The following is a 115,343-nucleotide window of genomic DNA, read 5'->3' on the forward strand; positions in this document are numbered from 1 at the left end:
TCATCGGGCTCGCCATGCTGCTGGCCTCCATAGTGATCGCCCGAACGTTCGTACGCATGTTGGACAGGAAGGGGCTGGCCCGATGAGCGTGGTCGACACCGCGGATTCCCGCGCCGCATCGGCCCCCGACGGGGGAACGGACGACAACCGTGGCGGGGCGGCGGGCACCCGTGGCTCACGACTGAGTCCGCTGGAACGAACCGGCACCGGAACCCGGGTCGTGATCGGCGTCGCGCTGACCTTGGCACTGCTGTGGACGCTCGTCCCGTTGCTGTGGATGCTGCTGTCCTCGCTCAAGCCGAGCGAAGCCATCAACTCCGCCGAGCCACAGTGGCTGTTCACCCCGACCCTCCAGCACTACACCGGCCTGTTCACCGGCGGCAACGAACTGCTGCCCTACCTGTGGCACAGCGTCGCCGCCGCCGGGGGCTCCGCGGTGCTCTCCGTGATTCTGGGAGCGCTGGCCGGTTACGGGCTGGCGCGCAGCGGGATGCGGGGCAAGAAGCACCTGTCGTTCTGGATCATCTCGACCAGGATGGCTCCCATCGCCGCGGTGGTGCTTCCACTGTTCCTGATGTTCCGCCAGGTCGGGCTGATCGACACCGTTCCGGGGCTGATTCTGGCCTATCTGACCTTCAACCTGCCGTTCGCCATCTGGCTGCTGAACGCCTTCTTCGCCGATGTTCCGCAAGCACTGGAGGAGTCGGCCCGGGTGGAGGGATGCACCAACTGGCAGGCTTTCCGATACGTGGTGTTGCCGTTGACCAAGTCCGGGCTGGTGACCACCTTCGTGCTCTGCCTGGTGTTCGCCTGGAACGACTACGCGTTCGCCCTCGTGTTCAGCGGTCCACACTCACAGACGTTACCGATAGCCGCCAGCCAGCTGGTCACGCAGTCCGGTATCGACTGGGGCCAGCTGTGCGCCATCGGCACGTTCGTCGTGGTGCCGATGATGCTGGCGGGACTGGCAGTCCGCCGGTGGTTGGTCACCGGCCTGACACTGGGAGCAGTGACCGGAGAATGAACGAACTTCCGACATCGATGCGCGCTTCCGTACTGCGCGCGGTCGGCGACATCGCCGTCGAGGACCGCCCCGTGCCGGAACCCGGCCCGCACGAGGTGCTGGTACGGGTGTCCGCTGTGGGCACGTGCGGTTCCGACACCCACTACTACGAACACGGCCGGGTCGGTGGGTTCGTGGTTCGTGAGCCCCTGATCCTCGGGCACGAGGCCTCCGGAACGGTCGTCGCCCGCGGCTCCGAGGTAACCGGGCACGCTCCCGGAACCCGGGTGTCGCTGGAACCGGGCGTTCCCTGCGGCAGCTGCCACGAGTGCAGGTCGGGACGTTACAACCTGTGTCCCGAGGTACGGTTCTTCGCCACCCCGCCCATCGACGGCGCGTTCTGCGAGTACGTCACGCTGCACGAGCAGTTCGCCTACTCGGTGCCCGAGGACATGTCCGACGAGGCCGCGGCACTCGTCGAACCGCTCTCGGTGGCGGTGTGGGCGTGCCGCAAGGCACGGGTCTCGCCCGGCAGTCGGGTGCTGGTGACCGGAGCGGGGCCGGTCGGTCTGCTCGCCGCGCAGACCGCACGCGCGTTCGGCGCCACCGAGGTCGTGACCACCGATGTGTCCGAGCCCAGGCTGCGGATGGCCGCCGAACTGGCCGCGGCCGACACGATCGACGTCGGTGAGCGCGGCCTGGCCGAGAGCGGCTACGAGCCGGACGTGCTGCTGGAGTGCTCCGGCAACACCAAGGCCGGTGCCGAGGCGGTCGGCACGCTCGCCCGCGCCGGGCGTGGCGTGTTCGTCGGGTTGGGAGGTGACGAGCTGCCGATCCCGCTGGCACACGTGCAGACCCGGGAGATCGAGCTGACCGGCACCTTCCGCTACGCCAACACCTGGCCGACCGCCATAGCACTCGCCGCCTCAGGTGCGGTCGAGCTCGACAGGCTGGTCACCCACCGGTTCGGGCTGGACCGGGTTCCGGAGGCGCTCACCGCCGCGGCACGTGACGAGACGGCGGTCAAATCGGTCGTGCGCCCCCAGGAATGATCGTGTTCGGGACCGGACCCGCGTGCTGGCACGGTCACCTTGGGAAGGAGGCATCGGAACCACAGGGAAGTACGTGTGAAGCCCGGCAACCTTCCCGCCGCGGACGGAACCGAGCGAGCAACCTGGTCCGCTCCCCGTCAGTCGCGGTCAAGCGGCGCAGCCGCTTCCGACCACTTACGCAGTCGGCACCGCCGCGGGTTCTCCCGTGCGGCTCTCGCGAGGAAGGCCCGACGTTGCGTAGGTGCCTACCCGATGTCGGGCCTCCCCGCAGCGAGAGCCGTGCGAGAGGTTCCGCCACTGGACCGGCCGGGCAAACCGGGCCGGTCACCCCGAAATCAGCGAAGCGAAGGGAGGGGAGATGGCCGCGGCCCGCCCGTCCGAGGCAGCAGTCGAGCAACGCAGGCAGGAGGTACTGCGGTTCGTCGTCGACCGCGGCAGGGCACGCATCGACGAGCTGGCCGAGCAGTTCGGCGTCAGTCTGATGACGATGCACCGTGATCTCGACGATCTGGCCGCGCGGCACCTGCTGCACAAGTTGCGGGGCCGGGTGGAGTCCTTCCCGTCGCTGACGATGGAGACGGCGACCAGGTTCCGCGTCGGGCTGCACGTCGCGGAGAAGGAGGCCCTGGCGGCGGTTGCGGTCGACGAGGTCCGCCCGGACACCACCGTCATCCTGGACGACTCCAGCACGCTGTTCCCCTGCGCCCGCAGGCTCACCGCGGTCGAGAGCCTGACGGTGGTGACCAACTCGTTCGGGGTGGCGCGGACCCTCTCGGGGGCCGACCGCGAGGTGCTGTTGCTGGGAGGGCGCTTTCGGGGCGAGTTCGACTCCTGTACCGGACCGGATGTGTTGCGCGGGCTCTCCCGGCTGCGTGCCGACGTGGCCGTCATGTCGGCCACCGCGATCACCGACGGGCGGCTGTTCCACCCGATGCAGGACTTCGCCGAGATCAAGGAAGCCATGTGCGCGGCGGCCGAACGTAGTGTGCTGCTCGTCGACCACTCGAAGTTCGGCAAGACGGCCACCTATTCCCACGGCACCGTCGCGGCGTTCGACCTGGTGGTCACCGATGAGGCCACCCCGGAAGAGGAAACAGCGGCCATCCGGGAATTCGGTACGGAAGTGCGGGTCACCCCCGTCGATCCGGCCGAGGAGTTCCCCGGAGAGACCGTCCGAGAATGAGAATCGAGGCATTCCAGTGCGCGCAGCGGTTATCGAAACCCCCGGAAAACTGTCGGTCACCACGGTTCCGGATCCCGAACCCGGCCCCGGTGAGGTCGTCGTCGAGGTCGACGCCTGCGGTATCTGCGGCACCGACATCCACATAGTCGACGGTGACTTCGCCCCGGCTCCCTATCCGATCGTGCCCGGGCACGAGTTCGCGGGCAGGGTGGCCGCCCTCGGGCACGGGGTGACGTCGCTGCGGGTCGGCGACGCGGTGGCGGTGGATCCGTCGTTGTTCTGCGGCAGCTGCCACTACTGCTCGCTGGGGCACGGCAACCTGTGCGAGGACTGGAACGCCATCGGCAACACCCGTGACGGTGCCTGCGCCGAGTACGCGGTGGCTCCCGTCGCGAACTGCCACCGGCTTCCGGAGGGCGTGAGCGCCGCGCAGGCCGCGCTCATCGAACCGCTCTCCTGCGCCGTTCGCGGTTTCGACCGGCTGCCCCGCAAGCTCGGCGAGCACTACCTGATCTACGGCGCGGGAACCATGGGTCTGCTAATGGCACAGCTCGCCCGCAGGGGCGGGGCCACCTCGGTCTCGGTGGTCGACCTCAACGAGGAGCGCCTCAAGGTGGCCGAGCAGCTCGGGGTCGACGCCACGGCGACCACGGCCGACTCGTTGAGCCCCCGCCACGGTTGGGAGGTCGTGATCGACTGCACCGGTGTCATCGCCGCGATCGAGGACGGGCTGAGCAGGGTTCGTCCCGGCGGCACCTTTCAGCAGTTCGGAGTCGCCCCGGGCGAGGCCACCGCCTCGTTCTCCCCCTTCCGGGTCTACAACGAGGAGATCACCATCGTGGGAAGCATGGCCGTGCTGCACAGCTACTCGCGTGCCGTGGAGCTCATGGGCAGCGGAGCGGTCGACGCGGACACCATGATCAGCGACGCCTTCCCGCTGGAGTCCTACGAGGACGCGGTCGCCAAGTTCCGCGCCGGAACCGGTCGCAAACTACAGATCCTTCCGAACTCGACGCATCAGTCGCAGGATGGCAGTCGATGAACAACGATTACGAACCCACGTTCGGTTCCGGCGAACTGGTCGCCGGAATCGACTCCTCCACCCAGTCCACCAAGGTGGTCGTCTGCGACGCCGCGAGCGGGAAGATCCTGCGCAGCGGTAGTGCCGAGCACCACGGTGGGACCGAGATCGACCCGGCGGTCTGGTGGGACGCGCTGTGTAGTGCCACCGACGGACTGCTGGACGGCGTGACGGCCGTCGGTATCGGTGCCCAGCAGCACGGCATGGTCGCGCTCGACTCCGCCGGTGAGGTGGTGCGTCCCGCGCTGCTCTGGAACGACACCCGTTCGGCCGACGCGGCCGAGCAGCTCATCGCCGAGTGCGGTGGCGCGGCCGCGGCGGCCGAGCTGACCGGGACCGTTCCGGTGGCGAGCCTGACGGTCACCAAACTCCGCTGGATGGCCGAGCACGAGCCGCGGCTGGCCGACCGGGTCAGCGACGTGCTGCTGCCGCACGACTGGCTCACCGCCAAACTGACCGGAGGGGAGTACGTCACCGATCGCGGTGACGCCTCTGGCACCGGCTACTGGTCCCCGCGCGAGGAACGCTACCGCCACGACCTGCTCGCACGGGCTTTCGGCGGACGCTCGCCGAACACCCCGCGCGTGCTCGCCCCGGGGGAGGCGGCCGGGAGCACTCCCTCCGGGCGGCTCGTCTCGGCGGGTACCGGCGACAACATGGCGGCGGCACTGGGACTCGGCATCACCCCCGGCGACGTGGTGGTCTCGCTGGGAACCAGCGGCACCGTGTTCGCCTGCTCGGAAACGGCCACCAGCGATCCGGACGGCACCGTGGCCGGATTCGCCGACGCCACCGGCAGATTCCTGCCGCTGGTGTGCACGCTCAACGCGGCCCGGGTGCTGACCGCCACCGCCGAACTGCTCGGCACCGACAGCGCGGGATTCGACCGGCTCGCCTGCGCGGCCGAACCCGGTGCGGGCGGGCTGACGCTGCTGCCCTATCTGGACGGTGAACGCACCCCGAACCTGCCGGACGCCACCGGGACGCTGCACGGGCTCCGCAGGGACAACATGACGCCCGAGAACCTGGCCCGCGCGGCCGTGGAAGGGATGCTGTGCGGCCTGGCCGACGGGCTGGACGCCCTGCGGGAGCAGCACGTTCCGGTGCGCCGCGTGCTGCTCATCGGAGGCGCCGCCCGTTCCGAGGCCGTGCGGCGTGCGGCCCCGCGCGTATTCGACGTGCCGGTCACCGTTCCGGCCCCGGCCGAGTACGTCGCCATCGGCGCGGCACGGCAGGCCGCCTGGACGCTGGCGGGCACCGACCGCCCGCCGGAATGGCCGGTGGACACCGAAGTGGAGCTGCCGGTTTCCGACGTCTCGGACGGCGCGCAAATCAGACGGACACATCGTTCGACGCTGCACCGGATGCATCCGGACGTTCACGGTTGAAATTCACCGCCCGGGGTCCGTAGGTGCTGCGACGGAGCCTCCGAGCACCGGGCGGATTCTCCCCGCAGAGGAGTGTGCGAGATGGCAACGATCACCTACGACGACGCGACCCGGCACTATCCCGGAGCCGACACCCCGGCGGTCAACGCTCTCGACCTCGACATCGCCGACGGCGAGTTCCTGGTGCTGGTCGGCCCGTCCGGCTGCGGCAAGTCGACCAGCCTGCGCATGCTGGCCGGGTTGGAGGACGTCGATCGGGGCGGCATCCACATCGGCTCGCGTGAGGTCACCCGACTGGCCCCGCGGGACCGCGACATCGCGATGGTTTTCCAGAACTACGCGCTCTACCCCCACATGTCGGTGGCCGACAACATGGGGTTCGCGCTGAAGATCGCGGGGATGAGCAAGCCCGAGATCAGGGAGCGGGTCACCGAGGCCGCCCGGTTGCTCGACATCGAGGAGTTCCTCGACCGCAAACCCAAGGCGCTGTCCGGTGGGCAGCGGCAGCGTGTCGCGATGGGACGCGCCATCGTGCGGCAGCCGCAGGTCTTCCTCATGGACGAGCCGCTGTCCAATCTCGACGCCAAACTCCGCTCCGCCACGCGTGCCCAGATAGCGGCGTTGCAGCGCAGGTTGGGCGTGACCACCGTCTACGTCACTCACGACCAGGTGGAGGCTATGACGATGGGTGACCGAGTGGCGGTGCTGCACGAGGGAGTGCTGCAGCAGTGCGACACCCCGCGTGCGCTCTACGACCGCCCGAACAACGCGTTCGTCGCCGGGTTCACCGGTTCGCCCGCCATGAACCTGCCACGGGCGGTGCTGCGCGAGGACGGCGCCGAACTCGGCGGTACCACGATCCCGCTGTCGCGGGAAGTGATGCGTGCCGCCACCGAGACGGGAGCCGGCACGGTGCTGCTCGGGATGCGTCCCGAAGCGCTGCATCTGGACTCCGAGGGGATCCCGATGACGGTGGAGCTGGTCGAGGAGCTCGGCGCCGAGGCGCTGTGCCACGGGGTCGTCGACGGCGGCGAGGGCGCCGGGGACTCGGAACGGCTCATCGTGCGGCTGGACGCGCGCACCCCGCCGAAGGTGGGGGAGCGGGTCACCGTGGGATTCCGCGCCGATGAGGTGCACGTCTTCTCCGCCGACAGCGGGGAGCGGTTGGCGGGGTAGGAGCCGCTCTCGAAGCGATTCGCGTGGGTGATCGCGTGGTGGAAATCGGTTTGCCCTCCCGGTACCGGGAGCCGGTAGTCTCCAGCAGTCGCCCACGCCACATCGGATTTCACCAATCGCCGTGCTCGTTCCCACCGGGGCGGGAACGGCGATTGCCGGGCAGGGTGACACCTTCGAACGAACGTACTCGTCGAAACGAGCACTCATGGCCGGTAGTACCGAAGTCGAGACCGAAGTCGAGCTGATCGACATGCCGCCGGGGCGGGCGGTGCTCACGGATCGCCGGACGCGGCGAAGCTGGTCGGTGGACCTTGCTCCTTACCGCCTCGCCGCGACTCCGATCACCCAGGCTCACTACGCCGAAGTCACCGGGCTGCGTCCCGGCGCGGTACGGGGTGATCGGCTCCCCGTTGAAAGCGTTTCCTGGTGGGACGCCGTTCGTTTCTGCAACGCGTTGTCCCGGCTGCGGGGCTTCGAGCCCGCTTATCGCGTGCACGAGCACGAGGAGTCCGTCGAATGGGACACCACGGCCGACGGCTACCGGCTGCCGACCGAAGCGGAATGGGAACACGCCTGCCGCGCGGGCACCCCCGGGCCGCGGTACGGAACGCTCGACGAGATCGCCTGGTACCGCGACAACTCCGACGAGCAGGTGCACGAGGTGGGCCGCAAACACCCGAATCAGTGGGGTCTGCACGACATGCTCGGCAACGTCTGGGAGTGGTGCTGGGACTTCTACGACCCCGAGGTCTACGGCACCTACCGGGTCCTGCGTGGCGGTGGCTGGTTCGACGAGCACTGGAGCTGCCGCGCTTCGGTGCGCCGCCGGACCCACCCCACCAACCGGCTCGACGACATCGGTTTTCGCGTAGCACGCACGGTCATGCCGGAACGCGAGAACGGTTGAAGGCGTCAGGGAAGCTGCTGTCCGTCCAGTGTGGTCAGTAGCCACGGGGTGAGTGCGGCGACCCGCTCGGCCAGCTCGGGGTCGAGGTCGATGGCCCATTGCAGGATCCAGCGGGCGCGCAGCACCAGGTGGTAGGTGAGGTGATCACCGCTGGCGGTTTCGGTGGTGGGGCTCAAGCGGCGGCGTTCGGCGTCGTAGGCGGCCAGCAGCACACGCCGGTCGCGCGTGCCGAGCAGGCTCTCGTGCAGCACCAGCGCGCCGAGATCGTCGTAGCGGCAGCCGATGCCGGAGCCCTCGAAGTCGATGACACCGGGGTGCTCACCGTCGGCGAGCAGGATGTTGCGGCCGGAGAAGTCCCCGTGCACGAACCCGCACTCGCGCTCGCAGCGCTTCTCGGCCGCCGGGGTCGTCTCGCTCAGGGTGGCGTCGAGCCGATCCGCGGCCTGGTGGGCGGGATTGCTGCCTTTGGGCAGCTCGCGCAGCCGTCGGCGGTGTTCGGGCATCTCGGCCAGGAGCTCGGGCGGCAGGCTGTGCAGTCGGGCGGCGACCTGGCCGAGCGTCGTGGTCGCCTCGTGCGGAGACGGTCGGGTGCCGTTCAATCGGGTGGCTGCCAGCCAGGGCAGCTGTTCGGCCTGTTCGTCGTGGGCCAGCACCTCGGGCACGCGCAGTTCGGGAGTGTGGGTGGCCGCGCGCAGCCCGGCGGCCTCACGGTGACACCGTTCCTGCCCCCGGTGGGTGTAGACCTTCAGCGCCGCGTGCTCGGCCAGGAATATCGCGGACCGTCCGCCGTATCCGACGGTGGGGTTCGGAGCGAATCCGAGGTCGAGGGCCGCCTCGGCGCTGCGGCGAGCGCGGTCGATGTCGTCGTTCAAAACGTTCTCCGGCCAGGGGAAGTGGCGGTCTCGGAATCACCGGGGCGGTTCGGCGCTGTGGGGAGTACCTCCCACCCCATATCGGTGCCAGGCCCACCACACAACGGGGACCCCACGTGCCCGGGCGATGGTCCCCGGTCGGCAATTAAGCTGCCCGCATGCCCGAATCGCACGTACATCGCCGTGAATCCCTTCGGGGCCACCTGCGCGACCGCGAGGTGGACGCGATGCTGGTGACCGACCTGCTCAACATCAGGTACCTCACCGGCTTCACCGGATCCAACGCTGCCCTGCTGGTGCACGCGGCCGACGCCGCTGCCGACGAGGCTCGCACGGTGTTCTGCACCGACGGCCGTTACGAGACGCAGGCCGCCGAACAGGTCCCCGAACTGGAGCACCTCATCGACCGGGCCAGCGTCGCCGAACTGGCTCGGCGCGCCGAGTCGATGGCCGAGACCTACCGGCGGGTGGGCTTCGAGAGTCAACACGTCACGGTGGACGGGTTGGAGGAGCTGAGCCGCACCGCCCCCGGGGTGGAGCTGGTCCGCGCCCCGGGTCTGGTGGAGAACCTTCGACTGATCAAGGACGAGAACGAGATCGAGGCGTTGCGCGCCGCATGCGCGGCTGCCGATCGCGCGCTGGCCGAACTGATCGAGCACGGCGGGCTGCGCCCGGGCCGTACCGAGCTCGCCGTGGCCCGCGAGCTGGAGAGCCGGATGCTCGACCACGGTGCGGCCGGACCCTCCTTCGAGACGATCGTGGCCACCGGGGCGAACTCGGCGGTGCCGCACCACCGCCCCACCGAGGCCGAACTCGCCTCGGGCGACTTCGTCAAGATGGACTTCGGTGCGCTCGTGGACGGCTACCACTCCGACATGACCCGCACGGTCGTGCTCGGCCGACCCGCCGACTGGCAGCGCGAGATCTACGAGCTCGTCGCGGGCGCACAGGCCGCGGGGCGGGACGCCATCCGCCTCGGAACCGGGGTGGTCGACGCCGACACGGCTGCCCGCGACGTGATCACCGAGGCCGGTTACGGCGAGCGGTTCTCGCACGGCCTGGGGCACGGCGTGGGGCTGGAGATCCACGAGGCACCGGCGTTGTCCCAACGCGGAACGGGTACCATCGAAGCCGGAATGGCGGTCACCGCCGAGCCCGGTGTGTATCTGCCTGGGCGGGGCGGCGTCCGCATCGAGGACACGCTGGTCGCGCGTGCGGACACGCCAGAGTTGCTCACCTTGACGACGAAGGAGCTCGTCATTCTCTAGGTGTGACAACGTGCGCTCGATCCCGCTTCTCGGTCGCGCGCCAGCTCGAATCGGCGAACATCTGTAGCCTTAGCACAGGAGAGACTCCGACCGTGGCCACCACGAACGACCTGAAAAACGGAATCGTGCTCAACATCGACGGGCAGCTGTGGACCGTCACGAGTTTCCAGCACGTCAAGCCGGGCAAGGGCGGTGCCTTCGTGCGCACCACCCTCAAGAATGTGCTCTCCGGCAAGGTCGTGGACAAGACCTTCAACGCCGGGATCAAAGTCGAGACCGCCAACGTCGACCGCAGCGAGATGACCTATCTCTACAACGACGGCGTCGACTACGTGTTCATGGACCCCGACACCTACGACCAGGTCAGCGTCTCGCCGGAGACCGTGGGTGACGCGGCCGGTTACATGCTGGAGAACAGCACCGTCACCCTGGCCCGCCACGAGGGTGAGCCGCTCTACGTCGAGCTGCCCGCCTCGGTGGAGCTGACCATCGCCCACACCGACCCCGGTGTGCAGGGGGACCGTTCCACCGGTGGCAACAAGCCCGCCGAACTCGAGACCGGTGCGACCGTGCAGGTCCCGCTGTTCATCGAGAGCGGCGAGAAGATCCGGGTGGACCCGCGTGACGGGCGTTATCTGGGACGCGTCAAGTGACCGGCTCACGGTCGGCCGGTATGCTGGTCCGGTTGGGCTGTCCAGGACCGCGCGCTGCCGAAAAGAGGGTGTGAGTTGGGCGAACGGAGCAAGGCCCGTAAACGCGCGGTGGAAGTGCTTTACGAGGCCGATCTACGCGAACTTCCCCCCGACACGCTGCTCCGCGAGCGTGTCGGTTCCACCGAGGCGCCGGTCGTCGGTGACTACGCCGTCACGCTCGTGTCCGGGGTGGCCGAACACCGCGAACGGATCGACGAACTGATCGTCGAGTACTCGCAGGGATGGGCGCTCTCCCGGATGCCGGTGGTGGACCGGGCCGTGCTGCGCCTGGGTTTCTTCGAGATGCTGTGGGGAGACGACATCCCCCCGGCCGTGGTCATCGACGAAGCCGTGCAGCTGGGCAAGGCGCTCTCCACGGACGACACGCCCCGGTTCGTCAACGGGGTGCTCGGCAGGTTGGCCGGTATCGACGAACAGCAGCGGGAATCGCTGCGTGGTTCCCCGGAGACCTCGGCCGAGGAGCGGGACACGGTCGCGGCGGAGCACGACTCCGACCATGAGGCGGAGTCCTCCACGACCTCGGAGCGTTGATCGGGACTTCCTGATCCGGCTGCCCCGATCGGTGCTTTCGATTACCGCGCGGATTGCCGCGCGATGTCGCGTCGCTCCGCACCGGGATTCGCCGGAGGTGCTTCGGCGATTCCGGTAGCGGCCGACGATTCGAATCCCGTGGCTGTCGTGCGGGGCTCGTCGTGTTCATGGCGATGTGACGCACATCACGATATCATCACGTTCCGGGGCGACCGGGTTCTGCTCGGGTCCGCGCGGTCACGTCGATCGAGCCCGGGTTCTGGTCGGGTGGTCAACCCGCCCAACCCAGAACCCGGAGCCGTCAGCGGACGCGTCGTCCCCACGACCGGCGGACACCGGTGTGGCCCGCACCCGTGTCGCGACGGGTGCGGACCACGGGCTCGTCACTCCTCGCGGGCCGGACGGGCCTCGGGAGGAAGGACGCCCCAGTCGATGAGCTGCTCGGTGAGTTCTCCCGGCGACATGTCGTAGATGATGGCCAGGGAACGCAGGTCCTCGGTGCGGATGGACAGCACCTTGCCGTTGTAGTCACCTCGCTGACTCTGGATCGTGGCCGCATAACGGGCCAGCGGCCCCACCTTCTCCGCGGGAAGCTGTTGCAGCCGCTCGAGGTTGATCACAACCTTCGTCGCGGGTTCCGCGCTGGAGGGAACCCGCCCTTCCGGCAGCAGTTCGGCTACCGGAACACCGTAGAAGTCGGCCAGCTCGGCGAGTTTCTGCACGGTGACCGCACGGTCACCTCGTTCATAAGACCCGACGACCACGGCCTTCCACCGCCCGCCTGACTTCTGCTCGACGCCGTGCAGCGAAAGACCCTGCTGCTGGCGGATAGCGCGGAGCTTGCTGCCCAGCGCCTTGGCGTAGTCGCCCATGTGGCGGTTCTCCGTTTCATTCGCCCCGTCAGCCTAGTTCAAGTTGCCGGGGAGGAACGCTCAGTATTGATACGGAGAGTAATATTCGCTCGCGAGCGTCACCAGGTCAAGCTGCTCTTGGAGTGAGTGTGGCACGAATCCCGTTACACCACCCCGGCGGTTGACCCCCCGACGCTGATAGCGTACAAGGCAAGCTCGGCAGCTGCCGGGCTCCTGGCGTCCTTTAACGGCCCGTCCAGTGAGGCGGGGAAGGAGGTCCTTCCGTGGCGTCACGCCAATCGGCGGACGCGGCGGCTTCGGCCGGAGAGCGCGAATTGCTTTCGGCCGGTGACGTCGCGCGCACCGTCGCCCGAATGGCCCATCAGATTATCGAGAAGACCGCGCTCGACAGCGGCGCCGAACACGTCGTGCTGCTGGGGGTTCCCACCAGGGGAGTGCCACTCGCCCGACGGATCGCGGAGCGCATCGACACCTTCAGCGGTGTCACCGTTCCCACCGGGGCGTTGGACATCACGCTGTACCGCGACGATCTGCGCCAGCAGCCGAATCGCCCGCTGGAACCGAGCAGCGTGCCCACCGGGGGCGTCGACGACGCGCTGGTCGTGCTCGTCGACGACGTGCTGTTCTCCGGCCGCACCGTTCGTTCCGCGCTGGACGCGCTCCGCGACCAGGGACGTCCCCGCGCGGTGCAGCTGGCCGTGCTGGTGGATCGCGGGCACCGCGAGCTGCCCATCCGCGCCGACTACGTGGGCAAGAACGTGCCGACGGCGCGCAGCGAGGACGTCGCGGTACGGCTCACCGAGGTGGACGACACCGACGCGGTGCTGCTGCGTCGCCCGGGCACCTCGTCGGCTGCCGCCTCCGGGCAGGAGCCGGGCACCGAACCGGGAACCGACACAGCCGAATCGGCCGGAGGAAAACAGTGATACGGCATCTGCTCACGGCCGACGGGCTGGACAGCGAGACCGTGAACACGGTGCTCGGCACCGCCGACACGCTCAAGCAGACGCTGCTCGGCAGGGAGGTGCGCAAGCTCCCCACCCTGCGTGGGCGCACCGTGATCACCATGTTCTACGAGAACTCGACCCGCACCAGGGTGTCGTTCGAGGTGGCGGGCAAGTGGATGAGCGCCGACGTGATCAACGTGTCGGCCTCGGGCTCGTCCACCGGCAAGGGCGAGTCGCTGCGGGACACCGCGCTCACGCTCTCGGCGGCGGGCGCGGACTGCGTGATCCTGCGCCACGGCGCCTCCGGTGCCCCGCACCGACTCGCGGAGTGGCTGGACCACACCGGAACCAGGGTCGTCAACGCGGGCGACGGGATGCACGAGCACCCGACCCAGGCGCTGCTGGACGCCGCGACGCTGCGGGAGCGGCTCGGCGAGCTGTCCGGCAGACGCGTCGGCATCGTCGGTGACCTGCTGCACAGCCGGGTGGCGCGTTCCAACGTCCACCTGCTGCGCACCCTCGGTGCCGAGGTCGTGCTGATCGCGCCTCCCACGCTGGTTCCCGAGGGGATCGAGAGCTGGGGAGCCACCGTCACGCACGAGCTGGATCCGCAGCTGCCCGGCCTCGACGCGGTGATGGCGCTGCGGGTGCAGTCCGAGCGCATGAACGGTGGGTTCTTCCCGACGGCCAGGGAGTACTCGATCGGTTACGGCCTCAACGCCGCGCGCACCACGAAGCTGCCCGAGCACGCGGTCGTGCTGCACCCGGGGCCGATGCTGCGCGGAATGGAGATCGCGCCGCGAGTGGCCGACTCGCCGAGCGCGGCCGTCGAACAACAGGTCCGGAACGGGGTCCACGTGCGGATGGCCGTGCTGTACCACCTGCTGGCCGGAGAGGAGAGCACGGCGTGACCGAGAACGAGCACCCCACGGGCGGTTCCGGGCGGCGGATACTGCTACGCGAAGTACGCCCCTACGGCACCGGGGAGCCGGTGGACCTGCTGATCGACGACGGCGTCGTGGCCGGAATCGGACAACACTCCGGCACCGATGCCGACGAGATCGTCCACGCGGGGGGCGCGGTGCTGCTGCCCGGCTTCGTGGACCTGCACACCCACCTGCGGGAACCGGGCGGGGAGGACGCCGAGACCGTCGAGAGCGGCTCGACGGCCGCCGCGCTCGGTGGTTACACGGCGGTGCTGGCCATGGCCAACACCGATCCGGTCGCCGACAACGCGGTGGTGGTCGAGCACGTGCGGCGCCGGGGCCGCGAGATCGGTCTGGTCGACGTGCGTCCCGTCGGCGCGGTCACGGCAGGGCTGGACGGGAAGCGGCTGGCCGAGATCGGTTCGATGGCGCGCTCGCCCGCGGAGGTTCGCGTGTTCTCCGACGACGGGCACTGCGTGGACGATCCGCTGCTGATGCGGCGGGCACTGGAGTACACCCGCGCCTTTGGCGGTGTGGTGGCCCAGCACGCCCAGGATCCGAGGCTGACCCCCGGTTCGCAGGCCCACGAGGGGCCGAACGCCGCACGGCTCGGGCTGGCGGGCTGGCCCGCCGCCGCCGAGGAGTCGGTGGTGGCGCGGGACTGCATGCTCGCCGAGCACACCGGCGGCTCGCTGCACGTCTGCCACGTCTCCAGCGCGGGCACCGCGGAGTTTCTGCGGTGGTGGCGCTCCCGCTCGACGGCGGGCTCGGTCTCGGCGGAGGTCACGCCGCACCACCTGCTGCTGACCGACGAGCTGCTGGAGACCTACGACCCGCTCTACAAGGTCAACCCGCCGCTGCGCACCGATGAGGACGTGCACGCGTTGCGCACGGCACTCGCCGAGGGTGTCGTGGACTGCGTCGCCACCGATCACGCACCACACGCCGACCAGGACAAGGACTGTGAGTGGTCGGCGGCCAGGCCGGGCATGCTCGGGTTGCAGACCGCGCTGGCGGTGCTGGTGCGCACCATGGTCCGCCCCGGGCTGTTGGATTGGCGGGGGGTCGCCCGGGTCCTGAGCGAGACGCCCGCCCGGGTCGCCGGACTGTCCCGGCAGGGGCGGCCGATCGATGTCGGGGAACCGGCCAACCTCACCCTGGTCGACCCGGACACCGAGTGGACGGTGCGCGGCGCGGAGCTGGCGAGTACCGCGGTCAACACGCCCTTCGAGGGGATGGTGCTGCCGGGACGTGTACTGGCCACGATCTCCGAGGGGCGGATCACCGCACGCGACGGCAAGGTCGAACCGGTCGGAGGGTGGTCCTGATGGCACGAACGCTTTGGGTTCTCGCGCTGGCCGCCCTCGCGGTCCTGGTCATCTACGGGATGCGCAGGGGCTGGAACAGGCGCAAACGCGGGCACGACGCGCTGGCGGGCTCGTTGCCGGGGGTTCCGCCCGGGCTGGACTCGCTGCCCGAGCTGTTGCCCGCCTCGGTGGGGCTGTACGTGGGCACCACCATCGCCGGTGACTGGCAGAACCGGGTCACCGCGGCGACGCTCGGCAACCGGGCGAGCGCCACCGCCAGGCTCTACCGAACAGGGGTGCTGCTGGACAGGGCCGGCGAGGAGCCGCTCTGGATACCGGTCTCGGCGCTGCACGACGCCCGTGTCGATCACAAATTGGCCAACAAGGTGGTCCCCGGTGTCGGCATGCTGGTGATCACGTGGCACCCGGACGGGCATTCCTCGTCGGCCGAGCCGCTCGACAGCGGGTTCCGCCACGGCGACGAGACCGATCCCGCCGAGTGGGTGAAGGCGCTCAGGACGCTGCGGCCCACCGCCACCACCGATTCCGATTCCGAGCACGACGACGAGGCCGCGGTTGAGCGGCAGGAGGAAACATGACCGCGCAGGCCCCCGCCGCCCTGGTGTTGGAGGATGGCCGGATCTTTCGCGGCGAGGCCTTCGGCAGTGAGGGTTCTTGCTTCGGTGAGGTCGTCTTCAGCACCGGCATGACGGGTTATCAGGAGACGTTGACCGATCCGTCGTACCACCGGCAGATCGTGGTGGCCACCGCGCCGCAGATCGGCAACACCGGCTGGAACGACGAGGACGACGAGTCCGCACGGATCTGGGTCGCGGGGTACGCGGTACGTGACCCCGCGCGCAGGCCGTCCTCCTGGCGTGCCACCCGCTCGCTGCAGGAGGAGCTGAGCAACCAGGGTGTGGTCGGCATAGCCAACCTGGACACCCGCGCGCTGACCCGACACATCCGGGAACTGGGCGCGATGCGCGCGGGCATCTTCTCCGGCGAAGAGGTCACCGACGATCGGACGATGGTCGACCGGGTCGTCGCCGGTGACCGGATGCTGGGTGCCGACCTGGCGGGCGACGTCACCACCGCCGAGTCCTACGTGGTGCCCGCGGTCGGGGAGCGCCGGTTCACGGTCGCGGCCTTGGACATGGGGATCAAGTCCAACACGCCCCGGCTGCTCGCCGAACGCGGCATCGAGGTGCACGTGCTGCCGCTGGGTTCCTCGCTGTCCGAGATCACGGCGGTGGAGCCCGACGGTGTGTTCCTGTCCAACGGCCCGGGTGATCCCGCCACCGCCGACCACGCGGTGGAGGTGACCAAACAGATCCTGGCACGGCGCCTGCCGCTGTTCGGGATCTGCTTCGGCAACCAGATCCTGGGGCGCGCGCTCGGCAGGGGAACCTACAAGCTGCCCTACGGGCACCGCGGTATCAACATTCCGGTGATCGACTCCGACAGCGGCCGGGTCGCCATCACCGCGCAGAACCACGGGTTCGCCGTGCGCGGCGAGCCGGGTGAGCACTTCGACACCGAATTCGGTCGCGCGGTGGTCAGCCACCACTGCGCCAACGACGGCGCCGTCGAGGGGCTGCGGCTGCTGGACGCTCCCGCGTTCAGCGTGCAGTACCACCCCGAGGCCGCCGCCGGGCCGCACGACGCGGCGAACCTGTTCGACTCCTTCGTACGACTGATGAGCGAGGCACGCTGATGCCGAAGAGGACCGACATCAACCACGTTCTGGTCATCGGCTCCGGTCCGATCGTGATCGGCCAGGCGTGCGAGTTCGACTATTCCGGGACCCAGGCCTGCCGAGTGCTGCGTTCCGAGGGGATCCGGGTCAGCCTGGTCAACTCCAACCCGGCCACGATCATGACGGACCCGGAGTTCGCCGACGCCACCTACATCGAACCCATCACCCCGGAGTTCGTGGAAAAGGTCATCGACGCCGAGCGTCCGGACGCGCTGCTGGCCACGCTGGGCGGGCAGACCGCGCTGAACACCGCCGTGGCCCTCTACGAGCGGGGTGTGCTGGAGAAGTACGGCGTGGAGCTGATCGGCGCCGACGTCGACGCGATCCAGCGCGGCGAGGACCGGCAGCGGTTCAAGGACATCGTTCGCTCGGTGGGCGGCGGCGTGCCCGAGAGCAAGGTGTGCAACTCGATGGACGAGGTGCGTGACTTCGTCACCGAGCGCGGGTTGCCCGTGGTGATCCGGCCCAGCTTCACGATGGGCGGGCTCGGCTCGGGCATGGCGCACACCCACGAGGAACTGGAGCGCATGGCCTCGCTGGGGCTGACGGAGTCCCCGGTGCACGAGGTGCTCATCGAGGAGAGCGTGCTCGGCTGGAAGGAGTACGAGCTGGAGCTGATGCGCGACCACGCCGACAACGTGGTCGTGATCTGCTCCATCGAGAACGTCGATCCGATGGGGGTGCACACCGGCGACTCGGTCACGGTGGCCCCGTCGATGACGCTGACCGACCGCGAGTACCAGCACATGCGCGACGTGGGCATCGACGTGCTGCGCGAGGTGGGTGTGGACACCGGTGGGTGCAACATCCAGTTCGCCATCCACCCGAGCACCGGCCGCATGGTCGTCATCGAGATGAACCCGCGGGTGTCGCGCTCCTCGGCGCTGGCCTCCAAGGCCACCGGCTTCCCGATCGCCAAGATCGCGGCGAAGCTGGCCATCGGCTACTCGCTGGACGAGATCCCCAACGACATCACCGAGCAGACCCCGGCCAGCTTCGAACCCACGCTGGACTACGTGGTGGTCAAGGCGCCGAGGTTCGCCTTCGAGAAGTTCCCCGGCGCCGACACCCGGCTGACCACCACGATGAAGAGCGTGGGCGAGGCCATGTCGCTGGGGCGCAACTTCACCGAGGCGCTGGGCAAGGCGATGCGCTCGCTGGAGTCCTCCCGCGCTGGATTCTGGACCGTGCCGGATCCGGAGGGCGTGACCCTGGACTCCACGCTGGACGAACTGGGCGACGGCCACGACGGCAGGCTCTACACCGTCGAGCGGGCGTTGCGCATGGGCGCCACGGTGGCCCAGGTGCACGAGGCCTCCGGGATCGACTCCTGGTTCATCGACCAGATCGCCTCGTTGGTGGAGCTGCGTGAGCAGCTCCTGGCCGCTCCCGTGCTGGACGCCGAGCTGCTGCGCACCACCAAGCGTGCCGGGATCTCCGACCGGCAGATCGCGGCGCTGCGCCCCGAACTCGCGGGTGAGGAGGGGGTTCGCTCGCTGCGGCACCGGCTGGGTGTGCGCCCGGTCTACAAGACCGTGGACACCTGCGCGGCCGAGTTCGCCGCGGCCACGCCGTACCACTACTCGGCCTACGAGTCCGACGCCGCCGCCGAGTCCGAAGTGGCCCGGCAGCGCGAAAAGCCGAAGGTGATCATCCTCGGTTCCGGCCCCAACCGGATCGGCCAGGGCATCGAGTTCGACTACTCCTGCGTGCACGCCGCCATGGGGCTGCGTGACGCCCCCGACAACGGCGGCAGCGGGTACGAGACGGTCATGGTCAACTGCAACCCCGAGACCGTCTCCACCGACTACGACACCTCGGACCGGCTGTACTTCGAGCCGCTGACCTTCGAGGACGTGCTGGAGGTCGTGCACTCCGAGCAGGCATCGGGCACCGTCGCCGGGGTGGTGGTCCAGCTCGGCGGCCAGACACCGCTGGGGTTGGCGAGCAAGCTCGCCGAGGCCGGTGTTCCCGTCGTGGGAACGGCGCCGGAGGCCATCCACCTGGCCGAGGACCGCGGCTCGTTCGGCGAGGTGCTCAACCGGGCGGGGCTGCCCGCACCCAGCTACGGCACCGCCACCTCCTTCGAGGGCGCCAAGCGCATCGCCGACGACATCGGATACCCGGTGCTGGTGCGCCCGTCCTACGTGCTCGGCGGTCGCGGCATGGAGATCGTCTACGACGAGACCTCCCTGGAGAACTACATCGCCAGGGCCACCGAGGTCACCCCGGAACACCCGGTGCTGGTGGACAACTTCCTCGACGACGCGATCGAGATCGACGTGGACGCGTTGTGCGACGGCACCGACGTCTACATCGGCGGCGTGATGGAACACATCGAGGAAGCCGGGGTGCACTCCGGCGACTCCGCCTGCGCGTTGCCGCCCATCACCCTCGGCAGGCAGGACATCGACAAGGTTCGTCGCTGCACCGAGGCGCTGGCCGAGGGGATCGGGGTGCGTGGGCTGCTCAACGTGCAGTACGCGCTCAAGGACGACGTGCTCTACGTCCTGGAGGCCAACCCGCGCGCCTCGCGCACCGTGCCGTTCGTGTCCAAGGCGGCGGCCGCCCCGCTGGCCAAGGCCGCGGCCAGGGTCATGTTCGGTGCCAAGATCGCCGACCTGCGGGCCGAGGGCATGCTGCCGCCGCACGGCGACGGGGCTGACCTGCCGCCGCACGCTCCGGTCGCGGTCAAGGAGGCCGTGCTGCCGTTCCACCGGTTCCGCACGCCGGAGGGACACGGCATCGACTCGCTCCTCGGGCCGGAGATGAAGTCCACCGGCGAGGTTATGGGCATCGACACCGCGTTCGGACAGGCGTTCGCCAAGTCCCAGAGCGGTGCCTACGGCTCGCTGCCGACCTCGGGCCGGGTGTTCGTCTCGGTGGCCAATCGGGACAAGCGTTCGATGGTGTTCCCGGTCAAGCGCCTCGCCGATCTCGGGTTCGACATCTGCGCCACCTCGGGAACGGCCGAGATCCTGCGGCGCAACGACATCGCCTGCGGCGTGGTCCGCAAGCACAACGAGGACCCGGCCGACGTCTCCGCGCCCGCCGGCAACGAGCCCGGCGGGGATCGCGACGTCATCGACCTCATCAAGGCGGGCGAGATCGACATGATCTTCAACACCCCCTACGGCAACCCCGGTCCCAGGGTGGACGGTTACGAGATCCGGACCGCCGCCGTCTCCCGCGACGTCCCCTGCATCACCACCGTGCAGGGCGCCGCGGCGGCGGTGCAGGGTGTGGAGGCCGCCATCCGCGGCAACATCGGCGTGCGGCCACTACAGCGGTTGCAGGCGGCGCTGCGGAGCGATCGGAGTGGTGAGACCCGATGACTGTGGTGCACGCGGCCTTCGGGCAGCGCCTGGCCGAGGCCGTGAACGCCCGAGGGCCGCTCTGCGTGGGGATCGATCCCCACCCCGCGCTGCTGCACGCGTGGGGGCTGGAGGAGACCCCGGCGGGGCTGGAGCGGTTCGCGATGACCGTGCTCGAAGCCGTGGGCGAGGAGGTCGCGGTGGTCAAGCCGCAGTCCGCCTTCTTCGAGACCTACGGCTCCCGCGGCCTCGCGGTGCTGGAACGGTTGGTGGCCGAGTGTGCTCAGGCGGGCACGCTGGTTGTCCACGACGTCAAACGTGGCGACATCGGGTCCACCATGACCGCCTATGCCACCGCCTATCTCGACGACTCCTCGCCGCTGGCGGCGGACGCGATCACCGTGTCCCCCTACCTGGGGTACGGCTCGCTCGCGCCCGCCTTGGGCATCGCCGCGCAGACCGGCCGGGGGGTTTTCGTGCTGGCCCGCACCTCCAATCCGGAGGCGGTCGGGTTGCAGCGCTCGGTCACCTCGGAGGGGAAAACGGTGGCCCAGTCCATCGTGGACGCCGCCGCGGAGAGCAACGCGGGGGCGGCGCCGATGGGGCACGTCGGTGTGGTCACCGGGGCCACGATCCGCCCCGGCGAACTCGATCTCACCGCCCTGAACGGCCCCGTGCTCGCACCCGGGCTCGGGGCGCAGGGGGCCACCGTGCAGGGGCTGCGCTCGGTCTTCGGCTCCGTGCTGCCCAACGTGCTGCCCACGGCCGCCCGCGAGCTGCTGCGGCACGGCCCCGACGTGGCGGAGATCCGCTCGGCCACCCGGCGGATGCGGGCTGACCTCTCCGGTGTGTTCGGACAGTGACTCTCGCGGGATGTCCGCGCGGCCGGGATTCGTGATGATTGAATCCCGGCCGTGTCCGATACAGCCACCACGAAGAGCCACGACTCCCCGGGATCCGTAGCGGGACGTCGAAGACCGAGTCGACGCGTCGCCGACTTTCTCCGCGCGGCGGTGGTTCGGCGTCGGTGCTCTTCGCTCGTGCTCGCCTCGTCGGTGCTGCTGCTCGCACTGACCGCGCTGTGCGTCGTATACCTGTTCGGTGAAGGCGAGGCCGTCTACCAGATCCGCGGCGATCTGCAAGTGTACCGCTGGGCGGTTCGTTCCTGGTTGACCGAGGGGCATATCCCGGACGGATGGGCGCCGCTGAGCAACGGAGTACTGCTGCCCTGGGTCTACCCGCCGTTCGCGGTGTTACCGCTGAGCCTGTTCGGCGCCGTGCCGATGTGGGCGGCCACCGTGCTGCTCTGGTCGCTGAACCTCCTCTCGCTGGCCGTGGTGATCCAGCTCGTCACTCGGCACTCCTGGCCCTCGGTCGGTTCGCGTGGTGCGGCCGTGGTGAGCGTGGCGGTGCTCTCGCCGAGCCTGCTGCTCGAACCGGTCCACGCGGGATTCGGCCAGGGCCAGATCAACATCCTGCTGATGGGGATGATCGTCCTCGACTGCCTGGCGCCGTGGTCGAGATGGCCGCGCGGAGCGCTGGTCGGTCTCGCCGCCGCGATCAAACTGACCCCGGCGGCCTTCCTGCTCTTCTTCCTGGCCCGGGGTGACATCCGCGCCGCGCTGCGGACCGTCGGTGTCGGACTGGTGTGCACCGCGCTCGGCTTCGTGGTCGATGCCCGGGCCTCGGTCGATTACTGGTTCCGCTCCGGTCCCGCCTCCGAAGTGGCGGGACATCTGCTCAACAGCAACCAGTCGGTCATGGGCGCCTTGGCGCGGACGATGCCGAACTCGTCCTGGCTGGTGGTGACCTGGGCGCTCGTGACCCTGATTCTGGTCGGAGTGGTGGTGGCGATATCGCGGCGTTGCGACGCGCCGACCGGGATGGTCTCGGTGGGACTGCTCTCACTGCTGGTCTCGCCCACCTCCTGGTCGAATCACTGGGTCTGGTGCGTGCCCGCGCTGCTGCTGTTGTTCGGCGCCGCGGTACGTCGGGGTGGCCTGCCGCTGTCCGGCGCCGCGTTGCTCGCGACGTCGGTCTTCGTCGTGGCGCCCTATCACTTCCTGCCGCACGGACAGCGCCGCGAACTGGCCTGGACACCCGCGCAGCATTTGATCGGGGATTGTTATGTGGTGCTCGCGGTCGTGGCGTTGCTTTGGCTCTGGTGGTGTGTCCGGGGTGTGGAGCCCACCGCTCGGCGGTGAATGTCACTCGTTCGCCCGGTAGCCGGTCGCGCGAACGATCGCATGGCGGAGTGATATCGACCACTCTTCGGTGGGGTCGTTCGTGCGTACGGGGGTGGCACACCGCGATCCGGCGGTGGTTCGAGACTTCGGCGCCGGCTTCCGTTCTTCGATGTTCGCGGTCACGCGCGAGCTTTCCCCGAGTGTCCGTTGCGGCGGGTACTGACCTGCGATGAATCGCTCAGCGTCGCTCAACCGCCCGGAAATCGAACAGTTGAGGCCAGTTTTGCCCCGGGTTAGTGCACTTCAGCCTCGTTGTTGGTAGTACTTGCAGCGGCCGGTGGTCGTCAGCGTCGTGGGCGAGCCACCCGACAGGCCGGGCGACGGGAGAACCGATGAAACCGACTCGAAAAAGGTGGACCCGCGTTATAGCGAGCTGACCTGGGTCGGTACCGTCGCCGCACCGATCAAGAAAACCCACATCACGGAGGACATGGTGGCCCTTCCCCAGCTGACCGAGGAGCAGCGGGCTGCGGCACTCGAAAAGGCGGCTGCCGCCCGTCGCGCCCGCGCTGAGCTCAAGGAGCGCCTCAAGCGCGGTGGGACCAGCCTGGCCGAGGTCTTGGACAGTGCCGACAACGACGAGACCCTCGGCAAGATGAAGGTCTCCGCGCTGTTGGAGGCCCTTCCCGGCGTGGGCAAGGTCCGCGCGCAACAGATCATGGAGCGGCTGGAGATCGCCAGCAGCCGCAGGCTTCGTGGTCTCGGCGAGCGTCAGCGCAAGGCGTTGCTCGCCGAGTTCAACGGGGCGTGATCGACGCGGACGACGGCGTGCTGCCGGGGCGTGCCTCGACGGGTACGCCCCGGCTCACCGTCGTATCCGGACCTTCCGGTGTGGGCAAGTCGAGCGTGCTCGACGAACTGCGGAAGCAGGCACCGGATATCTACTTCAGCGTTTCCGTGACCACCCGTCCCGCCCGTTCCGGGGAGACGGACGGGGTTCACTACCACTTCGTCGACCGGGCCGAGTTCGAACGCATGGTCGCGGCGGGGGAGATGTTGGAGTACGCCCGCTACGCGGGCAACTACTACGGCACTCCTCGTGCGCCGGTCGAGCGTGCGCTCGCTGCGGGCCGTCCAGCCGTGCTGGAGATCGAACTGCAGGGCGCTCGTCAGGTGCGGCGAAGCATGCCCGACGCTCGGCTGGTGATGCTGCTGCCGCCGTCCTGGGACGATCTGGTCCATCGGCTCACCGGGCGGATGACCGAGGACTCCGAGGTGGTGCGGCAGCGCCTGGAAACGGCTCGAGCCGAATTGGCCGCCCGTACCGAGTTCGATGCCACCGTGGTCAACGCCGATGTGCGAAAAGCGGTGGACGAGTTGGTACGATTGATAGTCGGTCCCCCTCCCGGGCAGCCGCTGCCCTCGAACGAACTGCCCTCGAACGATCGGTAGACTTCGCGAGCTCCGCTCGCCTCGGCGACGCCGTGGGGCGGAGCGTTTCACCGGAACGGCCCCTTCGAGTGCCGTGCGGTGGTTCGATACGGTTCCGCGCGCCGGGCCGTGGGGACTCGGACCGACCAATTTGATCGCCGTCGGAGAGCACAGGAGCCACACACGTGAGCATCCCCAACTCGCTGACCGCCTTCCCCGGCGGCCAGTCTTCCAATATCCAGTCCCAGTCGAACAGCGGCGCGGCCGAGGGAATCACCGACCCGCCCATCGACGATCTGCTGCACAACGTCAGCTCCAAGTACGCGCTGGCCATCTTCGCCGCCAAGCGGGCCAGGCAGATCCAGGACTACTACGCCCAACTCGGCGAGGGGCTGCTGGAGTACGTGGGGCCGCTGGTCGAGCCGGGTCCGAGGGAGAAGCCGCTGTCCATCGCGCTCCGCGAGATCCACGCTGGTGTGCTGCAGCACTCCGAGGGCGCGTGAGTGACGAACAGGGGGCGCGTGAGGCGCCCCGCGTCGTTCTCGGTGTGGGCGGTGGCGTCGCCGCCTACAAGGCGTGCGAAGTACTGCGCGGACTGACCGAGAGCGGGCACGACGTTCGGGTGGCTCCCACCGCCGCGGCGTTGCGCTTCGTCGGAGCGGCCACGTTCGAGGCGCTGTCCGGCCATCCGGCGCGAACCGAGGTGTTCGACGACGTGCCCGAGGTGCCCCACGTGCGGCTCGGTCAGCAGGCGGATCTGGTGGTGGTCGCTCCCGCCACCGCCGACCTGCTCGCCCGGGCCGCCAACGGGCTCGCCGACGATCTGCTCACCTCGACGCTGCTCACGGCGCACTGCCCGGTGCTGTTGGTGCCCGCCATGCACACCGAGATGTGGGAGCATCCCGCCACCCGATACAACGTCGAGCTGCTGCGTTCCAGGGGAGTCGTGGTCGCCGAACCGGACAGTGGACGCCTGACCGGGGCAGATTCCGGTAAGGGGCGGCTGCCCGATCCCGGTGAGATCGTCGATCTGTCGCGGTTGCTGCTGGCCGAGCCCACCGGGCTGCCCCGCGACCTGGAGGGGCGCCGTGTCGTCGTATCGGCGGGCGGCACACGTGAACCGCTGGACCCGGTGCGTTACCTGGGCAACCGTTCCAGCGGCAGACAGGGATTCGCCCTGGCGCGGGTCGCGGCGCATCGCGGTGCCGAGGTCACGCTGGTTGCCGCGAACACGGCCGATCTGGTGGTTCCGGCGGGTGTACGGCTGCGACGGGTCGGCACGGCCCGGGAACTCCGGTCCGAACTGCTCGAAGTCGCCGACGGGGCCGACGCGGTGGTGATGTCGGCCGCCGTGGCCGACTTCCGTCCTGCCGAGAGCGCCGAGCACAAGATCAAGAAGAACGAGGGCGAACCGGCCCCGGTCCGACTCGAGCGCAATCCGGACGTGCTGGGGGAGTTGGTCGAGCAGCGATCGAACGGTCGGTTGCGTACCGAGGTGATCGCCGGGTTCGCGGCCGAGACCGGAGACCCGGACACCACGGTGCTGGAGTACGGCCGCAAGAAGCTCGTACGCAAGGGGTGCGACCTGCTGGTGGTCAACGCGGTCGGCGACGGTCGTGCTTTCGAGGTCGAGGACAACGCAGGCTGGCTGCTGGCCTCCTCGGGCGCGGAGCACCCCGTGCCGCACGGCTCCAAGACGTTGCTCGCCGCCAGGGTGTGGGACGCCGTTGTCGAGCAGTTCGCTGCGGCTCCGGATCGCTGAGCCTAGAATTCGTACCGAAACGTTGGAGTACTCGGCCACGTGAACGGGTTCCGTCCCGAACTCTCGAGCCAATGCCCGACGTCACCAGCCGCGCGGTGCGATGAGGTTTGTCGATGGGACCCGACCAGCGTCGATTGTTCAGCAGTGAGTCCGTGACCGAGGGCCACCCGGACAAGATGGCCGACTCGATCAGCGACGCGATCCTGGACGCGATGCTGGCGCAGGACCCGCGTTCGCGTGTGGCCATGGAGACCATGATCACCACGGGCCAGGTGCACCTGGCCGGTGAGGTCACCACCGAGGCTTATGTGGATCTGCCCGCGATCGTGCGGGAGAAGGTCCTGGAGATCGGGTACGACAACTCGGTCAAGGGCTTCGACGGCGATTCCTGCGGCATCAACGTCTCGATCGACGCCCAGTCGCCGGACATCGGTCAGGGTGTCGACACCGCGCACGAGTCCCGTGTCGAGGGTGTCATCGACGAGATCGCCCAGCAGGGTGCCGGTGACCAGGGGATCATGTTCGGCTACGCCTCGAACGAGACTCCGGAGTTGATGCCGCTGCCGATCGCCCTGGCGCACCGGCTCTCCAGGGGACTGGCGCGGGTTCGGCACGACGGCGTGCTTACCCAGCTGCGCCCCGACGGCAAGACCCAGGTCACGGTCGAGTACGCCGGGGACCAGCCGGTCCGGCTGGACACCGTCGTCGTTTCGACCCAGCACTCCGAATCCGTCGATCCGGACGAGGGAGTGGCCGCGGACGTGCGGGAGTACGTGGTCCGCCCCGAGCTCTCCGAACTGGCGTTGGAGGCCACGGACACCATGCTGCTGGTGAATCCGACGGGTCGGTTCGTCACGGGTGGTCCGATGGGTGATTGTGGTCTGACGGGCCGCAAGATCATTGTGGATACCTACGGTGGTATGGCGCGGCACGGTGGTGGCGCGTTCTCGGGTAAGGACCCGTCGAAGGTGGACCGGTCGGCGGCGTACGCGACTCGGTGGGTGGCCAAGAACGCGGTGGCCGCGGGCTTGGCGAACCGGATCGAGGTGCAGACGGCCTACGCGATCGGTAAGGCGGCTCCGGTGGGGCTGTTCGTGGAGACGTTCGGCACCGAGAACGTGGATCCGGTCAAGATTCAGGCGGCGATCAACGAGGTGTTCGACCTGCGTCCGGCGGCGATCATCCGGGATCTGGACCTGCTGCGGCCGATCTACGCGCCGACGGCGGCCTACGGGCACTTCGGGCGTACGGATGTGGACCTGCCCTGGGAACGCACCGACCGGGCCGAGGCGCTCCGCTCGTTGGCCGACCGGTGAACGTTCCGACCGGGACGGTGGTGTCGCCCCACCATTCCCGGCCGGTAGGAGTTCGCTCCCGTCAGCTCGCCCCGATCACCGGGTCAGCCGGTGAAGATCCGCGAGCAGCGCCACTCCCGAGCTGTCGGAGGACGCCGTGCTCGCGGCGTCGCTCACATCGCAGACGGCGTTGACCTGCAGCGTGCCGAGCCGTCGGTCGATCGGATGGACCAGCGGTAGGCCGTTCTCATCCAGTTGCTGGTACTTGGTCAGATTCAGCCCGTAGCTGAGTTGCCGTTTCCCGTCCGCACTGTGCAGTGAAAGCGTGGCCATACCCGGAACCGTGCCCTCGTGGCCCCACATCGTTCCGCACGCGGGTGTTTCGAACCGCATCAGCCCCAGGCCGTACCGCAGGGTAGGGCTGTTCGGAACCGCCACTGTCTCGCGCATCTCCGCGAGTACCGACTCGTCCAGCAGTTCCCCACCAAGCAGCGCGTCGTAGAACCGGTTCAGATCGGTGGGTGTCGAGATCAGTGCTCCGGCCGCACGCAGCGCCGTGGGACTGTAGACACTGTATTCGCCACGCCGGTCCGGCAGGTGGTACAGCGCTTCGTAGGCCTTGCTGTTCGGCCCCGGGATGAACGGGTTGAAGCGGGGGAAGTAGGTGTCCCGCAGCCCGAGCGGGCGAATGATCTCGCGGGTGATGTAGCGCTCCGGCGACTGTCCGGTCACCTCGCGCAGCAGTTCACCGGCGATGATGTAGTTCGTGTTGGAGTAGGACCAGCTCTGCCCGGGCTTGTTGGTGGCGGGTTGTTTCATTCCGGCCGTGATCAGGTCTTCCGGGCTGTGGTAGCGGAACCTGTTCCGCTCCAGATCGGCCAGCGAGCCGCGGGTGAGTGAGTTGAAGATCACCGGAAAGTAGTCCGCGATGCCGCTGGTGTGGTTCAGCAGCATTCGAACCGTGATCCGTTCGCCCCGTTCCCCAGGAAAGAGTTCGGGCAGGTACCGCCCGATGGGGGCGTCCAGCTCGACTCGCCCCGCCGAGACCTGCCGCAGGACGGCGGTGGCGGTGAACGTTTTCGTGACGCTTCCGACCCGATGGCCGAAACCGGCTTCCATGGGGCGATCGGTGTGGGTGTCGGCTACTCCGGCCGCACCGGACCAGGTTTGGCCGTTTCGGCTCGCCGCGGCCTGAATGCCGGGCATACCGGCCTCGTGTACGGCTTCGAGGTTTCTCCGGAGTTCCGCCGAACCAACCTCGGTGGCCCTGTCCGGCGGGCCTGCCGGGGCCGTGTCCGGAGCTGCCACCGCGGGGAGACTGCCCGGCAGCGCCACAGCCGCTGCCACTCCCAGCGCGATCAATCCGCGTCGGAGTCCACTGATTCCGTTCATAACGCTCCTCATCCGTGGGAGATCATTACCGATTGAAACCGATCTCCCACCAATTCCGCAGCGTTATCGCCGAATCACTTTCCGGGAATTCGGAGTTCGTGGCTTGGGTGCGGTGGTAGCGGAACCTCGCGCACGGCTCTCGCTGCGGGTGCCCCGACATCGGGTAGCGACCTACACAACGTCGGGGCCGTCCTCGCGAGAGCCGCACGCGAGAACCCGCGGCGGTGCCGATTGCGTAAGTGGTCGGGGTTCGACTTGCGGGAGTGGTGGGGGTTCGCCACCGCGCCGAAGCAGCCCGGCGATTTCGCGGGAATTTTCCGCTCCCGCACCCCCCGTCCATACGGAATCATGCTGTACACCCGGCTAACCATTGGATCGAGAGGTTCCGCCACCCGACCCCCGTGTCGGGCGTCCGACGGAGTCCTGCCTTCCTAGGCGAAGCCCTGCTGGCGCCATGCTTCGTACGTGGCCACCGCCGCCGAGTTGGCCAGGTTCATCGAACGGATCCCCGGCACCATCGGGATGCGCACCCGGACCGTCTCGGGTTCGGAGGGCAGCACCCCCTCGGGGAGGCCGATCGATTCGGGACCGAACAGCAGCACGTCGTCGGGGCGGTAGTCGATCGTCTCGTACGATCGCTCGGCCTGGACGGTGAACGCGATGATTCTCCTCGGTTCGATCGCTCGCCACGCGGATTCCAGGTCCGGGTGCACGCGCAGCACCGCCTTGTCGTGATAGTCCAGCCCGGCGCGTTTCAGGTCCGCGTCGCCGACCCGGAAACCCAGTGGTTCGATCAGGTGCAGCGCACTGCCCGTGCCCGCGACCATTCGGATCGCGTTTCCGGTGTTTCCGGGAATCTCGGGGTGGTAGAAGACGACGTGGAACACTCGGCTTCCTTTCGGCCCGTCAGCTGGGGAACCGTGGGAGGTGGCGCACGGACGTCGACCGAACGTTCGAACCGGCGCGGCCGTTCGCCCGTCAATACTAGAAGCGCTCCGGTGGCGATCTTCGTTCGGTGGGCGAGCAACGGAGGCGGGTGGGTTGACCGCCCGCGTGGTTCGAAAAGGCCGCCGTGCGGCCGCGAGGGAGACCTGCCTGGAACCGATAGAGTGGCTTGTCGGTCGGTGGCGGTGTCGCGAGGTGGACGTGTCGGAGGTGGACGTGTCGGCAACCGGGGGTGAACGCGCCCGCTCCAAGGGCGGTTCCGGCTCCGGAGCCCGCGGGCGATCAGCCGAGCCCGCCGCCGAGCTGCCGATCGCCCGGGTACTCGTCGACGTGTCACCGCATCACCTCGATCGGCCGTTCGACTATGTGGTGCCGAGCCGTTTCGACACCGAAGCCGTGCCGGGGTGTCGGGTGCGCGTACGGTTCAACGGCCGGTTGCTGGACGGATTCCTGCTGGAGCGGGTCGCCGAGTCGGACTACGCGGGCAGGTTGGCCTGGCTGCAGCGGGTCGTCTCGTCCGAGCCGGTGCTGGTCGGGGAGCTGCTCGAACTGGTCCGCGCGGTCGCCCGGCGTTACGCGGGCACCCTGAACGACGTGGCGCGGTTGGCCGTACCACCGCGACACGCCAGAGTGGAGAACGAAGCCGTCGTGGCCGGGCCGGGCGAGCCGCCGTCGCCGCCCGAGAGCACCTCCTGGTCCCGGTACGGCCACGGCGCGGCGTTCCTGCGCGCGGTGCGGGAGGGAAAACCCGCTCGTGCCGTGTGGCAGGCCCTGCCCGACGAGGACTGGTCGACCAGGCTTGCCGAACTCGCAGCCGCCGCGGCTGCCGAACGGCGCTCGGCGATCCTGGTGGTGCCCGATCACCGCGATCTGACCCGGTTGACGAAGTCCTGTGCCGCGCTGCTCGGTGACCGGGGCGTGGTCTCGCTGTCCTCCGAACTGGGGCAGGCCGAGCGCTACCGCCGCTGGTTGGCCGTGCGACGCGGTAACGCGCGGATCGTGGTGGGTACCCGCGCCGCGATGTTCGCACCGGTGGTGCCGCCGGTGGGACTGGTGGTGGTCTGGGACGACGGCGACGACCAGCACCTCTATCCGACCGCGCCCTACCCGCACGTTCGGGACGTGTTGACCCACCGCGCCCACTCGGCGGGGGCCGCGCTGCTGATCGGCGGATTCGCGCGCACGGCGGAGGCGGAGATGCTGGTCGAGTCCGGCTGGGCGGGCGAGCTGGTGGCGAGTCGGGCCGAGGTGCGTTCCGCCACGCCCCGGGTGACCGCCATCGGTGAGGACGACGCGCAACTCGCCAAGGACCCCACCATCCGCTCCGCCCGGCTTCCCTCGATCGCCTTCCAGGCGGCCCGCCAGGCGTTGCGTGACGGGACGCCGGTGCTGGTGCAGGTCCCGCGGCGGGGGTACATGCCCGCGCTGGGCTGTGCCGGCTGCGGTGAACGCGCCACGTGCCGAAAGTGCGCGGGCCCGCTGGCGATTCCCGCGGGGAGGAGCGATGTCGCGCGACCGCCCTCCTGCCGTTGGTGTGGTGCGGTCGAACACGCTTTCCGGTGCGTGAGTTGTGGAAACGACCGGCTGCGCGCCATCGTGATCGGTGCGGCGCGTACCGCGGAAGAGCTGGGGAAGGCCTTCGGCGGGGTGACCGTGCGGACCTCGGGTGGTAACGAGGTGCTGGATCGAGTTCCCGCCGCTCCCGCGCTGGTGGTCGCCACCCCGGGGGTCGAGCCGGTGGCGGCGGATGGCTATGGCGCGGCGCTGCTGTTGGACGCGCGTGCCATGCTCTCCCGCCCCGAGTTGCGTGCGGGGGAGCAGGCACTTCGCCGTTGGTTCGCCGCCGCGACCCTGGTGCGTTCCGCGGCGCGAGGCGGGCGTGTCGTGGTGCTGGCCGAGTCCGAACTCCCGCCGGTACAGGCTCTGGTGCGCTGGGATCCCTCCTGGTACGCGGCACGGGAACTCGCCGGGCGCGCCGAACTCGGTTATCCCCCCGCCAAGCGGGTGGCCTCCGTGGACGGTGCTCCGGAAGCCGTCAACGAGCTGCTCGACGGTGTCGAGCTGCCCGGCAGCGGCGAGATCCTGGGCCCGGTGCCGTTGGGGGAGGTCGACGTGGCGGGCGAGTCCGAACGCGAGCGGGCCCTGTTGCGGGTCGATCGCGCGCACGGCAGGCTGCTGGCCGACGCGTTGTACGAGGCGCAGGTGAGACGGGGTCGCGGCAGCGGTGGCCCCGTGCGGGTGCAGTTGGATCCGCTCGAACCGATCTAGCATTCCTCGGTAACCGGCTGGGGGTGCTCGCGTGGCGATGGCCGGATGGTGCGGGACTCGTGCTCGTCGCTACTCGCTCGGCTGGTAGCTCTCGGCGCGCTCGGCGTATCGCTGTGCCGGTTTCCGGGAACCGTTCGAGGGGTAGGAGATCACGTCGGGATTTCCGTCGGAGGTGTAGCGCACGGAGGGGTTGTCCGCGAGTTTGTCCAGCCACACCGTCGAGCCGAACTTCGCGGACTCGCCCTCGCCCCCCTGGGAGCGGATCCGGGGAACGTTGAGCGGGTCGAAACGCCGCGTGAACGGTGCCGGGGCGGGCCGGGCGCCGACCAGCAGCACCGCGTCGTGCTCGTACCGGACGCCGTCGGACTCCCCGGAGCGGGCCAGTTCCTCCCTGTCGGGGTGCACCCCGTGCGGTAACGCGATGGTGCTGACCTCCGCGTCGGTGGTCTTCGTGATACGCCGCTGCATCCCGGCGATCTGGTGTTTCACCTCGGACGGCGATTCCGCCGAGAGGGTGGGGTGATCCAGCGTGTGGTTGCCCAGCTCGAAACCGTGTTCCTGCAACCAGCGCAGGCTGCGCGCGACGTCGTCGCCCCCGAAGGGCGGGGTGGTGATGTAGAACGAGGCGGTCGCTCGGAAATCGGGGTGCTGGGCGGCCACTTCGCGCATGATGGCCACGGCGGTGTTCGCCGCTGGTTCTCCCGAGGAGTCGAGCCGGAACTGGCTGGTGGAGGCGTCGTCGAAGGTCAGCACGACCGGGTGGGTTCCCGCGGGCGTGTCGATCCGGCCCGCGGCGTAGTCGGCCGTGGTGATCGGAACGTAGTTCTCCTCGGCCAGCCGCTGTAGTTCGGCCCGGAACGCTTCGGGAGTGCGGTCGTAGACGCTCTGCGGGTCGGGTGTGATCCGGTGATACATCAGGATGGGAATCTTCCCCAGCTCGTTGGCTCCTACCTCGGCGGGCGAGGGTGGCTTCGAGCTGGGCGCCGCACTCGAGGTGGCGGTCGAGGTGGGCGCGGTGGCGCCTCCGTCCGTGTTGGACGAAGCTTGTGAGGAGTCGCCGGTGGCGCAGCCGCTCGCGGCCAGCAGTCCGAGTGCGACGGTCGAGACGAGCAGCGCACGCAGCCGGTTGGACGCCAGATGTCTGGATGACAACCCCATGCCGTTTAATTCCCTCGTAAGTGCCATAGATTTCACACTGTAGAGAAGGGCGGGCCGGTTTTGGTTACTCCATGCCGGTCATTGCTCGAACCCGTATTACCTGCCACCGTGAATCACGACGTTTTGCCGCGATCTGCGAGCGGCACCGCGTCGGCATACCGTGGTGGATCAGATGAGGTGACACGATGGTTGATCCGACGCCAGAAGACAGCGACGAGACCGACAACTCCGAAGCGGGGAACTCCGAAACCGGCGATTCGGACTCCGGAAACCACGAAGAGCACCCGCGTTCCGACTCCGCCGAGGGGCGCGGCAGGCGTGCGTCCTGGACGAAGATCGCGATGACCGTGGGTGGGTTGCTGCTCGTGGTCGGCGGTATCTGGATGGTGAACCTGCTCACCATGCAACGTCCCGCCGTGCGCGGGCTGCCGGATCACCCGCTCACCCCGGCCGCGGTCGCGGACGGTGCGATCCGGGTGGAAACCGACTCCCCGGACGAGGTAACAGCCGATGTGGACGGAAAATCCGTCAGTGTCCGGGTGCGGGACGGTGCGGCTGTGCTGCGGCCGGGCGAATTGCCCGAGGGGGCCCATCAGTTACGGGTGGAGGTTCCCTCCGGAGCGTTGCCCTGGAGCAGGACGCTGCGCAAGAACTTCGAAGTGGACGCCACCGCTCCCGATGTCCTGTTGCCGGAAACGGTCAGTAGTGAATCCTTTTCGGATCCGGTTACCGTTACTGGAAAGGCGAACGGGGCTTCGCGGGTTACTGTCGCCGGGAAACGGGTGCGACTCGACGATTCCGGGAAATTCAGCCACGAATTCGACGAGGCCGCGTCGAGTGTGACCGTGAAAGCGGCCGACCGGGCGGGCAACACCTCCTCGACCGAGGTCAGGATCGAGGTGGATCACCCCGGGATGCGTGCGGTGCACATGACCGGCCTTGCCTGGTCCAGTGACCAACTCCGCGAGCCGGTGCTGCGCATGGCCCGCCAGGGGGTCATCGACACCGTGGAACTGGACATAAAGGACGAGAGCGGTGAGATCCAGTATGACTCCGCGGTTCCGCTGGCCGAGCGGATCGGGGCCGACAAGGGGTACTTCGATGCTCGTAAGGCCATCGATCGGCTGCACGGCATGGGTGTGCGAGTGGTCGGCAGGCTGGTGGCCTTCAAGGACCCCATCCTCGCCGAGGCCTCCTGGAAGTCCGGCAACCGCGACCGGGTCGTCCGCACCGCGGCGGGTGGCCCCTACAACGGTGGTTACGGCGACTACTCCTTCACCAATTTCGCGAATCCCGCGGTGCGCGACTACAACATCGACGTCGCCGCCGAAGCGGCCCGGCTCGGATTCGACGACATCCTCTACGACTACGTGCGCAGGCCGGACGGCGACCGCGGCGGAATGCGTTTCGCCGGGTTGGAGAAAACGCCCTCGGAGAGCATCGCCGGATTTCTCCGGCAGACCCGCGAACGACTGCGCGAACACGACGCCTATCTCGGCGCCTCGGTGTTCGGCATCACCGTGACCAGGCCGGAGTCGGTGGGCCAGAACATTCCGAAGATCGCGGAACACGTCGATTACGTGTCTCCGATGATCTATCCCTCGCATTGGGGTCCGGGTGAGTACGGTGTCGCCGATCCCAACAACGAACCCTACAAAATCGTTAACCGTTCGTTGCGGGACTGGCTCGGCACGACGGAGGGAACCGGGTCCCAGGTGATTCCCTGGTTGCAGGACTTCAGTCTCGGGGTGCACTACGGTCCCGGGAAGGTGTCGGCCCAGATCGATGCGGCCAAGAACAACGGCATCGATTCCTTCCTGCTGTGGTCGCCGACCTGTGACTACACCGCGGCGGCCCTGTCGGCCGGTCCCTGACTCGGCTTTTTCGAGCGGGCTCCGCGAGAGGACGTTGCTCTCGTGACACCGTGACCGTCCGGGCGGACCGGGGCCGAACGCGGCTCCGGGAGCGCCTGGACGGTTCGGTGCCGCCGAACTCCACGGACGGCCGTTAGACTGAATCCGGCACCCCACGATCCTGGAGAGCACGCGTGAGCGTCCGGCCGATCCGGTTGCTCGGGGACCCCGTGCTGCGCGGTGGCTCCGCCGAGGTCGTCGACTTCGACAGCAGGCTGCGCGCGCTCGTACGCGATCTCTGGGACACGATGGAGAGCCACGGTGGTGCCGGGCTGGCCGCCCCTCAAGTGGGTGAACCGGTTCGGGTGTTCGCCTATCACTGCGCCGGTTACGCCGGGCATCTGGTGAATCCCTCGCTGCGTCCGCTCGACGAACAGCCGAACGAGGGGCCCGAAGGGTGTCTGTCCGTTCCGGAGGTCGATCGGCTGTGCCCGCGGTACCGCACCGTGCTCATCCGGGGCTGGAACATGCACGGCGAACCCGTCGAAGTCGTCGGTTCGGACCTGCTGGCGCGCTGTCTGCAGCACGAAACCGATCATCTCGACGGGTTGATCTTCCTCGACCGGCTCGACGAGAGTTCCGCCGGTCCGACCCGGCCCGAACCACCACAGTCCCGACCTACCCAGCACGACCCGGCCCAGCTCCACCCCGCAGAGCAAACCAGGGGAGATCGCTCGTTCGAGCGCGTCCGGCCGGTGGCGGAGCAGGACCCGTACTCGTCCTTCGGAGGAACACACTAGACATGCGCGTGGTATTCGCGGGCACTCCCGAACCAGCCGTGCCCGCACTTCGCCGACTGCTCGACTCGCGGCACGAGGTCGCGGCGGTGGTTACCAGACCCGACGCTCCCGCCGGGCGCGGACGCAGGCTGGTCCCCTCGCCGGTGCGCGAGTGCGCCGAGCGGCACGGCATCGAGGTGTTGACCCCCTCGCGGGCCTCGGACCCGGAGTTCCTGCGACGACTCTCCGAACTGGAGCCCGACTGCTGCCCGGTGGTGGCCTACGGAGCGCTGCTGCGGCAGGAGGCGCTCGACATCCCCCGGCACGGCTGGATCAACCTGCACTTCTCGCTGCTGCCCGCCTGGCGCGGCGCGGCACCGGTACCCGCCTCGATCAGGTACGGCGATGACATCACCGGTGCCAGCACGTTCCGGATCGTGCCCGAGCTCGACGCCGGGCCGGTTTTCGGCGTGGTCACCGAAGGGATCGCTTCCGACGACACCGCCGGTTCGCTGCTCGACCGGTTGGCCGTGTCCGGTGCCGAGCTGCTCGTGGCGACCCTCGACGCCGTCGAGGACGGGACCGCGCATGCCGAACCGCAACCGGCCGACGGGATCACCTACGCCCCCAAGATCACTTCCGAACAGGCCAAGGTCGATTTCGGGATGCCCGCCCAGGCCGTGGACCGGGTGATTCGTTCGGTGAGCCCCGATCCGGGGGCCTGGGCCTGGTTGGCGGAACACCGGCTCAAACTGGGACCGGTTACCGTGGTCGAGGCCGACTCCCCGGAACTGCGTGCGCTGCGACCGGGCGAGCTCCTCGTACAGCGCAAGCGAGTGCTGGTGGGCACAGCCACCGATCCCGTCCGGCTCGGTGAGGTGCAGGCCATCGGCAAGAAGCGCATGCCCGCCACCGACTGGGCACGCGGTGTGCATATCGAACAAGGAACCGTGCTGAAGTGAACCGCAAGCGTCCTGGTGCCAACTCCCGCCCGAAGAACTCCCGGCCGCCGAACCGGCGCGCCGAGCGGGCGAAACCGCCGACCGACGATCCCGCCCGCACGGCGGCGCTGGAGACACTGCGCGCAGTGCGGGAACGCGACGCCTACGCCAACCTCGTGCTGCCCGGGCTGTTACGGCAGTACCGGGTCAGCGGCAGGGACGCGGGACTGGCCACCGAACTCGCCTATGGGTCGGCCAGGGCACAGGGCCTGCTGGACGCGGTCATCGCCGAGTGCAGCGACCGCGCGCTGGACGAAGTGGATCCGCTGCTGCTGGACGCTCTCCGACTCGGCACCTACCAGATGCTGCGTACCCGCATCCCGGGTCACGCGGCCGTCGCGTCGACGGTCGACCTGGTGCGCGGCAATCGCGGTTCCAGACTGGCCGGTTTCGCCAACGCGGTGCTGCGCCGGGTCGGGGAACGCACGGAGTCGGAGTGGGTCGAACTGCTGGCTCCGGACCCGGAGTCCGACCCCGTGGGCCACACGGCGTTCCGCAACGCCCATCCCCGCTGGATCGCGCAGGCGTTCGCCGAGGCGCTGGACGACACCGGCGCGGAACTCGACGCCGCGTTGGCCGCCGACGACGCCCGCCCCGCCGTGCACCTCACGGCCCGGCCCGGCGAGATCAGCGCGGACGAGCTGGCCGCGATCACCGGCGGTGACCCCGCCCCTTACTCGCCCTACGGCGTCCATCTCGAAGCGGGTTCGGGCGATCCCGGGGAACTGGAACCCGTCCAGGAGGGCTTCGCCGCGGTGCAGGACGAGGGCAGCCAGCTCGCGGCGTTGGCGCTGACCAATGTCGATCTGGAGGGCCGGGACACCCGGTGGCTGGATCTGTGTGCCGGTCCGGGTGGCAAGGCGAACCTGCTGGGCGCGCTGGTCACCCTGGACGGCGGAACGCTCGACGCGGTCGAACAGGCCGAGCATCGTGCCGAGCTGGTCAAATCGGCCACGCGGGGGCTGTCGGTGAAGGTGCGCGTCGCGGACGGGCGTGATCCCGGCCTGTCCGGGACCTACGACCGGGTTCTGGTGGACGCGCCCTGCACCGGGCTGGGGGCACTGCGGCGCAGGCCCGAGGCGCGGTGGCGCAGACAGCCCGAGGACGTCGCCGATCTCGTGCGGTTGCAGCGCGAACTGCTGTCCGCCGCGGTGCGCCGCACCAGGTCCGGCGGGGTGGTGGCCTACGTCGTCTGCTCCCCGCATCCGGCGGAGACGACCGGTGTGGTCTCCGAGGTCGTCGCCGAGACCGGCGTGCGCCAGCTGGATGCCAGGCCGTGCTTCCCCGATGTCCCGCTGCTGGGGGACGGACCGTCCGTGCAACTGTGGCCGCACCGGCACGGCACGGACGCGATGTTCTGCGCGCTGCTGCGGGTCTGACCGTTCCTCGTTTTGGCAGCGGAGTCCGTGTATTCGCAGCCGAGCAACCGCTACGGAAGGTGGTTATGTCCTCCAGTCCCGTCGAGGTCACCCGAACAGGTGCGTCCACGTTCACCGCGACCAACGATCGCGGCGGCACCGTCGAGATCGCGGCCGGTGGCATGCCGGACGCGTTCACGCCGGGGGAGTTGTTGCTGGCCGCCATCGCCGGGTGCGCCCAACTCACCGGGCAGAACCTGCTGGTGCGGCGGCTCGGTGACGAGGCGCCGATCACCGCCCGGGCGGAGCGCACGGTCAGCGACCAGGACCCCGCGACCTTCGAGTCGGTGGGGGTTTCCTTCGAGGTGGATCTGTCGGGGATCGTCGACGAGTCCGAGCGGACGAAACTGGTCGAAGCCGTGCAACGCGCCATCGGCCGTCACTGCACGGTCAGTCGCAGTGTCGAGCGCGGTACTCCGATAACCTTCACGCTGCCGGGCTGACCACTCGCCGGCCGACCGGCCGCCGATCCGATCGGTGCTCGGCCCGGCGGTCGAGCTCTCCCCGGCCGGATACGGTTGGCGAGCCGGTGTGGTCCCGGTGTGGACGACGTTCGTAACCGGGCGCGGAGCGGAAGACGGGCGATGGAGTCAGTGACGAGGTTGGACGAGTACCGGAACTGGTTGGCCGCCGCCGTGGAACAGGCCCGTGCCGGGGAGGCGGCGGGTGGCATACCGATCGGAGCGGTACTGGTCGGCGAGCACGGCGACATCCTGGGGCGCGGTCACAACCGGCGGGTGCAGGACGACGATCCCACCGCCCACGCGGAGACCACGGCCTTCCGAGCCGCTGGCAGGCACCGAGGTTACGGCGCCACGACGATGGTGACGACGCTGTCGCCGTGCTGGTTCTGCAGTGGGCTGGTGCGGCAGTTCGGCATCGGCCGGATCGTCATCGGTGAGGCGCGTAACTTCTACGGTGGTCACGAGTGGTTGGCCGAGTGCGGCGTGGAGGTCATCCTGCTCGACGACGCCGAGTGCGTGCGCCTGATGGCCGACTTCATCGAACGGTCCCCGCGGCTGTGGTACGAGGACGTGGGCAGCTGAGGCCCACCGCCACACTGCCTTGCCCGCTTATCCGGCCGTCCTTACCTCGCCGTCACCGTCACCCGGCCGTCACACCCTGCCGCGCCCCGACGATTTCGCGAGAAATTGACGGCGATCGCGACGCTCGAACCCTCGCGATGCTCGAATCGGGCGACCGACCGACATCCACCCGGTGGAACCGTTCCTCCCCTTCCTGCCTTAGATTGTGGACCGTTTGTTCCGCGGTTTCCGGATGATGCGGGAGGAAAACGGGGTGCGGCAGCGCGTCGACGATACCGAGAGCGGATTACGCAGGGATCTCAGCAGCCGACAGGTCGGGATGATCGCCGTGGGCGGGGCGATCGGTACCGGTCTGTTCCTCGGATCCGGGCTGGCGATCTCCATCGCGGGTCCTGCCGTGCTGATCGCCTACGTGGTGGCTGCGCTGGCCGCGCTGGCGCTGGCCTACGCGCTGGCCGAGATGATGGTGGTACACCCCGAGGCCGGTGGTTTCGGAGCCATCGCGCACCGCTATCTCGGTGGAATGGCCGGATTCGTGCAGCGGTGGATCTACTGGGCCGCGCAGGTGGTCAACATCGGCAGCGAGGTAGTCGCGGCCGGGATCTACTTCCGGTTCTGGTACCCCGGGGTGCCGTTGTGGCTGCCGGTGGTGGCCTTCTCCGTGATCATGCTCGTGGTCAACGCGGCGGCCGTGCGCTACTTCGGCGAGTTCGAGTACTGGTTCGCCATGATCAAGGTGGTCACGATCGTGGTATTCATCCTGCTCGGCGCCGTCTACATCGTTTTCGGCCTGCCGGGCGCGTCCGCCACCGGCGTGAGCGCGCTCACCGCGCACGGCGGATTCCTGCCCAACGGCATCGGCGCCGTGTGGCTGGCGCTGACCGTGGTCACCTTCTCCTACCTGGGGACCGAGGCGGTCTCGGTCACGGCCTCGGAATCGCGCAACCCCACCCGCGACGTCCCCCGGGCGGCGCGGGGCATGGTGCTGCGGCTCGCGCTGTTCTACGTGCTCGGCATGCTCGTGATCGTGTCTATCCTGCCGTGGAACAGCTCCTCCGGTGGCGACGAGCTGACGCGGAGCCCGTTCGTGCGGCTGTTCGAGATCGCCGGGGTTCCCGCCGCGGCGGGCGTGATGAACTTCGTGATCCTCACGGCCGCGTTGTCGGCGATGAACACGAATCTCTACGTCACCGCCCGCATGACCTACTCGCTGGCCCGCGACGGCTACGCACCCCGCTGGTTCGCCGGACTCAGCGGGCAGGGCACACCCCGCCGGGCGTTGCTGCTCTCGGCTGTCGGGCTGGCGCTGGCAGCCGCGGTCTCGGCGTTCGCACCGAGTTCGGCGTTCCCGGTGCTGCTGGGCATCGCGCTGTTCGGCGCGCTGCTGACCTGGCTGATCATCTTCGCCAGCCAGCTGGCCTTCCGCCACAAGCGCGCCGCGGCGGGGCTGCCGAGTTCGCCGGTGCGACTGCCCGGAGCCCCGTTCACCACTGTGCTCGCCATGCTCTTCGTGCTCGCGGTGCTGTTGACCACACCGTTCACCGCCCAGTTCGGCATGGCCTGGAAGGCTGGCCTGCCCTTCGTGGCGTTGCTGCTGCTGGCCTACTGGCTGATCCGGCGCCGGGAGAGCCGCCGGGCCGGCGAGCCACACGCGGACGTCTGACGCACGGCGGGCGGTGGTTCAGGCCGAGCCGATGTGGTCGCGCGGGGTGAACGAGATCGCGGGCAGCGTCCGCGCCAGTTCCGCCCGGCCCTCGGCGGTCAGCAGCGGCCAGCCGGTCGCCCTGGCCAGCACCCGCGCCACGTGGGGGTGTCTGCGTACGTAACCGGCCAGCAGATCGGCGGTTTCGGACTCGTCGAGCACACGTTGCCGCGGATACCGGTAGTGCTGCCTGCCGACCCGGACCTCCACGGCCGGTGAGCTGGTGATGTTGCGGTACCACTGGGACCTGTCGCCCCAGCCGGAGACCACCACCACCTCACCGGAGTCCGGTCGGTACCGCGCCACTTCGAGCACCGTCTCCCGCAGCACTCCGCTGTTGCGACCACGGTGAACCAGGTACAGGAACCGGTGGCCGAGCAGCCAGCCGAGATCCCTGCGGTACAGCCGGACGGGGGCCCGCAGTATTCCGCGCAGTAGCCCGCTGGGGCCGTGTTGTGTGATGGGCACTTCCCGCCTCCGTCCGTTCGGTTTCGCTCGTCGGAAACGCTTCGCGGTGCCTCGGAGAACGGTTCGGTCACCGGGACACTTCGTGACCTTCCGCCTCGCGGCCGGTGGTTTCCACCGGGGAGCACCGCCCTCGCCCTACCCGAGGGCTATCATCCGATTGTGTCGAACCAGCCCATGATCGCGCCGTCCATCCTGTCCGCGGACTTCGCAAGGCTCTCCGAGGAGATGGCCGCTGTCGGCGGCCCCGGTCGCGGGGCCGACTGGCTGCACGTCGACGTTATGGACGCACACTTCGTTCCCAACCTCACGCTCGGCCTGCCGGTCGTCGAGTCGCTGCTGCGCAGTACCGGCACGCCGCTCGACTGCCACCTCATGATCGACGCCCCCGATCGCTGGGCGCCGGGCTACGCCGAAGCCGGTGCGTACAACGTCACCGTGCACGCCGAAGCCGCCGAGGACCCGGTGGCGCTGGCCAAGAACCTGCGTGCGGCCGGTGCGACCGCCGGGCTGTCCGTCAAACCCGATACGCCGCTGGAGTCCTACACCGACGTGCTCAAACACTACGACACCCTGCTGGTGATGTCGGTGGAACCGGGATTCGGCGGCCAGAAGTTCATCGAGCGGGTACTCGAGAAGGTCCGGACGGCACGCCGCATGGTCGACACCGGTCATCTCAATCTGCTCGTCGAGATCGACGGCGGCATCAACAGCGACACGATCGAACAAGCAGCCGAGGCGGGCGTGGACTGCTTCGTGGCCGGGTCGGCCGTCTACGGGGCCGAGGACCCCGTCCGCGCGGTCGAGGGCCTGCGTGCCCAGGCACGGGACGCATCGGCGCACGGTTCCGCATGAGCGGTTCGGACTGGTCCCGCGAGCCGGAGATCCTCGACGCCATGCGCCAGGCCGCCGAGCTCGGGCAGCGCGTACTCGGCAGCACCAGCCCCAACCCGGCGGTGGGCTGCGTGGTGCTGGACCGGCACGGGAACCTCGCCGGAACCGGGGCCACACGCCCCGCCGGTGGGGAACACGCCGAGGTCCTGGCGCTGCGGGAAGCCGGTGCGGCCGCTGTCGACGGCACGGCCGTGGTGACGCTGGAACCGTGTGCCCACACCGGCAGGACAGGCGCCTGCGCGGTGGCGCTGCGGGAGGCGGGCATCACCAGGGTGGCCTACGCGGTGGCCGACCCCAACCCGAGCGCCTCCGGGGGTGCTGCCCTGCTCCGCGAGGCCGGGGTGGACGTCGTCGGCGGCGTCGACGAGCAGGAGGTCGCCACCGGGGCGCTACGCCCCTGGCTGCACCGCACGCGAACCGGCCTTCCTCATGTGACCTGGAAGTACGCCGCGAGTCTCGACGGTCGTTCGGCCGCCTCCGACGGTACGAGCCAGTGGATAAGCTCCGAGCCCTCGCGTGCCGAGGTGCACCGCATCCGGGCACACCGCGACGCCGTGCTCGTCGGCACCGGCACCGTGCTGGCCGACGATCCGAGGCTGACCGCCAGGGACGAGCAGGGTGTCGCGCTGCCGGAACAACCGCTGCGGGTGGTCGTGGGTGATCGCGATATCCCGGAGTCGGCCAAGGTGCTCGACGACTCCGCCCCCACGATCCGGTTCGCGGGTGGTGATCCGGACCGGGTGCTGCGCTCACTGGCCGAACGGGGGGTGACGGCGGTGCTGCTGGAGGGTGGACCGACCCTGGCCGGGGCGTTCCTGCGTGCCGGACGGATCGACCTCGTGGAGGCCTTCGTGGCGCCCGCTCTACTCGGCTCGGGAAGTGCCGCGCTCGGCGACGCCGGGGTGGCGAGTATCTCGCAGGCGTGGCGCTTTCACTTCGAACGGGTCAGGATGTGCGGGCGGGACGTGTGGATCAGCGCTGTTCCGTCCGAGGGCTAAAGTGGGGGCAACGACCGCGGTTCGCTACGTCGTACGGGTAATGACTTCTCACTCGGAACACGTTGGGTACGGTTACCCCACGGGAAATCTCCCTACCGACGTCCCCCGAACGGCCGATTGGAACGCCCAAAGGAGGGTGCCACGTGTTCACCGGGATCGTGGAGGAACTCGGGGAGCTCGTCGCGGTCGAGCGATCCTCCGACGGCGCCCGACTCTCGCTGGCCGCCTCGGTGGTAACCGGTGACGCCTCGCCGGGCGATTCCATCGCCGTCAACGGAGTCTGCCTGACCGTGGTGCGGCTGACCGAGCACGGCTTCGACGTCGACGTCGTCGACGAAACCCTGCGCCGCTCCACACTGGGGAATCTCGCCACGGGCGACCGGGTGAACCTGGAACGTGCCATGGCGCTCGGCGACCGGCTCGGCGGGCACATCGTGCAGGGCCACGTCGACGACACCGCGACCCTCCTCGCGGCCGATGCCGACGGCCGCACCGAGTTCTCACTTCCACCCCACCTGGCGCATTACCTGGTGGAGAAGGGCTCCATCACCGTGGACGGGATCTCGCTGACCGTCGCCGGGCTCACCGAGGACGGTTTCAGCGTGGCCCTGATCCCCACCACCCTGGAAGTGACCACCCTGGGGCTGCGCTCACCCGGCGATCGGGTCAACATCGAAGTCGACGCGCTCGCCAAACACGTGGAGCGGCTGATGGCCCCACAACTCGACCGGCTCACCCGCACGGGAGCACCGCGTGCGGCGGACAATGGTGACAGTAGGGAGCAGGCGCGGTGAGTTCGAACGATTCCGTCCCGGACGGCCCCCCGGACAGCAGGGACGCCGAGCAAGTCGGCAACACGGCTTTCGCCGACATCGAGCGGGCACTGGCCGACATTGCCGCGGGCAGGCCGGTGGTCGTGGTCGACGACGAGGACCGGGAGAACGAGGGTGACCTGATCTTCGCCGCGGAGCTGGCCAGCCCGGAGCTGCTGGCGTTCATGGTCCGTTACACCTCGGGATACGTTTGCACCGCGCTGACCGGCGAGGACTGCGAGCGGCTCAACCTGCCCCCCATGTACCACGCCAACCAGGACCTGCGCGGTACCGCCTACACCGTCACCGTGGACGCCGCCTCCGGCGTGGGTACCGGCATCTCGGCCTCCGACCGCGCCCACACCATCAACGTGCTGGCCGCGCCCGACTCCACGGCCGAGGACCTCAACCGGCCGGGACACGTGGTGCCGCTGCGTGCCCAGGAGGGCGGGGTGCTGCGCCGCTCCGGCCACACCGAGGCCGCCGTCGACCTCGCGCGCCTGGCCGGGCTGCGCCCCGCCGGGGTGCTCTGTGAGATCGTCAGCGAAAAGACCGAGGGGGAGATGGCCAAACGCGACGAGCTGGAGGTCTTCGCCGCCGACCACGAGCTCGCGCTGATCACCATCGCCGACCTCATCGCCTACCGCAGGCGGTTCGAGAAGCAGGTGCAGCTGGTAGCCGAGGCACGCATCCCCACCGCGCACGGCACCTTCCGCACCTTCGGCTACGACAGTCTGCTGGACGGGATCGAGCACCTGGCGCTGGTGTACGGCGAGATCGGCGACGGCGAGGACCTGCTGGTGCGGGTGCACTCCGAGTGCCTGACCGGCGACGTGCTCGGCTCGCTGCGCTGCGACTGCGGCCCGCAGCTCGACGCCGCACTGGCCAGGGTGGCCGAGGCGGGCCGGGGCGTGGTGCTCTACATGCGCGGCCACGAGGGCAGGGGCATCGGCCTGATGCACAAGCTGCAGGCGTACCAGCTGCAGGACGCGGGAGCCGACACCGTCGACGCGAACCTGGCGCTGGGCATGGCCGTGGACGGCCGCGACTACGGGCAGGGGGCCCAGATCCTGGCCGATCTCGGTGTCCGCTCGATGCGGCTACTGACCAACAACCCCGACAAACGGGTCGGGCTGGAAAGCTACGGACTGCGTATCGTCGGCCGCGAGCCGCTTCCCATCCGCCCCAACTCGGAGAACCTGCGCTACCTGCGCACCAAACGGGACAGGATGGGACACGAACTGCAGTACCTGGACGAGGGGGAGGACTCCTCGATCGGCGGCGGCTCGGAGGTGACGGCATGAGCGGGGAAGGACGACCGCAGGTCTCGGTGCCCCACGCGCCTGATCTGCGAACGGCGATCGTGGCCATTCGCTGGCACGCGGATATCGCCGAGCAGATGTTGCGACGTGCCCTGCAGGCGGCCGAGCAGGCCGGTACCGCCGAGCCGAAGGTGGTTCGGGCGCCGGGCTCCATGGAACTTCCGGTGGTTTGCCAGCAGCTCACCCACGCCTACGACGCCGTGGTGGCGCTCGGAGTGGTGATTCGCGGCGGAACTCCGCACTTCGACTACGTGTGCGAGTCGGTGACATCGGGGCTGACCCGGGTCGCCCTGGACGAGTCCACCGCTGTCGGAAACGGTGTGCTGACCGTGGACAGTCGCGAGCAGGCGACGCTGCGCGCCGGGTTCGACGACTCGCTCGAGGACAAGGGTTTCGAGGCCACCGCGGCCGCGCTGGAGACCGCGCTGGTGCTGCGTGAACTCCGGGGTGACTACAGCAGCGAGCGAGGTTTCCTGTGAGCACCTCGGCGGGTACCGACAGTTTCGTGCAGGTGCGCCCCAAGCGGGTGCGCAACGTGGCCGTGCCCGCCGCGCTCGTGGTGTTCGTGGTCTGCGGCGTGGCCGCCGTGATGCTGCGCCGCACCTCGACCGGCTTGCTGCTGACGGTCTCCGACCAGGTGGCCATGGTCGGCATCGGCGCGGTGCTGGCCGGGCTCATCCTGCTGTCGATCAGGCCGCGACTCCGTGCCGACGCGAACGGCGTGGAGGTGCGTAACTCGATCCTGACCCACCGCTACGCCTGGTCCGACGTGCGGGGAGTGAGCTTTCCCGAAGGGGCCAACTGCGCGCGGCTGGAACTGCCCGACGACGAGTACGAGTCCATCTCCGCGATCCAGTCCTTCGACGGGGAGCACGCGGTGCGCGCCATGCGGGACCTACGTGCCCTGCGGCGGGAGATCGGCCACATTGATGGGTGATTACTCCCCGTCCAGCCCGTAGGGGGGCGGGTGGCGGAACCTCTCGCACGGCTCTCGCTGCGGTTCCCCCGACATCGGGTAGGTACTACACAACGTCGGGGGCGTCCTCGCGAGAGCCGCCCGGGAGAACCCGCGGCGGTGCCGATTGCGAGGGTGGTATCGGCGCTGTCGCGCCGATGAATGGTGTGCGGTTCGGCAGTGTCGGAGCTGAAGCACACCGACAACTCGCGTGGGGAATTCCTGTGCACCCACCGCGTGTGCCGTCGTTCGCCGATGCGCGAGAATGAGCACGGTGACATCGAATCGGTCGCCGCGCACACGGTGAGGGGAGAGATCGTGAGCTTGGCTCAGGAGCGCAACCTGCGGTTGGTCCGTGCCGACGAGACGGCCGGGCCGCACGTTCGGCTCGGGGACATCCGACTCCGCAACCGGCTGGTGACCTCTTCGAGCATACTCGGCTACGGCGTGGCCAACTCCAAGCTCATCCCCTACGGCATGAGCCCTGTCTCGCAGTTCGTGCCGCTGGACCGGTTCGGCGCCATAACCACCCGCACGGTCACCGTCGAGCCCCGTGAGGGGCACTTCACCACCCGCGACGTCTGGCCGCTGCGGGAGCTGCCCGGCCTGCTGAAACGCTACGGCAGGGCGCTGCAGCGGGTCGACGGCGGTTGGCTCAACGCCTTCGGCTGGTGCAACGTGGGCATCGACTCCTACCTGCGGGACTACTACCCGCGCACCCGCGGGCAGAACACGATCATCTCGGTCGGGGGATTCTCCACCGAGGAGTTCACCACGCTGGTGGACAAGATCAACAACGCTGTTCCGGCGGGCGACATCGCGGCGGTGGAGTTCAACGTCTCCTGCCACAACGTCAACTTCGACTTCAACGCGATCATCGAATCGGTGCTCGCCGAGGCGGTACCGCGCAGCAACCACCCGGTGATCCTCAAACTCTCGCCGGACTACGACTACCTGCAGCACGCCAAGCTGGCCGCGCGGCACGGCGTGTCGGCGCTGACCGCCATCAACACCGTCAAGGGACTGCGGCTGGATCCGGAGACCGGGAACCCGCTGTTGGCCAACGGTTTCGGCGGGCTCTCCGGGCGGGCGATCAAACCGATCGGGCTGCGGGTGGTCTCCGAGCTGCGCGACGCCGGTGTGACCCTGCCGATCATCGCCACCGGCGGCATCCGTAACTTCGACGACTGCCGGGAGTACTTCTGGGCCGGGGCCGACGCCGTGAGCCTCGGCAGCGCCGGTTGGTTCGCCAGCTACCCGGGCTACGCGCTCTCCCCGCTGTACGCGCTGCGTATCAGGGCGCTGCTGCGGCGGATCGAGAACTACCGTCCCCCGAGGCGCTGAGTTCCCGAGGGTCAGCTGAGTGCTGGGTAAGTCGGGTGTGGTCCTCCGCTGCGGGCACCGCAGCACGAGGTGCCTGCCCACCCCCTCAGAGCTCGATGTCGGTTCCGGACCACTTGTCGGCGTAGGTGATGTGTAGCTGGCTGTCCTCGCGAGGATCCTCGTGAAAGCGAAGCTCGTTGCACTGGTGCGCTTCGCCCGTCAGGGAGCGCATTCTGGGGCCTCTCGTCGCGAGTTCCAGGAACCACGTGCTCAGCTCCCGGAACAGCGGTGCGTTTCCGGTGAGCAGCAGTGTTTCCGCGTGTACGTGCTGCCGCAGCGGGTTCTGGTCCATCCAGTGCTCCTCGAAGGGAAGCACGTTCTCCTCGTCCGGAACATCACTCGCGGGAATTTCGGCCGTCTCCGGCCTGCCGTCGTCCAACCGGGCACGCACCTCCTTCCATCGCGAAGGGCGGAACTGCAGACCGCGATGCAGCAACAGCAGGTCCAGCTGCGGTTCGTCCGTAGCCAGCGGACAGCACCACTCGATGCATCGCGGCCAGCACTGCGGCGTGACCGGTGTCGGCCTGCCCCGCAGCGGGAAGTGCACCAGCGATCGTGGTGATCGCGCGGCCAGCAGCCATGCCATGCCGATCCGGTGGGCGGCGCGGGCGTCGAGCCGCATGTCGAACTCACCTTCTCGGTTCCTGAAGTCCCGCAGCACCACGTTCGGCGGGATGGGTCTGGGCCGGATCACCCGGTAGGAGTGCTTGCCGAGCCGCGCCCGGTGCACCGTGATCGGAAGTCGCATCCCGCGAATTCTTCCCCGGACCACGCGCTGTTGTCGTCCTGATTTTGATGGGCACTCCCTCGGCGGAACCTCTCGCGGCCTTCCGAAGCCCCGTCAATTTCCCAAGAAATCGCCGCGCCCTGTCGACGTGGGCCGAAACCCAACCACTCTCGCAGCAGGACCGACGGCGGGTTCTCTCGTGGTGCTCTCGCGAGGAAGGCCCGACGTGGCGTAGGTGCCTACTCGATGTCGGGTCTCCCCGCAGCGAGAGCCCGCGAGAGGTTCCGCCACCCGAACCGCCTACGCAAACAGAGTTCGCGCCTCCCAACAACGACCGGCTTGGTCAAGAGGGGGGTAACTGCACGTAGGCTGGGGGCGTGGCCGATCCGTCCACCTACCGACCAGCTCCCGGCACCATCCCGGACTCTCCGGGTGTGTACCGCTTCCACGACGGCGATGGCCGCGTGATCTACGTCGGCAAGGCGAAGAGTCTACGCAGCAGACTCTCGTCCTACTTCGCCGACCTCGCCGCGCTGCATCCGCGCACCCGCCAGATGGTGACCACCGCCACCGGGGTGCACTGGACCGTGGTCAACACCGAGGTGGAGGCGCTGCAGCTGGAGTACTCCTGGATCAAGGAGTTCGACCCACGCTTCAACGTCCGCTACCGCGACGACAAGTCCTACCCAGTGCTGGCGGTCACGCTGCACGAGGAGTTCCCCCGGCTGCACGTCTACCGCGGTCCCCGGCGCAAGGGGGTGCGCTACTTCGGGCCCTACCCGCACGCCTGGGCCATCCGCGACACCCTGGACACGCTGCTGCGGGTGTTTCCCGCCCGCACCTGTTCCAACAACGTGTTCAAGCGCCACGCCCAGATGGGCAGGCCTTGCCTGCTCGGCTACATCGACAAGTGCTCGGCCCCCTGCGTGGGCAGGGTGGAGGCCGACGAGCACCGCCGCATCGTGGACGAGTTCTGCGACTTTCTGGCAGGCCGCACCGACGCGATGACGCGCAGGCTGCGGGAGCGGATGGAGCAGGCCTCCGAACAGCTCGATTTCGAACGCGCCGCCAGGCTGCGCGACGACCTGGAGGCGCTGCGCCGCGCGATGGAGAAACAGGCCGTGGTGCTCGGGGACGGTACCGACGCCGACGTGGCGGCCTTCGCCGAGGACGAACTCGCCGCCGCCGTGCAGGTCTTCCACGTGCGCGGCGGCCGGGTGCGCGGCCAGCGCGGCTGGGTCATCGACAAGGTGGAGCGCACCGAGACCGCCGAGCTGGTCGAACATTTCCTGACCCAGTTCTACGGCGAGCAGGCAGCGCTGGCCGATCAGGCCGACGCGGGCGGCACACCGGTGCCCCGCGAGGTGCTGGTTCCCGAGCTGCCGGAGGACTCCGAGGCGGTGGCGCAGTGGCTCGGCAGGCTGCGCGGCAGCAAGGTGGGATTGCGTGTCCCGCAGCGGGGTGACAAACGAACGCTGCTGGAGACGGTGCGCACCAACGCGCAGGAGGCGTTCAAGCAGTACAAGCTGCGCAGGGCGGGGGACATCAACGCCCGCTCGGCGGCGTTGCAGGAGCTGCAGGACTCGCTCGGGCTGGACAGCGCGCCGCTGCGGATCGAGTGCGTGGACGTCAGCCACGTGCAGGGCAGTGATGTGGTCGCCTCGCTGGTCGTCTTCGAGGACGGGGTGGCCCGCAAGTCCGAGTACCGGCGGTTCTCCGTGCGGGGCGGTGGTGAGGGCGGGGACACCGCCGCCATGGCCGAGGTGGTTCGACGCAGGTTCAACCGGTACCTGCGCGAGACCGGCGCCGAGCAGCCCGAGCAGGTGCCTGACTCCTCGGCGGAGGCCGTGGACGCGAGCCCTGTCGCGAACACCGGCTCTCTCCCGGGCACCGGCTCGGTCGAGGTGACCGACGGTGCCGAGGTGGGTGAGGGCACCGGTGAGAGCCACGGCACGGGGGAGAGCCACGGCACGGGGGAGAGCCAGGGGCTCGATTCCACGGGGCACGAGCAGTCCCCGGGGGTGGATCCCGAGACCGGCAAACCCCGCAAGTTCGCCTACCCGCCCAACCTGCTGGTGGTCGACGGTGGGGCGCCGCAGGCCAACGCCGCCGCCGACGAGCTGGCCGAGCTCGGCATCACCGATGTCGCCGTGATCGGGCTGGCCAAACGCCTGGAGGAGGTGTGGTTGCCCGCCGAACCGGAGCCACTGGTCCTCTCCAGGACCAGCGAGGCGCTCTACCTGCTGCAGCGGGTCCGGGACGAGGCGCACCGCTTCGCGATCGCCTACCACCGCAAGCAGCGGTCCAAGCGGATGACCGACTCCGAACTGGACGCCGTGCCGGGGTTGGGGCAGGTGAAGAAGAAGGCGTTGCTCAAGCACTTCGGGTCGCTGCGCAAGATCCGGGCTGCCACGATCGAGGAAATCAGCGCCGTACCGGGTTTCGGCAGGCGAACGGCCGAGGCGGTGCACGGTGCGTTGTCCGGTGCGGCGGAGACCGGCGCCGCGTCGGATGCGGCTGGCTCGGACGCAGCGGGGTCGGATGCGGCGGGGTCGGATGCGGCGGGGACCGAAACCGTGGCGAACGAAGCCACCGGAACCGGATCCTCGGGGAAGGTGGCCGGGTCGTCGGATTCCGGCGATTCACAGGGACGGAACATTTCCAGCACCGTCACGGAACCGACGGGCGATGTCCGGGGATCCGAACCGGGCACCGCGAGGAACCGCGACGGTACAGCAGGGGGTTGAACAGTGACCGAAGAACACGGCGGCATCGAGGTGGCGGTCGTCAGCGGCTTGTCCGGGGCGGGCCGCAGCACCGCCGCGAAGTGCCTGGAGGATCTGGGCTGGTTCGTGGTGGACAACCTGCCCCCCGAACTGATCTCGACCATGGTCGAACTCGGTGCGCGTTCCAGTGACGCCATAACCCGGGTGGCCGTGGTCATGGACGTCCGCAGCCGGGCCTTCACCGAGGATCTCGGTTCGGTGATCAAGGATCTCGACGCGCGTGGCTACAAGCCGAAAGTGCTGTTCCTGGAAGCCACCGACGAGGTGCTGGTCCGCCGGTTCGAACAGGTCCGGCGCGGTCATCCCCTGCAGGGCCAGGGCAGGCTCGCCGACGGCATAGCCGCCGAGCGTTCGCTGCTGTCCAAGCTCCGTGCCGAGGCCGATCTCGTGCTGGACACCACGGGCCTGTCGGTGCACCAGCTGCGGAGCAAGATCGAGGACGCGTTCGGGACCGAGGCGGGTACCAGAACGCAGGTGACCGTGCTCTCCTTCGGCTACAAGTACGGCCTGCCGATGGACGCCGATCTGGTCATGGACTGCCGCTTCCTGCCCAATCCGTTCTGGATACCGGAGTTGCGCGAGTTCAACGGCAACGACGACGAGGTGCGCAACTACGTGCTGGGGCAGGAGGGGGCCGAGGAGTTCCTCGACAACTACCAGCGGTTGTTGCGGCTGGTGGGAACCGGCTACCAGCGCGAGGGCAAGCGCTACCTGACCCTGGCGATGGGCTGCACCGGCGGCAAGCACCGCAGCGTGGTGCTCACCGAGGAGCTGGCCCGACGACTTTCCGATGACGACGGGATGACCGTCAAGACGGTGCACCGTGATCTGGGACGTGAGTGAGGGTCCCATCGCGGTCGTCCGAGCGGCGTCCCGGATCGGTCGGGCCGGGAAGGAGCCGGGGATCACCACGTCCCGGGCGATGAGCACGTCACATCTCGCTGTCTCGTGTTTCGTTGTCTCGGGTGTCGCCCGATCGTGAGCCGCGGTTAAGTGCTCGGCGCGGCCCGTGAACCCGGCGCGCTACCGGGTTGTCGATCGGTTCGTTCGAGGGTGGAAGGGAGCAGCGTGGAGACCAGTGGTACGACCACGTGGCCGGATCGGCCGCGTGCCGTCGCCCTCGGAGGCGGACGGGGCTTACAGGTGAGCCTGGCCGCGTTGCGGCGAATAACCACCGACATCACGGCCGTGGTGACCGTCGCCGACGACGGTGGTTCCTCGGGCAGGTTGCGTCGCGAGCTCGGCATGCTGCCGCCGGGTGATCTCCGCAAGGCGCTGTCGGCGCTGGCGGGCGACTCGGGGTCGAGCCACACCTGGGCGCGACTGTTCGAGCACCGCTTCGGGGGCAACGGCGCGCTGGCGGGCCACGCGGTCGGCAATCTGCTGTTCGCGGGGCTGCTGGAGGTGTTGGGCGATCCGATAGCCGTGCTGGACGAGGCGTGCCGACTGCTGGACGTGCGGGGGCGCGTACTGCCGATGTCCGCGGAGCCGCTGGACATGGAGGCCGATGTCACCGGGCTGGACGAGGATCCCGCCGCGGTGCGCACGATCCGGGGCCAGGTGGCCATCGCCAGTACGCCGGGCCGGGTGCGCCGGGTGCGGCTCAACGCGGTCAACGGGCAGCGGCACGAGCCGCGTGCCGCTCCCGAGGCGGTACAGGCGGTGCTGGACGCCGACGTGGTGCTGTTGGGGCCCGGTTCCTGGTTCACCAGTGTGCTGCCGCATCTGCTGGTTCCCGAGTTGCGCGACGCGTTGGTCAACACTTCTGCTCAGCGGATCGTGGTACTCAATCTTGTCCCGCAACCGGGTGAAACAGCGGACTTCTCACCGGAACAACACCTGGACGTGATCTCCGAACACGAGCCAAAACTGCGGGTAGACGCGGTATTGGCCGATTCCGAAGCGGTACCGACGCCGGATCGGCTTCGTGCTGCGGCGACCGGACTTGGTGCGCAGACTTTGCTTGATCGAGTCGCTGCCGCACCCGGTTCGGCGAAGCACGAACCGGATGCTCTCGCGGCGAGTCTGAAAGCCGCACTGGAGAGGAGGACGGACCGGTGGCTATGACCGCGGCGGTCAAAGACGAACTGAGCAGGTTGCCGACGACCAAGGCGTGCTGCCGCAGAGCCGAGGTGTCCTCGCTGCTGCGTTTCGCGGGCGGGTTGCACCTCGTCGGTGGGCGTGTGGTGGTGGAGGCCGAACTCGACTCCGGTTCCACCGCGCGCAGATTGCGGCGCGAGCTGCACGAGCTCTACGGCTATCACTCCGACGTGCACGTGATCACCTCCGGCGGGCTTCGCAAGGGAACCCGCTACGTGGTGCGTGTCGTGCGCGACGGTGAAGGCCTGGCCCGGCAGACCGGGTTGCTCGACCCGCGCGGCCGCCCGGTGCGGGGCCTGCCCTCGCACGTGGTCTCGGGTGGCGTGTGCGACGCGGAGTCCGCCTGGCGGGGCGCGTTCCTGGCGCACGGTTCGTTGACCGAACCCGGCCGCTCCTCGGCGATGGAGGTCACGTGCCCCGGCCCGGAGGCCGCGTTGGCGCTGGTCGGAGCGGCCCGTCGGCTGGAGGTCCAGGCGCGTTCCCGCGAGGTGCGCGGCACCGATCGGGTCGTGGTCCGCGACGGCGACGCCATCGGGGCGCTGCTGACCCGGCTCGGCGCGCACAACAGCGTGATGACCTGGGAGGAGCGTCGAGTGCGCCGCGAGGTGCGCGCCACGGCCAACCGACTGGCCAATTTCGACGACGCCAACCTGCGGCGTTCCGCGCGTGCCGCCGTGGCTTCCGCCGCGCGGGTGGAACGCGGGCTGGAGCTGCTGGGCAGCTCCGTGCCGGAACACCTGATGGTGGCGGGTAGGCTCCGGCTCGCACACCGGCAGGCCTCGCTGGAGGAGCTCGGTCAGCTCGCCGATCCGCCGATGACCAAGGATGCCGTGGCCGGCCGGATCCGGCGGCTGCTGGCGATGGCCGACAAGCGGGCCAGGGAGCTGAACCTGCCCGACACCGAGTCGGCGGTGACCGCCGAACTGCTCGAGTCCGGTGTGGACGGAATGCTTCGCGAGGAACAGCACGACTGACCGGCGCCCGGCAGGAGAACCACGCGACAGCCAGAGCGGCAGCGGATATTCCGCAGAGTGACTCCCGCGGCCGGCGAACCCCCGATTCGCCGGCCGCGATTCGCCAACCGCGATTCATCGACGGTGACTCCGCGGCAGTGACTCTTCGGCAGCGATTCGACGGAGTTCGGTTTCGCCCGCGCGACGTTACGTCGTATGATGCTTTCGGGTGAGTAACGGTGGTGCGAGTGCTTTCCGGTACTGCTGTTCGTCACCCGTGGAAGTGAATTTCCACCGATGTTTGTGAATCGTTACAGTCGTGTTTCCCATCGGTTCTGTCCGGATCGACCCGTCCCGCGAAGTGGGAAATTCGATGTCGGGCGGCCGTTCGTCCCGGGGCGACGCCGCGGCCCGTCGGCGCGTGAGCCGATGAGTGGCGCGGCGATGTCGTGGTGTGGCGTCTCCCGAGTTCGTAACAGGGGCGAGTCGGGCGATAGGGTCGATGACGAGTCCATATGACCGCCACCTGCCGACGATTCGGCAGGGTAAGTCGCGAGGAGAGATCGGCGTGACCGTTCGCGTAGGTATCAATGGCTTCGGCCGGATCGGACGCAACTTCTGGCGTGCGGCAGTTGCCAGCAAGCACGATATCGAGGTCGTGGCCGCCAATGACCTGGGCGACGTCGCAACCATGGCGCACCTGCTCAAGTACGACAGCGTGCTCGGCCAGGTCCCCGGAGAGGTCACCGTGACCGACGAGGGGATCGAGGTCGGCGGCAAGAGCATCAAGATCCTCGCCGAGAAGGATCCGGGCAAGCTGCCGTGGGGAGACCTCGGTGTCGACGTCGTGGTCGAGTCCACCGGACTGTTCACCAAGGCCGAGGACGCCCGCAGGCACGTGGACGAGGGCGGCGCGAAGAAGGTCATCGTCTCGGCACCCGCCAAGGGCGAGGACCTCACCGTCGTGCTCGGCGTGAACGACGAGTCCTACGACGGCACCCAGACCGTGCTGTCCAACGCCTCGTGCACCACCAACTGCCTGGCCCCGATGGCGAAGGTCCTCAACGACAGCTTCGGCATCGAGCAGGGCATGATGACCACGGTGCACGCCTACACCGCCGACCAGAACCTGCAGGACGGCCCGCACAAGGACCTGCGCAGGGCGCGTGCGGCGGCCGTCAACGTGATCCCCACCAGCACCGGTGCGGCCAAGGCGATCGGCCTGGTGCTGCCCGAGCTCAACGGCAAGCTCGACGGTTACGCCATGCGCGTGCCGGTCCCGACCGGTTCGGTCACCGACCTGACCGCCACCCTCAAGACCAACGCCACCGAGGAGCAGGTCAACGAGGCTTTCAAGGCGGCTGCCGCCGACGGCCAGCTCAAGGGCATCCTCCGCTACACCGAGGAGCCGATCGTTTCCAGCGACATCGTGGGCGACCCCGCCTCCACGATCTTCGACGCGCCGCTGACCAAGGTCATCGGCAACGAGGTCAAGATCGTCGGCTGGTACGACAACGAGTGGGGCTACTCCAACCGCCTGGTGGATCTGGCCGACCTCGTCGGTTCCAAGCTTTCCTGATCTCCCTCGGCCCCCGGGCGACCCCGCCCGGGGGCCGAATTGTCCCATCACCCCTTGTGATCCCTCACCCCTTGTGATTCAGGCGAGGAGCTGCAGGCTTGAAGAATCTCGACGACTTGCTCGGCGAGGGGGTTCGGGGCAGGTACGTCCTGGTGCGTGCCGACCTGAACGTCCCGCTGGACGGCGAAACCATTACAGACGACGGTCGGGTCCGGGCCGCCCTGCCGACGATCGAGAAGTTGACCGGCGCGGGCGCCCGCGTGGTGCTCACCGCCCACCTCGGCAGGCCGGACGGCGCCCCGGACGACCGCTACACGCTCTCCCCGGTGGCGCGCAGGCTCGGTGAGCTGCTGGGCTCCGAGGTCGCGTTGGCCGAGGACGTGGTCGGCAGCTCGGCGCACCAGGTGGTCGGCGGACTGGCCGACGGCGGGGTCGCGGTACTGCAAAACGTGCGTTTCGACCCGCGCGAGACCAGCAAGGACGACGCCGAACGCGGGCAACTCGCCGACGCCCTGGTCGAACTGGTCGGAACCGGGGCCGCCTTCGTCTCGGACGGTTTCGGGGTGGTGCACCGCAAGCAGGCCTCGGTCTACGACCTCGCCACCAGGCTGCCCGCCTACGCCGGGGGGCTGGTGCTCAGCGAGGTCGAGGTGCTGCGCACCCTCACCGGCGACCCGCGCAGGCCCTACGTGGTGATGCTCGGCGGCTCCAAGGTCTCCGACAAGCTCGGCGTCATCAACGCACTGCTGCCCAAGGTGGACCAGCTGGTCATCGGCGGCGGCATGGCCTACACCTTCCTCGCCGCCATGGGCCACTCGGTGGGCGACTCGCTGCTGCAGCAGGACCAGATCGCCACGACGAAGCAGCTGCTCGACGAGCACGGTGACAAGCTGGTGCTGCCGGTAGACGTCGTGGCCGCCGACCGGTTCGCCGCCGACGCGAACACACAGGTCGTGCCGTCCGACTCGATCCCGCAGGGCTGGCAGGGCCTGGACATCGGCCCGCGCACCGTGGAGCGCTACGCCGAGATCCTCGGTTCGGCCGCCACGGTGTTCTGGAACGGCCCCGCCGGTGTGTTCGAGTTCCCCGCCTTCGCCGAGGGCACCAGGGGCGTCGCGCGAGCCGTCGCCGATTCCGAGTCGTTCAGCGTCGTGGGCGGCGGCGACTCCGCCGCCGCGGTGCGCACGCTCGGACTGGACGAGCAGCGGTTCTCGCACATCTCCACCGGTGGTGGGGCTTCACTGGAGTTCCTGGAGGGCAAGGACCTGCCGGGAGTGGCCGTACTGGAGGGTCGGGCATGAGCAAGTCCAGGCAGCCGCTGCTGGCGGGCAACTGGAAGATGAACCTCAACCACCTCGAGGCGATCGCGCTGGTGCAGAAGATCGCCTTCGCCCTGCCGGAGAAGTACTTCGACAAGGTCGAGGTGGCCGTGATCCCGCCGTTCACCGATCTGCGCAGCGTGCAGACCCTGATCGACGGCGACAAGCTGCTGCTGCGCCACGGTGCGCAGGACGTTTCGCAGCACGACTCCGGTGCCTACACCGGTGACGTGTCGGCTCCCATGCTGGCCAAGCTCGGCTGTGACTACGTCGTCGTCGGCCACTCGGAGCGCCGCGAGCACCACGGCGAGACCGACGAGCTGATCAACCGCAAGGTCCGCGCCATCCTCAAGCACGAGATGTCGCCGATCCTGTGCGTCGGTGAGGGCTCGGACGTGCGGGAGGCGGGCGATCACGTCTCGTACTGCACGAACCAGCTCATCGAGGGGCTCAAGGGGCTCAAGCAGGAGCAGGTGCGCCGTGCGGTGATCGCTTACGAGCCGGTCTGGGCCATCGGCACCGGCAAGGTGGCCACCGCCGAGGACGCCCAGGAGGTCTGCGGGGCGCTGCGTGCCGCGCTGACCGACAAGTACGGCGCCGAGATCGCCGAGGAGGTGCGCGTGCTCTACGGCGGTTCGGTCAAGTCCAGCAACATCGCCGACCTGGTCGGCCGGGACGACGTGGACGGCGCGCTGGTCGGCGGTGCCAGTCTCAACGGCGACGAGTTCGCCAAGATGAGCGCGCTGGCCGCGGGCGGACCGCTGCCCTGATCCGTTCCCGAGCACGTTCGGGAGTCCCGGCGCGAAATGTCAGGGTTGCCGGGCGGCGTGGCGATTTCGCGAGAAATTGACGCCGCCCGGGATCCAGGGGCGGGAGAACCCACGGCGGTGCTGGTTGCGAGGGTGGTTGTTCGGGGCCGGGGCGCCGAGGTCCGGGCGGAATACCGATCCGGCGGACGTAAATCGAGAGCCTACGATGCCAACGGTGGTCCACGGCGGCGAGTCGGTTCGGTAGGCTTGCCACGAACCGTGATGCGAACGAGGACGTTATGACACTTTTGTTGCAGATCATGGTCCTGCTGACCAGCATCCTGCTGGTGCTGCTCGTGCTGCTGCACCGGGCCAAGGGCGGCGGGCTCTCCTCGCTGTTCGGCGGCGGCATGCAGTCGAGCCTGGCCGGGTCCAGCGTCGCGGAGAAGAACCTGGACAGGATGACGTTGTTCGTCATCGCGCTGTGGGTGATCTCCATAATCGGCACCGGCTTGCTGATCAAGATGGGTGCCTCCTGACGAGCACGCGCGCGGTCGGGGCGCGGCCCCGGCCGCGTACTCGTACGGTCTCGGTCCACACGATGTCGACCGGAACGATGGTGGGACGGTGGGTGAAAGCGGATGACTGGTGGTAACTCGATACGTGGCATGCGCATCGGGTCGAGTTCGAGCGGTGCCGAGGTCGACCGTGGCGAGGCGGCCCCCCGACAGCGGGTCGCCTACTGGTGTGACAAGGAGCACCTGACCGAGCCCTCGTTCGCGATGGACGCGCGAGTTCCGGAGACCTGGGAGTGCTCGCACTGCGGACTTCCGGCCGGGCGGGACCGGGAGAACCCGCCGTCGCCGAAGCGCAACGAGCCTTACAAGAGCCATCTCGCCTACGTCAAGGAACGACGCAGCGACGAGGACGGCATGGAACTGCTCGACGAGGCGCTGCGCAAGCTGCGGCAGCAGCGCGGCCGCCCCGAGGGCTGAGCCGACGGCGCTCCGTCACTCCTCCTTCCTGCCGTCCCTTCCCCGGGCGTTTCCGCCGTAGGTCGGTTTCCGGGGGCCGCTCGGTCTTCGTTGGTTGCGTCGTCGAGGAGTCAACGACCTTCGTGTCGGGACGGGTTCAGCCGACCGGCTCGCGCTCGCGCAGCGTCTCGCGCGCTTCCATGAGCGCGAAGCCGAGCAGGTTCAACCCCGGCCACCGCTCCGGATCGCCCGCCGCCGGGTTGTCGGCGGCCAGGCCGATGCCCCACACCTTGTCGCGCGGGCTGGCCTCGACCAGCACCCGAGCGCCGGTGCTGCGCAGGAAGCGGCGCGGTTCCTCGTGCTGGCCGAACTTCGCCACGTTGCCCGCCACCACGGCGGCGAACCGTTCCCGCTCCCACTGTTGTTGGTCGAAGCCGCGCACCTTGCGGCCCAGTGTTTTCGCGCGGTGCGGGTGCTCGGCGGCCAGGATCCGCTCGGCCATCTCGTCATCACCGAACAGCCGCGCCTTGCGCCACATCATGAAGTGCTCTGCGGTGGCGAAGACACGATCGTGCGCGGTGAACGGCGCGGGCCACCACTGACTCAAGCAGCCGCGCCCCGCACTGCCGTCCCGCTCCGGACGATTTCCCCAGAAGAACACGAACTTCGTGCGCACGTCCTGCCGCATCCGTTCGACCAGCTCGGCGACGTTCCGAGGCCGTGCCGTGTTGCCCGCTGCCTCGTTGTACCCGTGCGTGGCGGACTCGTTGGTGGGCATGTGGATGATGCTACTTTCCCTCGTTGTCTTCGACGGAACTTTTCTTCGTTCGCTGAGCGCCCCGGTTCGGTGGTTTTCGGGACGATGGCGGCTCTTCCGGGGCTTCGCTGAGCTCGTTTGCCTGGAAGAGCCGCTTGTTCCGCCGAACCTCGACCCCGTGAATCGGGTGTTCGCAGACGTTCGTGTGCGGAACGCGTCGTGCTTGTCCGAAGTCACACCTCGCCCGTGAAGTAGACCGTGTTCGCGGCGAACACGTTGGGCTGCACGCTGACCTGCAGCTTGCCGGGTTCCTCGGAGATGGTGAAGACCATGGTGTAGGTGACGTCGCCGCCCGGCGGGAGTTGGGTGTTCGGGAGCTGGTCGCCGGCGGCGTAGTTCTGCTGGGCGACCTTGCCCGCGTGCTGTGCGGTGATGTTCACCGAAGCGACGTTGTACTCGGCGTCGCCGTTGTTGACCACGTGCACGTCGAACTGGACGTATCGCTTGCCCGCGTCCGGCTGCAGGAACTGGTTGCTCTCGGTGTAGGGGCTCGGCTTCGAGATGGAGATCGTTTCGCCGCCGCGCCAGGTGTGCTTCTCACCGAAACCGAGTTTCACCGGGGAGTCGGAGGAGCCGGACTCCGTCGATTCCGTCTTGGACGATCCGGACTGTGTAGCGGTCGAGCCGTTCGAGGTCGGTGCGGGCTGTACGGATGTGCCCGGTTCGCTGTTGGTGGCACCCGTGGCTTCCCCGCTACTTTCGATGGTGCTGACCAGCGCTGCCTGAACCACCACGGTGATCACGATCGCCAGTACACCCAGTCCGGTGCCGATTCCGGCCATCACTTTCCTGGTGCCGAACAGGGCGATGGCCCCCAGAACGATCCCCACGAAAGCGGCAACGGCGGTCAGGATGTTCAGAATCGGGATTATCGAGCCGCATGCCCCGATGATCCCCAGCACCAGGCTCGCCACCGCGAGACCGGAGAACTTTCCGCTGCGCTGTTGCGGCGGTACGGGCATGTAGGTCATTTTGCTTTTGCCTTTCGTCCGATGCGGACTGTCCGTGCGAGGGGCGTCAATTTCTCGCGAAATCGCCGCGCCCTTGGGTTGATGTGGCCTTGTGTTCGTCAATTTCCCGCGAAATCGCCGCCGCCGAGGCCGACGTCGGGAAACGACCATGAGCGACGCCGCGCGCGTGTCCCCGGTGCGTGAGTCGGATGCATTGCCGCATGGTGGTTCTTCGGCGCGCCAGCGCCGAAACGACCACCTACGCAGCCAGCACCGCTGCGGGTTCTCTCGTGGTGTTCTCGCGAGGACGGCCCCGACGTTGTGTAGTACCTACCCGATGTCGGGGCACCCGCAGCGAGAGCCCGCGAGAGGTTCCGCCAAGTGAGTCCCGCGCCAACCGGAACCGAGAAACTCTGGTTATCGGCCGCGGATCCTTCGTCCGTATTGGCTCTCGGGGTGGATAATGGCGTCGGCCACGCGACCCCCGGCGTCCTTGGCGCCGCCCGCGAAGTTCAGCGTGCCCTTGGTGTTGGCGCTGGCCGCCACGCCGTGCCAGTACCTGGCTTCGCGTTCCCAGCGCACTGTGGACAGCAGGTGGAGCAGCTCGTCCTCGGTGATCGTGCCGCCGTTGGTGGCCCAGCCGGTCGCCTGGTGCGCGGCGATGCCGATGCCCGCCAGCACCGCGGGGGCGGACACGGCCGAGCGGGTGAGGAAGGGGTCCCGCAGCGTCGAGATGAGCCTTGACAACAGCGGAACGAGCCTGCGAGTGGCCTGTTCGGCGGTGACTCCCTCGGGCAGTTCCTCGTCCCGGAGGGTCGATCCCGAACGCGCGAGCCCCGCCCTGCCGAACAGCGTGCACACCACCAGCGCACGCAGCGCCGAGAGAGTGACGACCTCGGGCGAGGATGCCTTGAGCTGCCTGCCCCTGGTCTCGACGAACTTGCCGAACGGCACGGACTCGCCGTGGCGTTCGATCCGCACGTTGTCGATCACCAGGTGGGCCAGCCTGGTGCCGAAGTCGCGCTGGTCCATCGACATGGCCAGGTTCTTGGCGACCGTGATGCCCTCGACGTTGCGGTCGTAGAAGATCTGCCGCGCCTCCTTGACATCCAGGCCCCAGAACAGTTCGAAGGGCACCCGTATCCGGGTCAGCGCGTCGATGGTGAGTCCGTAGCGCTCGGGTGAGTCGTAGAGCTCGTGCCAGGCGGCGACCTGCGTCTCGCCGTCGATGGCCACCACGGGCGAGCCGGGGGCGATGGACACCGTTCGCATGCCGGTTCCGGCGACGAGTTCCTCGCCGATCGAGGCGAGCTGGGAACCCAGCCAGAGCGTGACCGGGGGTGTCGACCACGCGGCCCCCAGGTCGCCTTTCACCCCGGCGGCCATGTAGCCGGCGTAGGAGGCGACGTTGCGGCCCTTGCTGGTGGACCGCAGCATCCGCTGCACCAGCCCGCGCACTTCGGCGTGCCTGCGCAGCGTGCCGGAGGCGTGTTTGAGCGCCTGCTGGTTCTCCTGCGATTTCGGGGAGGGGACCAGCTGCAGCAGGGTGGGCAGTCCGAGCGCGCCGATCACCGCTTCCGGGCGGAACGGGGTGACGTGCAGCCGGATGCCCTCCGTTTCGCTGGTGGGCATGGGGATGGACATGGCGTTCCTCTCTCGTGGAGCGGGTTTGGCCTCTCTCGGGGAAGGGCTCTGGCTTCTCTCTAAAGCAGGTCTGGGGTGCGATCGCCTGACAACCGGCCGCGTTGAAAGCGTGATCATAAAACCATAAGCTGAAAGCACTGTCAAACGTGTTTACAGATTTGATCGATGTTGTAGGCTGTTTACGGCTCGGCTCCCGGAACAGGACAGGACCTCGCGATGCCCCAATCAGCCGCGCAGCTGACCGCTGCCGAGATCTCCCGCATCGCGGGGGTGACCCGGGCGACGGTCAGCAACTGGCGCCGACGCCACCCGGACTTTCCGGCGCCGGTGGGTGGAACCGACAGCAGTCCCGCCTACGACGCCGAACAGGTGCGGACCTGGCTGTCGGAGCGGGGCCAGCTCCCGCGACGAACACCACGGGAGGAACTGCGCGACACGCTGCGCACAACCGGGGACGAGATCGGCGGCCCGGCTGTCCGATTGCTGCCGCTGCTGACAGCGTTGGCCGGGCTCGACGATTCCGAACGCGCCCTGATCGCGGGTTCGCCCGAACCGAGGCAGTGGGAGCTGCTGGACCGGGCGATGACCGAAAACCTCACCGAGAGCTCGGGGGTACGCGGGCCGCTTCCGGACGAGGTCCCGGCGACGGTGCTGCGCTCGCTGCTGGAGTGCGTGGCCGCCGACGGTGTGCTCGCCGCGCTGGACGTGCTCACCGAGGTGATCAGCGAGGATCCGGAGACCGGTACCAACCCGACACCCCGGCCGTTGGCCGAGCTGATGGTCTCGCTATTGGCTCCCGGCGAGGAGCGTTTCCCGAAGTCCGTTTTCGACCCGGCCTGCGGCGCGGGCGGGCTGCTGCTCGCGGCGGCCGAAGCCGGTGCCGCCGAGGTGTTCGGTCAGGAGGTTCACGACTCGCTGGCGGCGCTGAGCTCGGTTCGGCTCGACGTCGCGAGCTCGGCCGAGCGGGTGATCCGCACTGGAGACAGCCTCCGCGCGGACGCCTTCCCTCGGTTGCGTGCCGCCGGAGTGGTCGGCGTCCCGCCGTACGGCGTACGGGACTGGGGCCACGAGGACGTCGCCTACGACCCCCGCTGGGTGTACGGGCTGCCGCCGAAGTCGGAGTCCGAACTGGCCTGGGTGCAGCACTGCCTGGCCCACCTCGAACCGGGCGGCCGGGCGGTGCTGCTGCTGCCTCCCGGCGTGGCGGAGCGGGCCTCCGGGCGTCGGATCCGTTCCCAGCTGGTGCGCTCCGGCGCACTGCGGGCGGTGATCGGGTTGCCTCCGGGCGCGGCGGTGCCCTCGCATCTCGGGCTGCACCTGTGGCTGCTGGCCGCACCCGACCCCGAGCACCGCGAGGTCGCCCCCGTGCTGTTCCTGCAGCCCCCGGCCGAGGAAACGGCGTTGCCCCCGGACTCCTCGGGCGAGCAGCGCGCCTCGGGGCGTGCCGCGTTGTCCTGGGAGGCGCTGCGGGAGCGGGTGTTGCCCGCGTGGCGCGACTTCCTGGCCGACCCGGAGGGGTTCGAGGCCGTGCCGGGAGTCGCCTGCGCCCGCCCGGCCGTGGACGTGCTCGACGAGAACGTGGACCTCACGCCGCGACGCCAGGTACACACCGGTGCCGGGGCGGTCGATCCCGAGCGTAGGCACGATCAGGTGCTGCGGTCGTGGCAGCGGCTGCAACGCGCCGGTTCGGAACTGCTCGACTCGCTCGACGGTCCGGAGTGGCGATCCGCCGGTTCGGAACCGGCCGAGTGGCGTTCGGCCACTGTGGCCGACCTGCTGCGGGGCGGTGCGCTGGAGCTGCACCGGATCTCCACCTCCGGAGCGGCGGAGGAGACCGCCGGTGCCGAAGTGGCGTGGCGGGTGCTCACCTCCGCCGATGTGTGGGAACACGCGGTGCCTTCCGGCTCCACCGGGCAGCCGCCCTCGGAGACGGTGGAGATCGCCGAGGGCGACGTGATCCTGCCGGACACGCTCAAAGGACTGCGGCAGGTGCCGGTGCGCGTGGCAACGGCCGAGGAGGCGGGGGCGCTGCTGGGGCGGCAGCTGTATCTGCTGCGGCCGGATCCGGAGCGGCTCGACGCGTGGTTCCTGGCCGGTTTCCTCGGTTCGGAGGAGAACACGAACAGCGCCACCACCGGCAGTTCGATCCTGCGGCTGGACGCCAAGCGGCTGCGGGTGCCGCTGGTCGCGCCGGAGCGGCAGCGCGGCTACGGCGACGCCTTCCGGCGGCTGCACGCGATGCGGGAGTCGGCCCGCGCGGTGGACCGGATCGCCGCCGAGGCGCTCCGCGAGACCACCGCAGGCCTCACCGAGGGCGCGCTGCTGCCGCCGACCGACGACTCCGAAACGGAATCCGATGTGGACTACCGATGACCACCGGCCCCCCGCGCGGCGATTTCGCGGGAAATTGACGCCGCGCCGCCGTGGGACGAGGCGGATGACCGTCGATTTCGCGAGAAATCGACACCGCCCGGGAGATCGACACCCCGAAGCGGTGGGCCACCGCCACAGCCGCCGCTTCGTCGTTGCGAATCCGATACCCGAGCTCACTGTCAGTGAAAGATCATTCTTCAGTAGTATTTCCGCAGGTCGCGTTCGTGCGACGACTGCGGGGAAACCGACCCGGCCGGGGGAAAGCCGATGACAACAACGAGTGAGGGCCTGGAGACCGGTGCGCTGGTCTCGGTCCGTGGGCAGAAGTGGGTCGTCAGCGAGGTCGACCAGGGCGAGACCAGCACCCTGGTGGGGCTGCAGAGCGTGGAGGACGGCCGCTACGGCGAGATGCTGGAGGTGCTCTGGGAACTCGAACCGGGCAGGCAGGTGCTGCCCGCCGGTTCGTTGCCGGAGCTGCCCGAACAGGACTTCGATCCGCCGGAACGCCTGGCCGCGTTCCTGGACGCGGTGCGCTGGTCGGCGGTGACCTCGGCCGACGTGAAGACGCTGCAGGCGCCGTTCCGCTCGGGCGTGGCGATCGAGGACTACCAGCTCGAACCGGTCGCCCGCGCCATGGATTCCCCGCGCGTGAACCTGCTGCTGGCCGACGACGTGGGCCTGGGCAAGACCGTCGAGGCCGGGCTGGTGGCCCAGGAGCTGCTGCTGCGCCAGCGCGGCAAGCGCATCATGATCGTCTGCCCGGCCGGGCTGACCGCCAAGTGGCGCGACGAGATGGCCGAGAAGTTCGGCCTGGACTTCACGATCATCGACTCCGAGTGCTGCGCGCGGGTGCGCCGCGAGTACGGCAGCGCCGCCAACCCGTTCAACATCTTCCCCAAGGCCATCGTCAGCCTGCCCTGGCTGCGCGGCGCCAAGGCGCAGCGGCTGCTCAACGAGGTACTTCCCGCAGGCGGCCCGACCTACCCGCGCACCTTCGATCTGCTCATCCTGGACGAGGCCCACCACGCGGCCCCGGCCGCGCCGAAGCAGGTTTACGCCGTGGACTCGCAGCAGACCAAGCTGATCCGTACGCTGGCCCCGCACTTCACGCACCGGCTGTTCCTCTCGGCCACCCCGCACAACGGTTACCAGGCGTCGTTCACCGCGTTGCTGGAGATCCTCGACGACCAGCGGTTCGCCCGGGGTGTGGAGCCGGATCGGGCGGCGGTGGACGAGACCGTGGTGCGGCGGCTCAAGACCGAGATCACCGACGCCGAGGGCAATCCGCGCTTCGCCCGCCGCCACGCGATGGCGATCCCGGTGGAGTACCCGGAAAGTGAACGCGAGATCCACGGCCTGCTGACCCGGTTCGCCGCCACTCGCCGCGACAAGCTCGCCTCCCGCCGGGGCCGCAAGGCCACCGACCTGGTGACGCTGCTGCTGAAGAAGCGGCTGTTCTCCAGCCCCGCCGCGTTCGAGCACACCGTGGGGGTGTATCTGGACACGCTGCGCTCGCGGTCCGGCTCGGCTCAGCTCGACGACGACGTTCCGGAGTGGATGGACGAGTTCTTCGACGAGCTCGCCACCTACGACGACGAGCACATGGCCGACGCCGAGGACGACGCGCTGGACCGCACCCGCCCGATGCAGCCGGACCCGGCCGAGGACGAGATCGGGCTGCTGGAGCGGATGCGGGAGTGGGCGTGCTCGCACGAGGCCCAGCCCGACGCTAAGGCCCGCGAACTGATCAAGCACCTCGAAGCCGTGTGCAAACCGGACCGGGACTGGACCGACGAGCGCGTCGTGGTGTTCACCGAGTACCGCGACACCCAGCAGTGGCTGGCCAACCTGCTGCGCCAGGAGGGCCTCGGCGGTGACAAGCTGGCCGAGCTGCACGGCGGCATGAGCACCGAGGAGCGCGAGCGGCTGCGGCTGGCCTTCCAGAAGCACCCGAGCGAGCACCCGCTGCGCATCCTGCTCGCCACCGACGCGGCCAGCGAGGGCATCGACCTGCAGAAGCACTGCCACCGGCTGGTCAACTACGACATCCCGTTCAACCCGAACAAGCTGGAACAGCGCATTGGCCGCATCGACCGCTACGGCCAGAGCCGGGTCCCCGAGGTCCGGCACTTCGTCGGCACGGGCTGGGACGGCGCGGTGGACTCCTACGAGGCCGACCTGGAGTTCCTCGCCCGCGTGGCCGACAAGGTCGCCCGCATGGCCGAGGACCTGGGTTCGGTCAACGCGGTGCTCTCGGACAAGGTGCAGCGCCGGATGCTCGGCCAGATCGTCCGCGACGACGAGGTGGACAGCGCGGGCAGCACGAAGGACCGGCTCGTGGTGGAGTCGAACGTGCGCGAGCAGGTCCGCAAGCTGCGGCAGAACCTCGACCGCACGGTCAGCGAGCTGGGGACCACCCCGCGGCGCGTCAAACGGGTGGTCGACACCGCGCTGGAACTGGCCGGGCAGCAGCCGCTGCGCGAGCACGTCGACGACCGCGAGGCCCCCGTGCCCGGCACGCTGTACGACGTGCCCGCGCTGACCGGCTCCTGGACCCGCGCCACCGAGGGGCTGACCGAGAAACCGGTCGAGACAGATCACTCGAACCGTGCCGAGCAGCCGCGCCAGCTGCCGGTGACCTTCGACCCGGCCGTGGCCGAGGGCCGCGACGACGTGGTGCTGGCCCACCTCAACCACCCGCTGGTGTCGATGTCGACCGGCCTGCTGCGCTCGGCGGTGTCCAACGAGAACTCCGAGCTGTGCCGGGTGACCGCGGTGGTCAGTGACGACCCCGAGCTGGAGGACGTGCTGGTCGGCGCGTATTCGCGGTTCGTGCTGGTCGGCGCCGACGGGGTGCGGCTGCACGAGGAGGTCATCCACGCGGGCGGCTGGGCACCGGCCAACGGGCGGTTCCGCAGGCTGGAGAACCTCGGCACGCTCGGCGGCATCCTGGACCGCGCGCTGACCGACGGCACCCCCGCGCCCCCGCCGGTGTGGAACCGGATCGTGGGCCGCTGGCCCAAGGTCCGGGACGGGCTGCTCTCGGCCATCGACTGGCGCACCAACACCCGGCGGGACTCGCTGCGGCGCACGCTGGCCCAGCGCGAGGAGGCCGAGCGGGAGCGCATCAACACCGTCATCGACCAGTTCGCGAGCACGCTGCGCGCCAAGCTGGCCGAGGACGAGGACCAGGCGGAGGAGGCGCTGTTCAGCCGCGCCGATGTCAGCCGCAGCCGGGAGGAGCGCGCCCAGTACCGCCGCGACCGGCAGAAGTGGCAGCAGCGGCTGGATCAGCTCGCCACCGAGCGGGACCGCGAGCTCGGCGTGATCGCCGAGCGCTACCGCGAGCAGGAGCCGCACCGTTTCCCCGTAGCCGTGATCGTTGTCGTGCCGAAGCGAGAGGCGACCCGATGAGCCCGAAACCGTTCCACCGCAAGGCACCGGACGCCGCCGAGCAGCACCGCGAGTGGCTGGACCTGGTCGAGGTCAGCGGCCCGTTCCTCTCGCTGCCGGTGCTCAAGCGGCACTGGCCGAGCGGCCCGGACGCGCTGGACAAGCCCACCAGGCAGCGGCTGCGCCGCGCGCACTCGGCCTGGCAGGCCGACGTCTCCGCCGGGCAGCGGGACTGGATCGACTACGTGCTCGGCGAACTGCTCGGCTGGGGCGAGCGGCTGCGCCGCGAGGGTCTGGAGGGGCTCTCGCTCGACGTAGCCGAGCACGACACCCGGCTGGCGCCCTCCTTCGCGCTGGTCGAACCCGACGAGCACGTCGAGCAGCGGGGGCAGGCCGATCCGAGCGAGCGGTCCGATTCGGGCGAGCGGGCCGAGTCAGCAGAGCAGGTCAAGCCGGACGCGGTGCGGCTGCTCGGCGTGGTCTGCGAGCCGGGCCAGCAGCCCACCGCCCGCCTCGCCGGTTCCAGCTGGGCCGCCACACCCGCCGACCGGCTGGCCCAGCTGTGCCGGCACCACGGTGTCGAGCTCGGCCTGGTCACCGACGGCCGCTGGTGGGCGCTGGTGCGTGCCCCGCGCACCGGGGTGACCACCACGGCCGTGTTCGACGCGGTGCCGTGGCCGGAGGCCGCCGAGCGCGACGTGGTGCGCGCCTTCGTCTCGCTGCTGGGGCGCAAGCGGTTCTTCGCCGTGCCGGCGGGCGAGCGGCTGCCCGAGCTGCTCAAGGCCAGCGAGGACTCGCAGGAGGAGATCACCGAGGCCCTGGGCGTGCAGGTGCGTGAGGCGGTGGAGCTGCTGGTGGCCGCGTTCGGCCGGGCCAGCACCGAGCAGCGCCGCCGTGGCGAGTCCGAACTGGACTCGGTGGCCGCGCACGAGGTCTACCGCGGCGCGGTGTCGGTGATGATGCGCGTGGTGTTCCTGCTGTTCGCCGAGGAGCGCAGGCTGCTGCCCTCGGACAACGAGCTCTACGCCACCACCTACTCGGCGGGGCGGCTCTACGACGAGCTGGAGCGGCGCGAGCTGGAGTCCAGCGAGGAGGACCTGCAGCAGACCTACACCGGCTGGTACCGGCTGTTGGCGCTGTTCGAGGCGGTCTACCGGGGTGTGACCCATCCCAGGCTGACGATGCACCCGCACGACGGTTCGCTGTTCGACCCGGACGCGTTCCCGTGGCTGCCGCTGAACATCGACGACCGCACCGTGCTGCACATGCTGCGCTCGGTGCAGCACGTCTGGGTGGGCAGCGGCAGGTCGCGCGAGCGGCGCACCCTGTCGTTCCGCTCGCTGGACGTGGAGCAGATCGGCTACGTCTACGAGGGTCTGCTCTCCTACGACGGGTTCCGCGCCGAGGACACCACGGTGGGGCTGGTCGGCAAGCAGGGCAGGGAGGCCGAGGTGCCGCTGCGGCGGCTGGAGGAGCTCGCCGCCGACAGCGCCGACACCACTGAGCTGGCCGAGACGCTGGCGGCGGAGTTCAAGGATTCCGGCATCGGCACGGCCAAGCAGCTGGCCAAGCGGCTCGCCCCGCCGGACGCGGTGGAGCGGGAGGAGCGGCGCAAGAAGCTGCTCGGCGTCACCAGGGGCGATGCCGCGCTGACCGAGCGGCTGCTGCCGTTCCGGGGCGTGATCCGCGACGACCTGCGCGAGCTGCCGGTGGTGGTGCTGGGCGGGGAGCTGTTCGTCACCGAGTCGCCGCTGCGCGCCAACACCGGCACGCACTACACGCCGCGGTTCCTGGCCGAGGACGTGGTGCGCCACGCGCTGGAACCGCTGGTCTACGAGCCCGGTCCGTTGACCACGGCCGAGCAGCGCGAGTGGCGGCTCAAGCCCAGCGGCGAGATTCTGAAGCTGCGGGTGGCCGACATCGCGATGGGTTCGGCGGCTTTTCTGGTGGCCGCGGCGCGGTATCTGGGCGGCAGGCTGCTGGAGGCCTGGATCGCCGAGGACGACGAGCGGGTGCGCGAGTACCAGCCGCAGGAGCACGCCGGGGACAGCGAGGAGGACCCGGCGGTGGTGGAGGCGCGCAGGCAGGTGATCGAGCACTGCCTGTACGGCGCGGACATCAACCCGATGGCGGTGGAGATGGCCAAGCTCTCGCTGTGGTTGGTGTCGATGGATTCCCAGCGGCCGTTCACCTTCCTGGATGACAGGTTGGTGGCCGGGGACTCGTTGCTGGGGATCACCTCGCTGGAGCAGCTGGAGTACATGCACCTGGACGCCAGGAAGGGGCGGGCGATCCACGAGCGGTCCCCAGTGGACTTCACCGCCGATGTTCGTTCGCTGGTGTCCGAGGTGGCCGAGCAGCGCCGCGAGCTGCGCGAGATCGACGGCACCACGCTGGAAGGCTTGAACCGCAAGCGCGCGCTGCTGGCCGAGGCCAACCTCAAAGGCAGGCAGGCAGAACTCGCAGCGGATCTCACCGTCGGCGCCGCGCTGGCGCACGCGGGGCGCGGCGAGAAGGGCCTGCGTGACGGCTCCATCGCCGCCGCCGACCACGCGCGGCGGATGGAGGCCGACGAGGCCCGCGCCCGCGAACAGGCCCGCGAGTGGCTGGACACCGACCTGCCCGAGGGCAACTTCGGCCGCGACACGCTGCACTGGCCGCTGGTCTTCCCCGAGGTCTTCGAGAACGGCGGCTTTGACGCGGTGGTGGGGAACCCGCCGTTCTTGGGTGGGTCGAAGATCACGGGAACCTCCGGAATAGCGTACCGATCGCACCTCGTTGATACACTCGCCAGAGGAAAGAAAGGCAATGCTGACCTAGTTGCCTATTTTGCACTCCAGGTGCACCGATTGCTTAGCCCTGCAGGGCAAGCGGGAATTATTGCTACCAACACCCTTGCTCAGGGTGATAGTCGTGAAGTGGGATTGGATCAGCTCGTTGATGACGGCGTGACCATCCGACGTGCGATCAAGAGCGAGCCCTGGCCGTCGAAGAGTGCAGCTCTGGAATACTGCGCCGTGTGGTCCAGTCATACCGCTCTGAGAGATACGGCGCAGTCTACTGTTGATGGCTTGCCGGTTGTAGGTATCACGCCGTACTTGACGCCCCGCTCGCGCGCAAGCGGTAAGATAGAAAGTCTGACTTTCAACCGGGATATCTCGTTTCATGGCACTAAGGTTACTGGGCTGGGATTTACTTTGGATCCTACGTCGGCTAAGGAGTTGATAAATAAAGACTCTAGGAATTCTCGTGTTGTATTTCCTTATCTCGTCGGTGAGGATGTCAGTTCTCGTTCTGACTGTACCGCCGCTCGTTGGATAATTAATTTCCACAACTGGAGTGAGGAAAAGGCGAGAGGTTACCCTGAGTGCTATGATCATGTGTATCGTCTCGTTAAGCCGGAACGGGAGAGAAACAACAACAAAAGAGTTCGTGAGATTTGGTGGGTTCACGAACGTCATCGCCCGGAGCTTTACAGAGCTATAGAGGACTTGGATCGGGTGTTGGTGCTCACGCTGGTGAGTAAGGCCGTGATGCCGGTGATGGTGCCAACCGGTCAGGTTTTCTCGCATAAGCTTGCTGTTTTCGCCACCGAGGACACGGCGATGTTGGCCTTGCTATCGAGCACCCAACACTTCTGGTGGGCGATTCGTTACACCTCGACGTTGGAAACACGGGTCAACTACTCTCCTTCTGACGTCTTCGAGACGTTCCCGCTGCCGGAGCTCACGCAGGAGCTTCGGGATCTCGGTGACGAGTTGGATCGCTACCGCAGGGAAGTGATGCTCACGCGGGATTCGGGGCTGACCAAGACCTACAACCTGGTGTTCGATCCGGAGTGCACGGATTCGGACATCGTGGAGTTGCGGCGGATTCATCGCGAGATCGACGAGGCCACGGTGCGCGCCTACGGCTGGCAGGAGCGCATCGACGCGGTCGGCGGCCTGGACCACGGTTTCCACCCGGTCGGCCGCGAGACCCGCTACACCATCGGCCCCGCGGCCCAGCGCGAGATCCTGGACAGCCTGCTCGAACTCAACCACGAGCGCCACCAACAGGAAGTCGCCCAGGGCCTGCACGACAAGAAGAAGGGCACCAACAAGAAAGCCACTCCCAAGAAGAACACCTCGGGTAACTCCAGCCAGCAGAACGGCACCGAGGCCCTGTTCTGAACGGGTGCCCGGCTGACCGGCAGCGAAGCCGGGAGCGATCGGGCGACCGGGCTCGCTGCCACAGTCGGGTTCGCTGATTGCGGGCCAAATTGGGTGCTTGGTCGGCTAGAGTGATCGTGAGCGAGTGGGGTCGTGCACGGTGAGCGTGCGCTTTGGACGTGAAGGGAGCCGTGATGGCGGAGCAGAGCGCCGATGCGTCCGGTTTCGTGGGTGCTGGGGCGGCGTTGCAGTCGATCCGGGACGAGAACTCCTGGATCCAGCAGCAGATCTCTGGGGGTGGGCTGAGCATGGAACCCCAAGCCGCCGACAACGCGGCCGAGGTGTACAGGCGTGAAGCTGAAGTAGCTGAGAGGCTTTCCAGGGAAGCTGACGGTTTGCAGCAGGTATCGGGTTTAGGGGACTATCTCTCCGGCCAGCAGTTGGCGGAGAAGTTTGGAAATAAGGCCCGTAACGGTTCAACCGGTGCGGCCGATTTGCTGGAACAGTTCGCTAGCGAATTGTATCGTAAGGCGGATTTGTTCAAGCAGGCCAAGAAAAACTATCAGGCTACCGATGAACAGGCTGCCGATGATCTGCGAAGGGGTGCGCAATGAAGAATTGGACACGTTCTTTGTGGATGGTTGTTGCCGGGGTAGCATTGGTTGGCTCTTCTGCATGTTCGCCTAGCGACGGTGCTGTCGGGCCGTCCGAGACAACGAGCGCGTCTTCTTCGGAAGAGGTTTTGACGAGTGTAAAACCGTGCGAGATGTTGTCCTCAGATACTCTGAAGTCTTTTGGGTTAGAAGTCCCAGGTAAACCTATGGATACCTTGCCGTGGACGCCGGGATGCGATTATATGGGTGATCCTGTTGGGGTGACGCTGGTGAAGAACACGCGCCAAACGGTGGCTTCTTCCAAAGAAAAGTCAACGTGGGCCAGTTTTGACCGAACTAAGGTGAACGGACGTGCTGGAGCTACCGCTATCACGAAAGGCTCCACACAGGCGCAGATCTGCAACGTGATGTTCGACGCTGGTCAGGGAATGATTCAGGTCCGAGCTCAGGAGACTGGTCGTTCTGACGAGATCGACGAATGTGCGAAGGCGCTTGAAATTGCGAAGAAGGTGGAGCCGAACGTTCCTGAGCCCGCGTGAGTGGGGCTCGCGGCACGCTGCGCTTGCAGGCCTGTTGCGACCTTGGCGAGAGTGAGGGCGCGGGTAGCGCCTCCGGTGTTGGCGGAGGCGCTGTGTCGCCGGGGCTGTCTCAGCTGAACCGGTCGGTTTTGACCGCGTCCAGGAACGTTTGCCACTGGGCGCTAGTGGTGGTGAAGTAGCCGAGCGAGCGGTCCTTGGTGTCGCGGACCGCCGCGCCGTCGCCGACTCGGCCGACTTCGACGCAGGCCGTGTGCTTGCTTGACCGGCTGGACTTACGCCAGCGCGTAACCGTTTCCGTCACGATATGCTCTCCTCAACAGCGTCTGCACGGTCGGCGATGAAGTTCAACGAGTCTTCGGGGGTCATCGTCGCCTCGCGCAGGGTATCGAGCGCCTGACGGTGTTCCTCAACTGCTTTGCTGTCGGTGAGAAACACTGCCGAACACAGCTGCTCGAAGTGCACGATCGGTGGCGCCTTCGAGAACTCGAACAGGACGAACTCGCCGGAGTGCGCCGGTGTCCAGCGGTTCACCGTGGAGGGGAGCACGCGTACGGTCACATTCGGGAACTCCGCCGTCTTGAGCATGTGCCGTAGCTGGTCGGCCATGGTCGCTGCGTCGCAGACGCGCTCTTCGAGCGCACGCTGCATGATGATGGCCTCGAACTCCGGAGCGTTGCGACCGATGAGGATGTCGCGTCGACTCGCCCGCATCGCCACTCGCGATTCCAGCTCCTCGGGTGGAGCTTCTGTCATGACGGCCCGCGCGTAGTCCCCGATCTGTAGCAGTCCAGGGATGAGCAGCGGGGCGATTTCGGCGATGTACGTCGCGGTGCGTTCGTACTCGATCAACGAGACGAGCTCCTGGTGAGCACCTGGGAAGCCTGATCGTATCCAGTTCGGATGGTGCGCTTCACGGGCTGATTCGACCAGTCGCTCCCGCTCTGAAGTGGGGAGTCCGAGAGCTACGGCGATCCCGGCGACGTCTTCTGGAGTAGCGGCACGTTCGCCTCGTTCGGTTCGGCCGACCCACGCGTGCCCCATGTTGACTCTGCGAGCCAGCTCACGAGTGTTGATCCCTGCCTCGTTGCGAGCTTTCCGCAGTTCAGCGCCTAGCGAGCGTGCTCGTGGGTTTCCGGGTTTGGATCCGACCATGAGCCAAGAGTAGTTCATGTTCCCAAAACAGTGGATCACTCGAAGGTGTCATTGCGTAGCTGGCTACAGTCCGAGATCTTTGGATCGAATCCAAAACTTTTGGATTGGGTCAATAATGAAGAGGATGTCAATGAATAGCTTTCGTAGAAGACTGGTGGCTTGTGTGCCAGGGAGCCAGCCTCGGCAGGGGCCAGCCATTTCCCAGCTGTTTCCCGGGATGTTCCGGTGACTCCGCCGCCGAGCGCTTGGCACGAGCTGGCGTTGCATTGGCACGCCCATGTGGATCTGCGGGCCAGTTGTTCCAGATCTCGTCGTAGACGGCGGCCGGTGGCGGTGTTGTTCACGCCGCAGGCCGCGGCGGCCTGGCTGGCCGGAACCGTGCAGCGCTACCGCAGCGAGACAGTGACCGTGCGGTACAACCCCGCCACCGGCCCTGCCCCTACCGATTCGGACTCACGGGACAGCTGCGGCGACCACCACCTGCTGTCACTGGGCTACCCGCTCGACGCGCTGATCCTCACCACCAACGGGGAGCTGTACCTGCACCTCGACCCGCTCGACCCCCGCGCATGCCCCTACCACCGACCCGAACGCCACGACTCAGGAGACAACCATGTTTTCTAACGCCATGACGCTGTACCGGGTGGTTAATCCCGACTCACTCGGGTCCTACACCGAACTGCTACACCACCAGCCCACCGACCACCACGTCGACGACGCCGAAGCCTTGCCCCGGCTGCGTGAATGGGCGCTGGCCGTGCTCGACCGCACCGAAGAACGCTTCGGGATGTACCAGATCGCGATCATGCCGCTGGACCAGTACGACAGACCCGACGAGAACGCCTTCCACGACCTCATCGCCGCCGACACCGAAGTCATCGAGGACTACCTCTGCTGGTCCGGATGCTCCGAACTCGTCCCCGCTTCGGGGAGGTGAATTTCCGGCCGGTCTGCTTGGGTGGTTACTCGGCGGAACCTCTGGCACGGCTCTCGCGAGGAAGGCCCGACGTGGCGTAGGTGGCTACTCGATGTCGGGCCTCCCGGAGAGAGAGAGAGAGAGAGAGAGCCGCACGCGAGAATCCGCTGCGGTGCCCATTGCGGAAGTGGTGGAGCTCGGATCTGCGTCCCAAGGAAAGTGCCTACTCAATCGATGGATCAGTAGGGATTCATAGGGTAGACAGAAGGAAAGTGGGACGGATTCGGTGTAATCAACAGTTTGACAGAGAATTTCAAGTGAAGTTCGTTTGGGTATTTGTCGTGGTTCAATGATCAGACAAGGAGGCATAATTCTTCAAAGTCTATCAGTAGAATTCGCTGTATGTTTCATGGATTCCTACATCGTGAAGTGTCCGTTGGTATACGTGATCACCAAGTAGTTCACGCCAGCCGTTTTGGCTTCGAAGAAGAGCTTCTGCAATCTGGATCGCATATTCTGGTGTCATGAATGACTGGTTTCCGAGTGCCACTGCCGCTTGGCGATGACGTACCCCCTTTTTCATAAGAGCGCGAGCTGAGCGCGTATCTACCCCGAGACGGATATACTCGGGAAGATTGGCAACAGCACTAGCAAGAACACGTCCTTGATCTCCCAGATAACGTTCAAGAATGGTGATACCTTGTTCTACAATACTAACAAGCGAGTGTGAGACCACCTCGCCATGTATTCGTAGCAAAGTATCGACGTTACAATCCAATTCCTGAGCAATCTTGACAAAGGTCCATCCAGAGACCCACCATTGAATTATGGTGCGCAGACTTCCAGAAGAAAGTTCAAAGTCTCGACGTGAAGACTTTTTCACTTTTTGTGCAAAGTCAGGCTGATTGAAAGACCAACTTAGTAACGCTTCAAGTAGTTGATCATCAATTGATGAATCGACGGACTCCCAGTTATCAAAGCTGGGCTCAAGCTGATTGATTACAGAATCAATGAGCCGTGTTTTTGTGCCGGTGTCGCGGACCCATTGGAGTCTACCAGAAATCTGTGTTTCGTAGACTCGAGTCGCACGTAGTTCGAATACGTCATTAAGAAGTCGTCGTCCCCCGTTATCACTCTGTTGTGCGGCGAATGTCCCATCGGCAAGTGACATCGCAAGTTCACGTAGTTGTTCCCTGCCGATCTCATCGTGGATCAGTTCGACAAGAGTTGCATCGATGCCGTCGATTAGTGGATGTATTTCCGGACTTGCTTCGAGGTCCTGGTTCGTGAGGAGGGGTCCGTGCTGCGTCTGTAGATGATGAAGTAACTGGTACAACGCGCCATACACCTCCTCACCTGGTTGGTCTGAGGCTACCTGTTGAATGTAGGGCCATTGTCTCTTGTTTGCACATATCACAAGCCCTTTCGTGGAACTTCCCGCACGACCAGCTCGCCCCACTAGATTTCTGACGTCACGTATACGCATGGAATTCTGTTCGCCATTGAATGAACGCCATTCCAAACTGTAAAGGACTAGAGTGCGGATAGGGAAATTTACTCCTTGGGCTAGCGTGTTCGTGCACAAAACCATTCGAACTTGTTGATTGCTCAAGAGTTCTTCTAAAGTTTCGCGTGTCTCTTGAGGTATGTCGCCGTGGTGTACGATAAATCCCGAAAATAATGCTTTTGTTCCAATCCAATCGTTCCCATATTCTCTCGAAAGATAATCGAGTACAGGCCTCACAGAATCCTGTGAATGCATGTATCTAGAAGGATCGGGTAGTGGCAGACTAAAATCAAGCTGCTGAAGAACCTCCTCAGCAAGACCATTAACTCCCTGAGCACCAGACTTGTTCGGTGCAAATACAGCTACAGTACCCAGTGCTAGTGATTTACGTGCGGCTGCGACTGCCTGGGTTTTGATAGATGAGTACTTGTAAGTTTTGACGAAGTTTGTTTCTGGGTTGACGTATTTGAAATCGGATGCTTGAAGAAATCCGGGCAACGTGTGACTTCGCGAAGTCGTTGATGCTGATCGCACCATCAAGTTAATGGTTTTATTGTTGCCTTTTCCGGCGGAAAGAAGTACTCCATATTCTGTATCTGCTGGTCGAAACTTGCTTCTGATGACTGTTTGATCTGATCCGCCAAGCCAAGCATTGATCTCTTCGATGTTAGGAACTATAGCCGAAATAAAAATCATTCTTGGCTGTATGTCACTCTGAGCGAGAAAACGTGAAAGAAGTAGTTCTAATACAATTCCTCGATCTCCTTCATCTAGAAGGTGCCCTTCGTCGCATATCGTTAGAGATACTTTCGCAAGTATATCTGGAGATCTAATCAGTAAACCATTGAGCGCTTCTGGGGTAGCGATGATTATGCGAGTCCTGCCAACGTCGTAAGGTTCGTCGCTAGTAGGAACTGTTCCACCATAAATGGTCCTTGTCGGAAGGCCGAGATCAGTGAGACGTTGGGCCAGTGAATTTCGTAGTTCTCGCGCAAGTGCCCGAGAAGGAACCAACATGATGACAATATCTTGGGGGTTTTTGGTGAGATGACTGAATATCAGTGTCTCGGTAAGTGCCGTTTTACCCCCACCTGTGGGCATTTGCAGAGAGTGGGGATCGGTACTTACCAGAAGCCCTGAATTTATGGCTTCGATCTGAGATGGGAAGAAATCCCATACGGGCGGGGTTCGATTGAGAAAAGAATTGACAAGTGGTGTCCAACGTGGATCTACCCCATTGGGAAGAATCGAACGTATATTCACCTGATGGAAACGCTTTAGTAGCGACGCGTAGATGTGATGAGCAACCCATTCTTCAGGGCCAGCGTTCAAAGATTCACGTTTTTTTGTTTCTGCCTCACGTACGGCTTGTTCAATGTCGTTCATTCGACCTTCACGAACAGCAGCTAGCAGTCCATCTACATACTGCGACACTAGAAAATTTGGTCGTGCCAGCAGATCGTAACACGCTAAATACGCTTGTGATGTCCAGTCACTATAATCAGCTCGACGCATAGTCAGATAAGCGGAGGCCGAGTAACCTCCGCTGTAAAATGCTGTCGCTGAAAAAAACAATGTGTCAGATTTCTTTACTCCTGTTAAGCTGTCGACTAGCTCAGCGAGAGAATTCCCTAGAAGGGCCCAGTCGTGTCGATCTTCGGGTGCGCCTCGTAAGTAATCAAATAGTTCGCCCACTAGCGAAATGTAGAGATCGGTTGAATTGCTTGCTCTATTAAAGCTTTCGGTTTGACTTAGCAAGCCGAAAGCTTCTCTGTTGCTGTAATCCTCGGCGTGGGTTATCCAGCTTCGCAGTGTATTTCTCATGTGTTCTTAATTTCCTATTCAGTGCTATCCATTATTGCAGAATAGAGAGATTCGTAGTTCTTTTTGAGCTCTGCAACTGAGATTACTACTAGAGTGCACTCCTCTTGTAGCGACAGATCAGCTGTATTTAGCTCACTGTCGAGCAAGCTGGAGCAGATCACCGCTACCGCGCGAAAATCATAACTGGCTTGCGGATGATCGATTGCTTTGATGAATCTTTCGATCTGGTCAAGATCTACAGTTCCTAAATCTTCTCCTAATGCTCTTTCTCTTAGCCACATCAGTGTTTTGGTCAAACGTCCTTTGCTGTCTTTCTGTGAGTCTTCGATCGCAGAGGCGATCGGTTTTGAATCATTATTTGTAGATTTAGTCTTGACTTCCGCGCATATTACCTTGTCATTTGATGATGAATTCGGCCATTCCGGTAGAATAAATTGGACAACATCCGAATGTGGTGCTGGTTTGTTGCGACCTTCCTTGAGTCGCCATTTTTTTGGGTCGCGTACGTTATTGGGGTAAGCCTCTGATGCAAGGAACAGTGCCGTGAGGATTTCGCCAAAGTCTCCGGCCTTGACTGACCCGACATCTGGTATGTTTGCCTTTATTATCTCGGATGGCGAGCGGTTCGTTCTATTGATATTATCGCTCAGTTTGGTATCCGACAGGTAGCAGCGTCTCGCCGATACCCCCAGAATTTCTTCCCAAGCGACTGTAGCACTCGTGGGTACTTTGATGAGCATGAATGGATGACCTGTGTCCTTGACAAAAGTCTTCCTGAATTCTGCGAAGTCGAGGCCAAGCTCTTGCATCATCCTCCTAGGGGACACATCCGGCTTGGATAAATGTGTAATCCAAGAATAGATTAATTTGACTGACACTATATCCACGGGTAGTAATTTTTATGTAATCGCAATTTACCGATTTTTTGTGTGATTACTTGTGATCTACTTGAGTCCTACTGCGAGTGTCATGACAGTACAGTAGAACAACACTAACACTTGAAGTGATTGGGTTCCCCTTGATAAGAACACGACGAATAAGCTTGAACAGTGAATGACTCGAAATCGGGCATAGCGAAGAGGAGCCAGGCAGATCGTCACTTGGCGACAACGGGGGAGACATCGTGCGCCGCCACGACGAGCAGTGTGGCGGAGCTGGTCGAGCGGGTCCGGCGGGGTGAGATCCGGGTGCCGCGCCTCCGCCGCGCCTTCCGATGGAAACGGGCGGACGCGGCCGAGTTCTTCGACAGCATCCGCAGGAACTACCCCGTGGGGAGCCTGCTGTTGTGGTCCCGACCGGCTGTTGTCGGAACTGGAGGGTTCGACTCCTCGCGTGGCGAGACCCCATCGACCGAGCGCGAAGTCTGGGTGGTGGACGGCCGACAGCGCGTCACCGCGCTGGTCGAAGCGATCCACCCGGGAACCCCGGCCGATCCACGCTTCGCGCTCGCATGCCAGCTGGACAGCGACCGCTTCGTCGAACCATCGGCCCACGAGGACCCGTCGATCGTCCCGCTGCCGGTGCTGTTCGACCCGCGACGGCTCATGAACTGGTTCCGGCAGTACCCGGACATCACCGAGTACTTCGAGCTGGCCACTGCGATCACCCAGCGGCTCCGGCAGTACCCCGTGCCCGTGCACCTGGTCGAGCACGACGACGAACGAGCAGTGCGCGACATCTTCGACCGGATGAACAGATCCGGCAGGAGACTGGGCAAGGCAGCGGTCTTCGCGGCGATCGAGGCCACCGGCACGAACACATCCACGAAGCGGTTGAGCCCTCCGATCATCGCCGCGCAGCTCGACGAGGAACGCCGATTCGGGGTGCTCGACGAGGAAACCGTGCTGCGGGCGGTACTCGTCACACGTCATCCGCCCGCGCGGCGGGACACTGGTTACGAATTCGGCGCCGCCGACAGTGAAATCGGCCAGTCGGCCTACCGCACGGCCCTGGAGGCACTCTCGCGTGCCGTGGCGTTCCTGCAGGACGAGGCCGCGATGCCGCACTTGGCGCTGTTGCCGTTCCGGTACCCGCTCGTCCTGCTGGCCCGCTTCTTCGCCAGCCATCCCGAACCGGCTACCCGCAACCGCGCGCTGCTGCGCCGGTTCTGCTGGCGAGCCGCCGTCCTCGGACCGGGCGTCTTTCCGGGCGGAACAAGCGGAGCCCTGCGAACTCTCGGACCACTAATCACGCCGGATGACGAAACCGGTTCCGTCCAGGACCTGCTGCACGCGCTGGGCGGCAGGCCCGCCGAACGATCAGTCCCCGATATACGAGAATTCCGGGCCAATTCCGCGGCGAACAGGATTATCCTCTGTAGCTGGTGGGACAACGATCTTCGCGATCCGGCGAACAGGGAAGTGTTCGACCGCGCCGAGCTGTCCGAGAGCCTGGCCGGTCGGTGGACCGCTGCCGAGGCGGTGCATCCCCTGATCCCACCGAAGCGACTGCCGGAGGAGAGCCGTACCGGCGTCGCCAACCGGGTGCTGCTGCCGGTGCTGCGGCACGATCCGGAGGAGATCGAGGACCTGTTGCTGTCCGAACCCGCTGGACCGGCCGACGATCGACTGCGCGCTGTGCGGCGTTCCCACCTGATCACCCCCGAGGCGACGCGGCTGTGGGCGGCGGACGAGCCCGCCCGCTTCCTCGCACAGCGGCAACAGCTGATCCACGAAACGGTCGCCGATTTCCTCGAACGCAACTGCGAATGGGACTTCGAGGACACCCCGCCGTTGCGGGAGCTGACCGGCCACGACGCGGACGAATCGCCCGGCGCGGCAACCGGTGTCGGACCCGTGTGAGAGAAATCGGGATGATCACCGGGCCGCGTGATTCCCGGGCCGGGCGGGCGCGTGCGCGAAGCGGTGCCGCGTGGCTCCGCCGGATCCGCGCGGCGCGGCGGTGCACCGGCTTCCCGGTCCGTGGAGCCGTCTCCCGCGACCGACCCCAGACGAGCCACCGACAGCGAGCCACCGCCCCAGAAGAGCCACCGAGAGGGAGCACAACCGTAAATGACCACCCCGCACAGCTCGGACGGACTGTTCATGAACCCCAACGGTGAGCAGGGCAGCCTCGACATGCCTACCGGCACGGCGCGCGGCTCGGGCGGCAACGGCGGCACGGGTGACACCGGCGCGAACGGCGACGCGGATGAGCGGCCGGACCCGACCCGGTTGCTGGACACCGAGCAGCGGTTCCCCGACACCAGCGGCGCCGAAGTGCGCGACGGGCTGCAGGAACTCATCGTGCGCGACCTGCTCGGCCCGTGGGACGGCGACGCCGAGCAGCTGCCCCACGGCTCCAGCGGCCCCCGCGAGCGCTACCTCGTCGGGATGCTCGGCCCCAAACAGGACGCCCGCCCCACCCCCGACGCCGAACCCGCGCCGGACACCGGGGCCGAGACCGGCGGCGAGGCCAACGGCGAAGGCGGCGGCGCTCCCCCCGAAGTGCTCAGCCCGCAGAGCCTCGGCCGCATCTGGGCCTCCTCGATGGGGCTGAGCTGCACCGTCGCGCGGGAGACCACCGCGCTGCACGTCACCGCGGAATGGGGCCGCTACGCCAAGGAGGACACCGAGACCGCCGAAGGCGCCAAACGCAGGCTCTGGACCCGCGAACCCGTAACGGTCAGCCGCGAGGTACGGCTCGACGGCACCGGCTCGCACCGCCTGCCGCTGACCGCAGACACCGCCGAGGAACCCGGCGTGCTGCTGGCCGTGACCGCCCGCGACCGCGACGGCAAGCGCGTCGTGGAACTCACCCTGGTCAACGCGCAACGAGAGGGCACCCCGCAGGAGGAGTCCTGGATGTTCCAGACCCGACTGCGCGCCACCGCCCTCGACGGCGCGGCCCCGGTGTTCCTGCCCGCCGACGACCCGCTGCACGACAGCACCGCCGAGGACGACCCGGAGGAACAGCACCTGCGGCTGCTCTACCGCGGCCAGCTGCGCTACGCCTCCGGCCACAACGTCGCCGTGCACCCGCACACCACCCCCGGCGCCCGCCGCGCCCACCAGCTCGAAACCACCTGGCTGCCCACCTACGAGGTCCCCGCCACCGTCGCGCCGGGCAACCAGCAGGGCAGCCCGCTGGCGGGCACCGAACTGGCCATGGACACCCTGGCCACCGCCGAACCATCCGAACTGCGCACCGGGTTGGCACCGCTGGCCGAGGACTACCGCCGCTGGCTCGACCAGCGCGAGTCCGAAGCGCGGGAACTGCCCGACTCGCTGCGCGAGACCGCCGAATCCGCCGTCTTCCAGGCACGCCGCGCCGCCGACCGGGTGCGGGCGGGCATCGACCTGCTCACCGACCCCGAGCATCCCGGGCACGCCGACGCGCTGGCCGCGTTCCGGTTCGCCAACCGCGCCATGGCCGCCCAACGCCGCCACACCGACCTCGCGCGGCTGCGCGAGACCACCGGCCTCGGCTATGCCGAAGCCAAGCAGCGGGTCGAGGCCAACGGCGCGGCCGGGGCCTCCTGGCGGCCGTTCCAGCTCGCCTTCGTACTGTTGAACCTGCCCTCGCTGGTCGACCCGGACCACGCCGAACGCGCCGCCGACTCGAACGCCGTGCTCGACCTGCTGTTCTTCCCCACCGGCGGCGGCAAGACCGAGGCATACCTCGGGCTGACCGCGTTCACCTTCGCCATCCGCCGGTTGCAGGGCACCTTCGGCAGCGGCGAGGACGCCCGCGACGGCGGGGCCGGGGTGGCGGTGCTGATGCGCTACACCCTGCGGCTGCTGACCGCGCAGCAGTTCCAGCGCGCCGCCGCGCTGGTGTGCGCGGCGGAGATGATCCGACGCGAGGACGAGGCCACCTGGGGCGCCGAGCCGTTCCGCATCGGACTGTGGGTCGGCGGCGGCGTCTCGCCCAACTGGTTCGGCCAGGCCGAGCAGCAGATCAGGGAAGCTCGCGAGGCAGGCGACGGCAAACGAGCCAACGTGGTGCAGACCCTGGCCTGCCCCTGGTGCGGCTCCGCGCTGCTGGCCCACCGCGACGCCGAGGTCGACACCGCCACCCGTCGGGTGCTGCTGCACTGCCCCAACGCCGAGGGCAGCGACGCCTGCCCGTTCTCCAAACCGCACTCGCCCGAGGGCCTGCCCATCCTCACCGTCGACGAGGAGATCTACCGGCTGCTGCCCAGCCTCGTCATCGCCACAGTGGACAAGCTCGCCCAGCTGCCCTGGAAGGGCTACGCCGGGATGCTGTTCGGCCGGGTGCGCCGCTGGTGCCCCCGGCACGGCTACCGCCACGACGACCTCGACGCCAAGACCGGCTGCGCCGACAAGCACCAGCAGAAGAGCGGTCACCCGAACGTGAGCAGCAAGCCCGTCGCACGGCTGCGCGCGCCCGATCTGATCATCCAGGACGAGCTGCACCTGATCTCCGGGGCGCTGGGCACCACCGTCGGGCTGTTCGAGTCCGCCGTGGACGAGCTGTGCTGCTGGCGCACGCCCGGGGGCAACGAGGCCGGGCCGAAGATCATCGCCTCCACCGCCACCACCAAACGCTCCGGCGAGCAGGTGCGTGGAGTGTTCAACCGCGATCTCGCGGTGTTCCCGCCGCAGGTCACCGAGGTCTCCGACACGTTCTTCTCGCACCAGGTCTCCACCGCGGACAAACCCGGCAGGCGCTACCTCGGCATCTGCGCCCACGGGGTGCGGCTGAAATCCGCCGAGATCCGCGTCGCCGAGATCCTGCTGCTGGCCGGGCAGACCCTGTTCGACCAGCACGGCGCGGTAGCCGACCCGTACATGACGCTGGTCGGCTACTTCAACGCCACCAGGGAACTCGCCGGGATGCGGCGCTCCCTCGACGACGACGTGGCCACCCGCGTGCGCACGCACGGCCGCAGGCGCGGCATCTCCGATCGGCTGTTCAGCCGCGGTGCGATGCTCACCATCCAGGAACTGACCTCCCGCATCTCCTCGGCCGACATCAGCGAGGTGCTCACCCACCTGGAGAACGGCTTCGAGGCCGAGATCGACACCACCCCGCGTCGCCGCGCCATCGGCTCCAACCTGCGCGAGATCTACGAACAGCGGCGCAAGTCCTCCCGCGGCAAGGACACCCCCGAGCCGCACCCGCTCAGCGCACGCCGCCAACAGCGCAGCAAGGAGGGCCGCGACCCGGTGGACGTGGTGCTGGCCACCTCGATGCTGCAGGTCGGTGTGGACGTCTCCCGGTTCGGACTGATGATGATCACCGGTCAGCCCAAGAACACCGCCGAGTACATCCAGGCGTCCTCCCGCGTGGGCCGTACCGACAGCGGACCGGGCCTGGTGGTCACCCTCTACAACTGGACCAGGCCCCGCGATTTGGCCCACTACGAGGACTTCGAGCACTACCACGCCACCTTCTACCGTCAGGTCGAGGCGCTGTCGGTCACCCCGTACACCCGCCGCGCGCTGGACCGAGGGGTAACCGCCGCGTTCGTGGCGGCGGTGCGCAACGCCGCCGAGCCGCACTCCAGGGAGAACGACGCCCAAGAAGTGGAACTGGACTCCCCGCTCGTGCGGCGCATCACCGAACGGATGCTCGACCGCGCCGAGGCCGTCCGTGGGCAGCGGGGGCGCGACTACCTCGCGGAACGCCTCAGCCGCACCAAGGACTTCTGGAGCACGGAGCAAACCGGTCAACTCCCGATCAGCTACACCGGTGGTTCCGCTCGTTCCAACGAGCAAAAACGTCCACCCCTGCTGACCAAGCCCGGCGACCACACCTGGCGGGACAGCACCGTGGCGCAGTCGATGCGCGAGACCGAGAACGAGATCAACCTGCTCGTCCCCGGCGGTGAGGAGCTGTACCAGACGCTCTACAACGCCCCCGCGTGGACCTTCGCGCCCGCACCGGACGGCGAGACCGACGCCGAGGACGAGGAGATCCCCGAGGGCGACGAGCTCGGCGACACCGCACTGCCCACCCCCAAACGCAAACCGTGACAGCGCCCCTGCCCTCGCTCGGCTTCCCCGGGTATCGGCGGTGCCGCACGCACTGGACTTTCCGGCACAGCGGCGTCAATTTCCCGCGAAATTGACACTCCGCTGCGACGCAGAGCCGAACTCCTACCACTCACGCAGCCCGACCATCCGCGGGTTCTCCCGTGCGGCTCTCGCGAGGAAGGCCCGACGTTGTGTAGGCCGCTACCCGATGTCGGGCCTCCCCGCAGCGAGAGCCGTGCGAGAGGTTCCGCCAAGCGAGGGTCCTGGCAAGCCCCGACAACTTCTGACAGCCGCTCCGGAAGGAGCTTTATGACCACTAATCACCGCCGTCGCGTGGGCTCGGTCCGCCCGAGCCACCTCATGTTCACCAGCGGGGTCGGCGCGCTGGTCGACATGCCCAACTTCTCCGTGCTGGTCCGTGGTCTCGACGACTGGAACTACAACGATGTCCGTGACCGAAACGACTGGAAGCCGATCGCCGAGCCCCGGCTGCTCTCCGCAGTGCAGGGCGTCTTCGGCAAGAACGTCAAGGAACTGCTGCCCGCGCCCTGGCTGGACGGCATGGAGCAGGACGCGAGTGGCCCCGCCTCTCGGGTTGGCGTGCCGACCGTGCCGTTCCCCTCCTGGCTGCGCTGCACCGCCTGTAACGAGCTCGCCCCGGTGGACTCGCGGATGTTCGGCTTCGAGAACGAGGTACCCAGCAGACCGCAGGACGCCCGGTTCTTCCACCAAGGGTGCGGCGTCAAGAAGAGTGGAGCCCCGCCGCTGGCGATCTCCTCCCGCTTCCTGATCTCCTGCACCGCCGGACACCTGGACGACTTTCCCTACCCGGAGTTCGTCCACCACGGAGCCGAGTGCCCCAAGGCGAAACAACCCAGGCTGCGGATGGAGGACCGCGGCGGCAACCGTGGCGTCAACGTCGAGATCAAATGCATCAGCTGCGGTGAACACCGCAACATGGGGCAGGCCATGGGCCAGCGCGGCGAGCGGAACCTGCCGCGCTGCCGGGGCAGGCACCCGCACCTGAACAGGTTCGACCCGCAGGGCTGCAAGTGCGCGCCCAAGGTGCTCACCGTCGGCGCCTCCAACCAGTGGTTCCCGCAGAACCTGTCGGTGCTGGCGGTACCCCGCACCGAGGCGAGTGAACTGGAGACCAAGGTCGAGCAGCACTGGAACGCGGTGTCCACACTGCCCGCCGCGATGTATCCCTACGCGCGGGAGAACGTGCCTGCCTTTTTCGAGCTCACCGGCTGGAGCGACGCCGAGATCGAGGCGGCGGTCGAGCGGGTGCGGGCCAGAATGGAGCAGGAGAGCGAGGAGGACAGCGAGACCGAGCAGCTCGACCTGCGCACCCCGGAGTGGGAGGTGTTCGCCGCCTCCGAGCTGCCCGCACCCACCGACGACTTCACGCTGCGGCGTGCCGAGGTACCCGTCGAACTGGCGGGGTACTACGCGGACGTGGTGCAGGCCGAGCGGCTACGCGAGGTCCGCGCGCTGACCGGGTTCACCCGGCTCGACGCGCCCGACCCCGAGGACCCCAAGCTGGTCACCCGCGCCCCGCTGGCCCGGTCCACGCCGCAGTGGGTGCCCGCCAGCGAGGTGCGCGGCGAGGGGATCTTCCTGCGCGTGCCCGAGGATCTGCTGCGCGACTGGGAGGGCCGCGCCGCCGAGTCGCAGGCGATGCACCGCCACCGGCGGGCCTACGCGGAGTTCCGCAAGAACCGCTACTCCGACCGCATCCCCGGCGAGTTCGACGAGATGCGCAACTGGCCCGGCCCCCGCTACCTCGCGCTGCACACCCTCTCGCACCTGCTGATCCGCACCATCGCCCTGGAGTGCGGCTACAGCTCGGCCAACCTGTCCGAACGCATCTACGCGGGCACCGAGGACGACCCGCGCAGCGGCATCCTGCTCTACACCGCGGTGCCCGACGCCGAGGGCACCCTCGGCGGGCTGGTCTCGCAGGCCGAACCCGACCGGCTGGTGCGGCTGACTCGCCGCGCGCTGAGCGAGGCGCGGCGCTGCTCCTCCGACCCGCTGTGCGCCGAACGGCTCCCGCAGCCGCCCGCCGACCACCTGCACGGCGCCGCCTGCCACGTCTGCCTGTTCGTCTCCGAGACCACCTGCGAACGCGGCAACCGGTTCCTGGACCGCAGGTTCGTGGTTCCCGTCGACGAGCACGAGGACCTGGCGTTGTACCGCGAGCGGCCGTGAGGGTGTGGGCATGACCGGCGAACCGTCCGAGCTGGAAAGCGTCGCCGCCGAGGCGTTACCCCGCCTCGGCGCGACCGCGCTGCGCACGCTGGCCGACCGCATCCAGGCGGGCTGGCCGGAGCAGGCCGTGCTGGCCGGGCCAGGTGAGGAGTACACCGAGACCGCGCGGGCCGTCCTCGACGCTCAGGCCGCTGAGGGGCGTTCGGCCGAGGAGACCGCGGGGTTCCTGCGCGGACTGGCCGCCGGATACAACCGCCGTGCCGCCGAGATCGCGGTCGAACCGGTCTGGAGCGGCCCCGGCACCCACCCGGTGCCGGTGCGCGCCACCGCGCGGGTGCTGGTCGAACTCATCGAGCGGGCCAGTCACGAGCTGCTGCTGATGACCTACTCGGCACGGCCGCACGAGCAGCTTCGGCGGGCGCTGCGCGCGGCGGTCGAGCGGGGAGTGGCCGTCACCGTGGTCGTGGAGACCTTGCGTGGCGCGCGGGGCGCGCTCGGTGGCCCTGAACCGGCCGATGCCTTCGCCGGGATCGGCGGGATCGAGTTGTGGCACTGGCCGCCGGAGCAGCGCACCGAGCGCAACTCCAGGACCCACGCCAAGATCGCGGTCGCCGACCGGCGCGAACTGCTGGTCTCCAGCGCCAACCTCACCCAGTCCGGTGTGGACCGCAACATCGAGGCGGGGCTGCGGGTGCGCGGCGGGACCGCTCCGCAGCGCGCCGCCGAGCACCTCACCGAACTCAAGACCCGGGGAATCCTCGAACGGCTGGGGGAGACATCGCAACAAGCGGGTGAGTGAAGTCCGGGTGGATGAAGCCCGGGTGAATGAAGCCCTGGCGAACGAAGCCGGGGAAGGCTCCGGGAATGCCTCGGAATCCCCGGCTTCGGCGACCGCGCAGGAAAGCCGCGAGAACCGCCGTGCGTTCTCCGAGTCGGTGGATCAGGCACTAGCGGTTGGGGCTTTCACGCGCACCACTTCCTGTAATTCCTGGTCGTTCTCGGTCGACATGCCCCGCAGTCCCCATCAGAGTTCCCTGGACCGTTGAGATTCCGGGCTGACCCGTTTGTGATCAGCCTTTCAGGATGCCGCAATGGGTGAGGCGTTGCCATAATCCGAATGGGTGAGATCGACTCGACTGGATTGTGGCGTGCTGTACACGGTGCTCGACTTCGTGTGGTCCGGCATACGAATTACTCACCCGTTCGGCGGATTTCCGCTAGCGAGCTCTGCGAGATCATGGAGGGCTTTCCGATCGCGGCCTGGGCGCGAGCGGTGATTGTCGGAAGAGAGCGAGGGGGAGATTTTGCACGAGCCGACCGCTGCGGACGACGAGCCGGACGCCGGTCCCGAAATCGCTGATCGTGCGGTCGTCGGCGCGCTGGCGCGTGGCACGTTGTCCCGTGCCGACGAAACGAGGAACACCGCCGACCGGCTTCGTTCCGCACCGGAACGGCTGCGGGAGCAAGTCCGCGAGCAGCACGCCGAGCTCCACCGCCGTGCCGTCGCCGCGCGGCTGAAGGACACTCCGCTGGACAAGTTGCGCGAGGCGGCCGGTAGCAGGATCCGGCTCGACGCGCTGGAACGCGCCGGGTACCGCAGCGTCCGGCAGGTGCTGTCCGCTCGTCCCGAGCAGCTGCGTCGGCACCCCGGAGTCGGGGAGAAAACCGCCGCCGAGGCGCTCCGTGCCGCGAAGAAGGTATCCGACGCCGCCGCACGTGAGACCGTCTTTCGGTTCGACCCGGACAGTGGGGATGCCGAGCAGGCTGAGCTGCTGGGCACGCTTCGTAAGCTGGAAACCGCCGAAGCCACTGTCGACGAGCTCGGCGACAGCATCGACGCGTTGACCGCCGAACTCGACTCGACCCGACCGGTCGCCGGGCGTGCGGGCAGCAAGCTGCGGATGATGTTCGCGGGCCGCGCCAAGAAACAGGACTCGCTGCGCGCGCTGGCCCGGCTCGAGGACCTGCTGGAACAACCGTGGGTCGAGCGGATCACCGATGCGGCGCGGCGGGCATACGAAGTAGCCGGACGGCAGAACGCGGCGGAGTCGTGGCGGGATTACCAGCAGCGCGCGGCCGTCTACAACACCCTGCTGAGCGGCATCACCGGCGTGGCGGAAACCTCGGAGGCCTCGGCGCGGGGCTTCGTCACCGGCGAGGTCGAACGCGAAGCCGCCGCTGTGGAGTTGGACACCAGCCTGCTCCACGTCGTGCCGCGCGGTTATCAGGCCTTCGGGGCCAAGTACGCGCTGGCGCGCGAGCACTGCGTCATCGGTGACGAGATGGGCCTGGGCAAAACCGTCGAAGCCCTGGCCGCGATGGCCCACCTCGCCGCGAGTGGCAGCACACACTTCCTCGTCGTCGCCCCGGCAGGCGTACTGGTCAACTGGGTGGACGAGACGCGCAGGCACACTCGGCTGACCGCACGCGGCCTGCACGGGCCACACCGCGACGCCGAGGCCGAGGGCTGGAAACGCAACGGCGGAGTGGCGGTGACCACCTACGACACGCTGCGCAGGCTCACCGGGCTCGACCGGATCAGCCCCGCCATGCTGGTCGTCGACGAGGCGCACCTGGTCAAAAACCCCGAAGCCAAACGTTCCCGAGCGGTCGGCGAGATCGCCGCCCGAGCCGAACGCAACCTGTTCCTCACCGGCACGCCGATGGAAAACCGCGTCGAGGAGTTCAAGACGCTGGTGTCCTACCTGGACCCCCCGCTGGCCGAGAAGATCCGCGTCGGCGACGCGCTGATGGGCGCCAAGGCGTTCCGCCGCACAGTGGCCCCGGTCTACCTGCGGCGCAACCAGGAGGACGTGCTCACCGAACTGCCCGAGAAGCTCGAACTCGAGGACTGGGTGCAGCTCGGTACGAAGGACGGCGATGCCTACCGCGAAGCCGTCGTCGACGGAAAATTCCAGCTCATGCGCCGGGCCGCCTACGAGCCCGAAAAGCTCGCCGACTCGGCCAAACTCGAACGCATGGGCGAGATCATCCAGGAGTCGGCACAAAACGGCTGGAAGGTCGTCGTGTTCAGCTACTTCCGCGACGTTCTCGAGAAAGTGGGGCGACTGCCGGGGGCCATGCACAGCCTCGACGGCAGACTCAGCGCCATCGCCAAGCAGGAACTGGTCGACGAGTTCAACAACCATCCGGAGCACGCCGTGCTCCCGGCGCAGATCGCGGCAGGGGGAGTGGGACTGAACATCCAGTCCGCCTCGGTGGTGATCCTCGCCGAACCCCAGCTCAAACCCAGCACCGAGGAGCAGGCCATCGCCCGTTGCCACCGCATGGGACAGACCCGCAAGGTGCACGTGCACCGGCTGATGGCCAAGGACACCGTCGACCAGCGGCTGGCCGAGGTGCTGGAGGGCAAAGCACGACTGTTCGACGCCTACGCCCGCGACAGCGCGGCCAAGAACAGCGATGCCTCCGCCGTCGACACCGAACCGATCGACCAGCGGCTGCTGCACGACGAAGCGATCCCGATGGATCAGCGGATAGTGCGCGTCGAACGCGAAAGGCTTCGGGGCGCCGAACGGGCGGGGGCATGATGGAACGACTTTTCCGGCACGGACTCGGTTCCGCGCGCTGTCGACTCAGGCATGCGGAATCCGGCGGCGAGGCAATCCCTCTTGTGAAGCGTTACAGAAATTCGGGAAACGATTCGATAACATATGGATTTTCGGGCAGCGTGAACTGTTCGGCAGCGGACTGCGCTATCTTGTGGAGCCGGGAGAAACCGTGATGGAGCTCGGGGTGTGCGGACTGCGTCGATGGGGCCGCACCAGCCCGAAAAGGTGGACAATCGATTGATCACGACCGGGCAGAGGCGCGTTCGACAGTTTCCCGCTTCCCGTGTATCAGGCCACTCGACGCCGCGTTCCGATCGGAACTCTCGATTACGCCCGGCGCGAAGGAATATTCCGGCGTCGGTGACGACCACCGACGACCGTCGATACAGCGGGTTCGAGTGGAACCGTAAGAGCAGTGAGACGCGCACACGGGATTTCTGGGAGGAATCGTGGCGGAACCGACAGTGATCAACGATCGCTACGAACTCCAGGCCGTTCCGCTGGCCAAAGGCGGGATGGGAGAGGTGTGGGTGGGACGCGACACCAAACTCGAACGAGAGGTGGCCGTCAAGTTCGTCCGGTTCCCCGACGCGGATGACGACGAGGAACTGGTACGGCGATTCCGCCGCGAGTCCCGCGTCACCGCGCGGCTGCGGCACCCCGGCGTGCCGTCGATCTTCGACGTGGGCAACCACGACGGGCGGCCCTACCTGGTCATGGAACTCGTCCACGGCATCAGCGTCTCCGACCTGATCGCCGAACACGGCATGCTACCGCTCGGCTGGGCCGCGGCGATCGCCGCGCAGACCTGCTCGGTGCTCACCGCCGCCCACCAGGAACAGCTGGTGCACCGCGATCTCAAACCGGCCAACCTGATGCTGCAACCGGACGGCACCGTCAAGGTGCTCGACTTCGGACTGGCCGTGGCGCTCGACGTGGCGGACATCTCCCGGTTGACCCGCACCGGGCAACACATCGGTACTCCCGCCTACATGGCTCCGGAACAGATCCAGGACGCCACCAGCTCCACCCGCAGTGATCTCTACTCGTTGGGTTGCGTGCTCTACGAGTCGCTCACGGGGACACGGCTTTTCCGGGGCCCCACCGACTACGCCGTGATGAACAAGCAGGTCGGCGAGCGGCCCGCGCCGCTGCACGAGTACCGCCCGGACGTGCCGTCGGAACTGACGGAGCTGGTCACCGACCTGCTGGCCAAGGAATCCGACGATCGCCCCGACAGCGCGCCCACCGTCTACCAACGGCTGCTGCCGTTCGCGGCGGACCTCGAAGCGCTGCCGGGAGCGCTCGCGAATCCCTCGGTCCCCAGCCCCACCCGGATGTACGCCTCGGTGTTGAGTCGGGTGTTTCCCCACGACAGCCCGTTCCCGGGGCCGGTGGGTGGGACCTCCGAGAGCACGCCTTCACGGGAAGAGCCACCCGAAGGCGCGGTTCCCGGTGAGGTGGCTCCCGAGCATAGCTCGCCCGAGCGGGGGAACGCCTCGGAGCGCACTGATCCGCCGAGCGAGGCATCGCGGGAAATGAACGAGCGGACCGCTCGCCCCGATCCCGGCGAGGAGGAGGCCCCCGCGATAACCCGGGACGAGCTGGCGGCCGCCAGGAACCGGGCGGAATCCCACGTGCGGCGTTCCCGATACGACGAGGCCGCCGAACTGCTCAGGTCCACAGTGGATTCCGCTAGCAGGGCTCTCGGAAGTACCGACGGCGACGTCGTCGAACTGCGACTGGAGTGGGCCCGAGTGCTCTACGACGGCAGCCAGTACCAGCGGGCCGGGCCGGTATACCACGCGTTGGCCACCGACCTGGCACAACGCGACGGGCTCGACACCGAACTCGTTCTCCACTGCCGACTGCGCAACGCCAGCTGTCACGCGCTCGGCGGTAACCACAGCCACGCGCTTCGGGCCATGAACAGCCTGCTGGCCGACGAACAGCGCGTCTTCGGCGACGACCACCCCCGCACCCTGGACCTGCGATGCCAGATCGGGTTGCTCCAGCTCGGAGCGGGCAAGCCGGAGGAAGCCGAGACGACCCTGAGCACGCTGCTCGACGACCTGCTCCGCACCCATCATCCCGAGCACTCCACCGTCGTCAAAGTGCGCGAACTGCTCGACGGATTGCCGGGTGGAGGAGGATGATCATCAGCGGTGTCCGGAGCCCCATCGGGGAAAACGGTCGAATCGGACGGACTGGGGTCTTTCGCGGATCGGGGCGACGCGGCGCCGACGACATTGACAACTACGCACAGCGGTACCGGAGACGCAAGTGGCCCGACTCGGCATAGACAAGGACTTCCTGCGCGAGTTCACCAAGCTCGAAAAGCAGGTTCAGGAGCGGGTGAGCCAGACCCTGGCGAAATTCGATCAGGTCAGCCACGCCGGAGCACACCTCGAGAAGATCGCCAACGCGCGCGATTCCCGGTTCCGCTCCATCCGGATCAGCGACTTCTGGCGCGGGATCGTGCTCGCACCGGACTCCGGGGACAGCTACACCCTGCTCACCGTGCTGCCGCACGACGATGCCTACGCCTGGGCGAAACGGCGCAGGGCCTCGGTCAACGCGGCCACCGGGCGGATCGAGATCCGCGACGTCGCGGCAGTGGAGGACAGTCTGTCCGGGCTGTCCAAACTGGCCGAAACCGCTCCCAGCCGGTTGTTCGACCACGTCAAGGACTCCCAGCTACGGCAGCTGGGACTCGACGAGCAGATCCTGGCCTTCGCGCGTGCGCTGACCGATTCGGCGCAGCTCGACGCGGCCAAGGCCCTCCTGCCGGGCAACCAGTACGACGTGCTGTTCGGGCTGGCCACCGGCTACACCCCCGAACAGGTTTGGGCGGAGTTGGCCGCCGAGGTCAGCGACACCGGGTTCGACCCGGACGATCTGGACGCGGCGGTGGAGCGCAGCCCCGATCGTGTCGTGCTCGTCGACGGTCCCGAAGAGCTCATGGCGGTCTTCCGGCATCCGTTGGCCACGTGGCGGATCTACCTGCACCCGGTGCAGCGCTCGGCGGTGGAGGCCTCCTACAACGGTCCCGCGCGCGTCACCGGCGGCCCCGGCACCGGCAAGACCGTGGTGACGATGCACCGCGCCCACCAGCTGGCGGTGAACGGGGCGGGGCCCGTGCTGATGACCACCTTCACCGCCACCCTGGCCGGCTCGCTCGACACCGGGGTGAGACTGCTGGTGGAGGACGACGAGGTGCGCGAACGCATCCACGTGCACCACGTGGACCAGTTCGCCAACCGGGTCTTCCGCGAACACCACGAGGTTCCCGCGATCCTGAGCGCGGAGGAGCAACGGCAACTGTGGCAGTCGATCGTCACCGAGCTGGAGGTGTCGTTCTCGGCCAACTTCCTGGCGGAGGAGTGGCGTCAGGTCGTGCTCGCCCAGGGGGTCGACAGTGCCGAGCAGTATCTCGGAGCCAAACGCGACGGCCGGGGGCGCGGCCTCGGCAGTCGGCAGCGGGCGCAGGTCTGGCAGGCTATCTGGGAGTTCGAGAGCGAGCTGCGGCGGCGGGGCGTGTGGACCCACGAGACGATCTGCGTCGAGGCCACCAGGCTGCTCGAACAGCGAACCGACAAGCCCTACCGGCACGTCGTGGTCGACGAGGCCCAGGACCTCAGCCCGGTGCAGTGGCGACTGCTGCGCGCCGCCGTGCCCGAGCGGCCCGACGACATCTTCCTGGCCGGTGACACGCATCAGCGCATCTACAACAACCGCGTGAGCCTGCGCGACGTGGGCATCCGGGTTACCGGGCGGTCGAGCCGGTTGAACGTCAACTACCGCACCACTGCCGAGATCCTCGCCTGGAGCCTCGGGCTGCTGCGCGGCGAGACCATCGACGACATGGACGAGGGGCTCGAAGCCATCGCGGGCTGCCGCTCGGAGGTACGCGGCAAGCACCCGTGGGTTCGCGGTTTCCCCACCAGAAGCGCCGAGCTCGAACAGCTGGTGACCACGCTGCGGGAATGGGTCGACACCGGGATCGCTCCCGGTGAGATCGGCGTGGCGGTGCGCTCCAACAAACTCGTCGAAACGGTCGTGGCCGAACTCGGAGAAGCCGGGATTCCGAACGTGCGGCTGCAGGGCGGCACGACCGAGGAGGACGACGCGGTCGCGGTGGGCACCATGCACCGGATGAAGGGGCTGGAGTTCCGCTGCCTGGCGGTGGCCGGGGTCACCGAGCATCAGGTGCCGCCCCCCAGCGCGATCACTCCCGAGGAGGAGGACGCCTCGGCACACCGCAGGGACGCCCAGCGCGAACGGTGTCTGCTGTTCGTCGCCTGCACCCGCGCCCGGGAGCAGCTCGCCGTGTCCTGGCACGGCGGCAAGAGTCCGTTCCTGCACACCCAGAACTGACACCGGACGCGCCCGAGATTTCCGGATTACGTGTGACCAGCTTCGATCACAGGAAGGTAGAACATGCCGACGCTTTCCACACTGCTGTACCAGATCGACTCCGGTTCCGTGCTGCTTCCCGAGTTCCAGCGTGGTTACGTGTGGAACCGGGACCAGGTGCGGGAGTTGATGCAGTCGCTGTACCGGGGGCATCCGGTGGGTGGGCTGCTGATGTGGGAGACCGACGCGGAAGGGGTTTCCGTCCGGGGCGAGACGAGCGGTCAGCAGGGAACCCATCTGCTGCTGCTGGACGGTCAGCAGCGCATCACCTCGCTGTACGGCGTGGTGCGCGGCAAGGCCCCGGCGTTCTTCGAAGGGGACCCGGCGGTCTTCGCCAATCTGTACTTCAACGTCGTCGAGGAGAAGTTCGAGTTCTACGCGCCGTCCAGGATGGCCGATGACTACCGCTGGGTGAACGTGACCAAGCTGTTCCTGGAGAACCTCGGCGAGTACATCACCAGTTTCCAACAGCACGACCCGGCCAATCTCGGCCTCTACGTGGAGCGGCTGAACCGGCTGCGCAACCTGCTGGAACGCGAGTTCTACGCGGAGAAGATCACCGGAAACGACAAGAACGTGGACACGGTGGTCGACATCTTCAACCGGGTCAACTCGGGCGGGACGAAGCTGTCCAAGGGTGATCTCGCGCTGGCCAAGATCTGCTCGCAGTGGAGCGACGCGCGCGGCGAGATGCGCGAGAAGCTGCAGGAGTGGCAGGAGGCGGACTTCGACTTCACGCTGGACTGGCTGCTGCGCAACGCCAACGCGGTGGCGACGGGCCGAGCCCTGTTCACCGCGTTGGACAACGTCTCGGCCGGAGAGTTCCGGGACGCGCTGTACAGGTCCACCGGATACATCGGTCGGTTCCTCGACCTGGTCTCCGGGCGGCTCGGCCTGGACCACGACCGGGTGTTGATGGCCCGCTACGCCTTCCCGGTGGTCTCGCGGCTGCTGGAACTCAACGGCGGCCGGTTCGACGACCGTTCCCACCAGGACAAGGTGCTGTACTGGTACGTCCACGCCGCGCTGTGGGGGCGCTTCGCCGGGTCCACCGAAACGTTCCTGCAGAAGGACTACGAGACCGTGGAACGGTCCGGCATCGACGGGCTGATCACCTCGCTGGAGCGGTGGCGCGGCGGCAACCTCGACGTGCACGCGCACGACTTCGAGGGCTCGACCAAGGGCTCGCGCTTCTACCCACTGCTGTACATGCTGACCAGGGTCAACCAGGCCCGCGACTTCGGCAGCGGTGTGCCGCTGCGCGCCGACATGCTGGGCAGGAACTCCTCGCTGCAGGTGCACCACCTGTTCCCCAAGTCGCTGCTGTACCAGGCGGGCTACGAGCGTTCCCAGGTCAACGCCATCGCGAACTTCTGTTTCCTCACCCAGGACACCAACCTCGTGGTGGGGAACCGGTCGCCGGCGGAATACTTCGCCGAGGTGGAGGAGAAACACCCCGGCGTGCTGGCCTCGCAGTGGATCCCCACCGATCCGGAACTGTGGAAGATCGAACGCTATCCCGACTTCCTGCAGGCGCGGCGCGAGCTGCTGGCCGAGGCGGCGCAGTCGTTCCTCACCGAGCTGCGTACCGGTGAGACGGCCACCGACCGGGAGGAGCTGCAACCGCTGTCCATCGCCGGGGACGACGACATGGACGCCCGTGTCGCCCAGGTCAACGGGCTCATCTCCGAGCTGGTCGAACTCGGCTGCACACCTCCGTCCACCGACACCGAGATCGCCGACCCCCGCACCGGTCGAGCGCTGGCCGTGGCCGAGGCGTTCTGGCCCGAAGGGTTGCAGACCGGGCAGGGGAGTCCGGTGGTGCTCGAACTCGACACCGCCGACGCCGACCTGCCCCGGCTGGAGGAGCTCGGCTACGAGGTGTTCACCTCGGTCGACGCGCTGCGCGGTTACGTGCGGCGTCGCAACCGGAGCGAGCCGGAGTCCGAGCCGGACCCCGATGCCGGCTCCGTCGCGGCCGAGCGGTCGCGCGAGCCCGACCCCGCGGCGGAACCGGTGGTGGCCGAGTTCGAGCAGCGGATGCGTTCGCTGTACGAGCGGGGTCGAAAGGAGGCGCACTACACCGCCACATACTTCCTGAGCATGCTCGCCGAGCACGGCGGACTGTCCACCGCGCACAAACTTCTCGCCGGTGGGGGTGTCTCCGACGGCTTCGCCGCGCTCTGGGAACGCGGCAGGCTCGATCTCACCGTCGAAGCGCTGGCCACCGAGTCGCGCTTCGCGGAGTTGTTCTCCGCCGAGGAATTGCGGACAGCCGAACACCGACTCAGCCAGTTCGGCTACGCCACCTGAGCCGAGTTCCGCCGCTCGATCGGTGGTGATGGCTGGCGGGAGAGCTATCGCAGGGGCGACGGACCTTACGCAGCCCCCGGCACGGTGATCCGACACCACGTCACGCGGGGACGTGGACGCGGTGTCGGATCATGCGGGATTCGTCAACGACGACACGCCACTTCTCGATTTTCACGGGGCATTCTTCACTCGTCTCGTGTACATTTCTGGAACGATCTCATTTTTATTTTTTGTGTCGTGGTGGCGCTTTCACGAATTTCGCTCATCGGTTCCTGGTGCGCTGCGGAATTCCAATATCAAGTTGTGAACTGATTCACTCCGTTTTAGCTTGGGTGATGCCGCATACCACAACAAGGAAGTGATCACCGATGTCATCGTCCCCGGACAGCGGTGCGCACGAAACGGTCGATCGCCTGTTTGAACGTCGTGTCGAACCCGTCAATCAAATCCTGGCGAACGCCGACAACGTGGCCCGAGCCTGTCATGCCGTGTCCCGAAGATTCCACGACGGCGGAAAACTGGTCGTTTTCGGAAACGGCGGGGCGAGTACCGACGCGCAACACGTGGCGGTCGAGTTCGTGCATCCGGTGATCGTCGGCAAACGCGCGCTGCCCGCGATCTCGTTGACCTCGGACGTGGCCACGGTCACCGGAGTCGCCACCGGCAGCGGCGAGGGACTGGACGAGGTGTTCGCCCACCAGATCCGGCACCTGGCCGATCCGGGCGACATCGCGCTGGGGATCTCCACCGACGGCAACTGCGCCAACGTGCTGCGCGGACTGCGCGAGAGCGGCGACCTCGGACTGCTGACCGTCGGCCTGGTCGGCGGTGACGGCGGGGCGATGGCGGATTCCGGAATCGACCACGTGCTCACGGCGCGAGCCACCGATCCGCGCGTGGTCAAGGAAGTGCACGTGACCGTGTACCACATCCTCTGGGAACTGGTGCACGTCTTCCTCGAACAACCCGGCGCGTTGACCTCGGAAGGGGCGGCATGAGCGAGGAACCGCTTCCCGCCCCGGTGCCCTCCGGCGTGAGCTGCGACGGGCAGCACTGCGTGACCTGTTCGGACGAGGCGGTGCGCGTCACGGTGCTGCGGCTGCTCGCGGACGGCATGGCCGACGTGGAGACCGAATTCGGAACCGAACGGATCAGTGTCGCGCTGATTCCGGCCGCCGTCGGCGACACCGTGCTGGTGCACGCGGGCGAGGCCATCGCGACCGTCGAGGAGTGAACACCGTGGACCAGGCCGACACCCACCCCGAGCCCGCTACCCACACCGGACCCGCTACCCACACCGACCCCGCGACCGCCGCCCGGCCGGCGACCGAGATCGGATCGGCGACCGACATCGGATCCGCGGGGGCGCTGTACCCGTTCCTGACCAACGCGCCGGTCGACGTCGACGCCGTGTTCGACCAGGTGCGTCACTCCATCGAGGCCAAGGCCCGCGAGATCAGGGAACTGCGGGTCGAGGTGCACCGGCGCGACGGTGCCACCCTCGTCCACTGCGCCGACGCGATGGCCGAACGCTTCGCCAGGGGTGGCAGGCTGCTCGCATTCGGCAACGGCGGCAGCTCCACCGACGCCCAGGAGATAGCGAGCCAGTTCCTGCACCCGGACGCGGGCGGAACCGCGCTGCCCGCGCTCGGGCTGACCAGCGATATCGCGGTGGTCACCGCGTTGTGCAACGACGTCGGCTTCGACGTCATCTTCGCGAGGCAACTCGGCGCGTTCGGCGGCGCCAACGACATCGCGGTCGGCATCTCGACCAGCGGAAACTCGGCCAACCTGCTCGCGGGCTTCGAGGAGGCCAAGAGCAGGGGGATGTTGACCGTCGGCATCGCCGGTTACGAAGGCGGCAAGATGTCCGAATCGGACAGCATCGATCACCTGTTCGTGGTGCCCTCACCCTCCGTGCACCGCATTCAGGAAGCCCAGACCACGCTCTACCACGCGCTCTGGGAACTCACCCAATCCGCGCTCTCCCGAACTCGAGACGGTGCGGCACCGCAGGGCACACCCGCCTCGATGCGTGAGTGAGGAGTGATCCGTCGTGGCACCGACCAACGAACGACACATGAAACCCGTTCCCGACGAGGACCCGACCACCCGAGGAGCGGGCGCCGACAGCACCATCGGAGACGGCATGCAGGGGCCGGTTCACATCCTGTGGATCAACGCCGGGCTCAGCTGCGACGGCGACTCCGTCTCACTGACGGCGGCCACGCAACCCAGCATCGAGGAAATCGTGCTGGGAGCACTGCCCGGACTGCCCGAGGTGCAGGTGCACTGGCCATTGATCGACTTCGAGAGCGGGCCCGACCAGGGCGCGGACACCTTCATCGAGTGGTTCCACAAGGCCGACCGCGGTGAGCTCGAACCCTTCCTGCTGGTGATCGAGGGATCGATCCCCAACGAGGCCATCAAGGAGGAGGGGTACTGGTGCGGGTTCGGCAACGACCCGAACACCGGTCAGCCCATCACCACTAGCGAGTGGATCGACCGGCTCGCCCCCAAGGCACTGGGCATCGTGGCCACCGGGACCTGCGCCACCTACGGCGGTATCCACGCGATGGCCGGCAACCCCACCGGTGCCATGGGGGTGCCGGACTACCTCGGCTGGCAGTGGAAGTCCAAGGCAGGCCTGCCGATAGTGTGCGTGCCGGGCTGCCCGGTGCAGCCGGACAACATGTCCGAGACGCTGCTGTACCTGCTCTACCAGGTCGCCGGGCAGGCCCCGATGATCCCGCTGGACGACGCGCTGCGGCCGAAGTGGCTGTTCAGCATTACCGTCCACGAGGGCTGCGACCGGGGCGGCTACTACGAGCAGGGACAGTTCACCGAGCACTACGGCACCCCCGAGTGCCTGGTCAAGATCGGCTGCTGGGGGCCGGTCGTGCACTGCAACGTGACCAAACGCGGCTGGATGGACGGCATCGGCGGCTGCCCCAACGTGGGCGGCATCTGCATCGGATGCACCATGCCCGGTTTCCCCGACAAGTTCATGCCGTTCATGGACGAACCCCCCGGTGCGCTGCTGTCCACCGCCGCGGTCGGCGGCTACGGCGCCACGATCCGCAGACTCCGCCGCATCACCCGCAAGACCGCGGACAAGGAACCGTCCTGGCGCACCAAGGGACGTGAGCTGCACACCGGTTACCGGCCGACCTGGTGATCCGATCCGAGGAAGGTACCCACATGACACAGACCGATCCCGCCGCCAAGACGGGAAAGTCGAAATCCGATCTGATGGAGATGTCCTGGGACCCGATCACCAGGATAGTCGGCAGCCTCGGCATCTACACCAAGATCGACTGGGAGGCCAGGCGGGTGGTGGAGTGCTACAGCACCTCCTCGATCTTCCGCGGCTACAGCATCTTCATGAAGGGCAAGGACCCCCGCGACGCGCACTTCATCACCAGCCGCATCTGCGGCATCTGCGGGGACAACCACGCCACCTGCTCGGTCTACAGCCAGAACATGGCCTACGGGGTCAAGCCGCCCAAACTGGGGGAGTGGATCATCAACCTCGGTGAGGCCGCCGAGTACATGTTCGACCACAACATCTACCAGGAGAACCTGGTGGGGGTCGACTACTGCGAGAAGATGATCCGCGAGACCAACCCCGGCGTGCTGGAACTGGCCGAGCGGACCGAGGCCCCCAACGCCTCCGAGCACGGCTACCGCACCATCGCCGACATCATGCGGGCGCTCAACCCGCTGGAGGGCGAGTTCTACCGGGAGGCGCTGCAGATCAGCAGGCTCACCCGCGAGATGTTCTGCCTCATGGAGGGACGCCACGTCCACCCCTCCACGCTGTACCCCGGCGGGGTGGGAACGGTCGCCACGGTGCAACTGTTCACCGACTACCTCACTCGGCTGATGCGCTACGTCGAGTTCATGAAGCGCTGCGTGCCGATGCACGACGACCTGTTCGACTTCATCTACGAGGCCCTGCCCGGATACGAGGAGGTCGGTAGGCGTCGAATCATGCTCGCCTGCTGGGGCAGTCTCAACGACCCGGACCACTGCGACTTCCAGTACGAGAACATGAACAACTGGGGCCGCAAGATGTTCGTCACGCCGGGCATCGTCGTGGACGGGCAGTTGGTCACCACCGACCTGGTCGACATCAACCTGGGCATCCGGATCCTGCTCGGCAGCTCCTACTACGAGGACTGGCAGGGCCAGGAGACGTTCGTCGACCGCGACCCGCTGGGCAATCCGGTCGACCAGCGCCATCCCTGGAACCAGCACACCATTCCCAAACCGGCCAAACGGGACTTCGACGACAAGTACTCCTGGGTGATGTCGCCGCGCTGGTTCAACGGTTCCGAGCACCTGGCGCTGGACACCGGCGGCGGCCCCATCGCGCGGTTGTGGACCACCGCGCTGGCCGGGCTGGTGGACATGGGCAACGTCCGCGCCACCGGTCACAGTGTGGAGATCAACCTGCCCAAGAGCGCCACGATGGGTGAGCGCACGTTGGAGTGGAAGATTCCGAAGTGGAGCAACGCCATCGAGCGCAACCGGGCCCGAACCTACTTCCAGGCCTACTGCGCCGCCGCCGCGCTGCACTTCGTGGATAAGGCGCTGGCCGAGGTCCGCGGCGGAAACACGCAGACCTGGGAACCGTTCGACGTGCCCAACGAGAGCGTGGGCTGCGGCTTCACCGAAGCCGTGCGCGGGGTGCTCTCGCACCACATGGTGGTGCAGAACGGCAAGATCGCCAACTACCACCCCTATCCGCCGACGCCGTGGAACGCCAGCGTGCGCGACCCCTACGGCACACCGGGACCCTACGAGGACGCGGTGCAGAACACCCCGATCTTCGAGGAGAACTCCCCGGAGAACTTCAAGGGGATCGACATCATGCGCGCCGTGCGCAGCTTCGATCCCTGCCTGCCGTGCGGGGTGCACATGTACACCGGCGACGGGTTCGAGCTGGACAAGACGCACACGCCCCACGCCTTCGACAGCCAGACCTGATCGGGGCTCCCCGGTCGGGTTGACGGGGTGGTCGGGTGGCGGAACCTCTCGCACGGCTCTCGCTCCGGGAGGCCCGACATCGGGTAGCGGCCTACACAACGTCGGGCCTTCCTCGCGAGAGCCGCACGGGAGAACCCGCGGCGGTGCGGGCCGCGGGAGCGGAAGTTCGGCGCTGCGAAGCGGCTCGTTCGGCCGGTCCGGCCGGAACACCTCAGTGAGACAACCGACCCAGTACACCACACAACCGTGCCCCGGTGACCACGCTTTCGGCGGGCGCCGGGACGTGACCCATTCACACGAGGACTCCCCACTGATGACGCAATCCACCACCACGGGGACACCGCCGAGGGCGGCTCCCCAGCAGGACGACGCGAGCGCGGTCGCCGCCCGCGTGGACGAACTGCTCGGCAAGTTCGACACCGTCGAGACGCCCGGCGTCCGCGAGGCCGCCGAGGACCTCGTCGCCACCATCATGCGGTTCTACGGAGCCGGAATCGAACGGATCACGACAATACTGGCCGAGCACGCCCCGGGCGCCGAGCTGCTCGACCGGCTGGCGGCCGACGAACTGGTCGGTGGACTGTTCGCGCTGCACGATCTGCACCCCCTCCCGGTGCGGCAGCGCGTGTCCGACGCGCTGGACAGCGTGCGGCCCTATCTCGGCTCGCACTCCGGAGACGTGGAGCTGCTCGACATCGACGAGGAAGGTGTGGTGCGGCTGCGGTTGAAGGGCAACTGCGACGGTTGCCCCTCCTCGGCGGTGACGGTGAAACTGGCCATCGAGGACGCCGTCCGCAAGGCCGCACCGGAGATCGCCGACATCGCCGTGGAGGGCATGGCCCAGCCGGAAACCACCGCCACCGGGCCCGGCGGCCGGCCGCTGCTGCCGTTGGCGTCCGAATCGGACAACGGCGGTTCCGCCGTGGCCGAGACCGCGGAGTGGGTCAACCTGGACGAGCTGGTGAGCCTGTCCGAGGGCGAACTCACCTCGGTCGGGATCGGTGGCGCGAGCGTGCTGGTGTGCAACGTGGCGGGCTCGCTCTACGCCTACCGGGACCGTTGCCCCGCTTGCGACACGGAGCTGGGCCGGGCGGAGCTGCACGGCGGTGAGCTGCGGTGTCCCGGCTGCGCGCGGAGTTACGACGTTCGACTGGCGGGCCGGGAGGAGCGGGACTCGAACCTGCACCTGGAACCGTTGCCGCTGCTGGCCGACCACGGCGGTGTCCGCCTCGCGGTTCCGGAGGTCGCGCGGTGAAACCGGAAACGTTCCCCACCTCCGGAACTTCCGCTGGGCCGAGCACCACCGAACCCGGTGGGCTGCGCCGCTTCCTGCGACCTCGCGGCGAGTCCGCCCGACCCCAACGCGCCCCTGGCACCAGCTGCGAGATGTGCTCGGAACAGCTGTGGGAAACGGGACACTCCCACGTGGTCAACGTGGAAAACCGGCGCATCCTGTGCACCTGCCGCGCCTGCTATCTGCTTTTCACCCATCCGGGCGCCGGCAGCGGCAAACACCGTGCCGTCCCGGAGCGCTACCGCTACGCGCCGAACTTTCCGCCGGGGGTCGCGCTGTGGGAGTCCACCGGCATACCGGTCGGCATGGCCTTCATGTTCCGCAGCTCGACCACCGGGCCGGTGCTGTTCTACCCCAGCCCGGCGGGCGCCACCGAGTCGACGCTGCCGCCGAAGGACTGGGACGAGGTGATCGCGGGGGAACCGGCCTTCGCCGACATCGCCGAGGACGTGGAGGCGCTGCTGATCAACCAGCTCGGTGAGTCCGGCACCGAGTTCGAGGGCTTCCTGGTGCCGGTCGACACCTGCTACCGGCTGGTCGGGCTGGTTCGCACGTACTGGCGCGGTTTCGACGGTGGCAGCCAGGCACGCGAGCACATCGAGGAGTTCTTCACCGGACTCCGGCAGCGCGGCGAGCGGGTCGGCTCCGGACAGTCCGGAGGGGAGCGCGGTGATGGCTGACCTCTCCGTCACGTGCGAGGACGTGCGCTGCGAACGCTACGGCGCCGGGCCCACCCTGCTGTTCCGGCTGCGCATCGACGAGTCCGGTGAGGACCCGATTCACGCGATCTCGCTGCGCTGCGCCGTCAACATCGAGCCCCGCAAGCGCGACTACGACAGCTCCGAGGAGGAACTGCTCGGCCACCTCTTCGGCGGGCGGGACCGCTGGGGCCACACGCTGCGGAACCTGCGGTTCGCCAACGTCGCCACGCAGGTCCCCGGATTCACCGACTCCATCCGGGTGGACGTTCCGGTGCCCTGCACCTTCGACATGGAGGTGGCCTCGGGCAAGTACCTGCACTCGTTGCGCTCCGGTTCGGTGCCGATGGTGCTGCTGTTCAGCGGCACCGTCTTCGGCAAGGGTGCCAACGGTTTCTGGGTTCACCAGATCCCCTGGGAGCTGGAGGCCGACTACGCCATGCCGATCGAGGTGTGGCAGCGGCTCAAGGAGCTGTACTTCCCGCGGGCCGACTGGATCCGCCTGCACCGCGACACGGTGGACGCGCTGCTGCGCTACCAGTCCCAGCACGCGATTCCCACCTGGGACGCGGCCATCGGAACACTGCTGGACAACGCGGGCGAGGTGACCCCGTGACGGAACTGTTCGACAAGGCGAGGGCGGTGGCCGACGCCGTCCTCTACGAGGGGTACCTGCTCTACCCCTACACCGCCGATTCGCCGAAGAACCAGGTGCGCTGGCAGTTCGGGGTGCTGATGCCGCCGAGCCACGCCGACGACTCGATCGGCGAGTACACCGACCTGCGCACCGAGTGCGTGTTGGAAGCCCCCGAGGACGCCCGGGTGCACGTCCGGCTGCGTTTCCTGCGCATCCAGCAGCGCTCGGTCGAATCGCTCGATGAGCACGGGCAGTATCGCAGGGTGACCTCGTTGCCGGTCGACGACCGGGTGATCGAGGAGTTCGACGAGGCGGTCGAGCAGGAGCACGACCTGCTGGCACGGGTCGGGGACCTGCTCGCCGGCGGATGCGAACTCGCCGTCCGCGACGATTCGGCCCGGAGCACCGAGGAGATCCGCGACCGGGACGGGGAACTCCGCGGGCGGATCGTTCGCGAACTGCGTCCGCTACGGGGCAGGCTGCGGGTCGACGCCGAACGACTAGCGGGACCCTACGGCGGCCTGCGGCTGCGGGTGGGTGTGGCCAACACTTCCGAGTGGCGGGCCGAGGACGCGGACAGGCAGCGGGCGCTGCGGCACGCCTTCGTCGCTACCCACCTGTTGCTCGGCCTGGACCAGGGGGCGCTGCTGTCCTCGATGGACCCACCGGAATGGGCGGCCGCCGCGGTGGCCGAATGCGAGAACGTGCGCTGCTGGCCCGTACTGCTGGGGCCCGGCGACCGGAGTGCCGCTGTGCTGGCGGCCCCGATCATCCTCTACGACGATCCGAGGGTGGCCCCGGAGAGCCCGCAACAGCTGCACGACGCCACCGAGATCGACGAGATTCTGACGCTGCGCACCATGGCACTGACCGAGCAGGAGAAACAGCGGGCCAGGCAGACCGACGAACGGGCTCGCGGCATCATCGACGGCGTCGACAACATGCCGCCCGAGATGCTGGAACGGCTGCACGGCACGTTGCGATACCTGCGGGAGTCGGTGCCGGAGCGGGAAAGTTCGCGAGACGAGGGGGTGCCGCAGGAGGGTTCGCACCAGTCGTCCCTCCCACCGGACCTCCCCGCCCCGCCCGGTTCGCCCGGTGCGGGAATCTCCGGCGAGGCCGCGGGACCGTTCCCCGAGCCCGGGACCCCCTGGTGGGATCCCGGTGCCGACGCCGCGGTCTCGCCGGAGAACGACAGCGTCGAGGTGGACGGGCAGTCGGTGTCCAACGGCAGCAAGGTCACCCTGCTGCCGGGCAGCGGCAGCGACGCGCAGGACATGTTCCTGACCGGACGCGTCGCCACGGTGCGCGCGGTGTACTTCGACGTGGACGGCGGCAGTCACCTGGCGGTGACTCTGGACGACGATCCGGGTGCGGAGATCCAGGGTGCCAACGGGCGGTTCCGCTACTTCGGCACCGAGGAGGTCCGCCCCCTGGCGGGGGCGGCGGGTGCGTCCGGAAAACCGGAGGAAACCGCCCCGGCCGGTGAGGACGAGGTGCGGCGATGAGCCCCCGGGTACTGATCGCGGGCATCGGCAACATCTTCCTCGGCGACGACGGGTTCGGCCCCGAGGTCGGGCGTGCGCTCGCCGAAACCGAGCTGCCCGAGGGGGTTTGGGCGGGCGACTACGGCACCAGCGGGATGCACCTCGCGTTCGACCTGCTCGACGGTTACGCGACCACCGTGCTGGTCGACGCCCTGTCCAGGGGTGATCCCCCAGGGACGCTGACCCTGCTGCGGCCCACCGACATCGGGAACGTCGCCAATCGGGACACCGCGACGCTGGCCGACGCGCACGGTATGCAGCCGGATGTGGTGCTGGACCTGGTCACCCTGCTGGGCGGTGATCCCGGACGGGTTTTCGTGCTCGGCTGCGAGCCCGCCGAGCTGGAACAGCGCATCGGCCTGAGCCGGATCGTGAAACGCGCCGTGCCGGCAGCGGTGCATCGGGTGCGCGAACTCGTGTGCGCCGAACAGGAGGAATCCGAGTCCGCCGGACTCGGACGAGGAGTCGTCGAAGGAGGTGATCGGTAGTGCGCCGTTTTCTGTTCCTGGTGCTGTTGGTGGGGTTGATCGCCACCCTGGCGTGGTTGTTCGGCCCGGACGTGAAGCGTTACGTGCGGATCAGCCGCATGTGACCATTCGGGCCTTCGGCGCGGCGATTTCGCGAGAAATTGACGGACAAGCGGTGTAGCCGCTGCCGGCCATGCCCGTCCACCGGCACCCCCGCGAGAGGCTCCGCCAAGCGAGGATCCCGGCAACGCGAGTCGACAAATTACTGAGGAGAATTCGGATGTGTTTGGGAATCCCGGGTGAGGTCATCGAAGTCCTGCCGGACCGGCCCGATCTGGCCAAGGTGGACGTCAGCGGAGTGCGTCGCAACATCAACATCGGTCTGCTCGACGACGACCGTCCGGTGGCCGGTGACTGGATTCTGATCCACGTGGGATTCGCGCTTTCCAAGATCGACGAACAGGAGGCGCAGGCCGCGCTGGAATTCCTGGAGGACATCGGAAAGGCGTACGAGGACGAGTTGGAAGCGTTGCAGGACTCCTACATTGATTAGCGGGGTTCTGGCGGCTCGGTTTGCGAGAGTGGCCGCTTGGCGGAACCTCTCGCGGCGCTCTCGCTGCGGGTGCCCCGACATCGGGTAGCGACCTACACAACGTCGGGACCGTCCTCGCGAGAGCACCACGAGAGAACCCGCTGCGGTGCCGGTTGCGAGGGTGGTCGGAGTTTTGGCCGCGGGAGTGGTGGGAGCTCGGCCCTGGGTCGTGGCGGAGCGACGATTTCGCGAGAAATTGACGCCGCACTATCAGTTGGGGCACGTTTCCGAACGGTTTTCGTGTCCTCGGATTCTCGCTCAAAAGGTTTCGGAGGAGGTGCCATGAAATTCGTCGACGAGTACCGCGACGCGGACAAGGCGCGTGCGCTATCGGCCAAGATAACCGAACTGTGCGAGCCGGGCAGGCAGTACAAGTTCATGGAGGTGTGCGGCGGCCACACCCACACCATCTACAAACACGGCCTGGAGGACTACCTCCCCGAGAACATCTCGTTGATCCACGGGCCCGGCTGCCCGGTCTGCGTGATCCCGATGGGCAGGGTGGACGACTCCATCCACATCGCCAGGCAGCCGGGGGTGCTGATGACCTCCTTCGGCGACATGATGCGGGTTCCCGGCAGCAACGGCTCGTTCTTCGACTCCAACGCCGAGGGCACCAACATCCGGATGGTCTACTCCCCGCTGGACGCCCTCAAGCTGGCGCGGCAGAACCCCGAACAGCACGTGGTCTTCATGGCGATCGGGTTCGAGACCACCGCGCCGTCCACCGCGATGACGCTGCTGCGCGCACGGTCCGAGGGGCTGGAGAACTTCTCGGTGTTCTGCAACCACGTCACCGTCATCCCGGCGATCAAGGCCATTCTCGACTCGCCCGACCTGCGGCTGGACGGCTTCATCGGCCCCGGTCACGTCTCCACGGTGATCGGCTGCAAACCCTACGAGTTCATCGCCCGCGACTACCGCAAGCCGCTGGTGGTGGCGGGTTTCGAGCCGCTGGACATCCTGCAGTCGATCTACATGCTGATGCTGCAGCTGTCCGAGAACCGCTCGGAGGTGGAGAACCAGTACTCGCGGGTCGTGCCGTGGCACGGCAACGAGGTGGCGCTGGACGCCATCAGCCGAACCATGGAGCTGCGGCCCTACTTCGAATGGCGCGGACTGGGCTTCATCTCGCACTCGGCCACCCGAGTGCGTGAGGAGTTCGCCGAGTTCGACGCCGAACGCCGGTTCGAACTGCCCGGTGTGCGCGTGGCCGACCCCAAGGCCTGCCAGTGCGGCGAGGTGCTCAAGGGCGTGCTCAAGCCCTGGGAGTGCAAGGTGTTCGGCACCGCCTGCACCCCGGAGACCCCGATCGGCACCTGCATGGTCTCCCCGGAAGGGGCCTGCGCCGCCTACTACAACTTCGGCCGGTTCAGCAGGGAACGCGTCAAGGAGGCGAGCAAGGCGTGAGCATCGAGAACGAGACCGACGCGGAGCCGGTCGCCGCCACGACCGGGACACCGGCCGAGCACACCGCTGCCGAAACCGTGCCCACCGCCACCGAACCGGTGCACAGCACCGCCGAGCCGGCACACGGTGCGGCCGAACCGGGCAGCGACTACCGCAGCAGGGAGCAGCGGGTCCTCGACCGCATCGAGAAGGCGCGCGCCCGCAAACCGAAGATCAAGGAAGAACGCGTCACCAGCGCCCACGGCGCCGGTGGCAAGGCCAGCCAGACGCTGACCGAGGCGTTGTTCCTGGAGGAACTGCGCAACCCGCACCTGGAGAAGCTCGAGGACGGCGCCGAGTTCGCGGTGGACGGCTCGCGGCTGGCGATGACCACCGATTCCTTCGTGGTCTCCCCGCTGTTCTTCCCCGGCGGCGACATCGGTGAACTCGCCGTCAACGGCACGGTCAACGACCTCGCCGTGTCCGGAGCCACGCCGCTCTACCTCTCCGCCGGGTTCATCATCGAGGAAGGATTCCCGATCTCCGAGCTGCGGCGCGTGGTCCGTTCCATGGCGGAAGCAGCCGAGCGTGCCGGGGTGCGGGTGGTCACCGGTGACACCAAAGTGGTGCAGAAGGGCAAGGCCGACGGCTGCTACATCAACACCACCGGGGTGGGCGTGCGCCGTACCGAGCACGAGCTCGGCATCGACACCGTCCGACCGGGGGATGCCGTGCTGGTCTCCGGCCCCGTCGGCGACCACGGCGTCACGGTGATGCTGGAGCGCGGCGAGCTGGACATCGACGCCGATCTGGAGTCCGACACCGCCCCGTTGCACGACATGGTCGCCGGGCTGCTGGAGGCCACCCCGGGTGTGCGCGCGATGCGCGACGCCACCAGAGGCGGTGTGGCGACGATCCTCAACGAGGTCGCCACCGCCGCGAACGTCGCCGTGGTCGTGGAGGAGGGCGAGGTTCCGGTGCGCACCGAGGTGCGCGGTGCCTCCGAACTGCTCGGCATCGACCCGCTGTACGTGGCCTGCGAGGGACGGATGGTGGCCATCGTGGACGGAGAGTCCGTCGACACCGCGCTGGCGGCGATGCGCGAGCACCCACACGGTTCGGACGCGGCGGTGATCGGCCGGATCGGCGAGGACCCGCCCGGGCTGGTGATGCTCAACACCGCCTTCGGCGGGACGCGGATCGTGGATCTGCTGGTAGGGGATCCCCTACCTCGGATCTGTTGAGAGTCAGCAACGTAACTCGCGTGCGTGGTCGGTTAGCCGGCACGTGAGTCGGCGCCTTGCGGCGTTGGGCCGGCTCTTGAGTAGCGACCTACGCGGCGAGCGGCCCGGCCTTGCGATGCATCCGACTCACGCACCGGGGACGCACCCTCGCGGCGCCCGACGATTTCGCGGGAAATTGACGCCGCCCGAAACGGATTTCCGTGAAGTGGTTGTGGGAGGGGATTGCGGTGCACGAGCTGGGGATAACCCAGAGCGTGGTGGACGCGGTGCTCGACGCGGTCGGCGAGCCGCGTGTCACCAGGTTGGAACTGGAGATCGGCAAGCTCTCCGGCGTGGTGCCGGATTCCGTGCGGTTCTGCTTCGACCTGGTGGTCACCGGCACGGCGCTGGAAGGTGCGCGGTTGGACATCGTGACTCCGACCGGCAGTGGCCGGTGCCGGGACTGTGACCGGCGGCTCGCGCTGGAGGACCAGCTCGCGGTCTGTGCCTGCGGCAGTCCCGATGTCGAGGTGCTCTCCGGGCGGGAACTGCGGATCAGAGCGGTGGAAGTCGAATCCGGGACCGTCGCTTCGTGAGCGGCGGGGGAACGCGGATTCTTTCGAATGGTCGGTTCGATGCTGTGGGAAGGGAACAACGATGTGCGCTACCTGCGGATGCGGTGACGAGCGCGGTGTGCGGGTGGGAGCCCGCAACGCCACCGACAACGGGGAGGAGGTCGGATCCGGCTCGCCGAATCACCGGCACGGGGGAGATCCTCACACCCACGATCATTCCCACGATCACGGGCATTCCCACGACCACGATCATGCCCATGACCACGATCATGCCCATGACCACGAGCACCCCCATGAGCACGGTCACTCGCACGAGGACGGCGCGCGGGCACCTGTGGACTCGGAGGCCGAGGTGCCGGAGCGGGACGGCACCACGCGCCGGGTGGAGCTGGAGCGAGAGGTGCTGGCCAAGAACGACACGCTGGCCGAGCGCAACCGGCAGTGGCTCACCGAGCGGGGCGTGCTGATGCTGAACCTGATGAGCTCGCCCGGGGCGGGCAAGACCACGCTGCTGGAACGAACCCTGGCGGACTCCGGCTCGTCCGTTCCGCCTGCGGTGATCGAGGGTGACCAGGAGACGCTGCGCGACTCCGAGCGGCTGCGGCGCGCCGGCGCCGACGTGGTGCAGATCAACACCGGCGCGGGATGCCACCTGGACGCCGAGATGGTGGGGAGTGCCCTGCGTTCGCTGCGCCCCGCGTCCGGCTCGGTGGTACTGGTGGAGAACGTGGGAAACCTGGTTTGCCCGGCGTTGTTCGACCTGGGCGAGTACGCCAAGGTCGTCATCGCTGCGGTGACCGAGGGGGAGGACAAACCGCTGAAGTACCCCAACATGTTCACCCACACCGATCTGGTGCTGCTGAACAAGACGGATCTGCTGCCGCATCTCTCGTTCGAGATGGACAGGTTCGCCGAGTACGCCCGCCGGATCAATCCCGGCGTGGAGATCCTGCCGGTCTCGGCCATCACCGGCGAAGGACTTTCCGCCTGGTACGACTGGCTGGCAGGGCACGTCTCCACCCCGGTGCACCAGGGAGTCTGACCGGAGCCTCGCGCGGCGTGAATTTCGCGAGAAATCGACACCATCCGTAAGGCGGTGTCGGTACGACGATTTCGCGAGAAATTGACGCCCGGTGGGAGAGTGGGTCGCACCTGAAATCCGAAGGAGAGTGTTCATGCGCGCCGTCCAGTTCGACGAAACCGGTTCCTCGGCAGTGCTGCGGCAGGTCGAGGTCGAGGAGCCGGAGCCAGCTGCCGGTCAGGTGCGGGTGGCCGTGCGTGCAGCCGGGGTCAATCCGCTGGACTGGAAACTGCGGCGGGGCGTGATGCCCGGGCTGTCGCTGCCGCATCGACCGGGACTGGAGCTGTCCGGTGTCGTCGATGCGGTCGGTGATTCCGCACCGTTCGAGGTGGGAGAGGAAGTGTTCGGCTGGGCCGAGACCGGGTCCTACGCCGAGTACGCGTTGGCGTCGATCCTGGCGCGCAAACCGGCCGGAATGTCCTGGGGGGACGCTGCCGCGCTGCCGGTGGCCGGAGCCACCGCGCTGCGGGTGCTACGTGAGCTCGAACTCGGTTCCGGCGATGTGCTGTTGATCCACGGTGCCAGCGGCGCGGTGGGGCGGATCGCGGTGCAGCTGGCCGTCGAGTTCGGAGCCACGGTGATCGGCACGGCGGGATCGGGGCGGTTCGACGATCTCCGCGCGCTCGGTGCCGTTCCGGTGGCATACGGCGATGGCCTGGTGGACCGGGTCCGCGAGTTGGTGCTACGAGTGGATGCCGTGTTCGACACCGCGGGCAGGGGAGTGCTGCCGGAGTCGGTGGAGCTGCGCGGGGGCACCGAGCGGATCATCACCATCGCGGATCCCAACGCCGCCGAATCGGGCATACCGTTCTCCTCCGGAAAGGAGTGGGACCGCACGCCGGAGGTACTGGCCGAACTGGCCGAGCGTGTCGTCGAGGGCGAGCTGGACCTTCGACACGCGCGGACGTATCCGCTCTCCGAGGCAGCGGCCGCACAGGATGACAGCGAGACCGGTCACAGCGGCGGCAAGATCACCCTCGAAGTGAGCTGATTACCCTCGACCGTTTCCGAGTAACCGACATGTGACCGCCCGGCGCGCTTCGGCGGGCCGGGCGGTCTTCGCGTGTGGTCGGTGCTGTTTTTGTAGTCAGCTGGTGTGGACCGTCGTCGATGGACCGAATTCGTGACCAAGCTTTCGGAGTGAGAGGCGAAGCGTTCTGTCACCGGTACGGCTGATGACTTCGGTAGTAGCCCGCTGGTAGTTGTGAACTCGGGCGGTGACCTCTTGTGCTGCGTTCCGGTTCGGTGAGCCCCGCCGGGCACTGCCTCACCCGGAATCTGGCGATGTGGTGGCGTCGATGAACACGATGGAACCGTCCACGAGGTACTGGCGTCGGAGTAGTTACAGCAATCACCACGACGCTTGTGTGGAGGTGGCTACTTTTGGTCGGTGTGATAGCCGTGCGGGATTCGAAGGCCCCGAACACCGGAATGCTGGTGGTGGACTGCCACCGGTGGGCGGAGTTCCTGGCGGCTTTGCCGCACTCATTGGAGTGAGGTGGGTCACTGCTCGGGTTTGTCGGTTTGCCGGATGACGGTCGTTCGCGTGGGTTAGAGTGATCGTCCGGTCGGGGTGGGCTTGTTCGGAGCTGGAGGGGGCTGTGATGGCGGACGAGGCCGCTGGGGGCACGGGCGCGAGTGTTGCTGCCAGTGCTGTTCCCAAGGGTGCCAATAAGGCTCGGGCTTGTGTTCTCATGTTCGATACTGGGCAAGGATTGAGTCAGATCCAGATTCGTGAAATCCGTCTCCCCGACGACATCGACGAGTGCGCCAGGGCGTTGGAGATCGCGAAGAAGGTAGAGCCGAACGTTCCGGAACCGGCGTAAGGGGGCGCTGTCATGGGTATCGGAGCCTGGTTGGACGAGAAGATGGGCCCGGTGGACGAGGCCATCGGCGGCGTGGTGAAGGACCTTCCCGGGGCCATCAGTGACATCCCGGGAACGCTGCGCGACGACGTCGGCAAGCTGTTCGGGTACGACACGCGTGCCGAGAACCAGCAGCAGGAACAGGCCGAGGCCGCCGAGCAGCAGGGTGAGCAGCAGCGGCAGGAACTCGAAGAGCGCAACCGGAAGTTGGACGTCCCCGCCGGATACGACCCGCCGTCCATCAAACAGCACGAGAACTGGCAGTCCTACGACCACAAGAAGATCTACGACACCAACCAGGAATCGTTGAGCCATTCCGACGCGAAGGCCGTGGGCGATGCCTGGCGCGATATCGGCGGCAAACTGAGCGAGCTCGCCGGAAGGCTGCACAATGACTCCGCAAAGGCCATCAACAGTGGCTGGTCCGGGCAGGCAGCCGAGGCGGCCAAGCAGTCCGCGCAACCACTGGCCACCTGGGCCAGTGGCAGCGGCGACTGCTTCCGGATGACCGGCAACAAGATCGCGCAGGCGGGTACCGCGGCGGGCCAGGTCAAGGAGATGGTGCCGCCGCCGCGCGACTACAACGTGAGCCGGTCCATGGTCGCGAGTATCACGAGTATCGCGGGTGGACCCGGCGGCGCTGCGCAGGACGCGAAGCGTCAGCAGCAGGAACGGCAGCAGGAGGAACGCCACGCCCAGGAAACGATGAACCGGGTGCTGAGCGCGACCTATCAGGACGTGGACTCCACCGTTCCCGCCTACCGGCAGCTGAACGGCGAACCGGCTACCCCGCCTTCAACCCCCTCCGGGAACGAACCGCCGGCGGTGCCGCCCGCCGTGCCACCGGGGCGAACCGGTCAGGGCAACGTGCCCGGTGGTTACTCCGGCGGCGCGGGTGGCAGTGGTTCCGGCGGAACCGGTTCCGGTGGCTTCGGCAACGGCGGTGGGGCCGGCAACGGTGGTTCACTGCCGGGCCAGTCCGGTGGCGGCGGTTTCGGTACAGGTCAGCCTCCCGGCTCCGGTGACTACTCCAGCGGCTCCGCGGGCAGCGAGTCGGCGTGGACCTCCGGTCCCGGTGGCTCCGCCCCTCCGGGCG

The 115,343-nt window shown here is 67.6% G+C and carries 94 protein-coding genes and 3 pseudogenes (2 of these 97 running past the window's edge); 82 read left to right on the plus strand and 15 right to left on the minus strand.

The genetic code is table 11. The annotated features are described in order from the left end of the window. From ACOQFL_RS01300 to ACOQFL_RS01335, 8 genes are all read left to right on the plus strand, one after another. Positions 1-86, plus strand: partial view of a carbohydrate ABC transporter permease gene (locus tag ACOQFL_RS01300; protein WP_435542227.1) — the 3' portion only. Its footprint begins 841 nt before the window's first position; 86 of the gene's 927 nt are visible here — the last part of the coding sequence; its start codon lies beyond the left edge, outside the window; its stop codon occupies positions 84-86. Next, the gene (locus tag ACOQFL_RS01305; protein ID WP_435542228.1) at positions 83-1,024 is read left to right on the plus strand and encodes a carbohydrate ABC transporter permease; all 942 of its coding nucleotides are present in this window, start codon (positions 83-85) and stop codon (positions 1,022-1,024) included. The genes ACOQFL_RS01300 and ACOQFL_RS01305 overlap by 4 nt, the downstream gene beginning before the upstream one ends. Then, positions 1,021-2,055 (plus strand): NAD(P)-dependent alcohol dehydrogenase, encoded by a 1,035-nt coding sequence (locus ACOQFL_RS01310; RefSeq protein ID WP_435542229.1) that lies wholly within the window; start codon positions 1,021-1,023, stop codon positions 2,053-2,055. The genes ACOQFL_RS01305 and ACOQFL_RS01310 overlap by 4 nt, the downstream gene beginning before the upstream one ends. A 358-nt stretch (positions 2,056-2,413) precedes the next feature. After that, positions 2,414-3,238, plus strand: coding sequence for a DeoR/GlpR family DNA-binding transcription regulator (locus tag ACOQFL_RS01315; protein ID WP_435542230.1), 825 nt, complete (start codon positions 2,414-2,416; stop codon positions 3,236-3,238). Positions 3,239-3,254: 16 nt separating this feature from the next. Then, positions 3,255-4,280 (plus strand): zinc-dependent alcohol dehydrogenase family protein, encoded by a 1,026-nt coding sequence (locus tag ACOQFL_RS01320; RefSeq protein ID WP_435542231.1) that lies wholly within the window; start codon positions 3,255-3,257, stop codon positions 4,278-4,280. After that, positions 4,277-5,707: a xylulokinase gene (gene xylB, locus ACOQFL_RS01325; RefSeq protein ID WP_435542232.1), complete on the plus strand. Its 1,431-nt coding sequence runs from the start codon at positions 4,277-4,279 to the stop codon at positions 5,705-5,707. Before ACOQFL_RS01320 ends, xylB begins: the two co-directional genes overlap by 4 nt. Before the next feature lie 81 nt (positions 5,708-5,788). Then, positions 5,789-6,883 (plus strand): ABC transporter ATP-binding protein, encoded by a 1,095-nt coding sequence (locus ACOQFL_RS01330; RefSeq protein WP_435542233.1) that lies wholly within the window; start codon positions 5,789-5,791, stop codon positions 6,881-6,883. A gap of 205 nt (positions 6,884-7,088) precedes the next feature. Then, complete coding sequence (locus ACOQFL_RS01335) at positions 7,089-7,790, plus strand: formylglycine-generating enzyme family protein (RefSeq protein WP_435542234.1); 702 nt, start codon at positions 7,089-7,091, stop codon at positions 7,788-7,790. Positions 7,791-7,795: 5 nt separating this feature from the next. On the opposite strand, the gene ACOQFL_RS01340 is transcribed toward ACOQFL_RS01335, so the two are convergent. Beyond that, complete coding sequence (locus ACOQFL_RS01340; RefSeq protein WP_435542235.1) at positions 7,796-8,662, minus strand: phosphotransferase family protein; 867 nt, start codon at positions 8,660-8,662, stop codon at positions 7,796-7,798. 158 nt (positions 8,663-8,820) lie between these two features. Between ACOQFL_RS01340 and ACOQFL_RS01345 the strand changes: the two genes are divergently transcribed. The 3 genes and pseudogenes from ACOQFL_RS01345 to nusB form a co-directional block, all read left to right on the plus strand. Next, complete coding sequence (locus tag ACOQFL_RS01345) at positions 8,821-9,930, plus strand: aminopeptidase P family protein (protein WP_435542236.1); 1,110 nt, start codon at positions 8,821-8,823, stop codon at positions 9,928-9,930. A 92-nt stretch (positions 9,931-10,022) separates the two neighbouring features. After that, positions 10,023-10,583 carry an elongation factor P gene (gene efp / locus ACOQFL_RS01350; protein ID WP_435542237.1) on the plus strand — a complete coding sequence of 187 codons (561 nt, stop codon included), beginning with the start codon at positions 10,023-10,025 and terminating at the stop codon, positions 10,581-10,583. Positions 10,584-10,658: 75 nt separating this feature from the next. Continuing rightward, positions 10,659-11,084: pseudogene (nusB, locus tag ACOQFL_RS01355) on the plus strand (transcription antitermination factor NusB); the annotation flags it as partial. Between the two features lie 473 nt (positions 11,085-11,557). Here the strand turns inward: nusB and bldD are convergent. After that, positions 11,558-12,046, minus strand: a complete 489-nt coding sequence (bldD, locus tag ACOQFL_RS01360) for a transcriptional regulator BldD (protein WP_043574581.1) — start codon at positions 12,044-12,046, stop codon at positions 11,558-11,560. A gap of 263 nt (positions 12,047-12,309) precedes the next feature. Here bldD and pyrR point away from each other — a divergent pair, with 263 nt between their 5' ends. The 13 genes from pyrR (at position 12,310) to metK (ending at position 26,994) form a co-directional block, all read left to right on the plus strand. Next, positions 12,310-12,972, plus strand: a complete 663-nt coding sequence (gene pyrR, locus ACOQFL_RS01365; RefSeq protein ID WP_435542238.1) for a bifunctional pyr operon transcriptional regulator/uracil phosphoribosyltransferase PyrR — start codon at positions 12,310-12,312, stop codon at positions 12,970-12,972. Beyond that, complete coding sequence (locus ACOQFL_RS01370) at positions 12,972-13,904, plus strand: aspartate carbamoyltransferase catalytic subunit (RefSeq protein ID WP_435542457.1); 933 nt, start codon at positions 12,972-12,974, stop codon at positions 13,902-13,904. Before pyrR ends, ACOQFL_RS01370 begins: the two co-directional genes overlap by 1 nt. Next, entirely contained in the window at positions 13,901-15,247 is a 1,347-nt protein-coding gene (locus ACOQFL_RS01375; RefSeq protein ID WP_435542239.1) for a dihydroorotase, read from the plus strand. Before ACOQFL_RS01370 ends, ACOQFL_RS01375 begins: the two co-directional genes overlap by 4 nt. Continuing rightward, complete coding sequence (locus ACOQFL_RS01380; RefSeq protein WP_435542240.1) at positions 15,247-15,825, plus strand: PH-like domain-containing protein; 579 nt, start codon at positions 15,247-15,249, stop codon at positions 15,823-15,825. The genes ACOQFL_RS01375 and ACOQFL_RS01380 overlap by 1 nt, the downstream gene beginning before the upstream one ends. Then, on the plus strand, positions 15,822-16,943 hold the full coding sequence (gene carA / locus ACOQFL_RS01385; protein ID WP_435542241.1) for a glutamine-hydrolyzing carbamoyl-phosphate synthase small subunit: 1,122 nt from the start codon (positions 15,822-15,824) through the stop codon (positions 16,941-16,943). The genes ACOQFL_RS01380 and carA overlap by 4 nt, the downstream gene beginning before the upstream one ends. Next, positions 16,943-20,320 (plus strand): carbamoyl-phosphate synthase large subunit, encoded by a 3,378-nt coding sequence (gene carB / locus ACOQFL_RS01390; RefSeq protein ID WP_435542242.1) that lies wholly within the window; start codon positions 16,943-16,945, stop codon positions 20,318-20,320. Before carA ends, carB begins: the two co-directional genes overlap by 1 nt. Further along, complete coding sequence (gene pyrF / locus ACOQFL_RS01395) at positions 20,317-21,162, plus strand: orotidine-5'-phosphate decarboxylase (RefSeq protein WP_435542243.1); 846 nt, start codon at positions 20,317-20,319, stop codon at positions 21,160-21,162. The genes carB and pyrF overlap by 4 nt, the downstream gene beginning before the upstream one ends. Positions 21,163-21,213: 51 nt before the next feature. Next, entirely contained in the window at positions 21,214-22,503 is a 1,290-nt protein-coding gene (locus ACOQFL_RS01400; protein ID WP_435542244.1) for a glycosyltransferase family 87 protein, read from the plus strand. Between the two features lie 475 nt (positions 22,504-22,978). Continuing rightward, positions 22,979-23,296, plus strand: a complete 318-nt coding sequence (mihF, locus tag ACOQFL_RS01405) for an integration host factor, actinobacterial type (RefSeq protein ID WP_092628730.1) — start codon at positions 22,979-22,981, stop codon at positions 23,294-23,296. Further along, complete coding sequence (gene gmk, locus ACOQFL_RS01410; protein ID WP_435542245.1) at positions 23,293-23,937, plus strand: guanylate kinase; 645 nt, start codon at positions 23,293-23,295, stop codon at positions 23,935-23,937. The genes mihF and gmk overlap by 4 nt, the downstream gene beginning before the upstream one ends. A 215-nt stretch (positions 23,938-24,152) precedes the next feature. After that, a complete protein-coding gene (rpoZ, locus tag ACOQFL_RS01415; protein WP_435542458.1) occupies positions 24,153-24,419 on the plus strand; it encodes a DNA-directed RNA polymerase subunit omega in 267 nt (88 codons plus the stop codon). Then, a complete protein-coding gene (gene coaBC / locus ACOQFL_RS01420; protein ID WP_435542246.1) occupies positions 24,416-25,678 on the plus strand; it encodes a bifunctional phosphopantothenoylcysteine decarboxylase/phosphopantothenate--cysteine ligase CoaBC in 1,263 nt (420 codons plus the stop codon). The genes rpoZ and coaBC overlap by 4 nt, the downstream gene beginning before the upstream one ends. Positions 25,679-25,791: 113 nt before the next feature. After that, positions 25,792-26,994 (plus strand): methionine adenosyltransferase, encoded by a 1,203-nt coding sequence (gene metK, locus ACOQFL_RS01425; protein ID WP_435542247.1) that lies wholly within the window; start codon positions 25,792-25,794, stop codon positions 26,992-26,994. 75 nt (positions 26,995-27,069) lie between these two features. On the opposite strand, the gene ACOQFL_RS01430 is transcribed toward metK, so the two are convergent. Further along, positions 27,070-28,365 carry a serine hydrolase domain-containing protein gene (locus ACOQFL_RS01430; RefSeq protein WP_435542248.1) on the minus strand — a complete coding sequence of 432 codons (1,296 nt, stop codon included), beginning with the start codon at positions 28,363-28,365 and terminating at the stop codon, positions 27,070-27,072. Positions 28,366-28,796: 431 nt separating this feature from the next. Then, a complete protein-coding gene (locus tag ACOQFL_RS01435) occupies positions 28,797-29,252 on the minus strand; it encodes a tRNA (cytidine(34)-2'-O)-methyltransferase (RefSeq protein WP_435542249.1) in 456 nt (151 codons plus the stop codon). Positions 29,253-29,511: 259 nt separating this feature from the next. Between ACOQFL_RS01435 and ACOQFL_RS01440 the strand changes: the two genes are divergently transcribed. Then, positions 29,512-31,578 (plus strand): primosomal protein N', encoded by a 2,067-nt coding sequence (locus tag ACOQFL_RS01440; protein WP_435542459.1) that lies wholly within the window; start codon positions 29,512-29,514, stop codon positions 31,576-31,578. Positions 31,579-31,647: 69 nt separating this feature from the next. Here ACOQFL_RS01440 and ACOQFL_RS01445 read toward each other — a convergent pair whose 3' ends face one another. Further along, a complete protein-coding gene (locus tag ACOQFL_RS01445; RefSeq protein ID WP_435542250.1) occupies positions 31,648-32,736 on the minus strand; it encodes a polysaccharide deacetylase family protein in 1,089 nt (362 codons plus the stop codon). Positions 32,737-32,921: 185 nt separating this feature from the next. Here ACOQFL_RS01445 and ACOQFL_RS01450 point away from each other — a divergent pair, with 185 nt between their 5' ends. From ACOQFL_RS01450 to ACOQFL_RS01480, 7 genes are all read left to right on the plus strand, one after another. Next, positions 32,922-34,610 (plus strand): putative glycoside hydrolase, encoded by a 1,689-nt coding sequence (locus ACOQFL_RS01450; protein WP_435542251.1) that lies wholly within the window; start codon positions 32,922-32,924, stop codon positions 34,608-34,610. Between the two features lie 173 nt (positions 34,611-34,783). Then, on the plus strand, positions 34,784-35,389 hold the full coding sequence (gene def, locus ACOQFL_RS01455) for a peptide deformylase (RefSeq protein WP_435542252.1): 606 nt from the start codon (positions 34,784-34,786) through the stop codon (positions 35,387-35,389). 2 nt (positions 35,390-35,391) lie between these two features. Continuing rightward, entirely contained in the window at positions 35,392-36,330 is a 939-nt protein-coding gene (gene fmt, locus ACOQFL_RS01460; protein WP_435542253.1) for a methionyl-tRNA formyltransferase, read from the plus strand. After that, entirely contained in the window at positions 36,327-37,748 is a 1,422-nt protein-coding gene (locus ACOQFL_RS01465) for an RsmB/NOP family class I SAM-dependent RNA methyltransferase (protein ID WP_435542254.1), read from the plus strand. The genes fmt and ACOQFL_RS01465 overlap by 4 nt, the downstream gene beginning before the upstream one ends. Before the next feature lie 65 nt (positions 37,749-37,813). Beyond that, complete coding sequence (locus tag ACOQFL_RS01470; protein WP_435542255.1) at positions 37,814-38,230, plus strand: OsmC family protein; 417 nt, start codon at positions 37,814-37,816, stop codon at positions 38,228-38,230. Between the two features lie 141 nt (positions 38,231-38,371). After that, a complete protein-coding gene (locus tag ACOQFL_RS01475) occupies positions 38,372-38,833 on the plus strand; it encodes a nucleoside deaminase (protein WP_435542256.1) in 462 nt (153 codons plus the stop codon). A gap of 232 nt (positions 38,834-39,065) precedes the next feature. Further along, positions 39,066-40,496: an amino acid permease gene (locus tag ACOQFL_RS01480; RefSeq protein WP_435542257.1), complete on the plus strand. Its 1,431-nt coding sequence runs from the start codon at positions 39,066-39,068 to the stop codon at positions 40,494-40,496. Positions 40,497-40,514: 18 nt separating this feature from the next. Here the strand turns inward: ACOQFL_RS01480 and ACOQFL_RS01485 are convergent, their stop codons facing one another. After that, positions 40,515-41,003, minus strand: a complete 489-nt coding sequence (locus tag ACOQFL_RS01485; RefSeq protein ID WP_435542258.1) for a nitroreductase family deazaflavin-dependent oxidoreductase — start codon at positions 41,001-41,003, stop codon at positions 40,515-40,517. A 174-nt stretch (positions 41,004-41,177) separates the two neighbouring features. On the opposite strand from ACOQFL_RS01485, the gene rpe reads away from it, so the two are divergent. The 7 genes from rpe to ACOQFL_RS01520 all read left to right on the plus strand — a co-directional run bounded on the left by rpe (position 41,178) and on the right by ACOQFL_RS01520 (position 47,325). Then, on the plus strand, positions 41,178-41,855 hold the full coding sequence (gene rpe, locus ACOQFL_RS01490) for a ribulose-phosphate 3-epimerase (protein WP_435542460.1): 678 nt from the start codon (positions 41,178-41,180) through the stop codon (positions 41,853-41,855). Next, the gene (ribD, locus tag ACOQFL_RS01495) at positions 41,852-42,892 is read left to right on the plus strand and encodes a bifunctional diaminohydroxyphosphoribosylaminopyrimidine deaminase/5-amino-6-(5-phosphoribosylamino)uracil reductase RibD (protein ID WP_435542259.1); all 1,041 of its coding nucleotides are present in this window, start codon (positions 41,852-41,854) and stop codon (positions 42,890-42,892) included. Before rpe ends, ribD begins: the two co-directional genes overlap by 4 nt. 143 nt (positions 42,893-43,035) lie before the next feature. Further along, positions 43,036-43,686 (plus strand): riboflavin synthase, encoded by a 651-nt coding sequence (locus ACOQFL_RS01500; protein ID WP_435542260.1) that lies wholly within the window; start codon positions 43,036-43,038, stop codon positions 43,684-43,686. Then, positions 43,683-45,008, plus strand: a complete 1,326-nt coding sequence (locus ACOQFL_RS01505; protein ID WP_435542261.1) for a bifunctional 3,4-dihydroxy-2-butanone-4-phosphate synthase/GTP cyclohydrolase II — start codon at positions 43,683-43,685, stop codon at positions 45,006-45,008. Before ACOQFL_RS01500 ends, ACOQFL_RS01505 begins: the two co-directional genes overlap by 4 nt. Then, positions 45,005-45,505 carry a 6,7-dimethyl-8-ribityllumazine synthase gene (gene ribH, locus ACOQFL_RS01510; protein WP_435542262.1) on the plus strand — a complete coding sequence of 167 codons (501 nt, stop codon included), beginning with the start codon at positions 45,005-45,007 and terminating at the stop codon, positions 45,503-45,505. The genes ACOQFL_RS01505 and ribH overlap by 4 nt, the downstream gene beginning before the upstream one ends. Further along, positions 45,502-45,963, plus strand: coding sequence for a PH domain-containing protein (locus ACOQFL_RS01515; RefSeq protein ID WP_435542263.1), 462 nt, complete (start codon positions 45,502-45,504; stop codon positions 45,961-45,963). Before ribH ends, ACOQFL_RS01515 begins: the two co-directional genes overlap by 4 nt. A 336-nt stretch (positions 45,964-46,299) precedes the next feature. Continuing rightward, positions 46,300-47,325: a beta/alpha barrel domain-containing protein gene (locus tag ACOQFL_RS01520; RefSeq protein WP_435542264.1), complete on the plus strand. Its 1,026-nt coding sequence runs from the start codon at positions 46,300-46,302 to the stop codon at positions 47,323-47,325. 85 nt (positions 47,326-47,410) lie between these two features. On the opposite strand, the gene ACOQFL_RS01525 is transcribed toward ACOQFL_RS01520, so the two are convergent. Then, a complete protein-coding gene (locus ACOQFL_RS01525) occupies positions 47,411-48,112 on the minus strand; it encodes a hypothetical protein (RefSeq protein ID WP_435542265.1) in 702 nt (233 codons plus the stop codon). A 356-nt stretch (positions 48,113-48,468) separates the two neighbouring features. On the opposite strand from ACOQFL_RS01525, the gene uvrC reads away from it, so the two are divergent. The 9 genes from uvrC to ACOQFL_RS01570 all read left to right on the plus strand — a co-directional run bounded on the left by uvrC (position 48,469) and on the right by ACOQFL_RS01570 (position 58,572). After that, the gene (gene uvrC, locus ACOQFL_RS01530; protein ID WP_435542266.1) at positions 48,469-50,838 is read left to right on the plus strand and encodes an excinuclease ABC subunit UvrC; all 2,370 of its coding nucleotides are present in this window, start codon (positions 48,469-48,471) and stop codon (positions 50,836-50,838) included. A gap of 3 nt (positions 50,839-50,841) precedes the next feature. Then, positions 50,842-51,720 (plus strand): RNase adapter RapZ, encoded by an 879-nt coding sequence (gene rapZ, locus ACOQFL_RS01535; protein WP_435542267.1) that lies wholly within the window; start codon positions 50,842-50,844, stop codon positions 51,718-51,720. A 225-nt stretch (positions 51,721-51,945) separates the two neighbouring features. After that, positions 51,946-52,944 carry a gluconeogenesis factor YvcK family protein gene (locus ACOQFL_RS01540; RefSeq protein ID WP_435542268.1) on the plus strand — a complete coding sequence of 333 codons (999 nt, stop codon included), beginning with the start codon at positions 51,946-51,948 and terminating at the stop codon, positions 52,942-52,944. Then, positions 52,935-53,951 (plus strand): DNA-binding protein WhiA, encoded by a 1,017-nt coding sequence (gene whiA / locus ACOQFL_RS01545; RefSeq protein WP_435542269.1) that lies wholly within the window; start codon positions 52,935-52,937, stop codon positions 53,949-53,951. Before ACOQFL_RS01540 ends, whiA begins: the two co-directional genes overlap by 10 nt. A gap of 547 nt (positions 53,952-54,498) precedes the next feature. Next, on the plus strand, positions 54,499-55,509 hold the full coding sequence (gap, locus tag ACOQFL_RS01550; RefSeq protein ID WP_092627634.1) for a type I glyceraldehyde-3-phosphate dehydrogenase: 1,011 nt from the start codon (positions 54,499-54,501) through the stop codon (positions 55,507-55,509). A gap of 98 nt (positions 55,510-55,607) precedes the next feature. After that, a complete protein-coding gene (locus ACOQFL_RS01555) occupies positions 55,608-56,810 on the plus strand; it encodes a phosphoglycerate kinase (RefSeq protein ID WP_435542270.1) in 1,203 nt (400 codons plus the stop codon). Beyond that, complete coding sequence (tpiA, locus tag ACOQFL_RS01560) at positions 56,807-57,598, plus strand: triose-phosphate isomerase (protein WP_435542271.1); 792 nt, start codon at positions 56,807-56,809, stop codon at positions 57,596-57,598. Before ACOQFL_RS01555 ends, tpiA begins: the two co-directional genes overlap by 4 nt. A 278-nt stretch (positions 57,599-57,876) precedes the next feature. Further along, a complete protein-coding gene (gene secG / locus ACOQFL_RS01565) occupies positions 57,877-58,116 on the plus strand; it encodes a preprotein translocase subunit SecG (protein WP_092627637.1) in 240 nt (79 codons plus the stop codon). A 102-nt stretch (positions 58,117-58,218) separates the two neighbouring features. Then, positions 58,219-58,572 (plus strand): RNA polymerase-binding protein RbpA, encoded by a 354-nt coding sequence (locus tag ACOQFL_RS01570; protein ID WP_435542272.1) that lies wholly within the window; start codon positions 58,219-58,221, stop codon positions 58,570-58,572. Between the two features lie 136 nt (positions 58,573-58,708). On the opposite strand, the gene ybiA is transcribed toward ACOQFL_RS01570, so the two are convergent. From ybiA to ACOQFL_RS01585, 3 genes are all read right to left on the minus strand, one after another. Next, a complete protein-coding gene (gene ybiA, locus ACOQFL_RS01575; protein ID WP_435542461.1) occupies positions 58,709-59,239 on the minus strand; it encodes a riboflavin biosynthesis intermediates N-glycosidase in 531 nt (176 codons plus the stop codon). Between the two features lie 302 nt (positions 59,240-59,541). Next, positions 59,542-60,330, minus strand: a complete 789-nt coding sequence (locus ACOQFL_RS01580; RefSeq protein ID WP_435542273.1) for a DUF4352 domain-containing protein — start codon at positions 60,328-60,330, stop codon at positions 59,542-59,544. A 405-nt stretch (positions 60,331-60,735) separates the two neighbouring features. Further along, complete coding sequence (locus ACOQFL_RS01585) at positions 60,736-61,962, minus strand: DNA sulfur modification protein DndB (RefSeq protein WP_435542274.1); 1,227 nt, start codon at positions 61,960-61,962, stop codon at positions 60,736-60,738. A 216-nt stretch (positions 61,963-62,178) separates the two neighbouring features. Here ACOQFL_RS01585 and ACOQFL_RS01590 point away from each other — a divergent pair, with 216 nt between their 5' ends. The 5 genes from ACOQFL_RS01590 (at position 62,179) to ACOQFL_RS01610 (ending at position 73,032) form a co-directional block, all read left to right on the plus strand. After that, positions 62,179-64,335, plus strand: a complete 2,157-nt coding sequence (locus ACOQFL_RS01590) for an N-6 DNA methylase (protein ID WP_435542275.1) — start codon at positions 62,179-62,181, stop codon at positions 64,333-64,335. A gap of 267 nt (positions 64,336-64,602) precedes the next feature. Then, positions 64,603-67,749, plus strand: coding sequence for a DISARM system SNF2-like helicase DrmD (gene drmD / locus ACOQFL_RS01595; RefSeq protein WP_435542276.1), 3,147 nt, complete (start codon positions 64,603-64,605; stop codon positions 67,747-67,749). Beyond that, positions 67,746-71,900 carry an Eco57I restriction-modification methylase domain-containing protein gene (locus tag ACOQFL_RS01600; RefSeq protein WP_435542277.1) on the plus strand — a complete coding sequence of 1,385 codons (4,155 nt, stop codon included), beginning with the start codon at positions 67,746-67,748 and terminating at the stop codon, positions 71,898-71,900. The genes drmD and ACOQFL_RS01600 overlap by 4 nt, the downstream gene beginning before the upstream one ends. Before the next feature lie 173 nt (positions 71,901-72,073). Beyond that, the gene (locus ACOQFL_RS01605) at positions 72,074-72,493 is read left to right on the plus strand and encodes a hypothetical protein (protein WP_435542278.1); all 420 of its coding nucleotides are present in this window, start codon (positions 72,074-72,076) and stop codon (positions 72,491-72,493) included. 23 nt (positions 72,494-72,516) lie between these two features. Continuing rightward, positions 72,517-73,032, plus strand: a complete 516-nt coding sequence (locus ACOQFL_RS01610; RefSeq protein WP_435542462.1) for a DUF3558 family protein — start codon at positions 72,517-72,519, stop codon at positions 73,030-73,032. A gap of 109 nt (positions 73,033-73,141) precedes the next feature. Here ACOQFL_RS01610 and ACOQFL_RS01615 read toward each other — a convergent pair whose 3' ends face one another. From ACOQFL_RS01615 to ACOQFL_RS01625, 3 genes and pseudogenes are all read right to left on the minus strand, one after another. Further along, a complete protein-coding gene (locus ACOQFL_RS01615; RefSeq protein ID WP_435542279.1) occupies positions 73,142-73,333 on the minus strand; it encodes a DUF397 domain-containing protein in 192 nt (63 codons plus the stop codon). Further along, positions 73,330-73,881, minus strand: coding sequence for a DUF5753 domain-containing protein (locus ACOQFL_RS01620; RefSeq protein ID WP_435542463.1), 552 nt, complete (start codon positions 73,879-73,881; stop codon positions 73,330-73,332). Before ACOQFL_RS01620 ends, ACOQFL_RS01615 begins: the two co-directional genes overlap by 4 nt. A gap of 90 nt (positions 73,882-73,971) precedes the next feature. Next, positions 73,972-74,202 (minus strand): annotated as a pseudogene (locus tag ACOQFL_RS01625) (helix-turn-helix domain-containing protein); the annotation flags it as partial. Positions 74,203-74,409: 207 nt separating this feature from the next. On the opposite strand from ACOQFL_RS01625, the gene ACOQFL_RS01630 reads away from it, so the two are divergent. Both ACOQFL_RS01630 and ACOQFL_RS01635 read left to right on the plus strand, forming a co-directional pair. After that, a complete protein-coding gene (locus tag ACOQFL_RS01630) occupies positions 74,410-74,808 on the plus strand; it encodes a hypothetical protein (protein ID WP_435542280.1) in 399 nt (132 codons plus the stop codon). Further along, on the plus strand, positions 74,798-75,121 hold the full coding sequence (locus ACOQFL_RS01635) for a hypothetical protein (protein ID WP_435542281.1): 324 nt from the start codon (positions 74,798-74,800) through the stop codon (positions 75,119-75,121). The genes ACOQFL_RS01630 and ACOQFL_RS01635 overlap by 11 nt, the downstream gene beginning before the upstream one ends. A 364-nt stretch (positions 75,122-75,485) precedes the next feature. Here ACOQFL_RS01635 and ACOQFL_RS01640 read toward each other — a convergent pair whose 3' ends face one another. Both ACOQFL_RS01640 and ACOQFL_RS01645 read right to left on the minus strand, forming a co-directional pair. Next, positions 75,486-78,431, minus strand: a complete 2,946-nt coding sequence (locus ACOQFL_RS01640) for a DEAD/DEAH box helicase (protein WP_435542282.1) — start codon at positions 78,429-78,431, stop codon at positions 75,486-75,488. A 14-nt stretch (positions 78,432-78,445) separates the two neighbouring features. Continuing rightward, positions 78,446-79,243 carry a Hachiman antiphage defense system protein HamA gene (locus tag ACOQFL_RS01645; RefSeq protein ID WP_435542283.1) on the minus strand — a complete coding sequence of 266 codons (798 nt, stop codon included), beginning with the start codon at positions 79,241-79,243 and terminating at the stop codon, positions 78,446-78,448. A gap of 333 nt (positions 79,244-79,576) precedes the next feature. Between ACOQFL_RS01645 and ACOQFL_RS01650 the strand changes: the two genes are divergently transcribed. From ACOQFL_RS01650 to ACOQFL_RS01780, 27 genes and pseudogenes are all read left to right on the plus strand, one after another. Further along, positions 79,577-81,232 carry a DUF262 domain-containing protein gene (locus ACOQFL_RS01650; protein WP_435542284.1) on the plus strand — a complete coding sequence of 552 codons (1,656 nt, stop codon included), beginning with the start codon at positions 79,577-79,579 and terminating at the stop codon, positions 81,230-81,232. 210 nt (positions 81,233-81,442) lie between these two features. Then, positions 81,443-85,372, plus strand: a complete 3,930-nt coding sequence (drmA, locus tag ACOQFL_RS01655) for a DISARM system helicase DrmA (RefSeq protein ID WP_435542285.1) — start codon at positions 81,443-81,445, stop codon at positions 85,370-85,372. 309 nt (positions 85,373-85,681) lie between these two features. Beyond that, entirely contained in the window at positions 85,682-87,586 is a 1,905-nt protein-coding gene (gene drmB / locus ACOQFL_RS01660; RefSeq protein ID WP_435542286.1) for a DrmB family protein, read from the plus strand. A 10-nt stretch (positions 87,587-87,596) separates the two neighbouring features. Next, complete coding sequence (gene drmC, locus ACOQFL_RS01665) at positions 87,597-88,385, plus strand: DISARM system phospholipase D-like protein DrmC (protein ID WP_435542287.1); 789 nt, start codon at positions 87,597-87,599, stop codon at positions 88,383-88,385. A 478-nt stretch (positions 88,386-88,863) separates the two neighbouring features. Further along, positions 88,864-91,137 (plus strand): DEAD/DEAH box helicase, encoded by a 2,274-nt coding sequence (locus tag ACOQFL_RS01670; protein ID WP_435542288.1) that lies wholly within the window; start codon positions 88,864-88,866, stop codon positions 91,135-91,137. 470 nt (positions 91,138-91,607) lie between these two features. Then, positions 91,608-93,314 carry a serine/threonine-protein kinase gene (locus ACOQFL_RS01675; RefSeq protein ID WP_435542289.1) on the plus strand — a complete coding sequence of 569 codons (1,707 nt, stop codon included), beginning with the start codon at positions 91,608-91,610 and terminating at the stop codon, positions 93,312-93,314. 127 nt (positions 93,315-93,441) lie between these two features. Continuing rightward, positions 93,442-95,535: a UvrD-helicase domain-containing protein gene (locus ACOQFL_RS01680; RefSeq protein WP_435542290.1), complete on the plus strand. Its 2,094-nt coding sequence runs from the start codon at positions 93,442-93,444 to the stop codon at positions 95,533-95,535. A 63-nt stretch (positions 95,536-95,598) separates the two neighbouring features. Continuing rightward, the gene (locus ACOQFL_RS01685) at positions 95,599-97,887 is read left to right on the plus strand and encodes a GmrSD restriction endonuclease domain-containing protein (RefSeq protein WP_435542291.1); all 2,289 of its coding nucleotides are present in this window, start codon (positions 95,599-95,601) and stop codon (positions 97,885-97,887) included. Between the two features lie 368 nt (positions 97,888-98,255). Then, entirely contained in the window at positions 98,256-98,885 is a 630-nt protein-coding gene (locus tag ACOQFL_RS01690; protein WP_435542292.1) for a D-sedoheptulose-7-phosphate isomerase, read from the plus strand. Then, positions 98,882-99,121 (plus strand): HypC/HybG/HupF family hydrogenase formation chaperone, encoded by a 240-nt coding sequence (locus ACOQFL_RS01695; protein ID WP_435542293.1) that lies wholly within the window; start codon positions 98,882-98,884, stop codon positions 99,119-99,121. The genes ACOQFL_RS01690 and ACOQFL_RS01695 overlap by 4 nt, the downstream gene beginning before the upstream one ends. 98 nt (positions 99,122-99,219) lie before the next feature. Beyond that, entirely contained in the window at positions 99,220-99,930 is a 711-nt protein-coding gene (locus tag ACOQFL_RS01700) for a D-sedoheptulose-7-phosphate isomerase (RefSeq protein ID WP_435542464.1), read from the plus strand. 106 nt (positions 99,931-100,036) lie between these two features. Then, positions 100,037-101,065: an NADH-quinone oxidoreductase subunit B family protein gene (locus ACOQFL_RS01705; protein ID WP_435542465.1), complete on the plus strand. Its 1,029-nt coding sequence runs from the start codon at positions 100,037-100,039 to the stop codon at positions 101,063-101,065. 23 nt (positions 101,066-101,088) lie between these two features. Beyond that, positions 101,089-102,879: a nickel-dependent hydrogenase large subunit gene (locus tag ACOQFL_RS01710; RefSeq protein ID WP_435542294.1), complete on the plus strand. Its 1,791-nt coding sequence runs from the start codon at positions 101,089-101,091 to the stop codon at positions 102,877-102,879. 313 nt (positions 102,880-103,192) lie between these two features. Continuing rightward, entirely contained in the window at positions 103,193-104,134 is a 942-nt protein-coding gene (locus tag ACOQFL_RS01715) for a NifU family protein (protein WP_435542295.1), read from the plus strand. After that, on the plus strand, positions 104,131-104,853 hold the full coding sequence (locus ACOQFL_RS01720) for a DUF5947 family protein (RefSeq protein WP_435542296.1): 723 nt from the start codon (positions 104,131-104,133) through the stop codon (positions 104,851-104,853). The genes ACOQFL_RS01715 and ACOQFL_RS01720 overlap by 4 nt, the downstream gene beginning before the upstream one ends. Then, positions 104,846-105,487 carry a DUF6084 family protein gene (locus ACOQFL_RS01725; protein ID WP_435542297.1) on the plus strand — a complete coding sequence of 214 codons (642 nt, stop codon included), beginning with the start codon at positions 104,846-104,848 and terminating at the stop codon, positions 105,485-105,487. Before ACOQFL_RS01720 ends, ACOQFL_RS01725 begins: the two co-directional genes overlap by 8 nt. Next, positions 105,484-107,016, plus strand: a complete 1,533-nt coding sequence (locus tag ACOQFL_RS01730; protein ID WP_435542298.1) for a hypothetical protein — start codon at positions 105,484-105,486, stop codon at positions 107,014-107,016. Before ACOQFL_RS01725 ends, ACOQFL_RS01730 begins: the two co-directional genes overlap by 4 nt. After that, positions 107,013-107,543 (plus strand): hydrogenase maturation protease, encoded by a 531-nt coding sequence (locus ACOQFL_RS01735; protein ID WP_435542299.1) that lies wholly within the window; start codon positions 107,013-107,015, stop codon positions 107,541-107,543. Before ACOQFL_RS01730 ends, ACOQFL_RS01735 begins: the two co-directional genes overlap by 4 nt. Then, positions 107,543-107,647 carry a DUF6893 family small protein gene (locus tag ACOQFL_RS01740; protein ID WP_435542300.1) on the plus strand — a complete coding sequence of 35 codons (105 nt, stop codon included), beginning with the start codon at positions 107,543-107,545 and terminating at the stop codon, positions 107,645-107,647. The genes ACOQFL_RS01735 and ACOQFL_RS01740 overlap by 1 nt, the downstream gene beginning before the upstream one ends. A gap of 155 nt (positions 107,648-107,802) precedes the next feature. Further along, a complete protein-coding gene (locus tag ACOQFL_RS01745; RefSeq protein ID WP_092927847.1) occupies positions 107,803-108,075 on the plus strand; it encodes a HypC/HybG/HupF family hydrogenase formation chaperone in 273 nt (90 codons plus the stop codon). 321 nt (positions 108,076-108,396) lie between these two features. After that, a complete protein-coding gene (hypD, locus tag ACOQFL_RS01750; RefSeq protein ID WP_435542301.1) occupies positions 108,397-109,524 on the plus strand; it encodes a hydrogenase formation protein HypD in 1,128 nt (375 codons plus the stop codon). A 182-nt stretch (positions 109,525-109,706) separates the two neighbouring features. Continuing rightward, positions 109,707-110,747, plus strand: a complete 1,041-nt coding sequence (gene hypE, locus ACOQFL_RS01755) for a hydrogenase expression/formation protein HypE (RefSeq protein WP_435542466.1) — start codon at positions 109,707-109,709, stop codon at positions 110,745-110,747. A gap of 227 nt (positions 110,748-110,974) precedes the next feature. Then, positions 110,975-111,322 (plus strand): hydrogenase maturation nickel metallochaperone HypA/HybF, encoded by a 348-nt coding sequence (locus ACOQFL_RS01760; protein WP_435542467.1) that lies wholly within the window; start codon positions 110,975-110,977, stop codon positions 111,320-111,322. A 61-nt stretch (positions 111,323-111,383) separates the two neighbouring features. Then, complete coding sequence (gene hypB / locus ACOQFL_RS01765; RefSeq protein ID WP_435542302.1) at positions 111,384-112,343, plus strand: hydrogenase nickel incorporation protein HypB; 960 nt, start codon at positions 111,384-111,386, stop codon at positions 112,341-112,343. Positions 112,344-112,476: 133 nt separating this feature from the next. Further along, a complete protein-coding gene (locus tag ACOQFL_RS01770; protein WP_435542303.1) occupies positions 112,477-113,373 on the plus strand; it encodes an NADP-dependent oxidoreductase in 897 nt (298 codons plus the stop codon). A gap of 316 nt (positions 113,374-113,689) precedes the next feature. Beyond that, positions 113,690-113,879: pseudogene (locus ACOQFL_RS01775) on the plus strand (DUF397 domain-containing protein). A gap of 341 nt (positions 113,880-114,220) precedes the next feature. Further along, a protein-coding gene (locus ACOQFL_RS01780) for a PPE domain-containing protein (RefSeq protein WP_435542304.1) crosses the window boundary here: on the plus strand, positions 114,221-115,343 show its 5' portion. 395 nt of this gene lie beyond the right edge of the window; only the first 1,123 of its 1,518 coding nucleotides appear in the window; the start codon lies at positions 114,221-114,223; its stop codon lies off the right edge, out of view.

Source organism: Actinopolyspora sabaoui, assembly GCF_051225635.1.
GTDB lineage: Bacteria > Actinomycetota > Actinomycetes > Mycobacteriales > Pseudonocardiaceae > Actinopolyspora.

Bases quoted from the DNA above. Each gene is read 5' to 3' on its own strand.
- ACOQFL_RS01430 (WP_435542248.1), bottom strand. From the start codon at position 28,365: ATGAACGGAATCAGTGGACTCCGACGCGGATTGATCGCGCTGGGAGTG.
- hypB (WP_435542302.1), top strand. From the start codon at position 111,384: ATGTGCGCTACCTGCGGATGCGGTGACGAGCGCGGTGTGCGGGTGGGA.
- ACOQFL_RS01710 (WP_435542294.1), top strand. From the start codon at position 101,089: ATGACACAGACCGATCCCGCCGCCAAGACGGGAAAGTCGAAATCCGAT.
- ACOQFL_RS01735 (WP_435542299.1), top strand. From the start codon at position 107,013: ATGAGCCCCCGGGTACTGATCGCGGGCATCGGCAACATCTTCCTCGGC.
- carA (WP_435542241.1), top strand. From the start codon at position 15,822: ATGACCGCGCAGGCCCCCGCCGCCCTGGTGTTGGAGGATGGCCGGATC.
- ACOQFL_RS01310 (WP_435542229.1), top strand. From the start codon at position 1,021: ATGAACGAACTTCCGACATCGATGCGCGCTTCCGTACTGCGCGCGGTC.
- ACOQFL_RS01605 (WP_435542278.1), top strand. From the start codon at position 72,074: ATGGCGGAGCAGAGCGCCGATGCGTCCGGTTTCGTGGGTGCTGGGGCG.
- drmA (WP_435542285.1), top strand. From the start codon at position 81,443: ATGACCACCCCGCACAGCTCGGACGGACTGTTCATGAACCCCAACGGT.
- ACOQFL_RS01645 (WP_435542283.1), bottom strand. From the start codon at position 79,243: ATGATGCAAGAGCTTGGCCTCGACTTCGCAGAATTCAGGAAGACTTTT.
- rpe (WP_435542460.1), top strand. From the start codon at position 41,178: ATGATCGCGCCGTCCATCCTGTCCGCGGACTTCGCAAGGCTCTCCGAG.
- xylB (WP_435542232.1), top strand. From the start codon at position 4,277: ATGAACAACGATTACGAACCCACGTTCGGTTCCGGCGAACTGGTCGCC.
- ACOQFL_RS01725 (WP_435542297.1), top strand. From the start codon at position 104,846: ATGGCTGACCTCTCCGTCACGTGCGAGGACGTGCGCTGCGAACGCTAC.
- ACOQFL_RS01445 (WP_435542250.1), bottom strand. From the start codon at position 32,736: ATGGGGTTGTCATCCAGACATCTGGCGTCCAACCGGCTGCGTGCGCTG.
- ACOQFL_RS01335 (WP_435542234.1), top strand. From the start codon at position 7,089: ATGGCCGGTAGTACCGAAGTCGAGACCGAAGTCGAGCTGATCGACATG.
- ybiA (WP_435542461.1), bottom strand. From the start codon at position 59,239: ATGCGGCAGGACGTGCGCACGAAGTTCGTGTTCTTCTGGGGAAATCGT.
- fmt (WP_435542253.1), top strand. From the start codon at position 35,392: ATGCGCGTGGTATTCGCGGGCACTCCCGAACCAGCCGTGCCCGCACTT.
- ACOQFL_RS01585 (WP_435542274.1), bottom strand. From the start codon at position 61,962: ATGTCCATCCCCATGCCCACCAGCGAAACGGAGGGCATCCGGCTGCAC.
- ACOQFL_RS01305 (WP_435542228.1), top strand. From the start codon at position 83: ATGAGCGTGGTCGACACCGCGGATTCCCGCGCCGCATCGGCCCCCGAC.
- ribH (WP_435542262.1), top strand. From the start codon at position 45,005: ATGAGCGGGGAAGGACGACCGCAGGTCTCGGTGCCCCACGCGCCTGAT.
- ACOQFL_RS01450 (WP_435542251.1), top strand. From the start codon at position 32,922: ATGGTTGATCCGACGCCAGAAGACAGCGACGAGACCGACAACTCCGAA.
- ACOQFL_RS01315 (WP_435542230.1), top strand. From the start codon at position 2,414: ATGGCCGCGGCCCGCCCGTCCGAGGCAGCAGTCGAGCAACGCAGGCAG.
- ACOQFL_RS01705 (WP_435542465.1), top strand. From the start codon at position 100,037: ATGCAGGGGCCGGTTCACATCCTGTGGATCAACGCCGGGCTCAGCTGC.
- bldD (WP_043574581.1), bottom strand. From the start codon at position 12,046: ATGGGCGACTACGCCAAGGCGCTGGGCAGCAAGCTCCGCGCTATCCGC.
- ACOQFL_RS01770 (WP_435542303.1), top strand. From the start codon at position 112,477: ATGCGCGCCGTCCAGTTCGACGAAACCGGTTCCTCGGCAGTGCTGCGG.
- ACOQFL_RS01685 (WP_435542291.1), top strand. From the start codon at position 95,599: ATGCCGACGCTTTCCACACTGCTGTACCAGATCGACTCCGGTTCCGTG.
- ACOQFL_RS01635 (WP_435542281.1), top strand. From the start codon at position 74,798: ATGTTTTCTAACGCCATGACGCTGTACCGGGTGGTTAATCCCGACTCA.
- ACOQFL_RS01640 (WP_435542282.1), bottom strand. From the start codon at position 78,431: ATGAGAAATACACTGCGAAGCTGGATAACCCACGCCGAGGATTACAGC.
- drmB (WP_435542286.1), top strand. From the start codon at position 85,682: ATGACCACTAATCACCGCCGTCGCGTGGGCTCGGTCCGCCCGAGCCAC.
- ACOQFL_RS01380 (WP_435542240.1), top strand. From the start codon at position 15,247: ATGGCACGAACGCTTTGGGTTCTCGCGCTGGCCGCCCTCGCGGTCCTG.
- pyrF (WP_435542243.1), top strand. From the start codon at position 20,317: ATGACTGTGGTGCACGCGGCCTTCGGGCAGCGCCTGGCCGAGGCCGTG.
- ribD (WP_435542259.1), top strand. From the start codon at position 41,852: ATGAGCGGTTCGGACTGGTCCCGCGAGCCGGAGATCCTCGACGCCATG.
- ACOQFL_RS01525 (WP_435542265.1), bottom strand. From the start codon at position 48,112: ATGCGACTTCCGATCACGGTGCACCGGGCGCGGCTCGGCAAGCACTCC.
- ACOQFL_RS01610 (WP_435542462.1), top strand. From the start codon at position 72,517: ATGGTTGTTGCCGGGGTAGCATTGGTTGGCTCTTCTGCATGTTCGCCT.
- ACOQFL_RS01470 (WP_435542255.1), top strand. From the start codon at position 37,814: ATGTCCTCCAGTCCCGTCGAGGTCACCCGAACAGGTGCGTCCACGTTC.
- drmC (WP_435542287.1), top strand. From the start codon at position 87,597: ATGACCGGCGAACCGTCCGAGCTGGAAAGCGTCGCCGCCGAGGCGTTA.
- ACOQFL_RS01715 (WP_435542295.1), top strand. From the start codon at position 103,193: ATGACGCAATCCACCACCACGGGGACACCGCCGAGGGCGGCTCCCCAG.
- carB (WP_435542242.1), top strand. From the start codon at position 16,943: ATGCCGAAGAGGACCGACATCAACCACGTTCTGGTCATCGGCTCCGGT.
- ACOQFL_RS01570 (WP_435542272.1), top strand. From the start codon at position 58,219: ATGACTGGTGGTAACTCGATACGTGGCATGCGCATCGGGTCGAGTTCG.
- hypD (WP_435542301.1), top strand. From the start codon at position 108,397: ATGAAATTCGTCGACGAGTACCGCGACGCGGACAAGGCGCGTGCGCTA.
- ACOQFL_RS01590 (WP_435542275.1), top strand. From the start codon at position 62,179: ATGCCCCAATCAGCCGCGCAGCTGACCGCTGCCGAGATCTCCCGCATC.
- ACOQFL_RS01745 (WP_092927847.1), top strand. From the start codon at position 107,803: ATGTGTTTGGGAATCCCGGGTGAGGTCATCGAAGTCCTGCCGGACCGG.
- ACOQFL_RS01600 (WP_435542277.1), top strand. From the start codon at position 67,746: ATGAGCCCGAAACCGTTCCACCGCAAGGCACCGGACGCCGCCGAGCAG.
- metK (WP_435542247.1), top strand. From the start codon at position 25,792: ATGGGACCCGACCAGCGTCGATTGTTCAGCAGTGAGTCCGTGACCGAG.
- ACOQFL_RS01695 (WP_435542293.1), top strand. From the start codon at position 98,882: ATGAGCGAGGAACCGCTTCCCGCCCCGGTGCCCTCCGGCGTGAGCTGC.
- ACOQFL_RS01345 (WP_435542236.1), top strand. From the start codon at position 8,821: ATGCCCGAATCGCACGTACATCGCCGTGAATCCCTTCGGGGCCACCTG.
- ACOQFL_RS01330 (WP_435542233.1), top strand. From the start codon at position 5,789: ATGGCAACGATCACCTACGACGACGCGACCCGGCACTATCCCGGAGCC.
- ACOQFL_RS01480 (WP_435542257.1), top strand. From the start codon at position 39,066: ATGATGCGGGAGGAAAACGGGGTGCGGCAGCGCGTCGACGATACCGAG.
- drmD (WP_435542276.1), top strand. From the start codon at position 64,603: ATGACAACAACGAGTGAGGGCCTGGAGACCGGTGCGCTGGTCTCGGTC.
- ACOQFL_RS01580 (WP_435542273.1), bottom strand. From the start codon at position 60,330: ATGCCCGTACCGCCGCAACAGCGCAGCGGAAAGTTCTCCGGTCTCGCG.
- ACOQFL_RS01690 (WP_435542292.1), top strand. From the start codon at position 98,256: ATGTCATCGTCCCCGGACAGCGGTGCGCACGAAACGGTCGATCGCCTG.
- secG (WP_092627637.1), top strand. From the start codon at position 57,877: ATGACACTTTTGTTGCAGATCATGGTCCTGCTGACCAGCATCCTGCTG.
- ACOQFL_RS01475 (WP_435542256.1), top strand. From the start codon at position 38,372: ATGGAGTCAGTGACGAGGTTGGACGAGTACCGGAACTGGTTGGCCGCC.
- tpiA (WP_435542271.1), top strand. From the start codon at position 56,807: ATGAGCAAGTCCAGGCAGCCGCTGCTGGCGGGCAACTGGAAGATGAAC.